General features: G+C 67.6%; 97 protein-coding genes and 1 tRNA gene (2 of these 98 running past the window's edge). 62 read left to right on the forward strand and 36 right to left on the reverse strand.

The window, feature by feature from the left end:
* The 3 genes from GGR33_RS21575 to GGR33_RS21585 all read left to right on the forward strand — a co-directional run.
* A protein-coding gene (locus tag GGR33_RS21575) for a DUF1489 family protein (protein WP_183509296.1) crosses the window boundary here: on the forward strand, positions 1-54 show its end. Its footprint begins 387 nt before the window's first position; 54 of the gene's 441 nt are visible here — the last part of the coding sequence; its start codon lies off the left edge, out of view; its stop codon occupies positions 52-54.
* 70 nt (positions 55-124) lie between these two features.
* Positions 125-826, forward strand: coding sequence for a hypothetical protein (locus GGR33_RS21580; RefSeq protein ID WP_246413361.1), 702 nt, complete (start codon positions 125-127; stop codon positions 824-826).
* Positions 823-1,221: a PIN-like domain-containing protein gene (locus GGR33_RS21585; protein WP_183509305.1), complete on the forward strand. Its 399-nt coding sequence runs from the start codon at positions 823-825 to the stop codon at positions 1,219-1,221. The genes GGR33_RS21580 and GGR33_RS21585 overlap by 4 nt, the downstream gene beginning before the upstream one ends.
* Before the next feature lie 143 nt (positions 1,222-1,364).
* Here GGR33_RS21585 and GGR33_RS21590 read toward each other — a convergent pair whose 3' ends face one another.
* Positions 1,365-7,466 (reverse strand): apolipoprotein A-IV repeat region-like domain-containing protein, encoded by a 6,102-nt coding sequence (locus tag GGR33_RS21590; RefSeq protein ID WP_183509308.1) that lies wholly within the window; start codon positions 7,464-7,466, stop codon positions 1,365-1,367.
* Between the two features lie 288 nt (positions 7,467-7,754).
* Here GGR33_RS21590 and GGR33_RS21595 point away from each other — a divergent pair, with 288 nt between their 5' ends.
* The 3 genes from GGR33_RS21595 to GGR33_RS21605 all read left to right on the forward strand — a co-directional run bounded on the left by GGR33_RS21595 (position 7,755) and on the right by GGR33_RS21605 (position 9,750).
* Positions 7,755-8,087 carry an Hpt domain-containing protein gene (locus GGR33_RS21595; RefSeq protein ID WP_246413362.1) on the forward strand — a complete coding sequence of 111 codons (333 nt, stop codon included), beginning with the start codon at positions 7,755-7,757 and terminating at the stop codon, positions 8,085-8,087.
* 161 nt (positions 8,088-8,248) lie between these two features.
* A complete protein-coding gene (locus GGR33_RS21600) occupies positions 8,249-8,569 on the forward strand; it encodes a 2Fe-2S iron-sulfur cluster-binding protein (RefSeq protein ID WP_183509863.1) in 321 nt (106 codons plus the stop codon).
* A 119-nt stretch (positions 8,570-8,688) separates the two neighbouring features.
* Complete coding sequence (locus GGR33_RS21605) at positions 8,689-9,750, forward strand: hypothetical protein (protein ID WP_183509310.1); 1,062 nt, start codon at positions 8,689-8,691, stop codon at positions 9,748-9,750.
* Between the two features lie 52 nt (positions 9,751-9,802).
* Here GGR33_RS21605 and GGR33_RS21610 read toward each other — a convergent pair whose 3' ends face one another.
* Entirely contained in the window at positions 9,803-10,978 is a 1,176-nt protein-coding gene (locus GGR33_RS21610) for a vWA domain-containing protein (RefSeq protein WP_183509318.1), read from the reverse strand.
* Positions 10,979-11,250: 272 nt separating this feature from the next.
* Between GGR33_RS21610 and GGR33_RS21615 the strand changes: the two genes are divergently transcribed.
* The gene (locus GGR33_RS21615) at positions 11,251-11,664 is read left to right on the forward strand and encodes a hypothetical protein (RefSeq protein ID WP_425488809.1); all 414 of its coding nucleotides are present in this window, start codon (positions 11,251-11,253) and stop codon (positions 11,662-11,664) included.
* 57 nt (positions 11,665-11,721) lie between these two features.
* Here the strand turns inward: GGR33_RS21615 and GGR33_RS21620 are convergent, their stop codons facing one another.
* Both GGR33_RS21620 and GGR33_RS21625 read right to left on the reverse strand, forming a co-directional pair.
* Entirely contained in the window at positions 11,722-12,861 is a 1,140-nt protein-coding gene (locus tag GGR33_RS21620) for a glycosyltransferase family 61 protein (protein WP_183509320.1), read from the reverse strand.
* Positions 12,862-13,159: 298 nt separating this feature from the next.
* Positions 13,160-15,064, reverse strand: a complete 1,905-nt coding sequence (locus GGR33_RS21625; RefSeq protein WP_183509324.1) for a cation:proton antiporter domain-containing protein — start codon at positions 15,062-15,064, stop codon at positions 13,160-13,162.
* Between the two features lie 353 nt (positions 15,065-15,417).
* Between GGR33_RS21625 and GGR33_RS21630 the strand changes: the two genes are divergently transcribed.
* The 3 genes from GGR33_RS21630 (at position 15,418) to GGR33_RS21640 (ending at position 18,201) form a co-directional block, all read left to right on the forward strand.
* Positions 15,418-16,632, forward strand: coding sequence for an ATPase (locus GGR33_RS21630; RefSeq protein WP_183509329.1), 1,215 nt, complete (start codon positions 15,418-15,420; stop codon positions 16,630-16,632).
* A complete protein-coding gene (locus GGR33_RS21635) occupies positions 16,629-17,267 on the forward strand; it encodes a hypothetical protein (protein ID WP_183509333.1) in 639 nt (212 codons plus the stop codon). The genes GGR33_RS21630 and GGR33_RS21635 overlap by 4 nt, the downstream gene beginning before the upstream one ends.
* Before the next feature lie 82 nt (positions 17,268-17,349).
* Entirely contained in the window at positions 17,350-18,201 is an 852-nt protein-coding gene (locus tag GGR33_RS21640; protein ID WP_183509338.1) for an AAA family ATPase, read from the forward strand.
* A gap of 27 nt (positions 18,202-18,228) precedes the next feature.
* Here GGR33_RS21640 and GGR33_RS21645 read toward each other — a convergent pair whose 3' ends face one another.
* Positions 18,229-18,792 carry a DUF308 domain-containing protein gene (locus tag GGR33_RS21645; protein ID WP_183509343.1) on the reverse strand — a complete coding sequence of 188 codons (564 nt, stop codon included), beginning with the start codon at positions 18,790-18,792 and terminating at the stop codon, positions 18,229-18,231.
* Between the two features lie 166 nt (positions 18,793-18,958).
* Here GGR33_RS21645 and GGR33_RS21650 point away from each other — a divergent pair, with 166 nt between their 5' ends.
* Positions 18,959-19,852, forward strand: coding sequence for an AraC family transcriptional regulator (locus GGR33_RS21650; RefSeq protein WP_183509346.1), 894 nt, complete (start codon positions 18,959-18,961; stop codon positions 19,850-19,852).
* 22 nt (positions 19,853-19,874) lie between these two features.
* On the opposite strand, the gene GGR33_RS21655 is transcribed toward GGR33_RS21650, so the two are convergent.
* A complete protein-coding gene (locus GGR33_RS21655) occupies positions 19,875-20,804 on the reverse strand; it encodes a class I fructose-bisphosphate aldolase (RefSeq protein ID WP_183509349.1) in 930 nt (309 codons plus the stop codon).
* 132 nt (positions 20,805-20,936) lie between these two features.
* Here GGR33_RS21655 and GGR33_RS21660 point away from each other — a divergent pair, with 132 nt between their 5' ends.
* Both GGR33_RS21660 and GGR33_RS21665 read left to right on the forward strand, forming a co-directional pair.
* A complete protein-coding gene (locus GGR33_RS21660; protein WP_183509353.1) occupies positions 20,937-21,917 on the forward strand; it encodes an aldo/keto reductase in 981 nt (326 codons plus the stop codon).
* Between the two features lie 2 nt (positions 21,918-21,919).
* Positions 21,920-22,432, forward strand: coding sequence for a SixA phosphatase family protein (locus tag GGR33_RS21665; RefSeq protein ID WP_183509359.1), 513 nt, complete (start codon positions 21,920-21,922; stop codon positions 22,430-22,432).
* Positions 22,433-22,702: 270 nt separating this feature from the next.
* On the opposite strand, the gene GGR33_RS21670 is transcribed toward GGR33_RS21665, so the two are convergent.
* Positions 22,703-23,011 carry a hypothetical protein gene (locus GGR33_RS21670; protein ID WP_183509364.1) on the reverse strand — a complete coding sequence of 103 codons (309 nt, stop codon included), beginning with the start codon at positions 23,009-23,011 and terminating at the stop codon, positions 22,703-22,705.
* Between the two features lie 181 nt (positions 23,012-23,192).
* On the opposite strand from GGR33_RS21670, the gene GGR33_RS21675 reads away from it, so the two are divergent.
* The 5 genes from GGR33_RS21675 to GGR33_RS21695 all read left to right on the forward strand — a co-directional run bounded on the left by GGR33_RS21675 (position 23,193) and on the right by GGR33_RS21695 (position 28,379).
* Complete coding sequence (locus GGR33_RS21675) at positions 23,193-24,467, forward strand: hypothetical protein (RefSeq protein WP_183509368.1); 1,275 nt, start codon at positions 23,193-23,195, stop codon at positions 24,465-24,467.
* Between the two features lie 73 nt (positions 24,468-24,540).
* Positions 24,541-25,989 carry a YcjX family GTP-binding protein gene (locus GGR33_RS21680; protein ID WP_183509373.1) on the forward strand — a complete coding sequence of 483 codons (1,449 nt, stop codon included), beginning with the start codon at positions 24,541-24,543 and terminating at the stop codon, positions 25,987-25,989.
* The gene (locus tag GGR33_RS21685) at positions 25,986-27,002 is read left to right on the forward strand and encodes a YcjF family protein (protein ID WP_183509379.1); all 1,017 of its coding nucleotides are present in this window, start codon (positions 25,986-25,988) and stop codon (positions 27,000-27,002) included. The genes GGR33_RS21680 and GGR33_RS21685 overlap by 4 nt, the downstream gene beginning before the upstream one ends.
* Positions 27,003-27,275: 273 nt before the next feature.
* Positions 27,276-27,479 (forward strand): hypothetical protein, encoded by a 204-nt coding sequence (locus GGR33_RS21690; RefSeq protein WP_183509385.1) that lies wholly within the window; start codon positions 27,276-27,278, stop codon positions 27,477-27,479.
* Between the two features lie 231 nt (positions 27,480-27,710).
* Positions 27,711-28,379 carry a DUF2147 domain-containing protein gene (locus GGR33_RS21695; RefSeq protein WP_183509388.1) on the forward strand — a complete coding sequence of 223 codons (669 nt, stop codon included), beginning with the start codon at positions 27,711-27,713 and terminating at the stop codon, positions 28,377-28,379.
* Positions 28,380-28,443: 64 nt separating this feature from the next.
* Here GGR33_RS21695 and GGR33_RS21700 read toward each other — a convergent pair whose 3' ends face one another.
* Together GGR33_RS21700 and GGR33_RS21705 are read right to left on the reverse strand one after the other, a co-directional pair.
* Positions 28,444-29,607: a zinc-binding metallopeptidase family protein gene (locus GGR33_RS21700; protein ID WP_183509392.1), complete on the reverse strand. Its 1,164-nt coding sequence runs from the start codon at positions 29,605-29,607 to the stop codon at positions 28,444-28,446.
* 112 nt (positions 29,608-29,719) lie between these two features.
* Positions 29,720-29,959 (reverse strand): hypothetical protein, encoded by a 240-nt coding sequence (locus tag GGR33_RS21705; RefSeq protein ID WP_183509394.1) that lies wholly within the window; start codon positions 29,957-29,959, stop codon positions 29,720-29,722.
* Between the two features lie 203 nt (positions 29,960-30,162).
* Between GGR33_RS21705 and GGR33_RS21710 the strand changes: the two genes are divergently transcribed.
* The 5 genes from GGR33_RS21710 (at position 30,163) to GGR33_RS21730 (ending at position 38,787) form a co-directional block, all read left to right on the forward strand.
* Positions 30,163-33,432, forward strand: coding sequence for a transglutaminase family protein (locus GGR33_RS21710; protein ID WP_284212083.1), 3,270 nt, complete (start codon positions 30,163-30,165; stop codon positions 33,430-33,432).
* A complete protein-coding gene (locus tag GGR33_RS21715) occupies positions 33,429-35,951 on the forward strand; it encodes a circularly permuted type 2 ATP-grasp protein (protein ID WP_183509401.1) in 2,523 nt (840 codons plus the stop codon). Before GGR33_RS21710 ends, GGR33_RS21715 begins: the two co-directional genes overlap by 4 nt.
* Complete coding sequence (locus tag GGR33_RS21720; RefSeq protein ID WP_183509403.1) at positions 35,948-36,859, forward strand: transglutaminase family protein; 912 nt, start codon at positions 35,948-35,950, stop codon at positions 36,857-36,859. Before GGR33_RS21715 ends, GGR33_RS21720 begins: the two co-directional genes overlap by 4 nt.
* Positions 36,860-36,969: 110 nt before the next feature.
* Positions 36,970-37,233 (forward strand): acyl carrier protein, encoded by a 264-nt coding sequence (locus GGR33_RS21725; RefSeq protein WP_284212084.1) that lies wholly within the window; start codon positions 36,970-36,972, stop codon positions 37,231-37,233.
* 9 nt (positions 37,234-37,242) lie between these two features.
* The gene (locus GGR33_RS21730; protein ID WP_183509407.1) at positions 37,243-38,787 is read left to right on the forward strand and encodes an AMP-binding protein; all 1,545 of its coding nucleotides are present in this window, start codon (positions 37,243-37,245) and stop codon (positions 38,785-38,787) included.
* 7 nt (positions 38,788-38,794) lie between these two features.
* Here the strand turns inward: GGR33_RS21730 and GGR33_RS21735 are convergent, their stop codons facing one another.
* Positions 38,795-38,974: a YegP family protein gene (locus GGR33_RS21735; RefSeq protein ID WP_183509409.1), complete on the reverse strand. Its 180-nt coding sequence runs from the start codon at positions 38,972-38,974 to the stop codon at positions 38,795-38,797.
* 594 nt (positions 38,975-39,568) lie between these two features.
* Here GGR33_RS21735 and GGR33_RS21740 point away from each other — a divergent pair.
* A complete protein-coding gene (locus tag GGR33_RS21740) occupies positions 39,569-40,105 on the forward strand; it encodes an FkbM family methyltransferase (RefSeq protein ID WP_183509412.1) in 537 nt (178 codons plus the stop codon).
* A gap of 186 nt (positions 40,106-40,291) precedes the next feature.
* On the opposite strand, the gene GGR33_RS21745 is transcribed toward GGR33_RS21740, so the two are convergent.
* Entirely contained in the window at positions 40,292-40,588 is a 297-nt protein-coding gene (locus tag GGR33_RS21745) for a hypothetical protein (RefSeq protein WP_246413366.1), read from the reverse strand.
* 187 nt (positions 40,589-40,775) lie between these two features.
* Here GGR33_RS21745 and GGR33_RS21750 point away from each other — a divergent pair, with 187 nt between their 5' ends.
* Together GGR33_RS21750 and GGR33_RS21755 are read left to right on the forward strand one after the other, a co-directional pair.
* A complete protein-coding gene (locus GGR33_RS21750) occupies positions 40,776-41,033 on the forward strand; it encodes a hypothetical protein (protein ID WP_183509414.1) in 258 nt (85 codons plus the stop codon).
* A 288-nt stretch (positions 41,034-41,321) separates the two neighbouring features.
* Positions 41,322-41,786, forward strand: coding sequence for a DUF3617 domain-containing protein (locus GGR33_RS21755; protein WP_246413369.1), 465 nt, complete (start codon positions 41,322-41,324; stop codon positions 41,784-41,786).
* A gap of 75 nt (positions 41,787-41,861) precedes the next feature.
* Here GGR33_RS21755 and GGR33_RS21760 read toward each other — a convergent pair whose 3' ends face one another.
* A complete protein-coding gene (locus GGR33_RS21760; RefSeq protein ID WP_183509417.1) occupies positions 41,862-42,581 on the reverse strand; it encodes an SGNH/GDSL hydrolase family protein in 720 nt (239 codons plus the stop codon).
* A gap of 257 nt (positions 42,582-42,838) precedes the next feature.
* On the opposite strand from GGR33_RS21760, the gene GGR33_RS21765 reads away from it, so the two are divergent.
* Entirely contained in the window at positions 42,839-43,018 is a 180-nt protein-coding gene (locus tag GGR33_RS21765; RefSeq protein ID WP_183509422.1) for a hypothetical protein, read from the forward strand.
* Positions 43,019-43,064: 46 nt separating this feature from the next.
* Here GGR33_RS21765 and GGR33_RS21770 read toward each other — a convergent pair whose 3' ends face one another.
* Together GGR33_RS21770 and mntR are read right to left on the reverse strand one after the other, a co-directional pair.
* A complete protein-coding gene (locus GGR33_RS21770; RefSeq protein WP_183509426.1) occupies positions 43,065-43,373 on the reverse strand; it encodes a hypothetical protein in 309 nt (102 codons plus the stop codon).
* A 26-nt stretch (positions 43,374-43,399) separates the two neighbouring features.
* On the reverse strand, positions 43,400-43,858 hold the full coding sequence (gene mntR, locus GGR33_RS21775; protein WP_183509430.1) for a manganese-binding transcriptional regulator MntR: 459 nt from the start codon (positions 43,856-43,858) through the stop codon (positions 43,400-43,402).
* Between the two features lie 225 nt (positions 43,859-44,083).
* On the opposite strand from mntR, the gene GGR33_RS21780 reads away from it, so the two are divergent.
* Complete coding sequence (locus GGR33_RS21780; protein ID WP_183509432.1) at positions 44,084-45,442, forward strand: Nramp family divalent metal transporter; 1,359 nt, start codon at positions 44,084-44,086, stop codon at positions 45,440-45,442.
* Positions 45,443-45,453: 11 nt separating this feature from the next.
* On the opposite strand, the gene GGR33_RS21785 is transcribed toward GGR33_RS21780, so the two are convergent.
* On the reverse strand, positions 45,454-46,347 hold the full coding sequence (locus tag GGR33_RS21785; protein WP_183509877.1) for a LysR substrate-binding domain-containing protein: 894 nt from the start codon (positions 46,345-46,347) through the stop codon (positions 45,454-45,456).
* Between the two features lie 189 nt (positions 46,348-46,536).
* Here GGR33_RS21785 and GGR33_RS21790 point away from each other — a divergent pair, with 189 nt between their 5' ends.
* The 7 genes from GGR33_RS21790 to GGR33_RS21820 all read left to right on the forward strand — a co-directional run bounded on the left by GGR33_RS21790 (position 46,537) and on the right by GGR33_RS21820 (position 53,148).
* Positions 46,537-47,862: an SLC13 family permease gene (locus GGR33_RS21790; protein ID WP_183509435.1), complete on the forward strand. Its 1,326-nt coding sequence runs from the start codon at positions 46,537-46,539 to the stop codon at positions 47,860-47,862.
* 112 nt (positions 47,863-47,974) lie between these two features.
* A complete protein-coding gene (gene sdhC, locus GGR33_RS21795; RefSeq protein WP_183509440.1) occupies positions 47,975-48,376 on the forward strand; it encodes a succinate dehydrogenase, cytochrome b556 subunit in 402 nt (133 codons plus the stop codon).
* A gap of 11 nt (positions 48,377-48,387) precedes the next feature.
* Positions 48,388-48,792 carry a succinate dehydrogenase, hydrophobic membrane anchor protein gene (sdhD, locus tag GGR33_RS21800; protein WP_183509442.1) on the forward strand — a complete coding sequence of 135 codons (405 nt, stop codon included), beginning with the start codon at positions 48,388-48,390 and terminating at the stop codon, positions 48,790-48,792.
* Between the two features lie 26 nt (positions 48,793-48,818).
* Positions 48,819-50,639 (forward strand): succinate dehydrogenase flavoprotein subunit, encoded by a 1,821-nt coding sequence (sdhA, locus tag GGR33_RS21805; RefSeq protein WP_183509445.1) that lies wholly within the window; start codon positions 48,819-48,821, stop codon positions 50,637-50,639.
* 20 nt (positions 50,640-50,659) lie between these two features.
* Positions 50,660-51,481 carry a class I SAM-dependent methyltransferase gene (locus GGR33_RS21810; RefSeq protein ID WP_183509449.1) on the forward strand — a complete coding sequence of 274 codons (822 nt, stop codon included), beginning with the start codon at positions 50,660-50,662 and terminating at the stop codon, positions 51,479-51,481.
* Between the two features lie 21 nt (positions 51,482-51,502).
* Positions 51,503-52,327 carry a succinate dehydrogenase iron-sulfur subunit gene (locus GGR33_RS21815; RefSeq protein WP_183509451.1) on the forward strand — a complete coding sequence of 275 codons (825 nt, stop codon included), beginning with the start codon at positions 51,503-51,505 and terminating at the stop codon, positions 52,325-52,327.
* Between the two features lie 254 nt (positions 52,328-52,581).
* The gene (locus GGR33_RS21820) at positions 52,582-53,148 is read left to right on the forward strand and encodes an AprI/Inh family metalloprotease inhibitor (RefSeq protein ID WP_183509455.1); all 567 of its coding nucleotides are present in this window, start codon (positions 52,582-52,584) and stop codon (positions 53,146-53,148) included.
* 148 nt (positions 53,149-53,296) lie between these two features.
* Here GGR33_RS21820 and GGR33_RS21825 read toward each other — a convergent pair whose 3' ends face one another.
* Entirely contained in the window at positions 53,297-55,030 is a 1,734-nt protein-coding gene (locus GGR33_RS21825) for an outer membrane beta-barrel protein (RefSeq protein ID WP_183509460.1), read from the reverse strand.
* Between the two features lie 357 nt (positions 55,031-55,387).
* Here GGR33_RS21825 and GGR33_RS21830 point away from each other — a divergent pair, with 357 nt between their 5' ends.
* From GGR33_RS21830 to GGR33_RS21840, 3 genes are all read left to right on the forward strand, one after another.
* On the forward strand, positions 55,388-56,002 hold the full coding sequence (locus tag GGR33_RS21830; protein ID WP_183509465.1) for a sigma-70 family RNA polymerase sigma factor: 615 nt from the start codon (positions 55,388-55,390) through the stop codon (positions 56,000-56,002).
* A gap of 47 nt (positions 56,003-56,049) precedes the next feature.
* On the forward strand, positions 56,050-57,963 hold the full coding sequence (gene mutL / locus GGR33_RS21835; protein WP_183509476.1) for a DNA mismatch repair endonuclease MutL: 1,914 nt from the start codon (positions 56,050-56,052) through the stop codon (positions 57,961-57,963).
* A 362-nt stretch (positions 57,964-58,325) separates the two neighbouring features.
* On the forward strand, positions 58,326-58,832 hold the full coding sequence (locus tag GGR33_RS21840) for a phasin family protein (RefSeq protein WP_183509480.1): 507 nt from the start codon (positions 58,326-58,328) through the stop codon (positions 58,830-58,832).
* Positions 58,833-58,907: 75 nt separating this feature from the next.
* Here the strand turns inward: GGR33_RS21840 and GGR33_RS21845 are convergent, their stop codons facing one another.
* Positions 58,908-59,066, reverse strand: coding sequence for a hypothetical protein (locus tag GGR33_RS21845; RefSeq protein WP_183509483.1), 159 nt, complete (start codon positions 59,064-59,066; stop codon positions 58,908-58,910).
* A 116-nt stretch (positions 59,067-59,182) separates the two neighbouring features.
* Here GGR33_RS21845 and GGR33_RS21850 point away from each other — a divergent pair, with 116 nt between their 5' ends.
* The 7 genes from GGR33_RS21850 (at position 59,183) to GGR33_RS21880 (ending at position 63,543) form a co-directional block, all read left to right on the forward strand.
* The gene (locus GGR33_RS21850) at positions 59,183-59,437 is read left to right on the forward strand and encodes a hypothetical protein (protein WP_183509487.1); all 255 of its coding nucleotides are present in this window, start codon (positions 59,183-59,185) and stop codon (positions 59,435-59,437) included.
* 117 nt (positions 59,438-59,554) lie between these two features.
* Positions 59,555-59,998: a hypothetical protein gene (locus tag GGR33_RS21855; protein ID WP_183509492.1), complete on the forward strand. Its 444-nt coding sequence runs from the start codon at positions 59,555-59,557 to the stop codon at positions 59,996-59,998.
* A gap of 102 nt (positions 59,999-60,100) precedes the next feature.
* Positions 60,101-60,991 (forward strand): dienelactone hydrolase family protein, encoded by an 891-nt coding sequence (locus tag GGR33_RS21860; protein ID WP_183509497.1) that lies wholly within the window; start codon positions 60,101-60,103, stop codon positions 60,989-60,991.
* A gap of 177 nt (positions 60,992-61,168) precedes the next feature.
* Positions 61,169-61,576, forward strand: coding sequence for a response regulator (locus GGR33_RS21865; RefSeq protein ID WP_183509508.1), 408 nt, complete (start codon positions 61,169-61,171; stop codon positions 61,574-61,576).
* A gap of 131 nt (positions 61,577-61,707) precedes the next feature.
* Complete coding sequence (locus GGR33_RS21870) at positions 61,708-61,914, forward strand: NepR family anti-sigma factor (RefSeq protein WP_183509512.1); 207 nt, start codon at positions 61,708-61,710, stop codon at positions 61,912-61,914.
* A 120-nt stretch (positions 61,915-62,034) separates the two neighbouring features.
* Positions 62,035-63,246 carry an alpha/beta hydrolase fold domain-containing protein gene (locus tag GGR33_RS21875; protein WP_183509521.1) on the forward strand — a complete coding sequence of 404 codons (1,212 nt, stop codon included), beginning with the start codon at positions 62,035-62,037 and terminating at the stop codon, positions 63,244-63,246.
* 93 nt (positions 63,247-63,339) lie between these two features.
* Positions 63,340-63,543: a hypothetical protein gene (locus GGR33_RS21880; protein WP_183509524.1), complete on the forward strand. Its 204-nt coding sequence runs from the start codon at positions 63,340-63,342 to the stop codon at positions 63,541-63,543.
* On the opposite strand, the gene GGR33_RS21885 is transcribed toward GGR33_RS21880, so the two are convergent.
* Positions 63,527-64,708 (reverse strand): amidinotransferase, encoded by a 1,182-nt coding sequence (locus GGR33_RS21885; protein WP_183509529.1) that lies wholly within the window; start codon positions 64,706-64,708, stop codon positions 63,527-63,529. The two genes, GGR33_RS21880 and GGR33_RS21885, sit on opposite strands and share 17 nt — an antisense overlap.
* Before the next feature lie 212 nt (positions 64,709-64,920).
* Here GGR33_RS21885 and GGR33_RS21890 point away from each other — a divergent pair, with 212 nt between their 5' ends.
* The 6 genes from GGR33_RS21890 to hpnK all read left to right on the forward strand — a co-directional run bounded on the left by GGR33_RS21890 (position 64,921) and on the right by hpnK (position 71,536).
* Positions 64,921-66,045 (forward strand): HpnL family protein, encoded by a 1,125-nt coding sequence (locus GGR33_RS21890; RefSeq protein ID WP_183509531.1) that lies wholly within the window; start codon positions 64,921-64,923, stop codon positions 66,043-66,045.
* Entirely contained in the window at positions 66,036-66,665 is a 630-nt protein-coding gene (locus GGR33_RS21895; RefSeq protein WP_183509541.1) for an MlaC/ttg2D family ABC transporter substrate-binding protein, read from the forward strand. Before GGR33_RS21890 ends, GGR33_RS21895 begins: the two co-directional genes overlap by 10 nt.
* Positions 66,666-66,765: 100 nt before the next feature.
* A complete protein-coding gene (hpnI, locus tag GGR33_RS21900) occupies positions 66,766-67,962 on the forward strand; it encodes a bacteriohopanetetrol glucosamine biosynthesis glycosyltransferase HpnI (RefSeq protein ID WP_183509553.1) in 1,197 nt (398 codons plus the stop codon).
* Between the two features lie 157 nt (positions 67,963-68,119).
* Positions 68,120-69,553 (forward strand): hopanoid biosynthesis associated radical SAM protein HpnJ, encoded by a 1,434-nt coding sequence (gene hpnJ / locus GGR33_RS21905; RefSeq protein WP_183509563.1) that lies wholly within the window; start codon positions 68,120-68,122, stop codon positions 69,551-69,553.
* 342 nt (positions 69,554-69,895) lie between these two features.
* Positions 69,896-70,678, forward strand: coding sequence for an SPFH domain-containing protein (locus GGR33_RS21910; protein ID WP_183509565.1), 783 nt, complete (start codon positions 69,896-69,898; stop codon positions 70,676-70,678).
* A gap of 3 nt (positions 70,679-70,681) precedes the next feature.
* Entirely contained in the window at positions 70,682-71,536 is an 855-nt protein-coding gene (hpnK, locus tag GGR33_RS21915) for a hopanoid biosynthesis-associated protein HpnK (protein WP_183509576.1), read from the forward strand.
* Positions 71,537-71,582: 46 nt separating this feature from the next.
* Here hpnK and GGR33_RS21920 read toward each other — a convergent pair whose 3' ends face one another.
* Positions 71,583-74,237, reverse strand: coding sequence for an MMPL family transporter (locus GGR33_RS21920; protein ID WP_183509589.1), 2,655 nt, complete (start codon positions 74,235-74,237; stop codon positions 71,583-71,585).
* 540 nt (positions 74,238-74,777) lie between these two features.
* On the opposite strand from GGR33_RS21920, the gene hpnH reads away from it, so the two are divergent.
* Positions 74,778-75,944, forward strand: coding sequence for an adenosyl-hopene transferase HpnH (gene hpnH / locus GGR33_RS21925; RefSeq protein ID WP_183509599.1), 1,167 nt, complete (start codon positions 74,778-74,780; stop codon positions 75,942-75,944).
* Here the strand turns inward: hpnH and GGR33_RS21930 are convergent.
* The 4 genes from GGR33_RS21930 to GGR33_RS21945 all read right to left on the reverse strand — a co-directional run bounded on the left by GGR33_RS21930 (position 75,894) and on the right by GGR33_RS21945 (position 81,323).
* On the reverse strand, positions 75,894-76,574 hold the full coding sequence (locus GGR33_RS21930) for a phosphorylase family protein (RefSeq protein WP_183509601.1): 681 nt from the start codon (positions 76,572-76,574) through the stop codon (positions 75,894-75,896). The genes hpnH and GGR33_RS21930 overlap by 51 nt on opposite strands.
* Positions 76,574-77,743: a polysaccharide biosynthesis/export family protein gene (locus GGR33_RS21935; protein WP_183509610.1), complete on the reverse strand. Its 1,170-nt coding sequence runs from the start codon at positions 77,741-77,743 to the stop codon at positions 76,574-76,576. The genes GGR33_RS21930 and GGR33_RS21935 overlap by 1 nt, the downstream gene beginning before the upstream one ends.
* A 155-nt stretch (positions 77,744-77,898) precedes the next feature.
* Positions 77,899-79,389, reverse strand: coding sequence for an LTA synthase family protein (locus GGR33_RS21940; RefSeq protein ID WP_183509615.1), 1,491 nt, complete (start codon positions 79,387-79,389; stop codon positions 77,899-77,901).
* A gap of 17 nt (positions 79,390-79,406) precedes the next feature.
* Positions 79,407-81,323, reverse strand: coding sequence for a capsular polysaccharide export protein, LipB/KpsS family (locus tag GGR33_RS21945; protein WP_183509619.1), 1,917 nt, complete (start codon positions 81,321-81,323; stop codon positions 79,407-79,409).
* A gap of 351 nt (positions 81,324-81,674) precedes the next feature.
* Between GGR33_RS21945 and GGR33_RS21950 the strand changes: the two genes are divergently transcribed.
* Genes GGR33_RS21950 through GGR33_RS21960 form a run of 3 tightly spaced genes read left to right on the forward strand, consistent with a single transcriptional unit; the run spans position 81,675 to position 84,684 of the window.
* On the forward strand, positions 81,675-82,994 hold the full coding sequence (locus tag GGR33_RS21950; protein ID WP_183509622.1) for a capsule biosynthesis protein: 1,320 nt from the start codon (positions 81,675-81,677) through the stop codon (positions 82,992-82,994).
* A 39-nt stretch (positions 82,995-83,033) separates the two neighbouring features.
* Positions 83,034-83,804 (forward strand): SDR family NAD(P)-dependent oxidoreductase, encoded by a 771-nt coding sequence (locus tag GGR33_RS21955; RefSeq protein WP_183509626.1) that lies wholly within the window; start codon positions 83,034-83,036, stop codon positions 83,802-83,804.
* A gap of 10 nt (positions 83,805-83,814) precedes the next feature.
* Positions 83,815-84,684 carry a formyltransferase family protein gene (locus GGR33_RS21960; RefSeq protein ID WP_183509629.1) on the forward strand — a complete coding sequence of 290 codons (870 nt, stop codon included), beginning with the start codon at positions 83,815-83,817 and terminating at the stop codon, positions 84,682-84,684.
* A gap of 1 nt (position 84,685) precedes the next feature.
* Here the strand turns inward: GGR33_RS21960 and ettA are convergent, their stop codons facing one another.
* From ettA to GGR33_RS21975, 3 genes are all read right to left on the reverse strand, one after another.
* The gene (gene ettA, locus GGR33_RS21965) at positions 84,686-86,338 is read right to left on the reverse strand and encodes an energy-dependent translational throttle protein EttA (RefSeq protein WP_183509632.1); all 1,653 of its coding nucleotides are present in this window, start codon (positions 86,336-86,338) and stop codon (positions 84,686-84,688) included.
* 195 nt (positions 86,339-86,533) lie between these two features.
* Positions 86,534-86,803, reverse strand: a complete 270-nt coding sequence (locus GGR33_RS21970) for a hypothetical protein (protein ID WP_183509637.1) — start codon at positions 86,801-86,803, stop codon at positions 86,534-86,536.
* An 11-nt stretch (positions 86,804-86,814) separates the two neighbouring features.
* Complete coding sequence (locus GGR33_RS21975; RefSeq protein WP_183509642.1) at positions 86,815-87,702, reverse strand: DNA/RNA non-specific endonuclease; 888 nt, start codon at positions 87,700-87,702, stop codon at positions 86,815-86,817.
* Positions 87,703-88,304: 602 nt separating this feature from the next.
* Between GGR33_RS21975 and dxs the strand changes: the two genes are divergently transcribed.
* From dxs to shc, 6 genes are all read left to right on the forward strand, one after another.
* Complete coding sequence (gene dxs, locus GGR33_RS21980) at positions 88,305-90,272, forward strand: 1-deoxy-D-xylulose-5-phosphate synthase (RefSeq protein WP_183509647.1); 1,968 nt, start codon at positions 88,305-88,307, stop codon at positions 90,270-90,272.
* A gap of 100 nt (positions 90,273-90,372) precedes the next feature.
* Positions 90,373-91,407: a hopanoid-associated sugar epimerase gene (gene hpnA, locus GGR33_RS21985; protein ID WP_183509658.1), complete on the forward strand. Its 1,035-nt coding sequence runs from the start codon at positions 90,373-90,375 to the stop codon at positions 91,405-91,407.
* Entirely contained in the window at positions 91,404-92,303 is a 900-nt protein-coding gene (gene hpnC, locus GGR33_RS21990; RefSeq protein ID WP_183509668.1) for a squalene synthase HpnC, read from the forward strand. Before hpnA ends, hpnC begins: the two co-directional genes overlap by 4 nt.
* Positions 92,300-93,151, forward strand: a complete 852-nt coding sequence (gene hpnD / locus GGR33_RS21995) for a presqualene diphosphate synthase HpnD (RefSeq protein ID WP_183509681.1) — start codon at positions 92,300-92,302, stop codon at positions 93,149-93,151. Before hpnC ends, hpnD begins: the two co-directional genes overlap by 4 nt.
* On the forward strand, positions 93,151-94,470 hold the full coding sequence (gene hpnE, locus GGR33_RS22000) for a hydroxysqualene dehydroxylase HpnE (RefSeq protein ID WP_183509691.1): 1,320 nt from the start codon (positions 93,151-93,153) through the stop codon (positions 94,468-94,470). The genes hpnD and hpnE overlap by 1 nt, the downstream gene beginning before the upstream one ends.
* A 39-nt stretch (positions 94,471-94,509) precedes the next feature.
* A complete protein-coding gene (gene shc / locus GGR33_RS22005) occupies positions 94,510-96,525 on the forward strand; it encodes a squalene--hopene cyclase (protein ID WP_183509700.1) in 2,016 nt (671 codons plus the stop codon).
* A 79-nt stretch (positions 96,526-96,604) separates the two neighbouring features.
* Here shc and GGR33_RS22010 read toward each other — a convergent pair whose 3' ends face one another.
* The 3 genes from GGR33_RS22010 to GGR33_RS22020 all read right to left on the reverse strand — a co-directional run bounded on the left by GGR33_RS22010 (position 96,605) and on the right by GGR33_RS22020 (position 107,120).
* Positions 96,605-97,981, reverse strand: a complete 1,377-nt coding sequence (locus GGR33_RS22010) for an aminotransferase class I/II-fold pyridoxal phosphate-dependent enzyme (protein ID WP_183509703.1) — start codon at positions 97,979-97,981, stop codon at positions 96,605-96,607.
* Positions 97,978-105,390, reverse strand: a complete 7,413-nt coding sequence (locus GGR33_RS22015) for a type I polyketide synthase (RefSeq protein WP_183509711.1) — start codon at positions 105,388-105,390, stop codon at positions 97,978-97,980. Before GGR33_RS22015 ends, GGR33_RS22010 begins: the two co-directional genes overlap by 4 nt.
* A 425-nt stretch (positions 105,391-105,815) precedes the next feature.
* Complete coding sequence (locus tag GGR33_RS22020; RefSeq protein ID WP_183509716.1) at positions 105,816-107,120, reverse strand: UDP-glucose dehydrogenase family protein; 1,305 nt, start codon at positions 107,118-107,120, stop codon at positions 105,816-105,818.
* Positions 107,121-107,395: 275 nt separating this feature from the next.
* On the opposite strand from GGR33_RS22020, the gene GGR33_RS22025 reads away from it, so the two are divergent.
* A tRNA-Val gene (locus tag GGR33_RS22025) sits at positions 107,396-107,470 on the forward strand.
* A gap of 388 nt (positions 107,471-107,858) precedes the next feature.
* Here GGR33_RS22025 and GGR33_RS22030 read toward each other — a convergent pair.
* The 7 genes from GGR33_RS22030 to cyoA all read right to left on the reverse strand — a co-directional run.
* Positions 107,859-108,440 (reverse strand): hypothetical protein, encoded by a 582-nt coding sequence (locus GGR33_RS22030; protein WP_183509719.1) that lies wholly within the window; start codon positions 108,438-108,440, stop codon positions 107,859-107,861.
* A 722-nt stretch (positions 108,441-109,162) separates the two neighbouring features.
* Entirely contained in the window at positions 109,163-109,915 is a 753-nt protein-coding gene (locus GGR33_RS22035) for an SGNH/GDSL hydrolase family protein (RefSeq protein WP_183509880.1), read from the reverse strand.
* A 460-nt stretch (positions 109,916-110,375) separates the two neighbouring features.
* Positions 110,376-111,125, reverse strand: coding sequence for an SURF1 family protein (locus GGR33_RS22040; RefSeq protein ID WP_425488807.1), 750 nt, complete (start codon positions 111,123-111,125; stop codon positions 110,376-110,378).
* 12 nt (positions 111,126-111,137) lie between these two features.
* On the reverse strand, positions 111,138-111,521 hold the full coding sequence (gene cyoD, locus GGR33_RS22045; protein WP_183509722.1) for a cytochrome o ubiquinol oxidase subunit IV: 384 nt from the start codon (positions 111,519-111,521) through the stop codon (positions 111,138-111,140).
* Positions 111,518-112,141 carry a cytochrome o ubiquinol oxidase subunit III gene (gene cyoC / locus GGR33_RS22050; RefSeq protein ID WP_183509725.1) on the reverse strand — a complete coding sequence of 208 codons (624 nt, stop codon included), beginning with the start codon at positions 112,139-112,141 and terminating at the stop codon, positions 111,518-111,520. Before cyoC ends, cyoD begins: the two co-directional genes overlap by 4 nt.
* Before the next feature lie 5 nt (positions 112,142-112,146).
* Entirely contained in the window at positions 112,147-114,150 is a 2,004-nt protein-coding gene (gene cyoB, locus GGR33_RS22055; protein ID WP_183509731.1) for a cytochrome o ubiquinol oxidase subunit I, read from the reverse strand.
* Between the two features lie 57 nt (positions 114,151-114,207).
* On the reverse strand, positions 114,208-115,026 hold the 3' portion of the coding sequence (gene cyoA / locus GGR33_RS22060) for a ubiquinol oxidase subunit II (protein WP_183509894.1). 315 nt of this gene lie beyond the right edge of the window; the window shows 819 of its 1,134 coding nt (coding positions 316-1,134); its start codon lies beyond the right edge, outside the window; its stop codon occupies positions 114,208-114,210.

The raw sequence follows: 115,026 nt of genomic DNA on the forward strand, positions 1-115,026 counted from the left end.
GCCGAGATGCCGGAAACGCTGCGGCGGGAATTGGCGGCGCTCGGGTTGATTTGAGGGATCGGAAGGCAGCGCGCCCGTGGTCAAGACGCACACAGACAGCTATCGCTTTGCCATGACGCAACACATGCGCACGCCTACGGTCGAGAGTGTGCCACTCGGGATCGGTTATTATACTGTCCCCGAGGCGGCGCGCCTGCTGCGTATCCCAGGCCGCAACATCAATCGCTGGCTAGGCGGATACAGTTACAAGCGCGATGGCATCGAGACAAAAATGCCTCCGCTCTGGGAGCCCGAGCTCCCCGGTTTCGGAAACCACAATGAGCTCGGGTTCCGCGATCTCATCGAGCTTCGCTTCGTGAAGGCTTTTCTCGACGCCGATCTCGGGCTTCTCACGATCCGCAACTGCATCACATTCGCCCGCGAATGTGTGTCGGACGACAGGCCGTTCTCGACGCGACGATTCCAGACCGACGGGCGCACGATCTTTCTCGATAGCCTGAAGCGCAGCGGGGACACCGAGCTGCTCGATCTCAAGCGCCGCCAATACGTGTTCAAGGCCGCGATCGAGCGAACCTTCAAGGACCTCGACATCACCGATGACGCTGTGACGCGCTGGCGTCCGTTCCAGGGTAAAGCGTCGATCGTCATCGATCCGACCCGGGCGTTCGGCCAGCCGATCGCCACCGATTATGGCGTCCCGACCGTGGCGCTCGCGGAGGCCGTGGCAGCCGAGGGATCGGCCAAGCGCGTCGCTTTCCTCTACGACGTCCCGCTGCGCGTGGTGAACGACGCCGTGCAGTTCGAAACCGACCTGCGAGCGGCGTGAAGGTCTTCTTCGACCACAACATGTCGCCGGCCCTCGCGCGGGCTCTGAGAGAGCTGTTCAGAGATCAGCACGAAATCGCCATTCTGAGCGAAAAGTTCGCCCGGACCGCGACGGACATCGAGTGGATCAGCGGATTGAACCGGGAAGGGCGCTGGATCGTCATCTCGGAAGACCGGCGGATCACGCGCAATCACGCCGAATACACCGCTTTTCGCAACTCGAAGCTCGTCGGAATCTTCCTCGCCAAAGCGGTGCACAAGGCGCCCGTCGTCAAGAAGATGGAACGCATCCTAGCCGTCTGGCCTGCGCTCGAAGTCTTGTCCGAAACGGTGGAAGGCGGCGCAATGTTCGAGCTGCCCATCAATGGGACGCGTGTTCGCCAGCTCAAATCATAATGGGTTCGTCGATCGGTGCGCCCGTCCGCAGCAGGCGAACCGAGGCACGATCGGCGCAGAACGAAGAAGGGGCCGCGATCGGATCGCGGCCCCTTCTTCGTTCTTGCAAGCGCCAGGGTAGGTCGGGTCTCAGGCCGCCCCCGTCAGATCCCGTCGAACCGCCCGCTGGCATGGGCCAGCATCGTGTAGACCTTGCCGGTCTCTGAGGTGAGGTAGGCGTCGGCCCGCTTGCTGTCGCGGTCGTTCTTGGTGACCTCGCCGAGCAGGCGCTCGAACTCGCCGACATAGCGGTCGACCGTGCGGCGGAACTCGCCGTCCTGGGCGTAGCGCTGCTTCAGGTCCTGGAAGGTCTGGCGGCCCTGGGCGGTGTAGAGGCGACCGTCGAACAGGTTCGGGTCGCCCCGGCGGTAGCGGTTCCACAGGTCTACCGCAGCCTGATGGTCGACCATCTTGGCGATGTCCGTGGAGATGCTGTCCAGCGTGGTGCGGCTGGCGAGCGAAGCGGCCGAGGCCGCAGCGCCGGCGGCCGCTGCCGGGGCCTCGTCCTCCTCGTCGAGCGAGGCGCGGGTCAGCAGGTCGGAGAGCCAGCCGCGGTTGCCGCCGGTGCGGGCGGCCGCCTGGGTCGGCCGGGCTGGGCCGGCATTGCCCGACGTGGCCGCCGGTCGTGACGGAGCCGAGGGGGAGGCCGGAGAGGTCACCCGGAAGCCGCTCGGAGCCGGGGGGGACGCAGGGACGGGAGCCGAGGCCGGAGCGGCCTGAACGGGCGCACTCACCGCTGGCTCGGCCGCCTTGGCGCGTCCAGCCTCGGCCACGCGGCGCTGCTCCACCGCTTGCGGCAGGGCGACGTCGGCGCCGCGGGTCGAGCGCGAGACGAGGCTCGCCAGGGCGTTGAGCGCCTCGATCTGCTCGGAGACCACCCGGCGCATCTCGCTGGTCTGGTCCTGGGTCTCCCGCGGGATCTCGAGCACGCCGCGCTGGATCTCGGCGCGGGTGGCGTCGAGCTCGCGGCGGATCTCGGCGGCCATGGCGTTCATCGCGGCCACGGATTCGCCGAAGCCGGACGAGGCGGCGGTGAGCGCCTGGGTCATCTCGGCCGAGGCCGAGGCGATCGTCGTCTTCACGGCGGCGACGGTGCGCTCGCTCTGCTCGTCGGCGCCCGAGCGCAGGCGCTCGAAATCGCCGGCGACGCTGCTGCCGGCGGCCTGCGCCGCCTGCGACAGGCTCTCGCCGATCTCCCTCGCACGGGCCTCGGCGGCGCGCAGGGTGTCCTCGACGCTCTTCGAGAATTGCGCCGACTGGGCCTCCAAGGCCGCTGAGCGTTCCTCGATCCGGGCGAGCACGCCCTCGACCTCGCCGTGGCGGGCCTGCAGGGTCTCGGCGAGGCGGCCCTCAATCGTCTCGATCGAGCCGGCGGCGCCGGTCAGGCTCGCGACATGGGCCTGCGTCTGTTCGCCGAGGCTGCGGCTGCGGGCATCGAGCGAGGCAGCGAGCGCAGCCGCCTCGGTGAGCACGCCCTGCGAGACCTCGCGCAAGGCCGAGACCTGGCTCGACACGCCGTCGGTGGCGCGGCTGGTCTCGCCGGCGATCTGAGCGAGCGCCGTCTGGATCTGGTCGACCCGGCCGGCCAGTCCCTGCTCGATCGCGCCGAGATTGCCCTCCGTGCCGGAGACCAGTTCGCGCATGGCGCTGTTGGCGCCCTCGATCCGGGTGAGCACGCTGCCGAGGCTGCGCCCCAGCGTCTCGTTGGCCTGGGTGAGCGTGGCGGTGGAGCGTGACGCACCCTCCTCGATCGCCTGGCGCAGGGACTCGGCGGATTCGCCGGTGCGGGCGACGAACTCGTCGGCGCGCTCGCGCAGGGCTTCCACCAGCGGCGTGCCGTGCTCGGCGAGCGCCCGCTCGATGGCCTGTCCGCGCTCGTGCAGGGCGGCGGCGACCGCCGCGGCCGGCCCGTCGACGGTGCGGCGCAGGCGGTCGGTGTGGTTGGCGATGCCGTCGATCACCGCGCGGCCGCGGCCGTCGATGGTCTCGACGAGCGAGGCGGTGCCGCCCTCGATCATGCGGCCGACGGTCTCGGCACTGCCGTCGAGACGGCGCGCCAAATCCTCGACGCTCGCCTCGATCAGGCCGGCGGCAGCCTCGGTCCGCTGGCGCATCTGCTCGGCAACCGCAGCGTTGCGGCTCTCCATGAGCGCGGCGACGGCCTCGTTGCGCTGGTCGAGCACCTGGGCGAGCGCGGTGGCATGCGCCTCGGCCAGGGCCGCCTGCTTGCCGACGCGTTCGTCGATGGCGGCGATGGTCTTGGCGGTGCGCTCGTCGACCAAGGTCGCGAAGGCTTCGTGGCGCTCGTCGAAGGCGTCGGCCAGGGCGTCGGCGCGCGAGGCGACCAGCGTGGCGAAGGTCTTCATCCGGTTGTCGATCCGGGAGGTGAAGTCCTGGCTGCGGTTCTCGAACACGCCGGTGATCGCTTCGGCGCGCTCGTCGACCTGCAGCGCGAGCGCGGCGGCGCGGCTCTCGAACAGGCCGTCGAGCCGGTCGAGACGCTCGTCGAACATCGAGGCGAGCGCGTTGGTGCGCTGCTCCATGGCGCCGGTGGTGTGGCCGAGGCCGGCCTCGACCACGGCCAGGAACTCGCGGGCCTTGTCGGCCAGCCCCTCGTGCAGCGGACGGATCCGGCTGTCGAAGCCTTCGCCGATCGTGCTGGCGTGGCCGTCGAGCAGCTCGCGGATCTCGCCGGCATGGCCGTCGAGCACGGAGCGGATGCCGTGGACGCGCTCGTCGATGCTGTCGCGGAAGACCTCCGTGCGGGCATCGAGCAGGTGGCGGATCTCGTCGGTGCGGGCGGTGACGGCCTCGCCGAGGCGACCGGCTCCGTCGCCGAGCAGCTGATCGGCCTCGTCCACGATGGCGCGCAGGCTCGACAGGATGGTGCGGCTGCGCTCGTCCAGCGCCTGGGAGATCGAAGCGCCGCCGTCGTCCAGCAGGCGCGAGATCTCGCCGAGACGACCGCTCAGCGAGCCGACGACCAGGCCGCCGCGCTCGTCGATGGTCGAGGCCACGGCGGCGGTACGCTCGTCGAAGAGGTGCTCCAGGCTCTGGGTGCGCTCGTCGAAGGCGCGGCGGATCGCGTCGGCATGGCCGGCCAGCGCCTCGCTGGTGCCGCTGCTGCGCGATTCGACGAAGGCGACGATGTCGCGGGTGCGGTTCGCCAGATCCTCGGTGGCGGTGCGCAGGCGTGCCTCGATCAGGCGGACGGCGTCGACCGCTTGGGCGTCGAGGGTCTCGTCGAGGGCGCGGGCGCGCTCCTCCAGGGTGGTGCCGACGGCGTCGAGACGGCTGAGCACGCCCGTGTCGAAGCGGCCGGCGCTCTCGTCGAGGCGGGCGACGAGCTCGGAGGTCTGGCGGTCGAAGCGCGCGCCGAGGTCGTCGGCACGGGCGCCGATGGTCTCGTCGAAGCGCCGGATGCGTTGATCCAGGCTGCTGCCGGCGGCATCGAGGCGGCTGATGACCCCGGTATCAATCCGGCCGGTGCTCTCGTCGAGGCGGGTGACGAGAGCGGTCGTGCGGAGGTCGATGCGCTCGCCGATCTCGCCGGCACGGGCGGTGAGGGTCTCGTCGAGGGCCTGGGTGCGCTCGGCGATGCTGTCGGCGATCGACTTGCCCTGGACCGAGATGATCCGGTCCATCCGTTCGAGCTGGCCCTCGACCGCGCCGCTGAGCGTACCGGTATCGCGAGAGATCTTGTCGGCGAGGATGTCGCCGCGCGCGATGGTCTCCTGCAGGGCGGCGAGGCGGTCGGCGAGGACGTCGTCGATGGCACGGGCGCGGGTGTCGGCAGTCTCGGCGAAGGCGGTGCCGCTGCGGGTCAGGACGTCGTTGATGCGGGCGGCCTGGCTGGTCATGGCCAGTACGATGTCGCGGCCGGCGGTGGCGAGGCGGTTCTGGGCCTCGTCGGCATGGTTGGAGAGCAGGCCGGTCAGGCTGCTGCCGTGGCTGCCGAAGCTCGTCTCCAACTCACCGATGCGGGCGGTGAGCGCCTCGTTGGCGCCGGCCGAGGCCAAGGCGAGGGAGGCGGTCGCCTCCTGGGCGCGGGCGGTGAGCTGCTCGCCGAGCCGGCCGATCGCAGTCTCGACGGCCTGGAGCGAGGCATCGGCCTGATCGCCGATCTCGCCGGCCACGCCCTGCGAAGCCTGCCGGAAGCGTTCGACGATCTGAACCGTGCGGGCCTCGACATGGCCGGCCGAGTCGTCGGCGGCCTGACGCAGGCCCTGCGAGGCTTCCTCGAAGCGAAGGGTGGCGGCGGCGAGCCGCTGGACGACCGCGCCGCCGGCGCCGTCGGCGGCGTCGCGGAAGCGGGCGACCGCTTCGCCGGCATGACCATCGAAGCTGGTGCCGATCCGGCCAAGCGCCGCATCGACCTCGGCGGCGGCATCGCGGCCGCGCTGGGTCATCAGCTCGCTCACGCGCATCGCCGAGGCGTCGAGGCCGTCGCCGAGTTCGCGACCATGGACGGTGACGGTCTCGTGCAGGCGATGGGCCACCGTCTCGATCCGGCCGGCCAGCTCCGCGCCGCGCTCGCCGATATGGCCGGCGATCTGCTCGACGGAGGCCGCCAGCTCGTCGCGCACGCTGCCCGCACGGGCCGTGAAGGCCTCGACGACGCCGCTCGCGGTGAGGGCAAGCGCCGCCTGCGCGTCGCGGCCGCGGGCCTCGATCGTGTCGGAGACGCCGGCGCCGGCCGCCTCGATCTCGCCGCGCAGCGCCGCGCCGCGGGCCGAGATGTCGTCGGTCAGGGAGACGCCGGCCGCGGTGAAGTCGCGGCGGAAGGCGTCGCCGGTCTCGGCAAAACGCGCGGTGATGTCGGAGCCGGTCGCCGCGAAGCGCTCGGACAGCTCGCCGCCGCGCGACAGGAAGGCCGCCTCGAGACCCTGCGCCGAGCGCTCGAAGGCCTGGCGGATCTCGCCGCCCTGGCGGTCGAGCCTGTCGATGACGGTGGTTCCGGTATCCGTCAGGCTCGCAGTCAGGTTGCCGCTCGCCGCCTCGAAGGCATGGGCGACCTCGGTGGCCCGGGTCTCGAACGACCGGGTCATGGCGTCGCCGGATTCGACGATGCCGGCGCGCACGCTCTCGCTCGTCGAGAGCAGGCGCGCGATCAGTTCGTCGCCACGCGTCGAGACCAGGCCGACCACGCGGTCGCCGGCCTCGCCGAGCGCGCCGGTGATGGCCTCGCCGCGGCTCTCCAGGGCGCCGGTGACGCGATCGCCCGCGCCGGTGACCGCGCTGACGATACGCTCGGCCGCGCCCTCGAGCTCCTGGCTGAGGTTCTGGTGCGAGCCGGTGATGGCGCCGCGCACGCGCTCGGCATTGGCCACGATGGATTCACGTTGCGCGACCAGCTCGTCGACCAGGGTGCGGATGCGGATCTCGTTGTCGGAATAGGCGCGCTCCAGCGTGGCGATCTCGCCGCGCACCAGAGTTTCCAGCTCGCCGGCACGGGCCAGCGCCCGCTCGACGCCGTCGCCGACGGCCGCCACTTCGCGGCGCACGGTCTGCGACATGGTCAGCACGGCATCGGTCGAGAAGCTCTCGGGCTCGGCGAGCCGCAGGGCGACCTCGCCCACTGCACGGGCGACGAGGCGCATCTCCTGGGCGCGCACCGCGAGCATCGCCGTGATCAGGAACAGCACGATCGGGCCGGCCAGGGCCGTGGCACCGACGGCGGTCTGCAGGGCGGTGAGGCCGGTGAGATAGCTTTTGAGATCGCCGCCGGACTGGTTCCAGGCCAGCGCGATCAGGCCGTTGAGCCAGACGAAGGAGAGGATGGCGGCATAGATGTAGGGCTTGCGCGAAGGGCGCACGCGAAGCGTCTGCTGCAGAGCGCCGATGCTCTGTCGGTCATCGTTGGCGACGAGCGAGCGGTCCGGCGGCAGCAATCCGCCCTCATGGCGGGAGCGGGCGCGCTCGGGCTGGCCGGCATCCCGGCCGAAATCCAGGGGAGGGGGGGCGACGCGGCCCCCCGGCTCTGAGAGCGGGTCGTTGTCGCCGACGTCGGGCATGCGCGGTTCGAGACGGTCGGAGGCCGCGTTGCCCTCATCGCCCGCCAGGGGCAGCCCCATCGGCGGTTCGAAGGAGCCGCGCGCCTGGCCCTCGGCGGACAGGTCGAGCTTCGACATGTCCAGGGCGAGGGCCTGCTCGATCGCGGAGAGGGCGGCCTCTGCGGGATCTTTCAGCTTCTTCTCGGTGGCCATGCGACGCCTCGTTACGCATCCCCTTCGCCCGGCTAACGGCCAAGCGAAGACGAAATTACCCGTATTGCCTGGAAGTTTAGTCCCCGTACCCCGTGCCGGATACCCAAGCGCTGCGGGAGCGAGGAAAAACCTTAACGGAATGGTTACCAAGCCGGCCAGGGCGCCCGATGGGAGGACTTATCTCTCGGCACGCCAACGCTTAAACCGTGCGGACGGGCAGAAGCGCCGCTGTGGACAGCTCGGCCGAAATTCATAACGCGATCCGGAAAAACGAGTCGGGAGACGGACTTGAGCGACGAAACGCTGCTCGATCGGGACCATCTCGACGCCCAGACCTTCGGTGACGAAGCGCTGGCTCGGGAGCTTCTCGGGTTGTTCGCGGACCAGTGCCGCAGCCTGCTGCCGGGCGTTGCCGACCCCGGGCGATCGGAGGCCGACCGGGCCGATCTCGCCCATACCCTGAAGGGCTCGGCCCTCGGCGTCGGCGCATCGCGGGTCGCCGCCCGCGCCGCCGAGACCGAGGATGCGCTGCGCGTGGGCAGCGATGTCTCGCCGGGCCGGGCGCTGGCGCTCGCCGAGGCCGTCGCGGCCACGCTGGCCGCGCTCGACGCGACCAGCTGAAGCGTCGCGGGGCGTCATGCGCGTCCGCCATGCGACGTAGGCGCACGAAGTCGGCCCAAACCCTGCTCCCATGCTTGCATTCCCGTGCGTGCCCCTCCAACAAGCGGGCCGAGGCCATGGACACGCGCCTGAGGCGCATCGGCACGACGGCGGAGCAAGGCATGCCCAACATCACCTACGTCGATCACGCAGGCACCGCCCGCACGATCGACGGGCAGGTCGGGTCGACCGTGATGGAGGCCGCGATCCGCAACAACGTGCCCGGCATCGATGCCGAATGCGGTGGCGCCTGCGCCTGCGCCACCTGCCACGTCTACGTCGACGAGGATTGGATGGAAGCGGTCGGCCCCTCAGAGCCGATGGAGCAGGACATGCTCGATTTCGCCTCGGATGTGCGCGCCACTTCACGGCTGTCCTGCCAGATCCGGATCACGCCCGAGCTCGACGGCCTCAAGGTGACGACGCCGGCCCGCCAGGGCTGACGAGCCGATCCGCGGCGTATCGGATCGCACGGCAGCGGCGGTGACCGCGCGATAGCGTCGCCGACCAGGGCCTCGGTCCTCCGGTGGGCCGGAGACCGCTTGCCCCGGGGCGACACACGATGGTTCCGGCACCCTCCTTCGACTCCGCCGTCGCGGCAGGCATCGTCACGGCCGACCAGGCCTCGCGCCTGACGGCGTTCTACGGGGAGCAGACCCCCGGCAGGACGAGCAGGCTCGCCGCCGTCTTCGATCTCGCCCACGTGCTCTGGTATGCCGGCGCGCTCATCGTGATCGGCGCGATGGGCCTGTTCTCGACCGTGGCCTTCTCCCAGATGGGTGCCGGCGCGCTCGTCGCGACGGCCCTGGTCTACGCCGTCCTTTTCACTACGGCCGGGCATTATCTCTGGCACGCGAAGGGCCTGCCGATCCCCGGCGGCCTCCTTGTGACGGTCGCCGTTGCCATGACGCCGCTTGCCGTCTTCGGTGTCCAGGAGGGGCTGGGCTGGTGGGGCCGCTTCGGCGAGCCGGGCCAGTACAAAGACTTTTACGTCTGGATCAAAGGCAGCTGGCTCGCGACGGAGATCGCCACGCTCGTCGCCGCACTGATCGCCGTACGCTTCTACCCGTTCGGGTTCATCGCCATGGTGGCGGCTGTCGCGCTCTGGTTCTTGTCGATGGACCTAGCGCCCTGGATCGGCGGCTCGCAGGACTACGATTGGGCGCTGCGCCGCACGGTCTCGCTGTGGTTCGGCCTCGCGCTGATGGTCGTGTCCTGGGCGGTCGACCTCCGCCAGAGCCGCGCGGATTACGCCTTCTGGCTTCATCTCGCGGCCATCGCCGCCTTCTGGGGAGGACTGACGCTCCAGGATTCCAGCAGCGAAATCGGGAAGTTCGTCTATTGCCTGATCAATGTCGGGCTGATCGGACTGGCGATCTTTCTGACGCGCAAGGTCTACGCGGTGTTCGGGGCGATGGGCATCGCCTTCTATCTCGGCCACCTCGCCGACAAGGTCTTCAAGGACTCGCTGCTGTTTCCCTTCGCGCTCTCGCTGATCGGGATCGCCATCGTGGCGGCGGGCCTGCTCTACCGGCGCCACCGTCCCGCCATCCTCGTCGCCTTCGAGCGTGCGCTGCCGGCGGGCCTGCGAGCCCTGCGGCCGGCCCAGGCCTCGGGGCGATGACGGCGGCAGGCTGGGGCATGCGTCCCGGAAAGAGGCGAGGGGATCGAAAGGCCTACTTCAGCAGGGAACGCGTCGCGCCGTCGATCCCGTCGAGCGTCAGCGGGAACATGCGCCCCGAAAAGATCTGGCGGACCATGGCGATCGACTGCGTGTAGGGCCAGTGCGCCTCGGGCACCGGGTTGAGCCAGGCCGCCTTCGGGAAATGCTCGAGCACGCGGTTGAGCCACACCTGGCCCGGCTCCTCGTTCCAGTGCTCCACCGAACCGCCAGCCATGGCGATCTCGTAGGGGCTCATCGAGGCATCGCCCACGAAGACCACGCGATAATCCGAGCCGTAGGTGCGGATCACGTCGGTGAGCGAGGTGCGCTCGTCGTGACGCCGCCGGTTCTCGGTCCAGACCGCCTCGTAGGGGCAGTTGTGAAAGTAGAAGTGAGCGAAGTGCTTGAATTCGCTCCGGCAAGCCGAAAACAGCTCCTCGGCCAGTTCGACATGCCAGTCCATCGAGCCGCCGACGTCGAGAAACAACAGCACCTTCACGGCGTTGCGCCGTTCCGGGCGGAGCCGCACGTCGATATAGCCCTGGCGGGCGCTCTCGCGGATCGTGGTGTCGAGGTCGAGTTCCTCGGCAGCGCCCGAGCGCGCGAAGCGGCGCAGGCGCCGCAGCGCGATCCGCATGGTACGCGTACCGAGTTCGACGCCGTCGTCGAGGTCCTTGAACTCGCGCTTGTCCCAGACCTTCACGGCCCGGAAGTTCCGGTTGCCGTCCTGGCCGATGCGGATGCCTTCCGGATTGTAGCCATAGGCCCCGAACGGGGAGGTGCCCCCGGTGCCGATCCATTTCGAGCCGCCCTGGTGGCGGCCCTTCTGCTCGGCGAGCCGCTGCTTGAGCGTCTCGAACAGCTTGTCCCAGCCGAGGGCCTTCAACTCGGCCTTCTCGTCGTCGGTGAGATACTTCTCGGCGAGCTTGCGCAGCCACTCCTCCGGAATCGCCGCCGGCTCCACGGCGTCGCCCACCGTCTCCAAGCCTTTGAAAACCTGGCCGAAAACCCGGTCGAATCGGTCGAGGTTGCGCTCGTCCTTCACGAGGGCGGTGCGCGCAAGGACGTAGAAGTCTTCGACCCGCTTGTGGGGAAGATCTCGCCCGAGAGCCTCGATCAGAGTCAGGTGCTCGCGCAGCGAGACCGGAACCTTGGCTTCCCTCAATGCGGTGAAGAGGTTGAGCAGCATCGAGGCGCACGTCACCCGAGCCGGAGGCACGGGTCAAGGGCAGCCCGGAACGGTCACGCTTGCGTGAGCGAACCCTGAGCAATTGTCGTGACTTGGCTAACGAATTCGCAAGCCTGGCGGCAGAGTCATCGACTCACCTGTGGAAAGAATCGGAATCCGGTGGATATGTCGAGGGCATCGCTTTGGTGAGTCATCGACTCCGTCACGAAGCTGACAATCAAGTCATTGAACACAAGTCCTGCGTTTCCGGACTTATCGACCGGATGGTTGAAATGACCGTCGTCTTGCGTTCCTTGAGTGACTTCAAACGGTTTCTTCGGAAGCCGGGAGCCACGATTCAAATCGTACACAACACGCTCATCGAGCGTCAGCCGACGCAGTTTCGCGAGGCCTATCGCCGCAAGGGGCTCTACGAGCCGCGCACCGTGCGGGCCATGTCGAAGAAGGCGGCCGTGTTCGATGTGAAAGGCCACGACGAGACCGTCTGGCTCTACTGGGACAAGGGCACCCGCAAGTGGCGTTTCCAAGGTGACACCGTGGCGGTGCCGCTCAACGCGGCCATGGGCGCGCCCGACGAGGTCGTCTATCGCTGCAGCCTGCCGGAAGAGGCGCCTCAGCCGGGTCCTCCCGCGCCCCGCGAGTCGCTCTTCGACGACGAGGACGGCGAAACGGACCGGGAGGACTGATCGCCCATTGGTGGACAACCGTGCTGTCTGTCTCGGCGTATTTTGCGAGCCCCCTGGCTAGTGGCGTCTCTCGGCAGCGGCAACGACGGTCAGCACCGCCTGTAGCTTGGCCGGATCCAACACGTAGTTTCCGTTCCAGCTCGGCACGTCGTCCACCGGGTCGCCGACCATGAACCCGAACGGCAACCCGCAGCGCGACGCGAGCGACCAGAATGCTGGCTGGACAGTCGCCGGACTGAACAGCTCGGCAACGGGTGTGCCGGGCTCGCAGAACAGCATGTTCGCGAGACCGGCGCCGTGCTCCGCGACGAGGCAGGATGCCGACCGCATGCGAGCGATCTGGTCGTGCAGGGGCATGTCGTCGAAATTCTCGATCACGAAGCCTGCCGACTCGATGAGCGGTCTGCACACGTCGAAGTTCTCGACCTGACGGACCTGCGCGGAGCCGCGGTGAAGATAGATCCGACGCAGGTCCCCCCGATCCTCAATGGAGTGGCGCACGGCATGGGCGCTGCGGATGAGCCAGCCCGCTCGCGCCATGAGCGGGCTGACGTCGATGATGTCGATGCCGAAGGCGGCAGTCAGGTTCTCGAAGGTCACGACGCATCGTGGCTGCATTCGATAAATCCACTCTTCCGAAATGCCGAGCAGATCGAGCGTTGCCTGATGAAAGGACCCAACGGAAAAGGGGGGCAGAACAAGCTTCAGGCCACGCCGATGCATGCGCAGCAGCATGAAGGTCACTAGCCGCGGCACGCATTCCTTCATCCAATGCGCGTAGTTCGGCCAAGTCGACGTGAACCCGACGAGAAACTCGCCGGCGATGACCTTCCGGAAGAAACGCAGATCGTTTCGGAAGCAGACGCTCACCTCGGACTGATACGACTCGAAGCCCTCGACATCCTTCCAGGGACAGAGATTCGTCGTGGTCTCCCTGACGATGCGCCCGCCCGTGAAGACGATTCCATCGATCCCGCAGACATGCCCGGTCCCGAGGTCGGCGCAACGGACGGGGAGCGGCCGGAACCGGCTGAAGCTCGGGTCTGCGAACCTGTCAGCGAAGGCCGCGAAAGCCGGATCGATCGCATCGGCAATCAGAAACGGCACGCGCGGCTCGTCCGAACCTGGCTCGATCAGGACAGGGCGGCGGTAGGTCCCTGACGCAAGCTCCTCCGTGAGGCTACCGGTGAGTGCCATGCCCTCGCGCCGGAACCAGTCCGGCGAGTTCGCGACTCGCGCCGTCTTTGCTCCATGCTGCAGAGGTCGCCGTCCTATGGAGAGCCGGAGAGACCGCAGATCGAAGCGCATCGAACGTCCATGAACATATTTGGTTCGCCAAAGCCACGGTCGAGCCCATGGCCAGTTATGTTCTGCCGCGGGTCGTTATTGCGGCATGCGAAAGACCGTCCGGACGCTCGCCGCGTTGGATATCGGGACACCGCCATGCCCCTCAAGAGGCACGACGGCGTGGTGGAAAATCGCCGAAGCATCGCTCTCAAGCGCTCGGCCGCGCGTTCGCAGCCTGGGTCTCTGGCTTGTCGGTCCTCGATACTTCACGCCCCTCTGCGGACTTCACATCCACCGTCTTGCCGATGGTGCGGCGTGCCCGGAACGCCGGCCGAGTCTCGGCCTCCTTGCGCTTGAGCATGATCCGGAACTCGTCGCGGCGCTCGTGGATCGAGGCGATGACGAGGCCCATCGGCACGCCGACATCGACCAGCACCGCCTCAGAGAGCTGCAGCGAGGCCTCGATGGTCTCGGGCACAGCGTCGTCGACGCCCATCTCGTAGAGCTCGGTGGCGTGGCGCGCATCGCGGGCGCGGGCGACGATGGTAAGGTCCGGCCGCTCGGCGCGGGCCGCCTGCACCACCGCCTCGACCCGGTTCGGCGTGTCGAGGGTGACCACGAGGGCGCGGGCCGTGGCAATATCGCAGCGGCGCAGAAGCTCGGTGCTCGACGAATCCCCGAAATAGACCGGGTTGCCGAGGCGGCGCTGCTCGGCGACGCGCACGGGATCGGAATCGAGGGCGATGTACGGGATCTTGTGGCGCTTGAGCATCTCGCCGACGAGGCGCCCGACGCGCCCGTAGCCCGCGACGATGACCCGGTCCTGCTGTGCATCCGGCGGCGGCTCGGCCCGTGCCCGGCCGAGCGCTGCCTTGTTGGTGCGGCGGCCGATGCGGCGCGCGAGCAGCGCCAAGGGCGGGATCGCGATCATGGTGACGGTGGTGACGATGAGCGCCGTCTGGCCGAGGGCTTCGGGCAAAAGGCCGCCGACGATGGCGCCGCCGAGCAGGACGAAGGCGAACTCCCCGCCTGGGCCGAGCAGCAGCGCCGTCTCGAAGGCCACCGACCGCGGCAGCCGCATCATCCGCGCGCCGACGAGGATGATGAAGCCCTTCACGACGAGGAGAGCCAGGGCGAGGCCAAGGATCAGGACGGGTGCCGCGACGAGCTGAGCCGGATCGAGGCTCATGCCGACCGAGACGAAGAACACGCCGAGCAGCAGGCCCTTGAACGGGTCGATCGTCGCCTCGATGGCCCGGCGATACTCGGTCTCGGCGAGCAGCAGGCCGGCCACGAAGGCGCCGAGCGTCATCGAGAGGCCGCTGGAGGCCGCCGTGAGCGCCGTCGCGGCGATGACGAGCAGGCAGGCCGCCATGAACAACTCGGGGCTCTTGGTGCGGGCCACGAGCTGAAACAACGGGCGCAACGCCAGGCGGCCGGCGATCACGATGACCACGAGCGCCACCGCCGCCTGGCCGAGCGCCAGTGCCAGCCCGACGCCGACATTGCCGCCATCGTTGCGCCCGAGCACCGCGATGGCGAACAGGACGGGCGCGACCGCGAGGTCCTGGAACAGCAGCACCGCGAAGCTGGTGCGGCCAGAGGGCGTGTTGAGCCGCTTCTGCTCGGCGAGCACTGGCAGCACCACGGCGGTCGAGGACAGGGCGAGGCCGATGCCAACAACGAGAGAGGCCGCCAGGGGCTGGCCGACCGCCATCAGGATGGCGGCGATCAGGCCGGCAGAGGCGATCACCTGGATCGAGCCGAGACCGAAGACCAGGCGGCGCAGGGTCCGCAGGCGCTCCCAGGACAGCTCGATCCCGATCATGAACATCAGGAAGATCACGCCGAACTCAGCGAGATGCGAGATCTCCGCCCGATTGCCGATGGTCACTGGCCCGAGCCAGGGATGCGCCTCCGCGAGGCGGCCGAGCCCGTACGGCCCGAGCAGGGCGCCGGCGCCGATGAAGCCGAGCACCGGACTGATCCGCAGGCGATGGAACAGCGGCACCACCACGCCCGCCGTCACCAGGAAGATGATCGCTTCCTTGTAGGCGCCGAGATGCTCGGCCGTTGCGGCGACTTGAGCCCCGGCGGCGGTGGGATCGGTCATCGGTGCGCTTGCTCAGCCTTCGCGAGGAGGATGGACCGTCCGCAAGCAGGACGGATGCCCGCCATCATGGGGGTGCAAGCCCCGATGGGGCAACCGAAATTCGGCCGCGTGCGAAGATCTTCCTCGTATGGCCCAGCTTATGCTTATTTGAGGTGCCGCAGCGCACATCCACTGTGCGACCGAGGGGCGTTTTCCGTTCCGGACGGCGTGATCTGATGCAGGAAAACCACCGTCCACCGCTTCGTTCGCCTGCCCGACGGGCGGCACAACTTCGGCACAATAGCCGCATAACCAGCATGTTAACGAAGGCTTAAGGCCGCGCTTGGCGCGTCCTTTCGAGACCGAGTGACCGTATGCCGATCCTGCGGAAAGTCCCGCCGAACCGCGACGTCGCGCGCGAGAACCGCGAGTGGAAGCTCGACCGCCAGCGCTGGAAGCAGGCCCGCGACGTCGAACGCGGCTACCGCATCAAGTGGGGCTATGTCGGGATCGCGTATCTCGTCGAATTCATGGTGATCGGCGCCTCGCTGATCGGCGCTTGGCTCTTCGCGGATTACTACAGCGATGGCGATCACCGCGCCTTCTACTTCATGCTGCTCGCACCGCTGGTCTACGCCGCGGTGGAGCTGTGCCGCGTGCCGCTCGGTATCCTGGCGAGGACCCAGCGCTCCTGGTTCGTCAAATGCCTCGCGATCGTGGGCATCATCTTCGCGGCCGGCGTGACCACAAAGTCGGTCTCGCAGCTCGGCGAGATGATGTTCCACCCGCGCCTGATGGATGCGGCCAAGGCCAAGACCGCCCTGAAGGACGCCCAATCCGACCGCGCCTCGATCGATACCCGTATCGCGGCAGCTGACGCTCGCGTGACGCAGTACACGACCGAACTGGAGCAGATCGAGAAGCGTGCGGCGGACAATTCCTCGCAGCTCGCCGGCCTGCCGGCTCAGCGCTGCGAGCGCATCTCCGGCACCAACAGCAAGGGCCGCGCCTATTCGAACCTGAAATGCGTCGCCGACCCGCGCGTCGCCACGCTCAACGCCGCCGTCACCAAGGCCGGCGCCGATCGCGGCGCGGTGACCAAGGATCTCGAAGCGGCACGGCAGGCTCGGTCTCAGCTCGACCGTGGCGCGGCCGACCGCAAGGTCGCCGACACGGAGCAGTCCTACCGCAATGCCGTGAATCGCTCGCAGCTGCATTCCTTCACCGCGATGGTCTACGGCGTCGACCCGATCGAGGTGACCGACGCGCAGGTGCACGCCTTCCTGCGCATCTTCGTGTTCGTGCCGGCGCTGTGCGCCGCCTTCGCCTCAACGATCCTGGCGCTCTCCGCGGTCTCCGTCCGCCGCACCTTCATGGACGAGGACGACCTCGGCGCCGACGTCGCCACCGAGGCGACGCCCTACCTGATCGACCACCTGACCGGCGCGCTGAAGGAGCATCCCGAGCTGCTCCAGCCCAGGCCACCCGCACAGCAGCCGGCCGCCGCATCGGTTATCCCGATCGACCGGCGTCAGCCGCCGATCACCCAGTCCAACAACCCGGCCTCTGGCGTCGGAGCCACGGCATGAGCATCCATACGCCCGGCACCCACGAGAACATCGTTCTCGCCCAGAACGTGAACGGCCGCCTCAGGGCGGAATCGCGGATCATCTTCGCGAAGGCCTTCCTCTACCGGGCGCTCGGGGCAGGGGCCTTCATCCTGCTCGCGGGTGCTGGCATCGGCGCGGCCTCCTACGGCTACGCCTACATGAACCAGTTCGACTCGGCGGCCGAGAAGATCGCGAGCGCGATGCAGACGGCGCTCTCCGACGTCACGCTCAAGACCAAGGGCGAGGTCACGCTGACCGACAACGTGCTGAAGCTTGAGCAGCCGGTCGTGGCCTCCAAGCCCGACATCGCCTCGGTCGTCGCCAAGCAGGCCAAGGGAGAGGACGGCAACGCCGCCGTGCGCACCACCTTCACCGTGTTCAAGACGGTGCCCTATCTCGACGGTAACATCGTCAGCGGCTGGACCTTCAAGGGTGACGAGAAGACACCCGAGGGCCAGTACTGCTACTTCACGCACCCGCAGAAATTCGGCTCCGACGTGATGGTGCAGGTCAACATCGCGGTGAACAAGCAGATCGCGCCACAGACCAGCTCCGAGATGAACCTGCAGCAGCTCGCCAAGAGCTGCATCTGGTTCGATCCGAGCAAGGTGTGAGCTTTCACGAGCGATCCCCGAGGCTTGCAGGGCGCCGGCTGGACACGTAGGCCGGGCTGACCGTCCACGACAGCGAGCCTCCATGCGCTTCACCGGCACCGAGACCTACGTCGCGACCTCCGACCTCACCACGGCGGTGAATGCCGCGATCGTGCTGGAGCGGCCACTCCTGGTGAAGGGTGAGCCCGGCACCGGGAAGACGGTTCTGGCCGAGGAGATCGCCAAGGGGCTCGGCGCAACGCTGCTGACTTGGCACATCAAGTCGACGACCAAGGCGCAGCAAGGCCTCTACGAGTACGACGCGGTCTCGCGCCTGCGCGATTCGCAGCTCGGCGATCCGCGCGTTTCGGAGATCTCGAACTACATCCGCCGCGGCAAGCTCTGGGAGGCGTTTTCCGCGCACGAGCGCCCAGTGTTGCTGATCGACGAGATCGACAAGGCCGACATCGAATTCCCGAACGACCTGCTCACCGAGCTCGATCGCATGGAGTTCCACGTCTACGAGACGGGCGAGACCGTGAAGGCGGCCCGGCGTCCTATCGTGATCATCACCTCGAACAACGAGAAGGAGCTGCCGGACGCCTTCCTGCGCCGCTGCTTCTTCCACTACATCAAGTTCCCCGACGCCGAGACGTTGCAGCAGATCGTCGACGTCCACTATCCGGGGATCAAGCACCGCCTCGTCGAGGAGGCGCTGCGGGTCTTCCTGGAAACCCGCGAGGTGCCCGGCCTCAAGAAGAAGCCCTCGACCTCGGAGCTGCTCGACTGGCTGAAGCTCCTCGTCTCCGAGGACGTCCAGCCCGAGACCCTGCGCGAGCGCGACAGCCGCAAGCTGATCCCGCCGCTGCACGGGGCACTCCTCAAGAACGAGCAGGATGTCAGCCTGTTCGAGAAGCTGGCCTTCATGATGCGGCGGGAAGGGCGGGGCGGCTGAGGCGACCGAAGCACGCGCAGGCGGTCGTCAGGCGACTGGCTGAGCGGAGTGCTTGCGCATCTCGGCCACCGTCAGCCAGACCGCCGAGACGAGGAAATAGAAGGCGCCGAAGGCCGCGTAGGGCGCGACATCTGTGATGCCGGGCATATCGGGGCCGGCGGCACGCTTGATGAAGAACGCGCCCGCGAGCGCAGACTGCGCTCCGCTGAGGACCATCGCCCATTGGGCCCCTGCGCCCCAGCGCCGGCTACCGGTCGCAAGCTGTGACAGACCCGAGAGAGTCGCCCAGGCACCGAACACCGCGAGTACGGCGTTGGGGCTCCGACCGAGGGCGATGGCGACCGCGATCGCCGTGATGACGCTGACGATCGCGTTGACCGTCTGGCTTGGGTTGGCCCTCAGGCCGCCGCTGCGTCGCGCGTCGATGAGATTGGCGAACGCGTCCCATGCGGGATAGGCGATCAGGAGGACCGACGCGATCGCAGGGCCGCTCTTGCCCACGGTGAAGCCGGCGAGAACCCAGGCGGCGGCGATGCCGGCGCGGGTGAAGTAGTAGGAGCGAAGCCAGTTTGGCGAGGCGACCGTATTCATCGAAATGTCCTCTGCGCGCACGAGCGCCGAGACCGACGATCGGTCCGAGCGTCGCGCTAGGGGGATGGTCGAGCGACCGGGTCGCTCACGAGGAAAGGCGCCTGTTTTCAAGCGACTGGGCGTCTTTACGGATCGCCAAATTACCTGTGGGAAGCCCGGATCAGCCATGATCGAAAGGCTGGAAAACTTGACCGATCCTCCGGAAGACGGGACCCGCGCCGCGACCTCCGTCGACCTGCTGTCACACGTCCTGGCCCAGATTCGGCTCACCGGAGACGGCGTCTCGTCCGAAACCCTCCCCGAGGGCGGCCGGCTGAACCTGGATACGGACGCCGCCTATGCCTTCGTGGTCACCCAGGGCGCGTTGCATGGCACAGCTCCTGACGAGGCGGTCGAGGCAGGCGATCTCGTCCTGATCCCGAACGGTATCGGCGCGACGTCCTTCGTCGCGTCACAGCCCGCGCAGATCGTCGTCTGCCGGTTCCGGTTCGATCCCTACACCTTGCGCAGCATGATCGCCGCGCTGCCCCGGCGCATCCATATCCGGCGCGACGAAGGAGCCGGATGGCTCGACGGCATCGTCCACTTCCTGATGATCGAGACGACGGACACCCAGCCCGGCGCGGCCCTGATGATCTCGCGGATCATCGACGTGCTGGTCATCCGCACGCTCCGCACCTGGGTGCAACGCGGTCAGTCCTCCGGGTGGCTGGGTGGATTGTCGGATGTGCGCATCGCGCGCGCGCTCAAGGCGATCCACCAGGAGCCGATGCAGCCCTGGAGCGTCGAGGCGCTCGCCGACCTGGCCGGCATGTCCCGTTCGAGTTTCGCCGGTCGCTTCACCCAGCTCGTAGGCCTCTCGCCCCTGCGCTACCAGAACGCGTGGCGGCTCACGATCGCTCAGGATCTGCTCTCGCGACGAGGCGCGCGCGTCGGAGAGATCGCGCACCGCGTCGGCTATGAATCGGAGGCCGCCTTCAGCCGCGCCTACAAGGCGCTGTTCGGCCATTCGCCCCGCGACGAAGCTGCGCAGAGCCTAAGAACGGAGGCGAACGACTGACCGGCGGGTCGTCGTCACGAGCTCATTGAGCCTTTCCGGAATAGATATCCGACACCTGCCCCAACAGCTTCAGAGCATCCGCCTTCGAGCGCTGGAAGGCATTGCGACCGATGATCGAGCCGAACCCGCCGCCGGCCTGGATCGCCTTGATCTCTTCGAGGAACGGCGCGTCCTCGGCCGCGCCGCCACCGGAAAAGATCACGATGCGGCGGCCGTCGAAGGCACATTGCACGATGTGCTTCACGCGCTCGGCCGCCGTGCCGATCGGGATGCCGGTCTTCTCGTAGACCTTGCGCGCCGCGTCCTGCTCGATGTGGTCGCTCGGCAGCTTCACCTTGATGATGTGCGCGCCGAGCTGCGCCGCGATCTGCGCGGCATAGCCAATCACGTCGATCGCCGTCTCGCCCTCCTTCGAGAGCGAGGAGCCACGGGCATAGGACCAGATCACCACGGCGAGGCCCACCGCCTTGGCCTCCTCGGCGATCTCGCGGATCTGGCCGTACATGGCGTTGCGGTGGATCGAACCCGGATAGATCGTGAAGCCGATCGCCGAGCAGCCGAGCCGCAGGGCATCCGCCACCGAGCCGGTCAGCGCCTGGTCGGGATCGTCCTCGTCGGCGAGCGTGTCGTGGTCGTTGAGCTTGAGGATCAGCGGGATGCGGCCAGCGAATTTGCGCGCGCCCGCCTCCAGGAAGCCTAGGGGAGCAGCGTAGGCGTTGCAGCCGGCCTCGATGGCGAGTTCGAAATGGTAGCGCGGGTCGTAGGCCGGCGGGTTCGGCGCGAAGCTGCGGGCAGGGCCGTGCTCGAAGCCCTGGTCCACGGGCAGGATCAGGAGCTTGCCGGTGCCGCCGAGGCGGCCGTGTTCCAGAAGCCGGGCGAGGTTCGTCAGGGTTCCGGGGCTGTCGGCGCCGTACCAGGACAGGATCTCGGCGACGCGGGCAGAACGTTCCATCGGACGGCTCCGGGGCTTGGCGGACAGACGGCTTCGCCAACGCAACAGAGCCGAACCGGCGAGGTTCCGCACGCTCTCGCTTTCGCGCCGCCGACGCCCAGATAAGCGGCCGGGGGACACAGGACCGTCGCCATGAAAACCAAAAAGCTCGGCCGCACCGGCCTCGACGTCTCGCCGCTCTGCCTCGGCTGCATGACCTACGGCGTGCCCGAGCGCGGGCCCCATCCCTGGACCATGACCGAGGAGAACAGCCGGCCTCTCCTGAAGAAGGCGCTCGATCTCGGCTTCAACTTCTTCGACACCGCCAACTTCTACTCGGACGGCACCTCCGAGGAGATCGTCGGGCGGGCGCTCCGGGATCTCGGCGTGCGCGACGAGATCGTCCTCGCTACCAAGGTCTACTTTCCGCTCAAGGATCGGCCGAATTCCGGCGGCCTCTCGCGCAAGGCGATCTTCTCCTCGATCGATGCCAGCCTGAGGCGGCTCGGCACCGACCACGTCGACCTCTACCAGATCCACCGCTGGGACTACGGCACGCCGATCGAGGTGACAATGGAGGCGCTGCACGACGTCGTGAAGGCGGGCAAGGCGCGCTATCTCGGCGCCTCCTCGATGTTCGCCTGGCAATTCGCCAAGGCGCTGTTCACGGCCGATCTCAACGGCTGGACGCGCTTTGCCACGATGCAGGACCACTACAACCTGCTCAGCCGCGAGGAGGAGCGCGAGATGCTGCCGCTCTGCGCCGACCAGGGCATCGCCGTGCTGCCCTGGAGCCCCCTCGCCCGCGGCCGCCTGACCCGCGACGCTGATGCGACCTCGCCCCGGCAGGACAGCGACGTCACGGGCGTCGGGCTCTACGACGCCACCGTCGAGGCCGACCGTCGGGTGATCGAAGCGGTGGCGAAGGTCGCCGCGCAGCGCGGCATCCCGCGTGCTCAGGTGGCTCTGGCCTGGGTGCTCTCGAAGCCCGTCGTCACCGCGCCGATCATCGGCGCCTCGAAGCCACATCACCTCGACGATGCGGTCGCCGCCCTGGACGTCGAGTTGACGACAGAGGAAATCCAGACGCTGGAGGAGGCCTACATTCCGCACGCAACGGTGGGCTTCTCCTGATCATGGGCCGCCTGATTCTGCTCCGCCACGCCAAATCCGCCTGGCCCGAGGGCGTCGCCGATCTCGACCGGCCGCTGAACGAGCGCGGCCGCGCCACCGCTTCGCGCATGGGCGCCTATCTCAGGGCCGAGAAGCTCGTACCGGACCACGTCTTCGTCTCGCCGGCGCGACGCACGCAAGAGACCTGGGAGATGGTGCGCCGCGACTTGCCGGGCGTCGAGGCTGAGACCGTGCCGATGATCTACGAGGCCTCGGCCTCCCGCATCCTCGATGCGGTACACTCGGCACCCGACCGTGCCGAGACTCTGCTGGTGATTGGGCACAATCCCGGCCTCCAGGACTTCGCCATGCTGCTGATCGGGGAGGGCTCCCCGAGCCTGCGCGCGAATCTCAGGGAGAAATTTCCGACGGCCGGGCTCGCCGTGATCGATGTCCCGGCCGACCATTGGAGCGGCATCGGCCGGGCAGGCGGTCGGCTGGAGCGGTTCGTCGTGCCGCGCGATCTGACGGACTGATCCCGAAGCGTCCGCGCCAACGAACCGCGAGGTATCGGGGTGCGGCAGGGGCAGGCGAGGAGCACGAACGCGGCCTTTGGCAGGCCGTACGTTCAACTTGACGAAATCATCCATGGCATCCAGAACTTTTTTCAGGTCGCCTTGGCGTGGCGGCTTGCCAACTCGACTTCGACCCGCCCGGCAGAGATGCCGCGGCGGGTTTTTCGTGGCGGCGAGCCGATCGTGGAGCGCTCCTTCGCGAAGCCTCGCGTCGGCGGACGCGGCGCTCGGTCAGTTGCCGAGCGAAGGGCCGCCCGCGCTGCCGCCCGAACCGGGCGGCCCGCTCGTCGGCGTGCCGCCGATATTCACGTTCGGCGTCGTACCGGGAACGGACGAGTTGCTCCGGTTCGCCGCATTGCCGGCGGCCGTGCCCGGGCTGCGATCGTCGAGCGCGCCACCGGGCACCGTGCCGGACCGGACACCGCCCGTCCCGGCAGGGGCCGGAACGCCGGTATTGGCGGCGCCTCCGCTGACGATCTGAGCCGAGGCCGGCGCCCCCATCGCGACGAGCGCAGCCGTCAGAATCATTCGTGCTTTCATCGTGCCTCTCCGTTTGCCCGGACGCCAACGGATGGCCGGAGCTTCGGTTCAGGCTCACCCCGCCGATCGATCGCAGGGCCTCGATGCCGGCAGATGTGGATGGCGCCGACATCGGGTGAACCGTGCGTGTCCGCCGCCGTTGTGCTAGAAAGGCCAAGCTCCAACCCGCCGAGATCCGCCCGTGCTTCTCGAAGCGCTCATCGCCCTGGCGACGGTGCTGCCGCGTCTCGACGCCGGCCTCGAGGCGGTGCGGGCGCGACACGCCGCTCTCGAGGCGCCGGCTTTGCGCTCGAGCCTCGGCGCGGAGCCGCCACCTCCGGCGCTGCCCTATTTCAGCGCGACGGCGCGGGCAGTGTCGAATTGGCGCGACGAGGCAGGCGCCGCGCTGTTGCCGGCCTCGCTGGCGCTGGTCGTGAAATACGCGGCGACCGATCCGGGCTTCGTCGCCCGCTGCGTGAAGCTCAACAATTACTGGTGCATCAAGCAGGCCCGCTGGCGCGGCGAGCTCGGCGGCGACGGCGAGGGCCATACCGGCTTCGCCACGGCGGCCGACGGGGCCAACGCGGCCGCGATCCTGCTGCAGCGCTACTATCGCGAATTTGGGCGCCGCACGGCGCTCGCCATCGTGCGGCGCTGGGCCCCCGCCGAATGCGGGCTCGGGGCCACCGCGGGCACGCCGAGGGCACTTCCGGCGCGTGCGGCCGCGGTCCCACCGGTCACCAAGGCGGTGGCGCCGCAAGGGATCGGCAAGACCCTGCGCGCCCGCTTTCTCGCGCGACACGCCCGGGGAGGAGCGCCGCGACGGGTCACCGTCTACCGCGGGAGCGCCGGCACCTCCTTGCGCGTGCAGCCCTGGTCGGCCCGCGCGAGACTTGCCGGCCATCCGAGCCATGCCACGCGCGTCTCCGCCAGGGCGGCGCTCCCGAAGCCGGTGGCCGACATCGCAGCCGGAATCGGTCCGGGAACAGCGCAGGCGGAGAAGCCGCCGATCCACGGTCTCTCGGCACGGAGCGGGCTCGCGCCGCCACCGAAATTCCCGCTCGATGCAGCCGCGTCGCGACCGACCCGGCTGGCGGGCAGCGGGGCGGCTAATCCGGCCGCTCTGCTCGCCCCCGACAGGATGGTCTCAGAATCGGCCGCCCTGCCGTCGATCGTGGCCGGGCTGGCCGGTGGACGCCTGCTCGACCTCAGCGTGCCCGTCCCGCTGTGCAGCACCGACGAGACCCGCATCCGCAACTACGCGAGCCGGATCGCCGCCAGCGTCGGGCTGAAGCCGGAGGACGACCTCAGGCTGTTCGAGGCCGACGGAACGCCGACGGCCCGGCTCGCTCCGGTGATGCTGGCAATGTCCTCCGTCGAACTCGGCTCGCTTCACGCAAGCCCGGCCCTGATCGCCGCGGCGATCGGCCGACTCGGTCTGCGCTCGGCTGGGGCCGCAGCGGCAGTGGGCGAGTGACCTTGCGCGATCCGGGCCTGCGCGCCACCTCAAACCCCGCATCCTTCCCGAAGTCCCGCTCCCGAGCCCATCCTTGCCGCCTCTGTCCGACTTCGCCGCGCAAGCCGGCTCCGCGATCAAGGCCTTCGCCGAAGCTTCCAGCGACCTCCTGATCCAGCCGACGCTCCGGCTCGGCGTCACAGGGCTGGCGCGCTCGGGCAAGACCGTCTTCACGACCGCGCTGATCCATCACCTCGTCGAGGGCCGCGGGCTCCCTGCCTTCACACCCGCTCACGAGGGCCGCCTGCGCCGCGCCCGCCTGGTGCCGCAGCCCGACGATGACGTGCCACGCTTTCCCTTCGAGGAGCATTTTTCGGCGCTCACCGAGGAGAGGCGCTGGCCGCGCTCGACCGACCGGATCAGCCAATTTCGGCTGGCCATCGAGTACGAGCGCGCGGGCGGCTGGCGCAGCGGCCCGGCGACGCTGAACCTCGACGTGGTGGATTATCCCGGCGAGTGGCTGCTCGACCTCGCCCTGATCGACCAAAGCTATACCGGCTGGTCGCGCGCCACGATCCTCGGCACCCGCAGGGCAGGGCGCGCCGCCATGGCCGCCCCCTGGCTCGAAACCCTGAAGGGCCTCGATCCCCGCGGGCCGCTCGACGAAATCGTGGCCGAGCGTGCCGCCGCCAGCTTCAAGACCTATCTCTCGGCCTTGCGCTCGGGCCCTGAATCGGTCGCCACGACGCCACCCGGCCGCTTCTTGATGCCGGGCGATCTGGCCGGCTCGCCGATGCTGACCTTCGCACCGCTCGACGACCTCGGCGAGAGCATCGCGTCCGATAGCCTCGCTGGCCTGATGGAGCGGCGCTTCGAGGCCTACAAGGCCAAGGTCGTGGTGCCGTTCTTCCGCGACCACTTCCAGCGGGTCGACCGGCAGATCGTGCTGGTCGACGTGCTCTCGGCCGTCGATGCCGGGCCGGCCGCGCTCGCGGAGCTGGAGGAGGCGCTCGATACCGTGCTGCTGTCCTTCCGCATCGGCCGCAACACGCTGCTCTCTTATTTCTTCGCGCCACGCGCGGACAAGATCCTGTTCGCCGCGACCAAGGCCGACCACCTCCACCAGACCAGCCACGACCGGCTCGACGCGCTGCTGCGCCTGCTCGTCGCCCGCGCGATGCGCCGGACCGAGGCCGCGGGCGCCCGGGTGGGCACCGTGGCACTCGCCTCGGTGCGCGCCACGCGCGAGACCACCGTGCATGACGGCGACACGGTGCTGCGCGCGGTCTCCGGCACGCCGGAAGCTGGCGAGCAAGTCGGCGACGAAGTCTTCGATGGGCTCACCGAGGCGGCGGTGTTTCCGGGTGAACTGCCGCCAGACGCCCAGGCCGTGCTCGAAGGCGCGGTGACACCGGGCTCCCTGCGATTTCCGCGGTTCCGGCCGCCGCTGCTCAAGCCCGACCGGCTCGGACGCCCGGGCGATCTGCCGATGATCCGGCTCGACCGAGCGATGCAGTTTCTGATCGGGGATCGCCTGTCATGAGCCAGCGCCCGCGCGCCTTCCGCATCCCCTCCGTTGATACGGTGGAGACCGCCGAGGCCCTGCCCTCCGCCCACGCCGAAACCATCCGCTTCGTCGAAGAACCCTTCGAGATCGTCGAGGCGGCCGACGGCGTCGTGGTGCCGGTTGCCACGAAGCGGCGCGCCCCGTGGGTGACGCTGCTCTTCTCGGCGCTGGGCGGTCTCGTCTCGATCGCGATCGGCCTGTCGATCGAGCGGCTGATCGTCGACCTGTTCTCGGCCGCGCCCTGGCTCGGCTGGGTGGCGCTGGCGCTGCTGGCCCTGGCCCTGATCGCGCTCACCGCCATCGTCGCCCGCGAGATCGCCGGGGTCTGGCGCGAGCGCAAGATCGAGGCGCTGCGGGCGAGGGCGGTCGAAGCGCTGGCGACGCGCGATCACACGGCAGCCCAGGGCGTGGTGAAGGACCTGCGCAGTTTCTACGCAGATCGTGCCGCGCTCGCCGAGGGACGCGCTCGGCTCGACGCGCTGGGCGATGCCATCCTCGACGTGGACGACCGCATCGGCATCGCCGAGCGAGAGTTGCTTGCGCCCCTCGATACCCGCGCCAAGAATGCCATCGCCCAGGCCGCCAAGCAGGTCTCGGCGGTCACCGCGCTGTCGCCGCGCGCCATCGTCGACGTCGTCTTCGTGGTGTTCGCGGCGGTGCGACTGCTGCGCAGGATCGCAGGGATCTATGGCGGACGTCCCGGCTTCCTCGGATTCCTGCGGCTGGCGCGGGCCGCCTTCGCCCATCTCACCGTGACCGGTGGCATGGCGGTGGGGGAGGGCGTGGTCCAGCAGGTGCTCGGGCTCGGCCTCGCCGCGCGCGTCTCGGCCAAGCTCGGGGAGGGCATCCTCAACGGGCTAATGACCGCGCGCTTCGGCCTCGCCGCGCTCGCCGTCTGCCGGCCGCTGCCCTTCACGCGCGAGACCCCGCCGACGGTCAACGACGTCGCCGGCGAGCTGCTCCGCGCGGCGCCCAAGGACGAGGCGTAGAACACGCTTTAACTCATTGATTTGATCGTATTTTCTGGGTTTTGATCGGTTCGGTCAGAACGCAGCATGATCGAGGTCGCCTGCCTCACCGTTCCCTCGGCGATGGGCCGGCGGACGGGTGCGTCGGCCCGCCGCAGACATTTTGCGCCGACCCGGTGAAACAGAATCATTCTAAACTGGTTGACCACTCTCTGGAGTTATTCTAACTTCAAACAGTGATTGCGACCGAGCTAGCCGGCTTCGATCGCTGCAACCGAAAGAAGGAATCGTCCCATGGCCACCAGCGCCTCCTGCCAGAGCTGCCGCTTCTTCGACGAGCACAAGACCAATGGCGGCGCTGCTGCCGGCGACGAGGGCCTGTGCCGCTTCAACCCGCCCGTGAGCCAGCCTGAGCCGAAGGGCCACGGCCTGTGGCCGGTGGTCGACGCGAAGGATTGGTGCGGTCACTTCTCCACGGGCGCCCAGCCCGCCGAGTGATCGACCCGGAAAACGGACTGCGATCGAGGCCGGTGCGAGAGCGCCGGCCTTTTTCGTTTGGGATGACCGCGCGTCTGCAGCCTCGGGCACCGTAGCGCCCCGCGCCGGTCATGATGCGGTCAACATCCAGGACGAAACGAGCCCCCAGACGAGAGGCCGGACGGCACCGACGCCGCGGCCCCGAACCTGCCGACGACCCGCACTCTCTTAGCGGGCATGGGGAAGAATCGCATGAATTGGTCTTCGATCACCGGCGCGCTCACGGGCCTGGCGCTCGTCGCCCTCCCGAGCCTCGCCCAGGCCGCCCCGCGCGATCCGAGCGGCGTCTGGCTCACCGAGGACGGCAAGGCGCGCATCCGCGTCGAGAAATGCGGCGCGCAGAACACCAATCTCTGCGGCTACGCCGTCTGGCTGAAAGTGCCGTTGAACGACCAGGGCAAGCCCCGCGTCGACTTCAACAATCCCGATCCGAAGAAGCAGGCTCGTCCCTCCCTCGGCCACCAGATGATCATGGGTCTGAAGCCGAATGCCGACGGCCGCTACGAGGGCAAGATCTACAACGCCGAGAACGGCAAGTTCTACGACGTGACGATCTGGTCCGAGGCCCAGGGCGAGCTCAGCGTGAAGGGCTGCATGCTCGGCTTCCTCTGTGGCTCGCAGACCTGGGAGCAGAAGGCCGACCTCGCACCGGGACAGCTCACCGGCCCGACCAACGGCGCCAACGGCCCGCGCGCCGACGCCGAGTGGGCGCCGAAGACCACCAACGTGGCCAACGCCGCAGGCTCGCCCGCGACCACCGGCACCGCCCCGAAGGCGCCCAAATCGGCAGCTGCGAAGCCCGCCGCCGCCCCGGCTAAGACCGCCGCTCCGGCTGCGCAGGCCGAGCAGCCGGAAGACTGAGCCAAGCCGACACGTCTTCACGAAGGCCGCGATCCGGAATCCCCGGATCGCGGCCTTCGTCGTTTCAGGTGGTCGGCGCGGCGACGCGCTGGCGCAGGCCCGTGATCACCGCCTTGAGCATGTCTTCCCCGGCCTCGGCCGACGGTGGGGCGTTGCGGGCCGAGTAGATTCGCTCATGGACGAAGGCGAGCTTGGCGATCACCGCCGGGGTCAGCTTGAACGGGTAGAGCGCCGGCTGTCCCATGGAGCGATTGAGCGAATTCACCGCATAGGTCAGCGGCATCCAGGCTGCGATCAGGCGCCCGAAATCGCCGGCCTGGTACGGGTCGAAATCGATGACGACGTGGCCGTCCTCGTTGTCCTCCGCAGCGCTCCGCAGCTTCGGCCGCACCTGGATTTCGAAGGACGAGGCCGTCTCCAGCGTGTCCACGATGTGCAAGTAGTGGGCGAAGGTCTCGGCGAAGTCCTCCCAAGGGTGCGCGGTCGCATAGGAGGAGACATAGGTCTCCTCCCAATGCGGGGGTGGGCCGTTCGCATAGTGCTGCTGCAGGGCTTCTCCGTAATCGACGCTCTCGTCGCCGAAGATCACCCGGCAGGTCGGCAGACTCGCGTCGTATCGGACCAGCACGTCCCAGAAATAATGCCCGATCTCGTGGCGGAAATGCCCGAGAAGCGTCCGGTAGAACTCGCCGAACAACACGCGTCGCCGCTCGCGCTCGGCATCGTCGGCCTCGGCGATGTTGAGGGTGATCAGGCCGCTGTCGTGTCCCGTCAGGACCGGCGGACCATCCGCCTGGGTCTCGGCCGGGTCGGCCAGGAAGTCGAAGGCGAGCCCATCGGAATACTGCTCGCGGCTCGCCAGCGGCAGGCCGAGGCGCATCAGCGTGTAGAATAATCTGTGCTTGGCAGCCTCGATCTGGCGCCAACGGGTGAGATTCTTCTCCACCGCGAGGTCGGGCACCAGATTGTTGTGCCGACAGGCGATGCAGTAGGGCTCGGGCGAATCCTCCCGCACCATCCAGTTGCAGGCCTCGTAGGCCGTGTTGGCGCAGAAGCGCAGCTTGGCGCCCGGATGGGCGTAGGCGTGCCAGAGATCGTCGCCCGAGGGTTCGAGCGCCGACATCTCCTGAACGCCCGTCACGAAACCGAGGCGGCGCTCGCAGCTCTCGCACGAGACGCTCTCGAACGAGATCGGCTGGTCGCAGGCCTGGCACTGGAAGATCTTCATGAGTCCGTCCGGATGAGGCCGATGGCCCGACATGCGCGCAAACCGCCGCCGATGCCACCGTTCTGACCAAGCGGGGCCGGGTTCCGGAGGTTCCGCCGCGCCTTGCCGGCGATCAGCCGAGGGCGCGCCGCTTCGTGCCCTCGGTCAACACAAGACGCGTGATGTCGGCGACGCGCCGATCGCGTTCGACCTCGCAGAACGGGCACTTGGTCAGGATCGGGCCGTCCGCGATGAACTCGACGATCTGGTCGTCGGGTATCTCGACGCCGAAGGCGAAGAACTCGCCGCAGGCATCGCAATAGAGGCCGACGTTCGATACGCCGAGCTTGCGCTTCAGGGTCGGCAGGGGCATGCCCGGTGCGGTCGTGAGATGAATTCGGTGAGCTGGCATCGTCGGCGTGCCTCGGTTCAATCGGGATCGGGGCGGGGCGAAGCTCGCTCGATAACGCAAAGCGGAAGCACGGTTCTTGCTTTTTCCGCTCCGGTCGGGCGCCCATGCCGGGTTCCGGACCGATGAGGCCGATCCGGGCCGTGCCAAGGGAAGCGGGAGCCTTCGTGTCGATCAAAGCCGCGCTGCACCACGTCACCCATTACCGCTACGACCGGCCGATCACGCTGTCTCCCCATGTGATCCGGCTGCGGCCGGCGCCGCATACGCGCACCAAGATACCGGCCTATGCGCTGAAGGTCAGCCCGGCGAACCACTTCATCAACTGGCAGCAGGACCCGGCCGGCAACTGGCTCGCTCGCGTGGTCTTCCCGGAGAAAACCACCGAACTCAGGATCGAGGTCGACCTGACGGCGGATCTCGCGGTCATCAACCCGTTCGACTTCTTCGTCGAGCCCTATGCCGACACGCGCCCCTTCACCTATGCCGACGATCTGCTGGCCGAGCTCGCCCCCTATCTCGCGGTGGATGACGGGTATGGTCCCGAGATGGACGCCCTCCTGACGCGATTGCCGACACAGACCGACACGGTTCCGTTCCTGGTCGCGCTCAATGCCCAGATCTGCTCCGAGATCGCCTATTCCACCCGCTACGAAGAGGGCGTGCTGACCCCGGCGCAGACGCTCCAGGCCAAGCTCGGCTCCTGCCGCGACTCGGGCTGGCTGCTGGTCCAGGTGCTGCGCCGGCTCGGCTTCGCCGCGCGCTTCGTCTCCGGCTACCTGATCCAGCTCATCCCCGACACCGTCGCCGTCGATGGGCCGGAGGGCACCAAGACCGACTTCACCGACCTACATGCCTGGGCCGAGGTCTATCTGCCGGGCGCCGGCTGGATCGGCTTCGACGCCACCTCCGGCCTGCTCACCGGCGAGGGCCACATCCCGCTCGCGGCGACGCCGCATTACCGCTCCGCCGCGCCGATCACCGGCACCTCGGAGGCCGCCGGCACGACGTTCGACTACGAGATGCGCGTGTCCCGCGTGGCAGAGGAGCCGCGCATCACCAAGCCCTTCGCCAACTCGGTCTGGGCGGCGATGGACGCCCTCGGCGAACAGGTCGACGCCGATCTGGAGGCGCAGGACGTTCGCCTGACCATGGGCGGCGAGCCGACCTTCGTCTCGATCGACGACTACCAGTCGCCCGAATGGAACGCGTCCGCCGTCGGCCCAACCAAGCGCGGCCTCTCCGACCAGCTCATCCGGCGCCTGCGCGAGCGCTTCGGCAAGGGCGGCCTGCTGCATTACGGCCAGGGCAAGTGGTATCCCGGCGAGAGCCTGCCGCGCTGGGCCTTCGGCCTGTACTGGCGCAAGGACGGCGAGCCGATCTGGCGCGATCCCGGGCTGATCGCGGTCGAGGAAGGCTCACGCGAGGCCAGCGAGGCCACGGCACGCGCCTTCGTCACCGCGCTCGCCGGCCGGCTCGGCCTCTCGGATTACGTCATCCCGGCCTACGAGGACGAGGCCTACTGGAAGACCAGCGAGAGCCTGCTGCCGGCCAACGTGACCACGGCCGATGCCAAGAGCGGCAGCGCCGAGAACGATGCCCGCATGGCCCGCGTCGCCGCGCAGGGCCTGGGGAACCCGACGGGCTTCGTGCTCCCTGTGGCGAGCCTCGCCGTGGACGAGGTCCACCAATGGATCTCGGAGAGCTGGGCCTTCCGGCGCGGCGGCCTATTCCTGATGCCGGGCGACTCGGCCGCCGGCTTCCGGCTGCCGCTCGCCTCGCTGCCTTACGTGCCGCCGGGCTCCTACCCCTATTACCACCCGCAGGACCCGCTGGAGGATCGCAGCGCCCTGGCTGGCGACTTCTCGGATGGCCGCGGCGGCACGATCCGCGCCAACGGCGCCGGGATCGAGGGCGTCGCGGTACGAACCGCCATCACCATCGAGGCCCGCGAGGGCCGGCTCTGCGTGTTCATGCCGCCGCTGGAGCGGGTCGAGGAATATCTCGAACTCGTCGCCCATCTCGAAGCCGTGGCCACCGAAATCGGCCAGCCGCTGCACATCGAGGGCTACGAGCCGCCCTACGACCCCCGCATCGGCCTGATCAAGGTCACCCCTGACCCGGGCGTCATCGAGATCAACGTGCATCCGGCGGCCTCCTGGCGCGAGGCCGTCGACATCACGATGGGCCTTTACGAGGATGCCCGGCAGACGCGGCTCGGCGCCGAAAAATTCATGATCGACGGCCGCCATACCGGCACCGGCGGCGGCAATCACGTCGTGCTCGGCGGCGTGACGCCGGCCGACTCACCCTTCCTGCGCCGGCCAGACCTCTTGAAGAGCCTGACGCTGTACTGGCAGCGCCATCCTTGCCTGTCCTATCTCTTCGCCGGGCTCTATGTCGGCCCGTCGAGCCAGGCGCCGCGCATGGACGAGGCCCGTCACGACGGCCTCTACGAGTTGGAGATCGCCCTCGGCCAGGTGCCTGCGCCCGACGAACCCAACATCCCGCACTGGCTCGTCGACCGGCTGTTCCGCAACATCCTGGCGGACGTCACCGGCAATACCCACCGCGCCGAGATCTGCATCGACAAGCTCTACAATCCCGATAGTCCGACGGGCCGTCTGGGCTTGCTCGAATTCCGCTCCTTCGAGATGCCGCCGGATGCGCGGATGAGCCTCGCGCAGCAACTTCTGCTCCGCGCAATCATCGCCTGGCTGTGGCGGGAGCCCCAGGGCGGCTCGTGTGTCCGCTGGGGCACGGCGCTGCACGATCGGTTCATGCTCCCGCATTTCCTCTGGCAGGACTTCCTAGACGTACTGGAAGACCTGAAGAGGGCCGGCTACGCTTTCGACCCCAAGGCGTTCGAGGCTCAGGCTGCGTTCCGCTTCCCGGTCTTCGGTCGCGTCGAGCAGGGCGGCGTCGGCCTCGAGCTGCGCCAGGCGCTGGAGCCCTGGCACGTCCTGGGCGAGGAAGGATCGGGCGGCGGCACCGTGCGCTACGTGGATGCATCCGTCGAACGGCTTCAGGTGAAGGTCGAGGGCTTCAATCCGGCCCGTCACGTCATCACCTGCAACGGCCGTCGACTGCCGATGACCTCGACCGGGCGCTCCGGCGAGGCGGTGGCGGGCCTGCGCTTCAAGGCCTGGCAGCCGGCCTCGTCGCTGCACCCGACGATTCCTGCGCACGGCCCGCTGACCTTCGACGTGCTCGACAGTTGGAGCGGCCGTTCGCTCGGCGGCTGCCGTTATCACGTCAGCCATCCGGGCGGCCGCAACTACGAGAGCTTCCCGGTGAACGCCTACGAGGCGGAGGGGCGTCGCCTCGCCCGCTTCGAGGCCGAGGGCCATACGCCCGGTCATATCGAGATGCCGCCCGAGGAGCGCTCGATCGAGTTCCCGCTCACCCTCGACCTGCGAACACCGGCGCCACGATGACCTCGGGGGGGGCGCTGGCATACGACTGGCCGGCTGACGTGCCGAGCCCCGATCCGGTGCGCGGCTGGATCGACGGCTACGAGCGCCGGCCAGGCGTGTTCGACGAATTCATCGACGCCAACGGCTTCACGCGCGGGGCGTGGCCGCGTTTTCTCCAGCGCTTCGGCCAGATCGGCGAGCGCGAGGTGATGGCCCGCTTCCTGTCGGGCGAGCGGCACATCCACGATGCCGGGATCTCCTACCGCGTCTATGGCGACCAGCGCGAACATGCCTGGCCGCTCGGACCGCTACCGCTGATCATCGATGGCCGCGACTGGGCCGAGCTCGCCGCCGGCATCATCCAGCGCGCCGGGCTGATGGAGCGGATCGTCGCCGACATCTACGGCCCCGGCCGGCTGATCTCGGAAGGCTTGCTCCCGGCCCCCGCCGTCGCCGGCAGTCCAGAATTCCTGCGGCCGGTCCACGGTATCGCCCCGCCGGGCGGCCGCCACCTCCAGCTCTACGCCGCCGATGTCGGGCGTGGCCCGGACGGCCGCTGGCGCGTGCTGGCCGACCGCACCCAGGCGCCGTCCGGTCTCGGCTTCGCGCTGGAGAACCGAATGGTGCTGGCCCGCGCCTATCCGGACCTGATCTCGGACCTGCACGTCGAGCGGCTGCCGGGCTTCTTCCAGAGCTTGCGCGAGGGCATCACCGCGGCCTGCGAGCGCAGCGATCCGCGCATCTGCCTGCTCACCTCCGGCCCCTACAGCAGCACCTACGTCGAGCAGGCGGCACTCGCCCGCTATCTCGGCTTCCTGCTCGTCGAGGGCGACGACCTCGTGGTGCAGGACGGGCTCCTGCACGTGCGCACCGTCGCCGGCCTCAAGCGCGCCGACGCGCTCTGGCGCCGGATCGATGCCGACTATCTCGACCCGATGGAGCTGCGCTCGGAGTCCCGGCTCGGCGTGCCCGGCATCCTCGACGTCCTGCGCCGCGGCGGCGTGGTGATCGGCAACATGCCGGGCTCCGGCGTACTCGAATCCGGCGCGCTCAGCCCCTATCTGCCGCGGATCGCCGAGCGCCTGCTCGGCGAGTCCCTGCGGCTCTCCGATCCGCCGACTTGGTGGTGCGGCGATCCCGAAAGCCTCGCCCATGTACGCGCCAATCTCGACCGCATGACTCTGCGGCCGGCCGCGACGCCGGTGCGTGGGCCGGAGCGCGACGCCATCCTCGGGCCCCATGCCCTCGATGCCGCCCGCGAGCGCGCCATCGCCGCCCTCGACGACCGCCCGTTCGACTGGGTCGGCCAGGAGACCGGGCCGCTCTCGACCATGCCGGCCTGGTTCGAGGGGCGTCTCGTCCCGCGTCCCTTCGTCATGCGGGTCTTCGCGACGGCGACCAGCGACGGCTGGCGCGTGATGCCGACCGCCTTCTGCCGCACGGCCGAACAGGAAGGCGTCGATCCCACGGTCATGCGCGCGGGAATCCGCTCGGCGGATGTCTGGGTGGTGTCGGACCAGCCGGTCGAGACGCCGCCACTCTTGAACACGATCACCCCGAAGATCCGGCGCATCGCCGGCCATCTGCCCTCGCGCGCCGCCGATAACCTGTTCTGGCTCGGCCGCTATCTCGAGCGGGCGGAAGGCGTCATCCGCCTGGTTCAGACCCATCTCGGCCGGCTCGCCGGCACGCTCGCCTCCGATACCGGCAGCGACGTCGGCACGCCGACGAGCCTGCGCATCCGCGCGCTGCTTGAAGAGTGGGGCTCGGTGGACGAACCCGACCTGCCGACGGCGGCCCTGGCCCGCGAGGCTCTGTGCGACCGCGAGCAGCACGGCTCGGCCCTCTCGCACGTGCTCTCGGCGCGGCGCTCCGCCTCGACGCTGCGCGAGCGGCTGCCGGTGGAAGCCTGGCGGGCCCTGACCGAGTTGCAGGACCTTCTTGATTTCGACGACTCCCGAGTGCCGAGCGAGGCGCAGCTCTTCGGCCGGGCCGAACGGGCGCTGGGCCACCTCTCGGCCCTGTCGGGGCTCTCCCACGAGAACATGAACCACTCCGCGGGCTGGCGCTTCTTCGACATGGGCCGACGCATCGAGCGCGGCGTGAACACCAGCTCCTTCGCCCTGCGCTTCGCGGGCGACCAGGCCGGCGCCGAGGATCTCGGGGTGATGCTGGCCCTGTGCGATTCCCAGATTGCCTACGGCGCCCGCTACCTGACCGGCGTCAGCCTGCCCGCCGTGCGCGACATGGCGCTGCTCGATCCGTTCAACCCGCGTTCGGTCGCCTTCCAGGTCGAGGAGATCGTGCGCCACCTCGACACGCTGCCGGCCTTGCGCGCCGACGGCGTGCCGGAGCCGCATCGCCGCGCCGCTTTGCGTCTCGCCGGCACCTTCGCCACGGCGGATGCCACCGATCTCAACGCTGGGCAGCTCGCTGGCTTCGAGGACGAACTCGAAGACCTCGCCACCCTGATCGCCGGCCGCTACTTCCCCGGCAACGCCGATGCCCTGCGGCCGGAGAAGCTGACGGGCCTCGCGTGATCTACAGCCTGCGCCACCTGACGACCTACCGGTACGCGCGCACCGTCAACTACGCCCGCTGCAACCTCCGGCTTCGCCCGCGGGATGGCGACGGCCAGCAGGTGCTCGCCAGCACGATCACGGTCACGCCGGTCCCGAAGGGACGCGGCACGCGGGACGAGTATTTTGGGCCGCAGGCGCTCACGCTGATCATCGACCAGCCGCACAAGGTGTTTTCCGTCGAGGCGACCTCCCGGGTGATCGTCGAGCGTCCGGCTCTACCCGATCCGGAATCCGGGCCGTCCTGGGAGGCCGTGCGCGAGGCCGCCCTTGCGCTGCCGACCCTCGATGCAGCCTCTCCCGCGCATTTCTTGTTCCCGAGCCGCCGCGTGCCCCTCATGGCCGAGGTCACGGACTATGCGCGCCGGAGCTTTCCCCCCGGACGCAGCGCCTATGGCGGCGCCTTCGACCTGATGAACCGCATCCGGAGCGATTTCCGCTTCGACGCGAAGGCAACAACCGTCTCGACGCCGCTGGCCAAATCCTTCGAGCTCAAGGCCGGCGTCTGCCAGGACTTCGCGCATGTGATGATCGCGGGCCTGCGCGGCCTCGGACTGCCGGCGGCCTATGTCAGCGGCTACCTGCGGACGCGTCCGCCTCCGGGGCAGGCCCGATTGCGCGGCGCCGATGCCAGCCATGCCTGGGTCTCGCTCTGGTGCGGAAACGGCTGGCATGACGGAGCAGGGCAGGGCGGCTGGTTCGGCCTCGACCCGACCAATGCCTGCGGCGTGCGCGACGACCACATCGAGTTGACCAGCGGCCGTGACTACGGCGACGTGACCCCCATCGACGGCATCGTCTCCTCGCCCGGCGGCCAGAAGCTCAAGGTCGAGGTCGACGTCGTGCCGGACGACGAGGACATGGTCTGAGGGCCTCGCCACCGGGCGCAGTGGACGATGCCCGGCGAAGGGCTTAGAGCGCTGTCGGACGGAGTGGAGTTCGGTTCGGCGCCCGCTGGCGCTGTCACGGAGTACTGAGCGTGGTCCAGTCGATCGCGGATGTGAGGGAGGCGATCTTCGGCTTCATCGCGGCCCGCAATCCGGGCCTGCCACCCGGCGCGGTGGACGGGCAGACCTCGCTCGTCACCAGCGACGCCCTCGATTCCATCGGCATCCTCGACCTGATGATGCATCTCGGCGAGCACTACAGCTTCGAGATCGACGAGGACGCCTTCGACCTCGCCAACTTCGAGAGCGTCGACACCCTGGCCCGCTACGTCGACGACCGGCGCTCGGATTCCTAACTGTCCCTAATGTCACCGACGCTGCTGCATCATCTCCTCGACAGCGAGGCCTGCGCGCCCGGCCGCGTGGCGATCGTCGACGGCGAGCATGAGCTCACCTATGGCGCGCTGCGCGAGCGCGTCGCGGCGCTCGCCGCCCGCATGCGTTCCCTCGGGGTCGAGGCGGGCGACCGTGTCGCGATCCTGCTGCCGAAATCGATCGGCGAATGCGTCGCGATCTTCGCCGCCAGTGCGGCCGGCGCGGTCTTCGTGCCGATCCATCCCTCGCTCCGCCCGCGGCAGGTCCGCCACATCGTCGAGGATTGCGGCGCGCGGCTCCTCGTCACCGATGCGGCCCACCATGCGGCGCTCGACGGCGTACTCGACGACCTTTTCGGATTAGGCCTGCTGCTGGGCGACGACGAGATCGCCGCCTCGTCGGACGCCGCGCGCCAGGCGCCTCCGGCCGACCTCGCCGCCATCCTCTACACCTCCGGCTCCACCGGCATGCCCAAGGGCGTGATGCTGAGCCACGACAACCTGATCGCCGGAACGCGGATCGTCAGGACCTATCTCGGCATCACCGGCGACGAGCGCATCCTCTCGGTGCTGCCGTTCTCCTTCGATTACGGGCTGAACCAGCTGCTCACCAGCGTCGAGCAGGGCGCGCGGATCGTGCTTCTCACGTTCCGCCTCGGCGACGACGTGGTGCGGGCGATCGAGCGGCACCGCATCACCGGGCTCGCCGGCGTGCCCACCCTGTGGACCCTGCTGACGCGCGCCAGCCCGCGCTTCGCCAAGGCCGACCTCTCGAGCCTGCGCTATCTCACGAATTCCGGCGGCAGCCTGGCGCTCGGCACTATCCGCCGTCTGCGCGAGCGCCTGCCCGCGACGAGCCTGTTCCTGATGTACGGGCTGACCGAAGCCTTTCGCTCGACCTACCTGCCGCCGCAGGAGGTCGACCGCCGCCCGGATTCCATCGGCCGGGCCATCCCCGAGACCGAGATCTTCCTCGTCACCGCCGACGGCCACAAGGCACGGCCCGGCGAGCCCGGCATCCTGCATCATCGCGGGCCGACGGTCTCGCTCGGCTATTGGAACCGGCCGGAGGATACCGCACGCATCCTGGTGCCCGACCCGTTTCCGATCGCCGGAGAGGACCGGCCGGTCTGCCGCTCTGGCGACCTCGCCGTCGCGGACGAGCACGGCTTCCTGCGCTTCCTCGGCCGCGAGGACGCAATGATCAAGACGCAGGGGTTCCGGGTCAGCCCGACCGAGGTCGAGGCTGCGCTGATGGAGACCGGCGCGTTCCGGGCCGCCGCGGTGATCGGCCTGCCGGACCGCGGCGTCGGCCAACGCATCCACGCCGTCGCGGTGCCCTCCGGAACCGGAGCGGGGATGGCCGAGGTCATGGCCCATCTGCGCCGCTCGCTGGCTCCGCACCTGGTGCCGCGTGAGATCGAGCCCGTGGCGAGCCTGCCGACGACGCCGAACGGCAAGGTGGATTACAAGCGGTTGGTCGCCGAGCGGGTCTCGGCCGAGATCCAGGCCGAGCGGGAGTTGGCGGAGGCCTGAGCGGGCTTCAACGCCCGTGCATCTGCGCGCTGGCCTTGGCGACCATGCGGGCGAAGGCGGTCGCTGCCGCCGAAGCCTGGACCTGGCTCGGATAGCCGACGGGCGAGCGGGCGATGGTCTCGCCACGGCTGCCGCGCAGGGTCCAGGACCACTGACCGGGCCGCTCCTCGTTCACCTCGAACTGCATGGCTCGCTCACGGGCGCCTCATCTCATCTCCGAGAGCATACCGTGCCGAAATCGAAGCCGGGTTAAAGGCTTAGATCCGATCAAGTCTTAGCCGGCGATCAAGGTGGTCTCTCCCCGTTATCCACGCTGTCCACAGCGACAGGGGCGGGTAGGCGTCGCATAGTTCGGGGAGATGCCCGGCATCGACGCGAGGTTACCCATCGCGTCGTGCTGGACCGCGAACAGGTGGCGCATGGCCTGCTGGTTCGAGGTGAGGCTGTAGAGATTACACAGAGCTGCGGATCGTAGCCGCTGCCCATGCCCACGGCTGAGCCGCAAGGTATTAGTTCCGAATTTTATGATGGGGGAGGCTGATACATCGTCTACGTTTGAGCGCAATTAAAAATCCCGGACGAGGGTCGCATGCTCGACTTGTTGAGACGCACCGTCAAAACCATTCGTCCAGCGTACCGAACCTTGAGTAGAATACGTGGCATAAGGCTGCACGAGCCAACTATATCCATCGCCTCGGCTGTCTATCTGGGATCTTCGTATGGCGGATGGCAGGTCGATGTCTCAGGGTTGAACAGCGACTCGATTGTCTACTCAGCTGGCGTGGGCGATGACATCAGCTTTGATCTCGCACTGATCGACACGATCGGCTGTCGCGTCTATGCGCCCGACCCGACACCCAATGCGATCGAGTGGATCAAACGTCAGAACGTTCCGTCCGAATTCCAGTTCATCCCGATTGGCCTGAGTGGGAGCGAGGGGATCCTCGATTTCCACGTGCCAGCAAGGAAAGATCTGGATTGCTTTAGCCGCACTCCCGTCGCGGGGGCCAAGCTCACTGGCGTCGTCCAATGCCCCGTGACGACCATTCCCCAGCTTATGAGACAGTTGAATCACGACCATATCGATCTCCTGAAAATGGACATCGAAGGGTTCGAATACGAAGTACTAGATCAAATGTTGTGTGCGGGGGTGCGCCCGATGCAAATCGCAGTTGAATTCCACCACCTTCAATACGGCCACAGCGCGCAGCAGACGATCGGTGCGGTCGAAGGTCTGAAGCGTGCTGGCTACGGCCTCCATTGGGTCAGCGATCGCGGAAACGAATACGGCTTCGTGCTGCGCTCCCAGCTTTTTTAGCTTGAGCGAGCGCGCATGCGGGCCTTTGATTTTCGACCCTCCCCGCCCTGAACAAGCATTGGCACCATCATCGCACCCGCTTGCTGTCGAGGATCGAATTTCGCCTGAGCCGATCAGCAAATTCAAACTGAGACACTACCGGAGGGTAGTGGGTCGGTTCGAAGATTTCGAGCGAGGTGGCCTCGATCAGCCGACCGGCGCTTCTCGATCCGTCTTGGCGTGCTTCTTCTTACGGAGCTTGCCGCGCTTGATCGGCCCGTCCTCATCGCTCGCACGCGCGCCGATGGCGAAGCCGTGAAGCTCTCTGGCGCGCTCCGGATCGATCGGGTGGCCTTCGGTGAGAGCGTAGAACGCAGCCCGAACGACCTCCTTCTTCGTGCTTTCGGGATGCTGCTCGCGGACGGCGGCGAGAAGTTCTTTGGCTGTCATGCCGGGCTTGGCGAATCGGACAAGCGTTTCAGCCAGAGTTGTGATCGTGGGCATGGCACTCTCTCAGGTTCCCTGCCGCGTAAGACGTTTGAATGAGAAATCCAATCCGCTCCGATCGACGATGCATCTGGCGCGCGACCGGTCCGAGTCCGGTGGATTCTACGGGCTTCCGTATGCGCCCGTTACATCAGTTGGCTAACAATCCTCGACAGCCCGTTCCGGGCGCGCTTATGTCTGATTCATGACGCCCGTTGCCCGCTGCCTTCGCAAGGTCGATCACGCCTCCGTCGTCACGGATTCCACGATCGTCGAGCAGGTTGGCGAAGCGTTGGACGAGCTTGAGGCCGCCTATCGTCGCCCGAGCGACAAGATCACCGCACTCGAAGAGGTTCTGCAGGCGGTATCCAGAAGGCGTACGCTCGAGACCTCGCCTTTCGGACGCTTCGTCTACAGCTCCGTCGAACGCCGACAGACGAGCCTGGCCCGCCTCAGAGCATGACGTTGGCGTGACGGCGCAGGTCTGTGCGGTGTCTCTGACGCGCTACAGCGCGACTCGGCGGCATCGCCTATCCGGCAACCAGTTCCTTCCTGAGACCCGGAACCACCTGGGCGCGCTCATCAAACCGATGACGCGCCTTGTTTTTTAGGGTCCGCGCTCGCCACGATCCGTCGCTTCCGTGTCCGGTTCGGGCCTCTGCATGGCCGTCCGCGCGCGAGTCCTTCGTGTTCGAGAGCAAGAAATGGGGCGCGGCAACGTCCCAGTCGTGCTTCGCTAGGGCAGGAGTGCATGATGATGACGCATCGAAGCCTGTGCCGGGGAGCGGTTGTCATCGCCGCCTTGTGCGCGGTCCCAGCATCGGCCGGCCCGGCTCACGTCGAAAGCGGCTCCTATGAGGTCGAGGTGACGCTCGAACTGCCGCACCTCGAGGGCATGACCCAGAAGAAGACCGCTAGCCTGTGCCTGACCGCCGATCCGGCGGCCAACACGCACGGCATCATGGTTCTCAGCGACAACAACCCGCTGTCCCGATGCCCCTTCGTGAACCGATACGAGGAAGGCGATCAGATCAGCTTCGACATCGTCTGCGAGGGAAAGAACTCCGCCAACGCCAAGGCGCATTACGTCTTCAGGCAGGATCGATTTCAGGGCCGCATCACGATGCAGATGGGCGGCAAAAACATGACCATGACGGAGGTGCAGACCGGACGTCGCACCGGAAGCTGCGAGCCCAGCAAGGCGCCGACTCTGTAAGGACGGACGCGCGCGCTCGTCGGGCCGCCTTCCTCCTGAACGGCCTCTGCGCCAAAGCGGTCTATGCCGCTACGCTCAGTGATCTCGAGCGCTTCGACCAGGGCACATTTCGGCACCGATCGCGCTGAACACCGGCTTGTATCGTTTCATATGCTTCCCGTTCCGATTGACGCCGGGCAACCCGTATCCGGTCCCGCCCTCGCGAAGCGTGGCGAACGGGTCGATGAAGCGACAACCCAGCCTTTCGCAGGCCGCTTTGATCCGATTCGAATAGTCGATGACGGCAAGCGCATCGATATGGCGTTCGGCATCATGGTCGACGGGCGGAACGGCCGTGACGAAGACCGTGTCGGCGATCGACCGCAGCTTCACGACCAAGGCCTCGAGCGCAGTCTCGAAGAGCGCGCCGGAGCGTGCGCTCGTCGGCTCCTTTTTCCGGCCGAGATCGTTCGTCCCGATCGTCAACACCGCAGCCCGCGGTCGCACGGGAAAATGCAGTTTATCCAGCGTTTCAGCGTAGGAACTCGTCGTTGCGCCGCTCATCCCGACATTGACGACGGCGCTTCCGCACAGTCCTTCCGATGGACTGTGCAGTTCGGCATTCGAGTCGCCGGCAATCAGCACGAAGCCCGGATCGGCCTCATCGAGATACTGCTGGACGACGTTCAGTCTCACATCTTTGTAAATCGCAATAATGTCCGGAGATTGCAGCATCAGCCGTCCGATCGGTATGCCGGCGAGAATACCGCACAATAAAACCAACAGTCCGAAAGTCGTTCTTCTGCTCTTTAACATCAAATCATCGTCTAATATGAACGATCGACGCTGCCTGTGATCTTATTTGTCGATCGGTCGATGACCGGTCCGCAACACCACCGTCACGAGGGTCGTCATAGATCGACGTCTGCCTGAAGTCTAAGCGTCGCATCGCCGCCCGGCTCGTTTGCGAGAACGAGCGGGGCCTCGGGGCGAGAGATCTCTTCCGCACCGGCCGCCGCCGGGTTAGGCGTGCCCCGGCGAAACAGGACGGACCGGCCGGAGACAGCGACCCCGTGATCAAAGTCATCGGCATCGCCGGAGCTCTGCTGTTCCTCGCCGGCTCGATCCTGCTGGCGCGGCTGCGCGAGGCCCGGATGCCGCATCGGGCGCTGTTCCTCCTGGCTCTCGGCATCCTCTGCATGACCGTGTCGACGATCTGGTGGTCGGAGGCCTCCAGGGTAGATCTGCCTTAGTTGGCCACTGTCGCGTCCCGGCACGATCGGGCAGCGCTAAGCCGCCTTATTCCTCGTCCTGTTCCGCCTGCGGCTGCAGCACCCGCTGCACGGTCTCCAGCACGGTGCCGGCCAGGGCAGCGTCAGGATCGTCGCGGGTGAGGGCGTCCTTCAGCATCGCGAGATAGCCGCCGAGCCGCTCGTCGTAATGGTCCGAATCGATCGAGCGTAGGACGTTGGCCAGGAAACCGATCGCCATCTGATGCGCGATCTGGCGGGCGCTCATCTCGGCGAGGCCCTCCGAGAGCGACTTGAGCCCCTCGTCGTGCTGGCTGGTCACGGCGGCGAGCGCCGCGATCTGCTTGTCGAGATCCATCTTGATCCTCGTGGGGGCAGGGGCGCTCAGGCGTTCGAGCGGCCGTCGGCAAAGCGGCGGAAAGCGTCCAGCGTCTCGGCGCTGACATGGTGCTCGATGCCCTCGGCATCACGCCGCGCCGTCTCGGGGCTGACGCCGAGGGCGCAGAGGAAGCGCTCGACGATGCGGTGCCGCTCGCGCGATTGCGCCGCCAGCGCCTCGCCGGACGCCGTCAGGAAGACACCGCGATAGGGCCGCTGCTGGACGAGGCCATCCTCGGCCAGCCGCTTCAGCATCTTCGCGACGGTGGGCTGCGCGACGCCGAGGCGGGCGGCGATGTCGACCTGACGCGCCTCGCCTCCATCGCCGATCAGGTCGGCGATCAGCTCGACGTAATCCTCGACCAGCTCGAGCCGGCGCGCTTCGCGGGCCTGTCGGAAGCTTTCGACATGGACTTCCGGATCGATCAGCGATCCCTCAGGCGTGGAGGAGGGCGGTTCCTGCATGCTGAGGCCTTGAATCCTTCTCGCTTCGATCCGGCGACGGTGTCGCTGTTCTAGCCGAAGCGGGTGCGATGCGTGAATCCCGTCCCGCAACATTCCCTGCCGAAAGCGTAGCGGTCGCCACGATGTCGCATTGCGGTTGAAAAGCTTGGGCGCATAAGTATAGCTATTGCTATATTCGACTGGCACGTCCACATCGGCGCTGCCCATTCATCCGATCCGCACCCGATGGACACCCTCTTGATCCCGACCGAGCCGAGCCGAGGCTGGCGCTTCGCGCGTGAAACGCAGGAGCAGCCGAGCCTCGGCCATCTAAACGGCAGCGTGCCGGTGCTGGCCGGCGGCCATTGGCTGCGCCGCCTCGTCGGCTTCCTCGGGCCGGGCTACATGGTCTCGGTCGGCTACATGGACCCGGGCAACTGGGCGACCGACATCGCCGGCGGCGCGCAGTTCGGCTACACACTGCTCGCCGTCATCCTGCTCTCGAACATGATGGCGATCGTGCTGCAGGCGCTCGCCGCCCGGCTCGGCATCGCCACCGGGCGCGACCTCGCCCAGGCCTGCCGCGACCACTATCCGCGCCCGGTCGGCGTCGCGCTCTGGCTCGCCTGCGAGATCGCGATCATCGCCTGCGACCTCGCCGAGGTGATCGGCACCGCGATCGCGCTCAAGCTTCTGTTCGGCATCCCACTGGTGATGGGCACGGTGATCACCGCGCTCGACGTGCTGCTCGTGCTGCTGCTCATGCGCCGGGGTTTTCGCGCGCTCGAAGCCTTTGTGATCGCGCTGCTCGCGGTGATCTTCGTCTGCTTCGGCATCCAGATCGCGCTCGCCGCGCCGCCGATCCAGGCCGTGCTCGGGGGCTTCGTGCCCTCCTCGCAGATCGTCACGAATCCGGCCGCCCTGTACATCGCCATCGGCATCATCGGGGCGACCGTAATGCCGCACAATCTCTACCTGCACTCCTCGATCGTGCAGACGCGAGCCTATCCGCGCACCGACCGGGGGCGCCGCGAGGCCCTGCGCTTCGCGGTCACCGATTCCACCATCGCCCTGATGCTGGCGCTCTTCGTGAATGCCTCGATCTTGATCCTGGCAGCAGCCGTCTTCCACGCCAGCGGGCGCACCGAGGTGCAGGAGATCGAGCAGGCCTTCGAGCTGCTCTCGCCGCTGCTCGGCGTCGGCCTCGCCTCGACCCTGTTCGCAGTGGCGCTTCTCGCCTCGGGGCTCAATTCCACGGTGACCGCGACGCTGGCCGGCCAGATCGTGATGGAAGGCTTCCTGCACCTGCGCATCCCGGACTGGGCGCGCCGGCTGATCACCCGCGCGATCGCCATCGTGCCGGTGGTGATCGTCACCGCGCTCTACGGCGACGGTGGCACGGCGCGGCTACTGGTGCTGAGCCAGGTGGTGCTCTCGATGCAGTTGCCCTTCGCGGTGATCCCGCTGGTGCGGTTCGTGTCAGACCGCGAGAAGATGGGCGCGCTGGTGGTGCCGGGCTGGCTGAAATGGCTGTCCTGGGGGATCGCGGCGGTGATCGTGGTGCTGAACGTGAAGCTGTTGATCGACACCGTTTCCGGCGGCTGAGGGCCACGCCCTCAAGCGGGCGCTGACCCTCGCAGATGGGTCACGAATTCCTGCGCGAAGGGCGCCAGCGCATCGAGGTCGCGCACGCACAGGGTCAGGTCGCGCGCAGCCCAAGAATCCTCCAGCGGCAGGATGGCGAAGTCCATGCCGCGCTTGGCGCGGCGGGCGGTGGTCTCCGGCACGATGCCGAGCCCGACACCGCATTCGACGAGACGGCAGATGGCGTCGAAGCTTCGGAGTTGCACCCTGAGCCGCATGACCCGGCCGATCCGCGAGGCCTTCGCGGATAGGAAGCGCGTCAGGGCGCTCGGCCGGTCCAGCCCGACGAGATCGTGTTCGAGCACTTCGGCGAAGCCGATGCTGCTGCGGCCGCTCAGGGCATGGCCCGCGGCGACCACGGCCACGAAACGATCGTGGCGAAACGGAAACGTCTGCAATCCGCCGGTATCGACCGTTCCGGCCACGATGCCGAGATCGGTCGCACCCTCGGCGACGAGCCCGACGATCTCGTCCGAGGTCCGCTCCTCCATGTCGACGCTCACGCCGGGATGGAGTGCGAGATAGGCCGAGAGCGCCTCGGGCAGGAACTCGGTCAGCGCATTGGTGTTCGACATGAGGCGGATCTGGCCGACGGCCCCGCCGGCAAAGACCGACAGGTCGCTTTGCAGCCGATCGATATCGGTGAGCAGGCTGCGAGCATGGGCGAGGAGCGCCTGCCCGGCCGGCGTCGGCACCACGCCCTGCCTGCCCCGCACCAGCAGCGCCGCGCCGAGGGACACCTCCATCGCCTTGATCCGCGCCGAGGCCGCTGCCAGCGCGAGATGTGCCCGCTCGGCACCATGCGTGATCGAGCCGGCCTCCACGACGTGGCGAAACAGGCCGAGATCGACGAGATCGAAACGCATCATGGATCGGTCACCACCACTGGATCGATCGCCCGCACCACGTCCCAACTTCGCTGATAACGAAACCGTGACTCGTATGCTGCGACGCATCTTACAGCACGTGCAGAAAATTTCCTTCGTCATTCGCGAAGGTAGATGCCAAAAATTCCGAATTGCGAACTGTTCCAAGTTGGGTTTTGAAGCGACCCGATGGGTGCAATCGCAGCAGGCGCGGCGGCTTCGCAGGCCACGGTCTTTCTGACCGGCGGCCTCCTCGTGCTGTGCATGGGGCTATGGGCGACCGGGCTGATCGCCGAGGTCGTCACGGCACTGATGTTCTTTGCCTTGGCGATGCTGCTGAAGCTCGCCTCGCCGCAGACCATCTTCTCGGGTTTCGCGTCGCAGGCCTTCTGGCTGGTGACGAGCGGCATGGTCGTCGGGCTCGCCATCAACCGCACCGGGCTCGGTCAGCGGCTGGCGCGGGCGCTAGCCGACCAGCTGCCGAATTCCTATCCGGGCTTCGTCGCCGGCCTGATCGCCTTCTCCTTCCTGCTCGCCTTCGTGATGCCGTCCAATCTCGGGCGGATCGCGCTGATGGTGCCGGTGCTACTCGCGATCTGCGACGCCTACGGCCTCACGCCCGGCCGGCCAGGCCGCACCGGCGCGATCCTCGCGTTTGGTGTCGCCACGCCGATCCTCTCGGCGGCACTCCTGCCGGCCAACGTGCCGAACCTCGTCATGGCCGGGACCGCCGAGACGCTCTACGGCCTGCACCTGACATACCTTCCCTATCTCTGGCTGCACGCGCCGGTGCTAGCGGTGCTGAAGGGCGCGATCCTCACCGTCTGCGTGGTGCTGCTGTTCCGGGACAGGATCGGCAGCGAGCGGCCGCCGATGGAGCCGCTGCCGCCGATCTCGGCCGACGAGCGCCGGCTCGCCGTGATCCTCGCAATCATGCTCGGTCTCTGGGTGACCGACGGCATCCACCACATCCCGCCGGCCTGGGTCGGTCTCGCCGCCGCGGTCGTGGTGATGCTGCCGAAGGTCGGCGTGCTGCCGGGCGACGCCTTCAGCCAGATCCAGCTGAAGACATGTTTCTACATCGCCGCGATCTTCGGGCTGACCGCCATCGTCAACGAGAGCGGGCTGGGACGCGAAATCGGCCGGGCGCTGCTCGCGGTGGCGCCCTTCGAAGTCGGCGCCTCGGCCAAGAACTTTGCGACCTTGGTGGCGATCTCGGTCGGTTTTCTGTTCGCGACGACGACGAACGGCGCCCCGGCCCTCTATACCGCGCTCGCCCAGGATTTTTCCCAGGCGAGCGGGCTCGACCTGATGAGCGTGGTGATGATCCAGGTCGTCGGCTACGCGAACGTGTTCCTGCCCTACCAGGCGCCGCCGATCGTCATGACGATGGATCTGGGCCGGGTGAGCCTCGCCGACACCACCCGTCTCACCCTGGTCTTCGGGACCGCGACTCTGCTGATCGCAGCGCCTTGCGCCTTCCTGTGGTTTCGCCTTCTCGGGAGGCTGCCGTGATCGGCCAAAGGTACAGGTTTGCGGGACCGGCGGCTGCCTTGCCGCTTGCCGCAACGCACACTACGCCCTCTCTTTAGACAAACTCCAGATCCGAGCATCTCGAGGACCCGATATGGCGCCTACCGCCCGACCGACCGTCGCCCCGCCGCTCTCCCCGCACCTGCAGGTCTACCGCTGGACCTGGACGATGCTGATGTCGATCCTGAACCGGGCGACGGGCGCGGCCCTCTATGGTGGCACCCTTCTCGTCACGATCTGGCTCGTGGCGCTTGCCTCCGGCCCTAAGGCCTACGGTGCGGTGGCTTGGTTCTTCGGCTCCTGGATCGGGCTGCTGATCCTGTTCGCCTATACCTGGGTCCTGCTGAACCACATGCTCGGCGGCCTGCGCCACTTCATCTGGGATACCGGCCGCGGCTTCGAGCGGCACGAGCGCATGGCGCTCTCCCGCATGAGCCTGATCGCCTCGGTGGCGCTCACCATCGTCATCTGGGCGCTCGCCCTGCTGCTGCACTGAGGAGCCCGGTCATGGCCGAAACCAAGTCCGCCTCGATCCGCACGCCGCGCGCCCGTGTGAAGGGCCTCGGCGCTTCCGGGCACGGTGCTGAGCATTTCTGGATGCAGCGCCTGACCGGCGCGGCCAACCTGCTCCTGATGATCGCCTTCGCCGTCATCGTCGCGAAGATGTGGGGCCGTCCCTATCCCGAAGCCGTGGCGCTCGTCGCGCAGCCGGTCGTGGCGATCGTCCTACTGCTCACGATCGTGTCGGCCACGATCCACATGCGACTCGGCATGCAGGTGATCATCGAGGACTACGTCCACGGCACCGGTCTCAAATTCGCGGCGCTCACCGCCAACACCTTCTACGCGGTCGCCGTCGCCGCCGCCTGCCTCTACGCGATCGTCCGCGTGGGGCTGGGCGGCCTGGTCTGACGCGCGCCAATCCGAGGAACAGCAGCATGGCCTCCAACGGATCGAACGGAAGCGGCGCGCCCGCCTATCCCATCATCGACCACACCTTCGACGTCGTGATCGTCGGCGCAGGCGGCGCAGGATTGCGTGCCACGGTGGGCTGCAGCCAGGCCGGGCTTCGCACCGCCTGCATCACCAAGGTGTTTCCGACCCGCTCGCACACGGTTGCCGCACAGGGCGGCATCTCGGCCTCGCTCGGGAACATGGGCCCGGACGACTGGCGCTGGCACATGTACGACACGGTGAAGGGGTCGGACTGGCTCGGCGACCAGGACTGCATCGAATATCTCGTCCGCAACGCGCCGGCCGCCGTCTACGAGCTCGAACACTGGGGCGTCCCGTTCTCGCGAACGGAAGAAGGCAAGATCTACCAGCGGCCCTTCGGCGGCATGACCACCGATTACGGCAAGGGCACCGCCCAGCGCACCTGCGCCGCAGCCGACCGCACCGGCCACGCCATGCTCCACACCCTCTACGGGCAGGCCGTGAAGAACTCGACAGAATTCTTCATCGAGTACTTCGCCCTCGACCTGATCATGGACGAGGACGGCCGCTGCCGGGGCGTCATCGCGCTCGACCAGGCCACTGGCGAGATCCATCGCTTCCGCGCCCAGACCACGATCCTAGCGACCGGCGGCTACGGCCGGGCCTATTTCTCGGCGACCTCCGCGCACACCTGCACTGGCGACGGCAACGCCATGGTGCTGCGCGCCGGCCTGCCGCTGCAGGACATGGAGTTCGTGCAGTTCCACCCCACCGGCATCTACGGCGCCGGTTGCCTGATCACGGAAGGATCGCGCGGCGAGGGCGGCTACCTGACGAACTCCGAGGGCGAGCGCTTCATGGAGCGCTACGCGCCGTCGGCGAAAGACCTTGCCTCGCGCGACGTGGTCTCGCGCTCCATGACCATGGAGATCCGCGACGGCCGCGGCGTCGGCAAGAACAAGGATCACATCTACCTGCACCTCGATCATCTCGATCCGAAGATCCTGCACGAGCGCCTGCCCGGCATCTCGGAGAGCGCGCGGATCTTCGCGGGCGTGGACGTGACCAAGGAGCCGATCCCGGTCATCCCGACGGTGCACTACAACATGGGCGGCATCCCCACGAACTTTCACGGTGAGGTGCTCACCCTGAAGAACGGCAACCCGGACACCATCGTCCCCGGATTGATGGCGCTCGGCGAGGCGGCCTGCGTCTCCGTGCACGGCGCCAACCGGCTCGGCTCCAACTCGCTGATCGATCTCGTTGTGTTCGGCCGCGCCGCGGGCCTGCGCTGCGCCGAGATCGTCGAGAAGGGCGCCCGTCAGCCCGACCTGCCCAAGGATTCCGCCGACAAGGCGCTCTCCCGCCTGGATCATTTCCGCAATGCCAGCGGCGGCACGCCGACGGCCAAGCTGCGGGACGAGATGCAGCGCACGATGCAGAACAACTGCGCGGTCTTCCGCACCGGCGACGTGCTGGAGGAGGGCAGGGGCCTGATCGGCAAGGTGTTCAAGGGCGCCGCCGACATCGCCGTGAAAGACCGGTCTCTGGTCTGGAACACCGACCTGCTCGAAACGCTCGAATTTGACAACCTGATCGGCCAGGCCGTCGTCACCATGGAATCGGCTGCCAACCGCACCGAGTCCCGCGGCGCGCACGCCCGCGAAGACTTTTCCGAGCGCAATGACAAGGACTGGATGAAGCACACCCTAGCCTGGCTCGACGAGACATCCGGAAAGGTCACGATCGATTACCGGCCGGTGCATACCTACACCATGTCGAACGAGATCCAGTACATCGAGCCGAAGGCTCGGGTATATTGAGCGCGGGCGGCACCGGACCGATGAGCCTCCTGTCGAAAATCGTCGGACGACCGTCGAAGCCGGCTTCGACGCTGTTGCGCGCCGGCGCCCCGGCCGAGCCGCCCGGCTCATGGAGCGACGTCGTCAACAGCTACCAGCTCCCCTTCGATCAGTCCGGAGAGCAGGCTCGTGCGGCCAACGCGGCCGAGGCGGCGTATTACGCGCAGTCCGACCGGATCGCGCATAAGTGGCATTCCTACCTGGAGGTCTATGACCGCCACCTGTCGCAATACCGCGACAAACCGGTACGCTTCCTGGAAATCGGCGTCTTCCAGGGCGGCGCCCTTCAGGTCTGGCGGCGCTATCTCGGACAGGCGGCGATCCTGAACGGGCTCGACATCGATCCGCGCTGCGCCCAGGTCGACGACCCTGACCTGACGATCCACATCGGCAGCCAGACCGACACCGCGCTGCTCGCGCGTATCGTCGAGCAGATGGGCGGCATCGACGTGGTGATCGACGATGCGAGCCACGTCAGCGAGCACCAGATCGCGACCTTCGAGTTCCTGTACCCGCTGCTCGCCCCGAACGGCATCTACATCGTCGAAGACGTGCACTGCTCCTACTGGCCGGATTTCGGCGGCGGCCTGCGGGCACCCGGCGCCTTCATGGAATACGCCAAGGGCCTGCTCGACCGCCTCCACGCCCGCTACGTGCTCGACCCCGATCCGGAGGACCGCGATCCGGGCTTTGCGGACGTGACGCACGGCATCTCCTTCCACGACAGCATGGTCGTCTTCGAGAAGCGCGCCAGCAAAGGGCCGCCGCGGACCAACGCCGTCGGCACCCGCTGGACTTTCTAGAATTCCGGAGCCCTACCGCTCATGGCACAGTTCACCCTCCCCAAAAATTCGCAGATCCGCGAAGGCAAGACCTGGCCGGCGCCCGAAGGCGCCAAGAATCTTCAGGTGTTCCGGATCTATCGCTGGAACCCGGATGACGGGCAGAACCCGCGCATCGACACCTACCATGTCGACCGCGACGATTGCGGCCCGATGGTCCTCGACGCCCTGCTCTGGATCAAGAACAAGGTCGACGCGACCCTGGTCTTCCGCCGCTCCTGCCGCGAGGGCATCTGCGGCTCCTGCGCCATGAACATCGAGGGCCAGAATGCGCTGGCCTGCACCATCGGCATCGACGAGTGCCGCAAGCCCGACAACGCGCTGCCGCTGCTGACCCGCAAGGACAAGGACGGCGCAGTGAGGATCTACCCGCTGCCGCACATGCCGGTGATCAAGGACCTCGTGCCGGATCTCACCAACTTCTACGCCCAGCACGCCTCGGTCGAGCCCTGGCTCCAGACCGAGACACTCTCGCCAGAGAAGGAATGGCGGCAGACCCCGGAGGACCGGCAGAAGCTCGACGGGCTCTACGAGTGCATCCTGTGCGCCTGCTGCACCACGTCCTGCCCGAGCTACTGGTGGAACGGCGACAAGTTCCTCGGCCCCGCGGCCCTGCTCCAGGCCTATCGTTGGCTGATCGACAGCCGAGACGAGAACACCGGCGAGCGCCTCGACGGGCTCCACGACCCGTTCCGGCTCTATCGCTGCCACACGATCATGAACTGCGCCAATACCTGCCCGAAGAATCTCAATCCGGCGAAAGCCATCGCCGAGATCAAGAAGATGATGGTCGAGCGCGCGGCGTAATCGACAGCGGCCTTCGATGCCGTCGCATCGAAGGCTGTCCGCCGCATCGGCGGCGACGCGCGTTCGCACCGGCCGACGGCCACGTGCCTCGGTTCCGGCCAGGGAAAACCAACTGCGGCTGACCGGCCACACCGACCTGAAAAGGCGGCACTTCCCGGCTATTCACAGCAGGCACCGAGCCGGCCGCCTTGCGGCCATCGCAATTGGCGGCGACGCAGCGGTCCAATCTCGGCCGTAATGGGGATCGTGTACCGATGCCGCGTCAGCTCCTGTCGACTGCCGCCGTCCTTGCGCTCGCTTGCGGGCTCGGCGCCTGTGGCACGAGCCGCTTCGATGGCCCATCCCGCCAGGCGCCACGTGCGCAGCTCCCGCCCGAGCCCTATGCCGCCGCACCCTCGGGTGCGGTCACGAGCACGCCCCTGGCGCCACCACCCGGCGCCACCGCCGAGGGGCAGCCGCTCGGCGCCGGCATCGTCGCCTCGGCTCCGCCGCCCGTCGTCGCGGAGCCCGTCACGCCGCCTGCTCCGCCGCCCGTCGTCGCCACCGGCCGTTCCTCGGTCGTCGGCGGCTGGACCGCCACCGATGCCAACGGCAGCTGCCGGGTCTCGCTGACCAGCTCTCCGACGCTGGACCTCTACCGTGCGACCACCTCGGGCTGCGCCAACAAGGATCTCGCCAAGGTGTCCGCCTGGGATTTCCGCGATGGCGAGGTCTACCTGTACCAGTCCGGCGGCACCGTCGCCGCACGCCTGAAACAGGCCGGCGGCTCCCTGGACGGCGCCCTTTCGAAGTCCGGTGCGTCGCTCTCGCTGGCGCGGTAGGTTTCTTCCCCTCCGTCACCCTGGGGCTCGCCAGCGGCGAGAACCCGGAATCGACCCGTGATGCGCGATCTGAGTCTAGCGCCGGGTCCATCGGGGATTCCGGGTTCCGCTTCGCGGTCTCGGAATGACGGGCGACGATGCGAGATCGTCATGGGTTGATGCGCATGCCCAGCAGGAAGATGTTGTCGCTGAAGCTCGAGGTGCGGTCGGTGCTGGTGATCTGCTGGTAGACGTAGCTGCCGCGCAGCGTCAGCCAACGGTTGAAGCGGTAGTCGATCCGCGCCAGCGCCGAGTAGCCGCGCTCCTTGATCTGGACTCCCTGGTAGTCGCTGCTGAGGAAGCCGCCGCCCACGGTGATCGAGAGGTTGCGCAGGAGGTCGTGCTGCACCTCGAGCGTCGCGGCGTCGGTGAACACGCCGCTCGAGCCCGCGACCGAGGTCTCGATCACGCCGGTCTGCTGGCTGAAGCGCACGGTGGTCAGCGGGCTCACCTGCCAGATCAGAGCGGCGTTGAAGATCGGGGCCGTGATCGCGCGCAGCTTCGGGTCGACGTAGTCGCGGCGCTGCAGGCCCGCCGAGATCTCCGCCGAGACGAAGCGTGTCAGGGTGACCGTCGCACCGGCGGTGAAGCCGACCCCGTCCGAATCCCGGCGGAAACCCTGCTGGTCCACGGGTGTGTCGTAGATGCGCGTGTCGAGCAGCGTTTCGACGAAGGGCGTGATCACCGGCGAGATCTCGTAGCCCGCCCGCAGGCGCACGCCATACTGGTTGGCGTTGCGGTCGCTCTGGATCAGCGCGGTGCCGTCGGCGAGCCTCGCATCGTCGAAGACCTGGCGGTCGATCGAGCCTCGCAAGGTCACCTGGATGCGGTTGAAATTCTCGGTGACGCCGGCCGAGGCGCCGTAGGTCGCGAAGATCGGCCGGCTGGTGGCCGCCGCGCCGAGGTCGGGGCTGCCGGTGCGCTGCGTGTCGACTACGAAACGGGTTTCGAGGTCGACGCGGGTGTCGCGGTTCACGTCGATGCGCATGCGCGTCACGCCCGAGGCGTTCGGGCGGCTCGCCATCTCGTTGTCGGGAAACTCGCTGTAGCCGCCGCGCAGCTCGCCCGAGAGCTCACTCGACGACCAATCGCTGCGAAACAGCAGTTCGGCGTCGCTGCGCAGCGCCGTCGAGCCCTTCGCGGCACGCGCCGTGGTCTGGTCGGGGTTGGTGTCGTAGCCGACGCTCTGCGTGAAGGCCGGCAGGAAGGTCATCGTGCCGAGCTTGATCCCGAGTGGCGCGTAGGCCGGATCGGCTTCGCCCGGCTGACGGAAGCCGGGGGAGGAGAGCAGCAGCCGGCCGGGATTGCTCAGGCCGAGCAGCGGGATCGCCGTCGGCAGCGGAACCGCGGTCGGCAGGGGCACGCCGGAGACCGGCGTCTGGATCACCGGCGTCAGGCGCAGGTCGGTGACGTAGCCCTGGGTGCGCGCGCGGGTCAGGACCCGAGTCGGAAGGCCGTAGCGGCGCGGCGGCGCAGCCCGCTGCCGCAGCAGGCCCGCGGGCGCGGCGGCGCCGCGCGCCCCCGAGATGCCGGAGACCGGCGGACCGGCGGAGCGGAAGCGCGGCAGCCGGGCGACGCTGTCACCGGCATCGCCCGCATCGCCCGAGGTCTGACCGCCGGCCAGCACGTTGCCGTTGCCGCCAGCACCGCGCAGCGCCGGCAGGCCGGTTTGTCCCGTATCGAGGCCGAACCGTTCGGATGGACGCTTCCTGGCGAGCGGATTGCCGGCCTCGAAGGCAGGCGGCATCGCGTCCTGGTCGGCGGACTGGGCCTGCGCCGGCGCCGTCCAGCCGAGCGCACCGCTCAGGGCGGTCGCGCAGAGAAGCAGGCCGCACAGCCGCATGGCGGCGCGCCGTCTCCCCGCTTCTGCGATGGGCCGCTCGCCTGTCACGGGTGGACGTCGCTCCGTCGTCCTCGAAAGGGCAGGGCGGTTCGCGCCGCGGGTCGAACCGAGGCTCACGCCGCGGCCGCCCCCGGACGAGCCGTGGTTAATGGAGCTAAACCGAACGTGGTTAATGGGGGGTCAACACCGCGTCCGGCGGACGTTCGCATTCATCACCCGCTCAGAATGTTAGGTGCATTCACTTTATGAACTGCATGAGAGAAAGGGCCTCCCCCGATCGTGACAGCACTCCCTTGCATCGCCGAAGAAGCCCCACCCGCGACGGCCGCTCCGGCATCGATCCCCGATTATCTCCGGATGCCGCTGCGCGCTTATTTCGAGTTGCCGGCGGACCGGATGCCGAGCCGGCTGTCGAGCCTGCTCGGCGCCTTCGAGAGCGCGCTCAACGCGCGCGGCGAGACGGTGACGGCCGAATTCCGTGAGGGGCTGATGCGGGCGTTGCCGGCCTTGCGCACCTTCGCCCTGTCGCTGACGGGCAACGCGACCCGGGCCGACGACCTCGTCCAGGAGACGATGCTGCGCGCCTGGACCAACCACCACCGCTTCGCGCCGGGCACCCGGCTGATCGCCTGGCTGTTCACCATCCAGCGCAACCTGTTCTATTCCGAGATCCGCAAGCGCAAGCGCGAGGTCGAGGATGCCGACGGCGTGCATGCCGCCGGCCTGACGGCGCTCGCCGACCAGGACGACACCGTCGCCCTGCGGAGCCTCTACGAGAAGCTCGAGCATCTGCCGGCGACGCAGCGCGACGCCCTCCTCCTCGTGGGCGCCGAGGGCTTCACCTACGAAGAGGCGGCCGAGATCCTCGCCTGCCGGGTCGGCACCGTGAAGAGCCGGGTCAGCCGCGCCCGCACCCAGCTCGCGGATCTGCTCGGCGAGCCGCGTGATACCCTGGACGGCGCCGCCGCCTGACCCGCTCCGCCGTTGAGCGCCGGCCGCATCGCGGCTAGCGTCGCGGCATGTCCGCCTCCGTCGACCTGTTGCCCCCGCGCGTCTCGGTGCGCCGCCTCGATTCCATCCTGGTCGACCGCATTGCGGCGGGCGAGGTGGTCGAGCGGCCGGCCTCCGTGGTCAAGGAACTCGTCGAGAACGCCATCGATGCCGGCGCGACGAGCATCGAGGTCGCGATCGAGGCCGGCGGCCGCCGACTGATCCGGGTGATCGACGACGGCCACGGTATGGGGCCGGAGGATCTGGAGCTCGCGGTCGAGCGCCACGCCACCTCGAAGCTGCCCGACGGCGATCTCGGCCGCATCGTATCGCTCGGCTTTCGCGGTGAGGCGCTGCCCTCGATCGGCGCGGTGGCCCGGCTCGCGATCACCTCGCGCCGGGCCGAGGATCGCGAGGGCACCAGCCTCGTCGTCGAGGCCGGAATCAAGGGACGCTCACGGCCCGCGCCGGGTCCGCGCGGCACCCGGATCGAGGTGAGCGACCTCTTCGCGGCCACCCCGGCCCGGCTCAAGTTCCTGAAATCCGATCGGGCCGAGACCGCGGCGATCTCCGAGATCCTGCGCCGCCTCGCGGTGGCACGGCCCGACATCCGCTTCACGTTGCGCACCGAGAACGGCAGCCCCAGCGTGTTCCCCGCCGAGAGCGAGCCGGGTCCCGCGGCCCACCTGCGCCGGCTCGGCGCGGTGCTGGGCGCGGACTTCCCGCCCAACGCCGTGCCGCTTTCCCTCGCCCGAGAGGGCATCGCGCTCGAAGGCCATATCGGCCTGCCGACCTTCCATCGCGGTGCGGCGAGCCACGTGCATTTCTCGGTCAACGGTCGACCTGTCCGCGATCGGCTGCTGCTCGGCGCGGTCCGCGGGGCCTATGCCGACACGATGAGCTCCGACCGCCACCCGGTGCTGGCCCTGGCACTCGTCTGTGCGCCCGACCTCGTCGACGTCAACGTGCACCCTGCCAAGACCGAGGTGCGCTTCCGCGAGCCGGGGCTGGTACGTGCACTCGTCGTCAGCGCGATCCACGAGAGTCTGCGCCGGGCCGGCGCACGCTCGACCACCACCGGGGCAGCGCAGGCGCTCGAAGCCCTGCGGCCGGGCGCGGCGGGGCCGTTCCCGGTGCATTCGGGCACCTCCGCTTACGTGCGCCCGATTGGTACAGGCTATCGCCCGGCCGCGACGCCCTCCTTCGCGGCGCCGGCCGGCTACCATGCGCCGAACCGGGCCGCCGCCGGCTTCGGCGAGGCGCCGCAGGCGCTGTTCGCCACGGACCTCGCCCCGCCCGGCGCCGACCTGCGCGAGGATGCCGCCGAGCCCGCGCTCGACCACCCGCTCGGCGCCGCCCGCGCCCAGCTCCATGAGACCTACATCGTCGCGCAGACCGCGGACGGCATCGTCATCGTCGACCAGCACGCGGCGCACGAGCGCCTGGTCTACGAGCGGCTGAAGCGCGAGCGCAGGGAGGGCGGCATCGCGCGCCAGGGCCTTCTGATCCCCGACGTCGTCGAGATGGCGCCCGCCGAGGCCGACCGGCTGATCGCGGCGGCCGAGGACCTCGACCGGCTCGGCCTCACGCTGGAGGCCTTCGGACCGGGCGCCGTCCTGGCGCGGGCGATCCCGTCCGCACTCAGCGGCGGCTCGGTCCGGAACCTCGTGCTCGACGTGCTCGACGCGCTGGAGGCGGGCGGCGTGGAGGAGGGCGCTCCGAGCGGGTCCGGCGATCCCCTGTCCCGCCGGCTCGACGCGGTGCTCTCGCGCATGAGCTGCCACGGCTCGATCCGCGCCGGGCGGCGGTTACGTCCCGAGGAGATGAACGCCCTGCTGCGCGACATGGAGAGCACGGAGAATTCCGGCCAGTGCAACCACGGCCGGCCAACCTTCGTGACCCTGAAGCTCTCCGACATCGAGCGGTTGTTCGGGCGCCGGTGATCGACCGCGCCGGCATGCCGGCGACGGACCGCCTGTCCATGCCGACACGTCGCCAGCGCAATACCGCCTGACGGCAAACGAACGCGCGCCGTCTCGGCACCGCGCCAATCATCATTGTGCAATGCACTCAAGGACTTGCGCCGACTGGATGAAAATCAGTCCAACGACGTATGGAATCCGCAAAAATGAATACAATCGGCAGGCCTTGAAAATAGTATCTATGGTCCGAACTCAGTCGGCGGCAGCACAAACAATCGACATGCTGTCCACGTTCGTATCCCCCGACTTATCCAGGATGATATTCTTCCGATCGAGCGCTGATTGATTGGGACAACATTCTGATTCCAGGAAGGACTATGATCATGGCCGCCAATCAGACGGAAGCACAGGTGAAGAACACTGCCGAGCGCGTCACGGCCCAGGGCCATGACGCCCTGCGCACCGCACAAGACAACGTCCAGAACGTCTCCCGTCAGGTCTTCGACGCCACGGAGCGCTTCACGCGCAGCTTCAATCTCTCGAAAGAAGATGCGGAGCGTTTCGCCGAGCAGTCGCGCCGCAATCTCGACGCCGTCACGCGGTGCGGCACCGTGCTGGGCCAGGGATTCCAGGATGCCTCGCGGCATTGGCTCGAGTTCGGTCAGCGCCAGTTCCAGCGCAATCTCACCGCTCTCAACCGGCTGGCTCAGGCCAGGACGCTCCAGGAATTCGCCGCGATCCAGAGCGAGGTGGTGCGCGATGGCCTCGAAGACTTCGTCAAGGACGGCAAGGGCATCGCTGAGACGTCGCTGAAGCATGCGGAGGAGGCCGGCCGGATCTTCACCAGCGAGATCAAGCCGACCACCCGGGCCAGCACGCGCCCGAACTGAGGCCGACGCAGCACGGATGATGCGAAGAGGGCGGCCCCGGAGGCCGCCCTCTGCATGCGCCGCGACCGAATTCGCTTACCAGACTCTGCCGTCGAGTCCCGCGTGACCGGCCCGTTCGGGGACCTCACCGTCGTCCAGTCCCCGGGCGACAAAGCGCGCCCAGAGGACCGCCGCAGCTCCGGTGGCGAGGGTCATCGCGAGGGTGAGCGAGAGGAATCCGAGGACCAGGGTCAAGGCAGCCTTCCGTCGGCGCTGGCGGGTCGAGGCGACAGGCTGGCCGGGAAGCCTTAGCAGGAGCTTACTGGACGGCCGGAACTCAGCGGCCTGGGGACAAGCGGGACGAGACAGCGATGGCCATGAAGACGACGTTCCTGGTGCAGACCTTCGTCGAGAAGCGCAAACGCCTGCAGCCCGGCGATCGCGAGGTGACGCCCACCGAGAGCGGCGCCCTTAAGAAGGCCGAGGCCATGGCCGCGCGCCTGCCCGGCACCGCGGCTCTTAAGGTCGTGGCCGACGACGAGACCGGCGAACTGGAGAGCGCAACGATCCTGGCGCAGTTCGGACAGGTCCCCGAAGACTTCGCCGAGAGCCTTACCGGCGGCTGAGGCGCACGGAACACAGAGTGAACGAAACGCTTGACCGCTCCGGCCAAGCGGTCAAATGTTCTACCTATGTTCCCAACCCACCGAATCACGCGGTGCCATCGCCGGGAGGGCAACCGCATGACCGACCTCTGCACGGACGCTGACGGCGACGTCCTGTTCGCGAACGACGATTGGAACCTCGTCCCCGAAGGACTCGAGCATCGTGCCACCGGCTATTTCATCGCACGCGAGGCGCTCGGCGCGCGGCGCGGAGACGGGCTCTGGACCTGGCCGCTTCAGCTCGCCGAGAAGAGCTGGTGCGCGCCGCGCCTGTTCCGCGAGATCTTCCTCGCCGCGCTAGAGCGGTTTGGGATGACCGCCGACGAGGCCCTGTCGCGCTCCTTCGCAATCGGCTTCGGATTGCGGCCCGCCCCTAGCGGATGCGAGGGCTTCGTCGCCTTGGGCGACCTGCTCCGGCCGAGATCCGCAGCACGCAAGCGCCCTGCCGAGGCCAAGCCGGCTCCACGCCTGCCCGTCCGCGACCGCGCCGGGGAGCGCGTCTCGATCGGTGCGAGCGCCTGACCGGCCAACGGAAACGCGTGATGCCGGCTTCGTGACGCAGCGCCAGCTTGACCTCCGCCCCCGCCGCCGTGTTCGCCTGCCGAGAGCAGACTCGGAGGCATCATGAGCATCCAGAACGACTCGCGCGGCTCCAACCTCGGCGGACTCGAAGGGCTCGATCCTGGGCCGCTCTCGCGGCGGGGTTTCGTGATGACCAGCCTGATCACCGGACTGACCCTGGCGACCGCGAAGGTCGAGGCGCAGGTGATCACCACCGATGCCGAAGGCATCGAGGCCGGGGAGGTGAAGATCCCGGCGGCCGACGGGCCGATGCCGGGCTACCGCGCCGTGCCGAAGGGCGACGGGCCGTTCCCGATCGTCCTCGTGGTCGAGGAAATCTTCGGGGTCCACGACTACATCAAGGACATCTGCCGGCGGCTCGCCAAGGCGGGTTACTGCGCCGTGGCTCCGGAACTCTATGCCAGGCAGGGCGATCTCTCGACCATGACCGACGTCAAGACGATCTTCAGCGAAGTCGTCCTGAAGACTCCGGACGGCCAGTGGATCGCCGATCTCGACACCACGGCAGCTTGGGCGGCCTCGGCCGCGAAAGGCGATCTCGACCGGCTCGGCGTGATGGGCTGGTGCCGGGGCGGCCGCGCGGTCTGGCTCTACGATGCCCACCGCACCGATCTGAAGGCGGCGGTCGCCTGGTACGGCCCGCTCGGTGGCGAGCGCAGCGCGATCCAGCCAAAGACCGCCGGAGACGTCGCCGCCGAGATCCATGCTCCTCTGTTGGCGCTCTATGGCGGTGCCGACACCGGCATCCCGGTCGCGAGCGTCGAGAAGGCGAGGGACGCGGCGCGGGCAGCCGGCAAGAACGTCGAGCTCGTGATCTATCCGGAGGCCCCACACGGCTTCCACGCCGATTACCGCCCGAGCTATCGCAAGGACGCGGCCCAAGATGGGTGGGCGCGCGCATTGGCGTTCCTGAAACAGCACGGCGTCGGCTGAATTCGCGAGAGTTCGGTTGTTCGTCACCCGGGTATCTGAATAAATCCGGCGTTGTTGCCCTCGCGGTACAGACGTGAGGCGGGAGGCAACTATCGTTGCAGCGTGTCGAATGTCATCGCGATGCGGCGATAGACTCCCGGATTCGGCGCAGTGGGTGATCACGGCGTGAGTCAGGTGATGAGTGACGTGCGACCGGCGGGCAAGAAGCCCGTCATCCTCGTCGTCGAGGATGAGCCCGATGAGCGCTTCCTCGCGTCCGAGATGCTCGAGGAGACTGGCTTCGAGGTGATCGAGGCCGAGACGGCTGAGCGCGCCCTCGCCATCCTCAACGAGCGCGGTGAGGACGTCACCGTCGTGTTTTCCGACGTCCGCACGCCCGGCACGATCGGAGGATTCGAACTCGCCCGCATCATCGGCGTCACCTGGCCGCGCATCCGCATCCTGCTGACCTCGGGCGATGCCAGCGATCAGCCGAGCGACCTGCGGATTTCCGCGACCTTCATCCCCAAACCCTGGCGCGCACCCGAGATCCTGCAATGGCTCGAGGAAGCAGCCCGTCAGCACGGTGGCGTCACGGAGGACTGACGGCGCTCGCCTTTCGCCTCCGGCCGCCTGCACGAAAACTTCCAGCAATGTCTGGAAACATCCGGCAGCCGGGCCGTTGGTCTGCTTTCATACCGTCACCCACGGTAAGCAAAGCGATCAGCCGTCGCCTCATGAAAACAGTCTCGAACGACTACGCAGCGCAGTTTCCCATCGATGGTGTGTCCGCGGACGGGCCGTTTGACGGTTTTCCATTCGACCGGATCGGCGACGACCTTCGCCACCTTTACGACGAGGTGATTGCGTCCGACGTGCCGCATTCGCTCATGCAATTGGCCGAGGCCATCGACGCGCGTCGATCGGGACAAAGCAGCGAATAGGCAGGTCGCAGCGTCGTTTCTGGGTTCACACGTCTTTCATTGCGGGCCGTCGCCTTCAAAGCCAAATCTGGTATGCAGGGCGCGCCGAACTCGGCAGAGAACCGCAACGGCCGAATCCCGATGAGCCTGCCCTTCAGTCTTCGCCCCGCGACCCTGAGCCTTCTCGTCGCGCTGGGCGTGTCGGCACCCGCAATGGCGGCGCCACCTCCGACGCAGCCTCTGGAAGGGCCGGGCGGCGTCGGCGACAAGGGTGCGACCGTGGTCAAGCGCGCCGTCGGGACGGCCAGCGCCTCCACCTACGCCTTCTACAAATCCGGCCCGGCGCCGGCCGAGGGTCGTCCGGTGGCCGTGCTGCTGCACGCCTGGGGCGCCACCAACCCGCGCGCCTATGGCGGCTGGATCGACCACCTCGCCCGCAATGGCTGGCTGGTGCTGTTTCCTCGTTTCCAGGAACTCAACAAGAGCCGGCCGGCCGACGCCACCGAGAAGGCCGGCGGCCTGGTGAAGGCCGCCCTCGACGCGCTCGCCGCCGACACGGATGCCCGGCCCGACCCGAAGCGCCTGGCGCTGATCGGCCACCTCGCCGGAGCGCCGCTCGCGGCCAATCTCGCGGCGGAAGCGCAGGCCAAGGGACTGCCGGCGCCGCGGCTTGTCTACGTCATCATGCCCGGCGGCATCGCCCACGACGCCAAGTCCCGCGGCATCCCACTCGTCGATCTCGCGGGCATTGCCGGCGACACGCTGCTGGTCGCGGTCAGCGGCGACAAGGACGCCCGCGCAGCCGATCTCGGCGCGAAGCGCATCCTGCGCGAGGCGAGCGCGGTCGCGGCCGAGCGTAAGCTCATCGTGCGCGCGCTGTCGGACGATCACGGCTTCCCGGCCATGACCGCGACGCTGTCCTCGCCGGCCGGAATCGACGCCGCCTATGACGGCACCGCGATCACCGTGGCGCCCGATCCCAAGGACGCGAAGCCCGCGCCGTTCAAGTGGTCTGCCGACGTGACACTGACGGGCGAACAGGCGACGCTTGTCCAGCAGATCAACAACGCCCGCGCCGACGCGCTGGACTACCTCGCCTACTGGCGCACCTTCGACATGGCGGCCACCGCTGCCTTCGCCGGCAAGGATGCGAACAAGCTGAAGGCCGATTCGAGCTTCAGCGACATGGGCCGCTGGGCCGATGGCTGGCCGGTGAAGCGGCTCGGCGTCGAGGTGCCGAAGCTGGCCCCGCCGGCACCCGTGGCCGCTCCAACGGCGGCAGCTGCCGCGGCAGCCGCCGCGAAGGGAGCGTCGGGGAAACCCCGCCAGCCGCGGGCGGCAGACCGCCGCTAATCACGATGCTTTCGCCGTGAGATGTGGCCGGCGCGACGCAGCACCCGGCGCGCCGCTTGCTAAGCTTTGCCGGCTCGCCTCGGACGCGTCGCCATGCCGGATTTCGTCGCCACGCTGATCGCCGCGCTCGCCCTCTGCCTGGGGCTGATCGCGCTCAACACGCTGACGCGTTGGACCATGCCTCTCTGGCCGATCCCAGTCGACGAGAACGGTTTTCTTCAGGTCGGCGGTGCGGTGCTGATCGCCCGCCTGTCGTGGAGGCGGGCGATCAGACCGGTTCCTAGAAGTACGACTTGAGAACGCCGCGGCGGCGCACGTCGAGCGTGGCGCAGTGGAACGAGCCGCCAAACGGGCCGTAGGACAGGAACGGCGCCGGGATCGGGTCGAAGCCCCAATCCTTCAGGGCCTTGATCAGCGTCGGCTGGCTCTGGTCGACGACGATCTTCTTCTCGTCGATGGCGAGCACGTTGATCGAGGTCCAGGGCGAGCACATCGAGATCTTGCTCATGAAGCCCTCGACCGGGTCGGGGCGCGGGGCGATCAGCACGTCCCATTTCTTGAGCACGGCGGGCAGCTTCTCGACGTCGATATAGTCCGGGTTCACCAGCACCTTGCCCGGCGCCAGCGGCATGAACGACGAGTCGATGTGCATCGGCTGCGGGCAGCGGCTCTCGATCTCATGGATGCGGAAGCCCGGGCCGAGATGGCGGCGCAGCCACTCGATGCCCATCAGGTTCGTCACGTTCGAGCGGGTCACGAACAGGTCGCGGCCGCAGCGCACGAAGTCGGCCGCGTCGAAGACCGGCTCGAATTCGTTGACCGTGAACTGCATCGGCTCGCCGGCCTTCAGGTTCGGCACCCGGTAATCGTAGTTGTAGAGCTCGTCCGTCAGTTGCGGACGCGGGGCCGAGGTCCAGCGGGCGCCGGCCCGGAAGTACTCCTTGAACAGCGCACGGTAGGCGTCGCCCTCGAAGTAGCGCGAGCGCCAGCACATCGGGCTTTCGATGATCTCGTCGCCGATGACGAGATAGGGGTCGCGCGGGCAGGCGACGCAGAAGCCGCGCGAAGTCCAGCGCGGCGCCTTGTACTTCTTCGAGAAATCGACCGTGTCGGGCCGGCGCACCTTCACGCCCTCGCCCGCGAGAATGGTGATGAAGTTGTCGAGCTCGGCCTGGGCGAGCTTCTTCATGAACTTCGGATACTTCCAGCCGGAGGCGAGCCGGTAGAACGGCTGCGCGGCGCGCGGCAGGTTGAAGATCACGGTGAGGTGGTGGGTCGGGATCGTGGCGCCGTCGAGCGATCCGACGATCACTTCCTCCAGCGGATCCCATTCGTTCCAGGCCATGACCGGGCTCTGCGGCGCCGGCACGTCTGGGTTGAGGCCCTGAAGGCCGGTGAAGGTTTGAGTATGTGCATCTTCGAGCATGGCGTTCTCCGCCATGTTGGACGCATCGCGTTCCATGGATAATCCCCCTCGGACAAAGGCTTGCGGCTTTAGTTCTCTGACTGTTGCCGATCTGCCGCTTTGACCTTCAGTGTGTCTCCCAGGTGATAGACAGCGCTGTCTAAAGCTGCAACTTGCCGTGATCCTATTCGCTCCGAGCGGCCGATTTGAGCCGTTATCGCGGCACGCCAACAACACCTCGCACCATCGCCGGTAGCGGAAAGAGGGCCATGAAGCACCTCACGACCCTGGCACTGATCGCGGGCTTATGCACCGTCGTCGGACTGTTCCTCTCCTCGGGACTCGATGACGTGTGGACGGCCGTACTCAGCGCCGGGTGGGGTGCGCTGGCCGTCATCGTCGCCCGCTTCGCCGCCGTGGCTTGGGCAGGTCTCGGCTGGTTCGTCATCTTCCCGAGCCGTGAGCGCCCGAGCCTGCGCGACTGCATCACCCTGCGTTTCGTGCGCGAGGGCATCAATACGCTGCTTCCCGTGGCACAGGTCGGCGGCGATTTCGTCGGCGCGCGCCTGCTGGCCAAGCGCGGCGTGTCCGGGAGCCTCGCCGGCGCCTCGATGTTCGTCGACCTGATGACCCAGGCGCTGACCCAGCTCCTGTTCACCATCGCGGGCCTCGGCATCCTGGTCTGGCTCGCCGGCGACGGCCCGGTGGTCCGCACCGTGGCAGGCGGCCTGATCATCGCGATCCCGGCGCTCGGCGCCTTCTACATGATCCAGCGTCGCAGCGGTCACCGCCTGATCCAGGCGGCCCTCACGCGCTTCGCCTCGGGCCGCGAATGGCGGGCACTCGGCGCGGTCGACGTGCTCTACGCCAACCTGAAGCGCCTCTATGGCAACGGTGCGCGGTTCGGGAACGCCGTGTTCGTGCACCTGATCGGCTGGGTCATCGGGACCTTCGAGGTCTATGTCTGCCTGCACTTCATGGGCTACCCGGTCAGCTTCCTCGAAGCGATCGTGATCGAGAGCCTGGCCCAGGCTGTGCGCGGCGCCGCCTTCGCGGTGCCCGGCGCGCTCGGCGCACAGGAAGGTGGCCTGATCGCCCTCTGCGCCATCTTCAACATCCCGGCCGAAGTCGCCCTGGCCCTGTCGCTGGTCAAGCGCGCCGCCGACCTCACCATCGGTCTACCGAGCCTGTTCCTCTGGCATCGCCTGGAGGGCCGCGTTCAGAAGGACGCACAGGAGACCGCCGAAGGCGGGTTCGACGGCATCCGCGAGCGGCTCATCGGGCACGCCTTCGAGCCGGCCCCGGCTCCGGCGGCCTATGGCTACGCCGCCAACGGCCTCGGGCAGCCCCGTCCCGTCGACATCGAGCGCGGAGAGTTCAAGAAGTGCGCCTGACCCGTCGCAGCCTGTCCAGCCTCGCCCTTCTCGCCGCCGGTCTCTTTGCCCTGGGCGGCATGCCCGAGAGCGCGCGTGCCGAGGAAGATCCGGCCGTCGCTGCGGTGACAAAGCTCTACGGCAAGGTCGAGGAAGCCCTGAAGAACGGTTCGAGCGACTTGAAGAGCCGCATCGAGGTGATCGGCCCGACCTTCAAGGAGGTGTTCGACACCTCCGCCATGGTGCCCGTCGCAGTCGGCCCGAAATGGAAGACCTTCAAGCCCGAGCAGCAGAGCGCCGTCACCGATACCTTCACCACCTACTTCACGACGCTCTACGCCAACCGCCTCTCACAGGCCGCCGGCGGCAAGTTCGACATCAAGCCCGGCACGGATGCGCGCGGCGGCAACAAGATCGTCCATACCAAGATCACGACTAAGGACGGCGACGACACCGACGTCGACTACGTCGTGAACCCCGGAAACAAGATCCAGGACGTCCTGCTCAACGGCAACGTCAGCGAAGTCGCGTCGATGCGGGCCGGCTTCAACGACCCGCTGAAGAAGGGCGGCGCGGACGCACTCGTAAAATATTTGAACGAGCGCACCGAAGGCATGCTCGCCGCCAAACCAAAGCCTTGAATCACCCAGAGACGCTGACGCGCACGACCTTCTCGCGCCCAAGACGAATCCTCGCGTCGCCGGCGAAACCCGACATCCTTCCGGACCGAGCATCGCCTCCATGGACCTCACCAGCATCTCGGACTGGATCTCGCCGCTTCTGCTGCTGACGGCGCTTGCCGGTTGCGTCTACGGGCTGATGGCCGCCGCCATGACCGGCCGCTTCGCACGCCGCGCGACGCCGGTGCTGCCCGAGAGCGCCGAGCGCCCCTCCGTGACGATCCTCAAGCCGCTCTGCGGCATGGAGCCGAATCTCTACACCAATCTCGAGACCTTCTGCCGTCAGGATTATGCTGGGCGCGTGCAGATCGTGTTCGGCGTCCAGAAGGCCACCGATCCGGCGATCGAGACCGTCGAGCGCCTTCGTGAGGCGTTTCCCGCCCTTCGCCTCGACCTCGTCGTCGACGCGACCCAGCACGGCTCGAACCGCAAGGTCTCGAACCTCATCAACATGTCGGAGCGAATCGACCACGAAGTGGTGGTGCTCGCCGACAGCGACATGGTGGTGAAACCGGATTACCTGGAGCGCGTCGTCGCCGAGCTGTCGCAGCCGGGCGTGACCGGCGTGACCTGCCTCTATCACGGTGTCCCGGCCAATCGCGGCGTCTTCGCCCATCTCTCGGCGCTCGCCATCGACGTGCAGTTCGCGCCGAACGTCATCGTCGGCACCACGCTCGGCCTCGCCAATCCCTGCTTCGGCTCGACCATCGCGCTGACCAAAGCTTCGCTCGAAGCCATCGGCGGCTTCCGTACCTTCAAGGACGATCTCGCCGACGACTACGCCATCGGCGAAGCTCTCCGGAAGCTCGGCGGCGAAGTCGCGATCCCGACCTTCACCATCGGTCATACCTGCGTCGACACCGAGCTCTCGGGCCTGTGGAAGCACGAGTTGCGCTGGAACCGCACCATCCGCAATGTCGACCCCGCCGGCTATGCCGGCTCGGTTGTGACCCACGCCTTCCCGCTGGCCCTGATCGCGGCCCTGATGCCGAATGCCGGCACCTTCGCGCTCGCCGTCGCCGCCCTGGCGCTGGCCTGCCGCATCGTGCTGTGCTTGCGCGTCGAGAGCGCCTTCGGCCTCACGCCTCACGCCTACTGGCTGTTGCCGATACGTGACATGCTGTCCTTCATCAACTTCACCTGGAGCTTCGTCTCGGGTGCGGTGACATGGAAAGGTCACGATTACAGGGTGGTTGCCGATGGTACGCTGATCCCGGATCACGCCATCGGTCACGAGACCCGCGCGACTTCGGTCTAAGCTTCGAAGACCTTCAGTACCTAGGTATCGGACGAGACGAACCACGGTTCTTCGTTCGGAAATTGCCTCAATTGAACAGATGACGGACTGCAAATCGCCGTTTTCGGCCTGCACTTCATCATCACCCGCACAAACACGAGCCCGAGGCCGCTACTCGATGCGCACGCTCTTCCTCCAGGCCCCCACCTTCGATGGCTTCGACGGCGGCGCAGGTTCGCGCTACCAGGCCAAGCGCGAGATCAAGTCGTTCTGGTACCCGACCTGGCTGGCCCAGCCGGCCGCCCTGGTGCCGAACTCGAAGCTGATCGACGCGCCGCCCCACAACACCAAGCTCTCCGAGATCGTGGCCCAGGCCAACGATTTCGACCTCGTCGTGCTGCACACCTCGGTCCCGTCCTTCAAGTCGGACGTGAAGACCATCGAGGCGCTCAAGGCCGCCAACCCGAAGCTCATCGCCGGCCTGATCGGCGCCAAGGTCGCGGTCGATGCCGCCGGCTCGATGGCTCAGGCTCCGGTGGTCGATTTCTGCGCCCGCAACGAGTTCGATTTCACCGTCAAGGAAGTCGCCGACGGCGTGCCGATGTCGGAGATCAAGGGTCTGTCCTATCGCAACGCCGACGGCGTCGTGGTCCATAACGAGGACCGCGAGATCATGACGGACATGGACCAGTTGCCCTTCGTCACGAGCGTCTACAAGCGCGACCTCGAGATGGAGAAGTACTTCATCGGGTACCTCAAGCACCCCTACATCTCGTTCTACTCGGGCCGTGGCTGCAAGAGCCGCTGCACCTTCTGCCTGTGGCCGCAGACCGTCGGTGGGCACACCTACCGCACCCGTTCGGTCGCGCACGTGATCGAAGAGATCAAGTACTGCCTGAAGGAGTTCCCGCAGACGAAGGAGTTCTTCTTCGACGACGACACCTTCACCGACAACCTGCCGCGCGCCGAAGAAATCGCGCGCGAGTTGGGTAAGCTCGGCGTCACCTGGTCCTGCAACGCCAAGGCGAACGTGCCGCGCGAGACCCTGAAGGTTCTCAAGGAGAATGGCCTGCGCCTCCTGCTCGTCGGCTACGAGTCCGGCAACCAACAGATCCTGAACAACATCAAGAAGGGCATGCGCGTCGAGGTGGCCGAGCGGTTCACCAAGGATTGCCATGACCTCGGCATCGCCATCCACGGCACCTTCATCGTCGGCCTGCCCGGCGAGACCCGGGAGACGATCCAGGAGACGATCGCCTTCGCCAAGCGCATCAACCCGCACACCATCCAGTGCTCGCTGGCCGCGCCCTATCCCGGCACCTTCCTCTACAAGCAGGCCGTCGAGAACGGCTGGCTCGATGTCGAGAACGCCGAACTCGTCGACGAGAACGGCGTGCAGATCGCTCCGCTGCACTACCCGCATCTCTCGCATGCCGAGATCTTCGCGGCGGTGGAGGAGTTTTACAAGAAGTTCTACTTCCGCGTGCCCAAGATCGCTTCGATCGTGAACGAAATGGTGCGCTCGCCCGACATGATGAAGCGCCGTCTCCGCGAGGGCGTCGAGTTCTGGCACTTCCTCCGGGATCGCCAGGGCACCTCCAAGGCTGCCTGAACCGAAGCTCCATAGCGACCGATCACGGCCGGGCTCGATGCCCGGCCGTTTTCGTTTGCGGCGGCTCGTCCGAGTCGCCCATCGACACATTCGACCGAGGCCGTGCTAGTGGTCCGTCGGGGTTCGGTTCCCCATGGGGGCGGGTCAGCCGCGCGACGTCCGTCGCGGGCGCGGCCAGCGGCGAAAGTCCTGCTCCCGCGCTGTTTGGTCAGCATCCAGTGCTCTCCGGCGCCGGCCTTGCCGCAGCCAGGATTGCGCCCTGCGGATCCTCGGATCCCCGCGCAATCCCCGCGGCGTCGGAGAGTCTCGAGTTTCGGTCCCGCCATTGGAGGGAGGGCAGCGTTGTCAGGGGTCACTGCGGTTCTGGCGCTCGGCCTTATGTCACTCGCCGGCTATGCCATCCTGCGCGCCATACGCGCCCCGTCCTCCAGCCGCACCGTCAACGAATGGGAGCAGGGCCTGCTCTATGTCGACGGACGTTTCGCACGGGTGCTCGGGCCCGGCCGCTACTGGACGCTCGGGCTCAAGGAGCAGACGGTCGTCGTGCTGCCTCGCCAGCCGCGCCTCGAATACCTGACCAACGCCGACGTCACGAGCGCGGAGCGTCTGTCGTACCGGCTGTCCGCCATCTTCACCTACGCGGTCACCGACCCCCGGCGCGCGCACGAACTCGGCTATCGCGAGCTCATGCGGCTGGCGGTGACCGAGGCGCTGGTCCAGCTCGCGGCCGGTCGCTCCCTCGAAGCGATGCTCGCCGAACGCGCCAGCCTTGGCGAAACACTTCTGCCGCTGATCGTGCAGCCGGATTGTGGCTGCACGATCAGCGGCGTCTCGATCTCGGCCATCACGATGCCCCCGGAGCTGCGCCGGCTCTACGCAGAAATCGAGCGGGCCCGCCTCGACGGTCAGGCGGCCCTGGAGCGCGCCCGCAGCGAGCAGGCGGCCCTGCGCTCGCTCGCGAATTCCGCGCGGATGCTCAAGGGAAACCCCGAGCTGATGAATCTTCGGCTGCTTCAGGCACTCTCGGCGCAGGGCGGGAAGGGGGCGACCCTCGTCATCGGGCGCGAGGCCTTCGCCCTCTCGTCGCCGGCCGAGGCCGCGGCTGAGCCCGCGCAGGAGAGCTGAGCCTTGGCAGGTCACGGATCGAAGCGCCTCGTCGTCACCGCAGACGATTTCGGGCTGAGCCTCGAAGTCAACGAGGCCGTCGAGCAGGCGCATCGCGAGGGTATCCTCACGGCGGCGAGCCTGATGGTCTCGGCGCCCGGCGCGGCCGATGCCGTGGCCCGCGCCCAACGCCTACCGAGCCTGCGCGTCGGGCTGCACCTCGTCCTGGTCGAAGCATGGCCGACCCTGCCGCCGGCCCAGCTCCCGAGCCTCGTCGACGACAACGGCCTGATGCGCCGGGACATGGGCCGCCTCGGCTTCGATCTCGCCGCGAAGGCCGCCGCGCGGCGGCAGCTCGCCGCCGAAATCACCGCGCAGTTCGAGGCCTACAAGGCCACCGGCCTGCCGCTCGACCACGTCAACGCCCACAAGCATTTCCACGTGCATCCGCTGATCGCGGGCGCGGTGCTGGCCATCGGCGCACGCTATGGCATGCGGGCGATCCGGGTACCGCGCGAACCGCGCGCCCTCCTGCGCCTCGCCGAGCCCGGCTGCCGCCCGCGCCCGGCCCTCGACATCGCCCCCTGGGCCGGCCTGCTCGCCGCGAGGGCGCGCCAGGCCGGGCTGCTAATTCCGGACCGCACACTCGGCCTCGCCTGGTCGGGTGGCATGACGCCGGCCCGCGTCGCCGGGCTGCTGCGCCACCTGCCCGACGGGCTGACCGAGCTCTATACCCACCCGGCCACGACCGGCGGCTTCGCGGGCGAGGCGCCGGGCTATGCGTATGCCGCCGAGAGGGACGCGCTCGTGGCGCCGGAATCGCGCGATGCGGTCGCACAGATGGGGGCGGTGAGCGGAGGGTTTTTGGACTTTTCGTAGGAGGGCTTGCCGGCGCGGGTCGCGGCGCCGGCAGCCGGTTGGCGAGCTACTTCGCAGCCACCGTCTCGCGCACCTTCGCCTCGGACGCCGGCAGCTTGCCCGCATCCTTGCCCTCGGGGCGGTCCGCGTCGGGCTGTGCCGGCGGCGGGCCGAGGAAGGCGGGCACGACGAAGAACGCCGCGACCAGCGTGAAGAACAGCGACAGCGCCAGCAGCTTACCCATGCTGGCCGTGCCGGGATGGCTCGACAGCATCAGCGAGCCGAAGGCCGTGCCGGTGGTCAGGGCCGAGAAGAAGATCGCCCGCGTCAGGCTCGAAGCCAGCATGTCGGCGACTCCGGCGCGCCAGGCGATCACGTAGTAGATGTGGAAGGCCACACCCACGGCGAGCATCAGCGGCAGCGCGATGATGTTGGCGAAGTTCAGCGGCATGCCGAGGATGTAGAGCGCCATCAGCGTCCACAGGGTAGCGAGCACCAGCGGCCCGAGCGTCATGGCGACGTCCCAGGGTTTGCGCAGAGCCACCGAGAGGATGATGAAGATCAGGGCCAGGGCGGTCAGGCCGGCCTGGATGAAGGCGCCGAGGATCGTGTAGCTCGATTCCGTCGTGGCGATCGGCGCGCCGGTGGCGTGCGGGGCCACGGTCTGCACCTCCTTGGCGAAGTGGCGCAGCACCTCGTCGTCGTTCGAGTTGCCCTTCGGATGCACCTCGATTCGCGAGCGTCCATCGGCGGTCACCCACTCGGCCTTGAGCTGCGGCGGTAGGTTCTGCAGCGTGATCTTCTCGGGCGAGAGCAGGCCGCCGAGGCGACGCAGCAGCGTCTTGAGGTCGGTGGTGAGCGCGACCGAAGCGGCCTCGCGCGTCCCGACGGGGGCGTCGGCAAGCTTGTCCAGCGTCGCCGACAGGCTGCCCGCGGCCTTGGCGCCGGCCGACTTGCCGTCGTCGACGCCCTTCAGGGCGGTGGCGGTCTCCTTGATCGCCTTGACGTTGTCGGCATCGGTGGGAGGCGGCTGCTTCTTGCCGGGGTTGAGGGCCGGCCCGAGGAGGCCCGCCGTCTCCGCGATGGTCTGCAGCTTCTGGTCCTGGTCGCGCGGCACGAAGGTGTCGATGTCGATGACCTTCGCCACGGAATCGAGCTTCAGCAACTTCGCGACGAGATCGGGCACCCCGTCCACGTTCGGCGCCAGCACGTCGACCGTGTTGGGGCTCGTGGCCGGGTCCTTGATCAGGTCGAGATAGGTGGCGATCGATTCGACCTTCGGGCTGCGAAGATGCATCGGGTTCGAATCGAAGGGCAGCTTCAAGAGCATCGGAATGCCCGCCACCGTCAGCATCCCGACGCCGACCAGCACGTATTTGCGGTTCGCGACGATCCAGTGGTCGACACCAGACAGCCAGGTGGTCTCCACGGCGCGCTTCTCGCCGCGCGGATGGAACACCGCGATCAGTGCCGGCAGCAGCGTCAGCGCGAACAGATAGGCCACCACCATGCCGACGCCGGCGATCAGGCCGAGCTCGGACACGCCGCGGAACTTGGTCGGCAGAAACGCGAAAAATCCGGCGATCAGTGAAATCGCGGCCAGCGTCAGCGAGATGCCGACGCCCCGCGCCGCTGCCCGGATCGCGCCCTCGACCTCGCCGACCTCGTAGCGATCGGCGCGGTAGCGCACCGCGAACTGGATGCCGAAATCGATGCCGAGCCCCACGAAGAGCGCCGCGAAGGCCACCGAGATCGGATTGAGCTCACCCACCATCAGCAGCCCGAGCGCCGCCGTGACGACGAGCCCCGCGAACGTGGTGATGATCACCGCGATCACGAGCGGGCCGGAGCGCAGGGCCAGGAACAGGAACAGGACAATGGCGCCGACCACCACCGCGTTGTTCACGAAAGCGTCGTCGGAGAGGGTCGCGAACTCGTCGTCGGCCACCGCGACGGGTCCGGTCAGGCGCATGTGCAGGCCCTCGGCCTGTGTTATCTTGAGGTCCTGCGCGACCTTGCGGATGAGCTTGGTCGCCTCGCGGCCTGGCTCCAGCGCGTTGTAGTCGAGCACCGGCTGGATCATCACGAACTTGCGCTTGTCCGTAGTCTCGGACTTGCCGTTGGCGAGAAGCTCCTGCCAGGACATCCGGGCCGGTTGGCCGGCGAGCACCGTCTTGAGCGTCTCGTCGATCCGGGTCATCGGCTGCTCGAGATCCTCGAGCTTGGCATCACCGCTCTTCACGCCCTTCGCGCCCTGGCCCAGCACCCGCATGATGCCGCGCAAGGAAGGATCGGCGGCGAGCGGCCCGAGCAGGCCCTGCTGCTGGATGAGCGACTCGGTGGTCTTCTCCAGCTCCTCCTGAGACATCAGCAGGAGGCCGTTCTTGTCGTAGAACGGGCCGCCATCCGGCCGGTAGACGGTCTCGATCTGGTCCTTGTGAACGGCGAGCGCCTTGCTCAGCTCGACCGCTGCCTCCTCGGCGATCTCCGGCGTGCGTCCGTCGATAACGGCGACCACGAGGTTGGAACGCTGCGGGAAAGCCTTCTCGAACTGGATCTCGTCCTGCCGCCACGGCACGCTCGGCTCGATTAGCCGCTCGACATCCGTATTGATGCGGAAGAGATGGGCGGCGATGCCCCCGCCTGCGGCCGTGATCAGCGCGATGAGGGCGATGACGAGCCAACGGCGCTGTACGGAAAACGCGACGAGACGTTCGATCACTCGGGTGCCCTGCCTACCTCGATCTGACCCGGGCGCCTCTGGAACGCCGGGCGGCGTTACCCGCCGTGTCTTCCCGAAAGCCGGCATGTCCACCGGCGTAGAGAGGGTCGCCTCTCCAGCTGGACCGCGGATCGCCGGTAACGCTCCCGCTGACCGTAAAGGCCGGGCCGCCGATCTGGGACGATGCCTCTCGATGGGGCGCTAAGTACTGGTCCCAGCCTCGGAATGCAACGCGGCGGCAATTTCATGCAGCCGTCGGTCGCGCCATGCTGTATTGCATTGCAGCAATGCGTTGGAGACCTGAGCCGGGTTGAAACGGTCTCGCAGCGAACGATCTGCCGCCACTGGCGGTCGAGCCGCCCTCGGGAGCCCAGTCCGCCCATTCTTCGTGGCTCCTTCGACACGACCGCGAAGATACGGAAGTCGGACCGCCCTTTTTCGGCCACTTCAACTTGGTTCCAGACTACATCCCTGGAATTCAGAAATTTTTCGCGCTAAGCAGCCCCTTCGTTGATGGGGCCAGAGCAAAGGAGCCGCGTCTTGGGAATCCCCATTCGGTACGTCGCGAAGATCGGCGGCTACATCCTCAAACAGCACCTCACGGGACGTAAGCGCTACCCGCTCGTCATGATGATGGAACCGCTGTTCCGCTGTAACCTCGCCTGTGCCGGCTGCGGCAAGATCGATTACCCGGACGAGATCCTGAACAAGCGTCTGCCCGTGGACGAGGCGCTGGAATCCGTGCGCGAGTGCGGTGCACCCGTCGTCGTGATCGCCGGCGGCGAGCCGCTGCTGCACAAGGATCTGCCGCAGATCGTGCAGGGCATCATCGCGCAGAAAAAGTTCGTCATCGTCTGCACGAACGCGCTGCTGCTCGAGAAGAAGATCAAGGACTACAAGCCCTCGCCGTACTTCACCTGGTCGATCCATCTCGATGGCGACAAGGACATGCACGACCAGTCGGTCTGCCAGCGCGGCGTCTATGACAAGGCCGTCGCTGCGATCAAGAAGTCCAAGGAGATGGGCTTCCGCACGACGATCAACTGCACGTTCTTCAATAACTCGCAGGCCGACAAGATCGCCGACTTCTTCGACAGCGTGACGAAGATGGGCGTCGACGGCATCACCGTCTCGCCGGGCTATGCCTACGAGCGCGCGCCGGACCAGCAGCACTTCCTGAACCGCCAGGCCACCAAGAACCTGTTCCGCGGCGTCTTCCGCCACGGCAAGGAGAAGGGCCGCGAGAAGTGGACCTTCCAGCAGTCGGGCCTGTTCCTCGACTTCCTGGCCGGCAACCAGTCCTACCACTGCACGCCGTGGGGCAACCCGACGCGCACGGTCTTCGGCTGGCAGAAGCCCTGCTACCTGCTCGGCGAAGGCTATGCCGCGACCTTCAAGGAACTGATGGAAGACACCGACTGGGACGCCTACGGCACCGGCAACTACGAGAAGTGCGCCGACTGCATGGTCCATTCGGGCTACGAGGCCTCCTCGGTGGTCGATTCGGTCAAGAAGCCGTGGAAGCCCGTCATCCATGCCCTGCGCGGCGTGAAGACCGAGGGCGAGATGGCTCCGGAGATCAGCCTGGAGAACCAGCGTCCGGCCGAATATGTGTTCTCCCGCAACGTCGCCCAGAAGCTCTCCGAGATCAAAGCCTCAGGCGTCGACACCAAGCGCGAGACCCAGAAGCGCGCGAGCGCGGCCTAACGACTTGAACGCCTCGCCCGAATCCCGGGCGAGGCGCACCAATTCCCCGATGCGCGCCTCTCGGCGCAGCAAGGCGGCGAGCACCGCCGCGATGTCGGGATCGCCGTTCGGCTTGAGCGCCGAGGCGGCGAATGCCGGCAGAGCACGCTCTGCAGGGTCGCACACCACCCGCAGGATCGCGAAGGGCAGCCCGCGCTGCGCCGCGTAGTCGGCCGCCACGTGGGATTCCATGTCGACCACTGCCGCACCGGTCCGGGCGCCGAGAGCGGCCTTGGCCTCGACCGTCATGATCGCGGCCTCGACGCCCGCCACGTCTCTCGCGACGACACGCCGGCCCAGCCCCGAGAGGCGCCTCGCATGGGCCTCGGCGATGCCTGGATCGCAAGGGAGGCGGCGACCGTCTCCCGCGACCACCGCCGTGCTGACCACGACGTCGCCGGGCACCAGAGCCGGATCGAGACCGCCGGCAATTCCGAAGCTGATCACGGCCCGGTACGGCGTATCGCGGAGCGCTGCGAACCTGTCCCGTAGTACGGCAGGCCGGCCGCCGGCCTGAAGAGTCTCGACACCCTCGCCCGCAGCGATCCGAGCCTCGCGGGCGAGCCCGGCGACGGCGAGGACGGCTGGCATCAGCGCGCGACGCCGTAGACAGATGCTGCTGCGGAGACGGGGGCGGTGACGGTGGAGAAGACGCTGAGGACCTTCTGGACTTCGGTGAAGGGCGCGTTGGAAACGTAGAGCATGTCGCGGCTGCGCATGCGGAAGGCCTGGCTCATGAACAGGCTCTGCGGATCGCGCATGTTGAAGCGGTAGACCACCGGCACGAGCTTGGTGGTCAACAGCGGCGAGCCGGGCTTGAGGCGCCGCACCAGGGTGTTGGGCTCGAAGCGGAACAGGAACACGCCCTCGGCATCCGCCTGGAGGTCGGACAGGCCGCGCGCCCGGGCCAGGCCCTGCGACAGGGTGATGCCCTCGGCCGAGAACGGGATCTCGGTGGCATTGCCGAGCGCGCCCAGCGCCATGAAGGTCTGCGGATCGCGCACCAGGGTGAGCACGTCGCTCGGACGCATGAAGATGTTTTCGCGCGGGTTCGAGACCACGGCGGTGAGCGGCACCGTCACGGTGGTCTGACCGCGCGAGAGCCGCACGTAGGTCTCGCTGACCTGCCCCCTGACGCCGCCGGCCCCGGCGACCACGTCGAGCAGCCGGTCGCCCTTGCCCGAGAGCGGGATGCGCGCGCCCGAGGTGACCTCACCGGTCACCGTCACCGATTGCGAGATGGGCTTGGACACCGTCACCAGCACCTGCGGCTGGATCGCCTTGCCGGCGAGTTCGCTCTCGATGAGCACCTGCACGTCCTGCGGACGGCGTCCCGCCACCTGGATGCGGCCGGCATAGGGCACCGAGATCGCCCCGTCGCGGCTCACCACCTGCTCGGGGATCAGCGCCGATTTCGAGCCGGCCGAGAACCGGTCGGCCACCAGCGGCCCCGAGAACAATCCGCCCGAGCCCGCTTCCCAGACCTGCACCGCCACCGAGTCACCCACCCCGATCACCGGCTCGGCCGAGGGGCTGCGGTCGCCGAAGGTCGCCAGCAGGCTGTCGAGCGGCCGCGAGCGCAGAGCCTCGATCACCGCCGGAGACACATCCACCAGCTCGTAGCGCGCATAGACCCCGCCCGGCGTCGCCACGTCCGCCCCGTCCACGATCGCGCTCGCCGTCGGACCCGCCGCAGGCAGGTACGAACAGCCCGAGGTCAGGCAGGCCAAAAGGGCAGCGGGAGCTGCGATACGCACCATGAACACTCTCCAGCCGGCATGCGGGCGAGGCCGCCTCCGGGATTGGGTCTTTTCACGAATACCCGTCGAATCGCTGCGATCCGTTTAACGGGTGCTTGAGATCGACCAGGGTGCGGCGTCAGCCGACCCAAGCTCAGCCGTTCGTCAGCAATGCGTCACGAGCGTGGCACGGCCACGCTTGGGTCTGCCGCCATCGCCGTTTCGGGGGCGACTGCGTCCCGCAGGAGACAGCCGAGCGCGGCGATCCTGAGATCGACCCGGCGTCCGCCCTCGGGCACCGGCCGAGCGAACCGGAACAGGGCGTAGTCCGTGCGCGGGTCACCGTCGCCGGGCCGGTAAGAAGGCAGCGAAGGCGCGTGGTCGCCGTAGATGCAAAGCGTAGCCCGCTCGGCCGACAGCCCGTCGGCCAGGGTTTCGACCGCCCGGCCGGCATTGCCGACGTGATGCAGATACTGGGCGAGCGGATCGTCGATGCCGGGAAGCCGGCCGGGTTTCCAGGGGCCGTGGTTCTCCATCGTGGCGCAGAAGATCAGGATCGGCCGAGTCCGTCCCCGCACCTCCGCGAGGATGCGCGCGGCCACCGCCGTATCGCTGACATAGGGGCCGACGCGCGGGGCCTCGGCAAAGTCCTCGTACATGACGAGGCGATCGAAGCCGAGCGCGCGCATCACGCTCTCCCGGTCGAAGAAGTCGCGATGGTAGGGATGGACGAACACAGTCTCGTAGCCGGCTCTCTTTGCCAGCCGGGCGAGGCTCGTTGGCTCCCGGCCACCACCGGACAGGTAGGGGTCAAACCCGCCGAAGCCGAGGCTCGCGCCCTCGCGGCCGGTGAGCAGGGCGTGCTCGGAGCGCATAGTGTAGGCCCCATGCGTCGGCACGGTGAGACGGCCGTGCTGAGCCGCCTCACGATCGATCCGCGCCATGGCTGGCAGGGGCTCGCCGCCGAGCCGGGCCGGATCGAGGAATGATTCGAGCTGGACCACGACGACGACCTCGTCGCCCCGTGCTGCCGGCAGTGGCAGAGCCGTGGGCGCGGTTTCCGTCGCCGCCTCAGCCTCGCGGCGGGCGAGATAGGCGAACATCGTAGCGAGCACGCCGTAGCGCGCCACGTCCGCTTCGAGATCCGGCCTCGGACACCGCGCGGCGAGCACCGCGCGTCCGATCCCGGTCCGCGCTCCGAACCACATCGCCAGGAGAATCGCTGGCAGGGCGGCGATCGCCAGCACACTCGCCGGCAAGCCCTGCGGAAGCGCCGTCGGCTCGATCGCGTACCAAGCGGCCACGCCGAGCACCGCCAGCAGCAGCGGCACGGCGATGCGCGGGTGTGTGAGGGGCATCGTGTAGTAGAGGTCGGGATGACGCGGCACTTGGCGGAGCAGGGCGACGTCGCTGAACACCAGCGATTCGCCCAAGATCCTGCGCTTCAGCGCGTCGATCACCATCGTGATCATGATCGTCGTGAGCGTCGACGCGCCGGCGAGCCAAGGCCGCCATGAGAACACGAACCAGAACGCCGTGATCAGCGCGTAGGACCCAAGCCGGATCGCCACGTCGCCCGGGCGCAGACTGACGCGCCGGGCCGCAGCGGCCGCCTCGATCGCGAAGGAGCCTGCAAGGGCGACGGCAAAGGCCAGGATCACGGACATGAAAGCGGGCAGGGGCCTCAGCGTTGGGTGCCGACGCCGCGGCGGCCGCGCAGCCGTCGCACGATCGGGTTGAGCAGAGCGTAGCGCGCGCGCATCACCGCATGACGAAGGCTGCCGATGGCAAGCCTCGACGGGCCCGTCGCATCCCGCTCCGCCGAGAGCCTGTCGAGCAGCTGCTCCGGCTCGCAGGGCTTCATCGCCACCGGATCGAGGTAGCGCGGATACAGGATCAGCGCCCCCGCCGCGAGTTCATCCAGTGCCAGCCTGCGGCCGCGGTCGGCGCCGGGAACGAGGTCCTCGGTCAGGCCCCAGCCTGCGTAGAAGGGGCGCCCGTGCACGGCCACGCTGAGACCACGGATCAGGGCCTCGAAGCCTGCCAGCGATGTCATGGTCTCGACGTGGTGGACCCGGTCGAGCAGGTCGACGATCGCGAGGCCACCGACGAGCCGGTCGGCCAGGGCGAGGGCCTCCGCTTCGGGGATCGCACCGGGCCGGAAGCCTGCCTCGACGTCGGGATGGGGCTTGTAGAGCAGGAACGCGTCGGGGTTGCGCGCGCGGGCGGCACGCAGCAGCCCGAGATTGGAGCGCACGAGCGGCGAGCCGTACTGAACCGAGGCGTCGTCCTCGACTTGGCCCGGCACCAGCACGATGCGCCGCCCCGAGGGCCAGTCGGTCGCCGCCTGCGAGAGGCCGACATTGTACTTGCTGAGCCGCCTCTCGACGATCGATTCGCGCAAGCGCCGCGCCCGCTCGACGAGCTCGGGCGGGAACGCCGTCTCGCGCAGGATGCGGGCGAGTCGGCTCTCGGTGCGCGGGTCGTAGTAGATCCCGGAATCGTCGACGACGATCGAGGCACCGGGCTGCAGGCTGGCGCCGAGCCCGACCGAGCGTAGGAAACCGTCCTCGATCCGCGATAGCGGGACGCCGGCAGCTTCGCAGAGCGGCGCGAGCTGCCGCGGCATACGCGTCGCCCAGGCCTGAACCTCGGCGCCTTCGCGAGCCGCTGCCGCGACCGCGTCCTCGGCCACCATCGTGTGGATCGGCCGCCCGGCGGGACCGTCGGCGAAGACGTCCAACGCCGGGCGCTTCCAGCGCGAGATGCCGACATAGACGACGCGGCGTGCGTTGCCGGCAAATCGATCTCGCAGCCAGGCCACGCGCTCGACCGCATCCGCCATCGCGATCGGCTGTCGCGTCCAGGGATCGAAGGCATGTACACCGGGGCCAAAGCGCAAGGCCACCAAGTCGGCTTCGTCGGGCAGCGGCCTCGGACCATCGGGACCGAGCCAGACTGCCTCGACTCGGGCGAGCCGGGGCTCGCAGGCCGCGCCTCCGCTGGCGACGTAGACGCGTGAGACGTGGTCGAACAGAGACCAGGGATCGACCGGTTCGCTCACCAATGTCAGGCGCTGCGTTCCAGATCTGACGAGTGGGATGCCCTCCGGCCCAGCGGCAACCAAGTTCTCGCCGGGCGCGAACGCAAGCACTCGGTCGAGGAAGGCCTGCAGGCGAGCCGGCGAGCCGACGAGGCTCTCGTCGACGAATACGAGTGATACCGGGTTGGCAACGATCTCCGCGGGCAGCGGCGCCTTCGCGAAGCGATTCCGGCCGTATAGCCTATGCTGGCGCAGGAGGCTCGCGAGGTCTGCCGCCGGCTCGGCGCCCCCTAGGGGCCGCCCTGCGAAGGTGAGACGCAGGCTGGCATAGCCGGTGGCTGGGCTATCGTAGGGGCTGAGCAGCGGACCGGGCGCCACGCTCAGCACGGGGCGGCCGAGGGCGTTCAGAAGTGCCTCCGCACGCGAACCCTGCCATGCCACGACGACGGCCGCTGAAGTCGCCGCGAGGGCGCTGCCGGTGGCCGCCTCGATCTCGGGGCGCAGGCTCCGAATTGTCCGGCCGGCCGGAAACAGGGTCGATGGCAACGGCTGGGGCATGGGAGGGCCGGGGACGCGGGAGCCGCCTTTAACCATCATGAGAGGCGTCCGTCGAACCGTGTCCTCGGCGAAGGGCCCCGCGCTTAACCGAGTTTTCACCGCACCGGGTCTTTGTCCCCGCTACAGCAGCTCTTTTTCACACGGCGATCACATGCCGGCCTCATTCGGCAGAGAGAGCTTGCCGGCACGTGCAACGGCCTGTGATCGACGGGCAACGCGCTTCGGGAAACAGGGATGCGGACAGCGACCCGGATTGATCAGGCTTCCGCGAACGTGCGACCGATGACGGGCACGGTCGCGCTGTCGGCAAACGGCTCGGATCGGACCGGCCTCAGAGCGAAACTCTCCGGTATGCCGCAGCCTCGTCCGATCATCGCGCGTTCGCCGGTCGCGACCTTCCTGTTCCTTCAGGGCATCGCCTCTCCGTTCTTTTCTGAACTCGGCCACGCCCTGCGCGAACGCGGCCATAAGGTCCGGCGTATCAACTTCTCCTCCGGCGACTGGCTGTTCTGGCGCGGAGAAAGCGACGACTACCGCGGCACGAGCGACGGCTGGCCGGCCTATCTGGACGCCTACATCCGCGAGCACGCCGTTACCGACTTGGTGCTGTTCGGCGACTGCCGACCCTACCACGTCGCGGCGATCGAGGCTGGAAAGCCGCTGGGCGTGCGCGTCCACGTCTTCGAGGAAGGCTACATCCGCCCGAATTGGATCACCTGCGAGCATGGCGGCGTGAACGGCAGCTCGACGCTCCCCAAAACCGCCGCCGAGATCCGTGCCATCGCCCGACGCCTGCCGCAGCAGGGCCGCGCGATGCCGCTCACCGGCGACATGGCGCGACGCAGCGTCTGGGACATCGCGTACAACATCGCCAACATCGCCTTCCCGTATCTCTATCCGGGCTTCCGCAGCCATCGGCCGAATCACATCGCGGCCGAGTATGGCGGCTGGATCAAGAAGTTCCTGCGCCGGGGCCGCACGCGCCGACACGCGGCGGACGTCAACCGGATCTACGGCGCCATCCAGGCGGATTATTTTCTGCTGCCGCTCCAGCTCGACAGCGACTACCAGATCCGGGTGCACTCGCCCTTCTTAGGGGTCGAGGGCTTCATGGACCGTGTGATCGCGTCCTTCGCCAAATATCTCCGTCAGCACCCAGGCGCCCAGACGCGGCTGCTGGTCAAGCTGCACCCGCTCGACAGCGGGATCATGGATTGGCGCAAGCGCGCCCGCCAATCGGCCAGACGCCACGGTGTCAACGACCGCATCGACTTCATCGACGGCGGCGATCTGCAGGCGCTGATCGACGGCAGCCGCGGCGTTGTGCTGGTCAACTCCACCGTGGGCATGCTCTCGCTGGAGCGCGGACGCCCGACACTCGCCACCGGCGTCGCGATCTACAACGTGCCCGGCCTGACCCATCAGGGCGATATCGACAGCTTCTGGCACGCACCGACACCGCCCGACATGGCGCTGATGGCGGATTTCCGCCGCGTCGTAATGCACCGGACCCAGATCAACGGCGGCTACTTCTCGACCTCGGCGATCGAGCGGGCGGTCGCAGGCGCCGTGCCGCGGCTCGAGGCCGTGCTCCCGCCTGCCGCCCTGGCGATCGCCCGTGCGACGCGTGAGCCTGCAGCCGAGGGCGGCAGCCTGTCTCCGGCGTATTGAGCGGGCCGCCGCCTCGATTCCACGACACCCTCGGCCCTCATGCCCGTCATCCTCATCACCGGTGCGTCGAGCGGCATCGGGGCCGCGCTCGCCCGGCTCTACGCGCGTCCCGGCACGACGCTGATCCTCAACGCGCGCGGCCGCGAGCGGCTCGAAGCGGTCGCAGGGGCCTGCCGCGCTCAGGGCGCGGACGTGCTAGTGGAAGCTTTCGACGTTAGCGATCGCGCGCTGGCCGGAGCCCGCCTCCGGGCGGTCGATGCGGCGCATCCGCTCGACCTCGTCATCGTCAATGCCGGCGTCAACGGTGGCCATCCGGACGGCGCGGTGGAGACCGAGCAGGTCGCCTTCGAGACGATGGACATCAATCTCGGCGGAGCGCTCAACGTAGCGCTGCCTTGCGTCACCTTGATGGGTGCACGCGGCGCCGGGCAGATCGCGCTCGTGTCGTCGCTCGCCGCCTACGCACCATTACCCGACGCTCCGTCCTACAGCGGCAGCAAGGCGGCCCTGCTCGCTCATGGACTGGCGCTGCGGCAGAAGCTCGGGCCGCGCGGTGTCCGGGTCAACGTCGTGACCCCGGGCTATGTCCGCACGGCGATGGGCGCGACCTACAAAAAGGGCTGGCGCCCGCTCGAGATCGACGCCGACCGGGCTGCCGAGCTGATCGCGCGTGGTCTGGAGCGCAACCGCAACGTGATCGCCTTTCCGTGGATCCTGACGGCGCTCGCGCGGGGCGCCGGGCTCGTGCCCGAATGGGTCGTCCGGCTCGGCATGGCCCCGTTCAAGGCCCGCATCGGCGACGCGCGGTGAGGGGCGACGCGTGACACGGCCGCGCATCGCCCTGTTCACGCTGGAGGCGCTGCCGAATGCCCGCGCCGTGCGCCGGTTCGTCGCCGACCATGCCGAGGACATCGCCTTCGTCGGGCTCTCGAATGCCGAGCGGCCGTCCACCGGCGGCCTCATAGGGCAGGTGCGCCGCCATCTCGCCCGCTCCGGTCCCGCAATCCTGCCCTATCTGGCGGTCAATTTCGGCTTGCCGGATCTGCTGCGCCCGCTCGCGCCGCTGACGCAGAGGCTCGCCGGCAGCGGGGATGCAACGGAGACGACGCCTTTGGCCGCGCTCTGCCGGCGCTTCGGCATCCCGACAGCCAGCATCGACGACGTGAACGGCTCGGCCGTCGCCGAGGCCCTCCGCGCGCATGCGCCGGATCTCATCGTCAGCTTCCATTTCGACCAGATTTTTTCGGGCGAAGCACTGACGCTGGCGCCGCTCGGCGGCCTGAACATCCATCCGAGCCTGCTGCCCCGCCATCGCGGGCCGGTTCCGACGATCCACGCCCTGGCCGAGGGGAGGGGCGAGTTCGGCGTGACCGTGCACCACCTCGTTCCCGCAATCGATGCCGGAGCGATCCTCACACAGGAGCGGGTCGCGCTGCCGTCCGACGTCACCGCCACGCGCGCCGCGATCCGGCTGCACGAACACGGCCGCATCCTGCTCGACGGCGTGCTCGCCACGATCGCCGAGGAGGGTAGGGTTCCCGCGGGCACGGCCATGCCGGTCGAGCCCTATTGTGGCTTTCCGGACAAAACAATGCTCCGCGCGATGCGACGCCAGGGCCGCAAGCTCACTGATTCCCGCGATCTGCGCGAAGCCCTGACGCTGTCCGCCAAGGCCTCGCCCGCCGGCTGAGTTACCGCGAAAACTTCTTGTACTTCAGCTTCTTCGGGATGATCGAGTCGCTGCCGAGGCGGCGCTTTTTGTCCTCCTCGTAGTCCGAGAAGTTGCCCTCGAACCACTCGACGTGGCTGTCGCCTTCGAAGGCGAGGATGTGGGTCGCGATGCGGTTCAGGAACCAGCGATCGTGGCTGATGATGACAGCGCAGCCGGCGTAATCCTCAAGGGCATCCTCGAGCGCGCGCAGGGTCTCCATGTCGAGGTCGTTGGTCGGCTCGTCGAGCAGGAGAACGTTGGCTCCGCCCTTGAGGGTGCGGGCGAGATGGACGCGGTTGCGCTCACCGCCCGAGAGCGTGCCGACCTTCTTCTGCTGGTCCCCGCCCTTGAAGGCGAAGGCTGCGCAATAGGCGCGCGAATTGATCTCGCGCTTGTTGAAATAAATGATGTCGTTGCCGCCCGAGACCTCCTGCCAGACGGTGGCATTCGGATCGAGCGCGTCGCGCGACTGGTCGACATAGCCGAGCTTCACCGTCTCGCCGACGGAGATGTCGCCGCCATCCGGCTTCTCCGAGCCAGTGATCATCTTGAACAAGGTGGTTTTGCCGGCGCCGTTCGGGCCGATCACGCCGACGATCCCGCCCGGCGGCAGCTTGAACGAGAGGTCCTCGATCAGCAGGCGGTCGCCGAAGGCCTTATTGAGGTGATCGAACTCGATGACGTTGTTGCCAAGCCGCTCGTCGATCGGGATGACGATCTGGGCCGAGGCGTCGACCTTGTTGTTCTGCTTGGCGACCAGCTCCTCGTAGCGCGTGATACGCGCCTTCGACTTTGACTGGCGGGCCTTCGGCGAGGCGGCGATCCATTCCTGCTCGCGGTTGATCGAGCGCTGGCGGGCCATGTCCTCGCGGCCCTCCTGCTGCAGGCGCTTCTGCTTCTGGACGAGCCAGGCGGAGTAGTTGCCCTCGTAGGGGATGCCCTTGGTGCGATCGAGCTCGAGGATCCAGCTCGTGACGTTGTCGAGGAAGTAGCGATCGTGGGTCACGATCAGGATCGCGCCCGGATAGCTCTTGAGGTGACCTTCGAGCCAGTTCACCGTCTCGGCGTCGAGGTGGTTGGTCGGCTCGTCGAGCAGCAGCAGTTCCGGCTCCCAGAGAAGCAGACGGCACAGGGCGATGCGGCGGCGCTCGCCGCCGGACAGGGTCGCGACCGGCTGCTCGTCACTGGGGCAGCCCAGGGCTTCCATGGCCTGGTCGACCTTGGATTCGAGCTCCCAGAGGTTCTGCGCCTCGATCTCGTCCTGAAGGCGGGTCATCTCGTCCGCGGTCTCGTCCGAATAGTTCATGGCGAGTTCGTTGTAGCGGTCGAGCAGGGCCTGCTTCTCGGCCACGCCCTCCATGACGTTCTCGCGGACCGACTTGTCCGGATCGAGCTGCGGCTCCTGCGGCAGGTAGCCGACACGCGCGCCTTGCGCGACGAAGCCCTCGCCGGTCCACTCCGTGTCGATGCCGGCCATGATCTTCAGCAGGGTCGACTTGCCCGAGCCGTTGATGCCGAGCACGCCGATCTTGGCGTCCGGATAGAACGACAGGTTGATGTTATCGAGGATCTTCTTGCCGCCGGTATAGGTCTTGGTCAGACCCTTCATGTGGTAGATGAATTCGCGGGCCATGCGGATGTCCTCGTTGATGGGGCGGGCCGGGGCGCGGCCGTCACGATTCGGGCTCTGGCTCGCCATCGAGCCGTGCCGCGAACCGCGTTGAGCGTTGGGATGTTTGCGCCGACCTAACAGGGCGCCCTTGAGCCGGCAAGGATGCCGGTGGCGCCGGCGCCATGCGTCTCCTTCGCGATATGGGAGCCAGAGCTTTCAGGCAAAAGGGTTCTTCACGATCGTCGGAGCTTGCGTCTCCTCGGCGACCTGCTCCGGCAGATCCTCAGCGTCGAGCGCGGCCACGATCGCGTCGAGCGTGGCCTTCAGCCCCCTTGCACGGTCGAGCCCCGTGCGATCGCGCGTCAGGTCGAGGGCGCCGTGTATCGCGATTCGCGTGGTGCCGTTTTCGAGGGAGAGCCCCCCGAATGTCTGGACGCTGGCGTCGTCGGCGAAGGGCACGAAACCCGTGTTCGTCTTGTGGGGCATGGAGGCCTCCCTCAGAAGATCGCGCGCATCAGGTCGCGCCAGAGACGATGCAGGACACGATAGACCTCCCGCTTCGCCCAGGCCTGGAAGCCGTCATCCGTGCCCGAGCGGTTGCGATCGCGAGAGAATTCGCGTGGCTCGGGCAAGCTCATCGCCTTCGCCCTGCTGGTCTCGGGCAAGCCGGGAAACGGGTCGAGCCCGGCAGCCTGCTGCAACGTCGCGATCGAGACGACACGCCAGTCGCCGACGTCATCGTTGCCGGCGAGATAGGCCGCGGCCTCGCCGCGGGTGGGATCGTAGACCGCCTTGTAGATCTGCGTCGGCACGAGGACACGGCCGTTGATCGCCGCAGCCGAGTCGCCGGCAAAGACCGGCCCGGTGACGACGTAGATCTCGCCGCGCCGCAGGGCGAGACGCCGCACGCTCTCCTCGATCGCCGCCCAGATTCCGCGATTGGACGTGCGATCCTGCGGCACGATATTGGCGAGACTGAAGGATTGGGCCTGAGCCGTGGCGGTCGGCATGTCGCCAGCCGGCGCCATATGGCCGCGATCGTAGCCGCTGCGTACGTAGTCGCTCAGCTCAGAACGGGAGCGGTCCGGGAGGCGGTCCTCCTCATGGAAGGCATCCGCCCGGTCGACTCGGCGTGCGGCTCCGATGCTTGCTCGCGTGAGCCGCTCGGCAGCGTAGAGCGGCGTGCGCGACACGCCCGAGAACAGCACCGCGAAGGCCTCGAAGCAGAGCGGCGTGGTGTTCGGTGCGAGCCGCGGATTGGCCAGGACCGGTGCGCGACCGCCCGCGAAAAGCTCCGGGCACGACTCGGCCGCATGAGCAGGCGCCGAGGATATCGCGCAACCGAGAAGCAAAACGACGGAGTACCGGTAGGCACCCTGCATCATTGTGCCTATTGCCTTCAGAAGCAGACCCGCACGCGGCGCGTCCCGGAGGGTGAATATTGCCAGCGATAGCCGCAGGGTCGGCCGAGGGTGCCTTCGAAGGGGCGGGCATCGCGGTCCGGCGCACCGGGCGGACGGCGACCAGGACAATCGACCTGTGGATCGCATCGGCCCGGCCGACGGGCATCCGCGGCCTGTACGTCGAGTGCAATCAGCATCGGAATCATCGCGGCGGCCAATAGAATCCGGGATCGGCGAAGCTGCGATCTCGTGTTGCGCGGGAGCCCCTGATCTCGAAAAAGCGCATGCACAATATTGATCATCGCCGCCCTATTCCGTATTGCCCGGGGCCTTATCGGCGATCGGACCGGACTGCCTTGACCGTTGAAGGCGTCTGGATCGTTCGAAAGCTCTTGATGGCCGTTTCCTGCCGCGGGTTGGATCATGGCATCGAGATGCCGGATCGAGCTAGGCTGTTTGCGCGCGGATCGCAATGATCACGGGCGCCAGGCGCGGAGCTGACCGGCACGCGACAAGCCCGATCCGAATCCGCCGCCAGGGACTTATCCTGGCGCGGGAATCAAGACGAATAGCAGGTGACGACATTGGCTCTTGTCGACGTTTCGATCCTCGACGGCATCCCGACGCCGGACCGTTTGCGCGAGCTTCCCGAAGGTGAACTTCGGGCGGTGGCGGATGCGGTCCGCGCGGAGATGATCGATGCCGTCTCGGTGACGGGCGGGCATCTGGGCTCCGGCTTGGGCGTCGTCGAGCTGACGGTCGCCCTGCATCACGTCTTCGACACGCCCTCCGACCGCATCGTCTGGGACGTCGGGCATCAGTGCTACCCGCACAAGATCCTCACCGGCCGGCGCGACCGCATCCGGACGCTGCGCCAGGGTGGCGGCCTGTCGGGCTTCACCAAGCGCAGCGAGAGCGAATACGACCCGTTCGGTGCGGCGCATTCCTCGACCTCGATCTCGGCAGCCCTCGGCATGGCGGTCGGCCGTGACCTCGAGGAGGCCGAGCGCAAGGCCAACGGCGAGGAACCCGGCAAGCGCCGCAACATGATCGCGGTGATCGGCGACGGCTCGATGTCGGCGGGCATGGCGTATGAAGCCATGAACAATGCCGGCGCGCTGCATTCGCGCCTGATCGTGATCCTCAACGACAACGAGATGTCGATCGCCCCGCCGGTCGGCGCGATGTCGGCCTATCTGGCGCGTCTGGCCTCGGGCGACACCTACCGCTCGATCCGCGAGACGGCCAAGCAACTCGGCAAGCTGCTGCCGAAGCGTCTCTACGAGCGCGCCGTGCGGGCGGAGGAATATGCCCGCTCCCTCGTGGTGGGCGGCGGCACGATGTTCGAGGAGATGGGTTTTTACTATGTGGGCCCGGTCGACGGTCACAACCTCGACCACCTGCTGCCCGTCCTGAAGAACGTGCGTGACTCCGAACAGGGCCCGATCCTGCTCCACGTCGTCACCCAGAAGGGCAAGGGCTACGGGCCGGCCGAGGCGAGCGCCGACAAGTACCATGGCGTGGTCAAGTTCGACGTGGTCTCGGGCGTCCAAGCCAAGGCCAAGCCGAATGCCCCGAGCTACACGGCCGTGTTCGGCCAGAGCCTGATCAAGGCGGCCGATGCCGATCCGAAGGTGGTGGCGATCACCGCGGCGATGCCCGGCGGCACCGGGATCGACCTGTTCGGCAAGGCGCATCCCGACAAGACCTTCGACGTCGGCATCGCCGAGCAGCATGCGGTGACCTTTGCCGCGGGCCTCGCCACCGAGGGCTACAAGCCGTTCGTGGCGATCTACTCGACCTTCCTGCAGCGCGGCTACGACCAGGTCGTGCACGACGTGGCGATCCAGAACCTTCCGGTTCGCTTCGCCATGGACCGCGCCGGTCTCGTGGGTGCCGACGGTGCGACCCATGCTGGCGCCTTCGACCTCGCCTATCTGTGCTGCCTGCCGAACTTCGTGGTGATGGCGGCCGCCGACGAAGCCGAGCTGGTCCACATGGTGGCGACCTGCCACGCGCATGACAGCAGCCCGATCGCGCTGCGCTATCCGCGCGGCGAGGGCGTCGGCATCGAGATGCCGGAGCAGGGCGAGGTCTTGGCCATCGGCCGTGGCCGGGTGATCCGGCGTCCCGCCAAGGCGCGCGTGGCCCTGCTGACGCTGGGCACGCGCCTCGGCGAGGCTCTGAAGGCAGCGGACGAACTCGAGAAGGCGGGGATCGCCGTGACGGTGGCGGATGCGCGCTTCGCCAAGCCGCTCGACGAGGATCTGATCCTCGATCTCGCCGGCACGCACGAGGTGCTGGTCACGGTCGAAGAGGGCTCGACTGGCGGCTTCGGGGCGATGGTGCTGCACCTGCTGTCGGCCAAGGGCGCGCTCGATGCGGGCACGGTCCGGGTCCGCACCATGACGCTGCCCGACAGCTTCCAGGACCACGACAAGCCCGAGAAGATGTACGCCGAGGCTGGCCTCGATGCCGGAGGTATCATCGCGACGGTGAAGGCGGCACTCCCGCAGCAGGATAGCCGCGCGGGGCACCTCCGCCTCGCCTGATCTTGCTGCGCCGCATTATCGGTGAGACAAGCGCCCCGCGCTTCGTGAACGCCTGGATCGGCTCGGTCCGGGCGTTTTCCTCATGGTCGACGCGAGAGACATGACAGAGCCGACCTCAAGCGGCCCATTCGAACCGGGGCCCGTGCTGATCACCGGCGCGAGTGGCTTCCTCGGAGCCGCGCTCGTCGACGTGTTCCGCAAGGCCGGCTTCCGGGTGCGCATCACCGTGCGCGCTTCCTCGCCCCGCACCAACTTGACCTGGTCCGACGTCGAGATCGTCGAGGCGGATATGCGTGACCGTGCCGCCGTGACCTCGGCGATGCGCGGGCAACGCTACCTGATCCACGCCGCGGCCGATTACCGGCTCTGGGCGCCGGACATGGAAGAGATCGTCCGCACGAACCGCGACGGCACGCGCATCCTGATGGAGGAGGCGCTCAAGGCCGGCGTCGAGCGGATCGTCTACACGTCCAGTGTCGCGACCATCAAACCGCATCAGGACGGCACCCCCGCCGACGAGACCCGGCCGCTGACGCCCGAGACCGCCATCGGCGCCTACAAGCGCAGCAAGGTGGTGGCCGAGCGCGTGGTCGAGGAGATGGTGGCCCGTGACGGTTTGCCGGCCGTCATCGTCAATCCTTCGACGCCGATCGGCCCGCGCGACGTCAAGCCGACGCCGACGGGCCGGATCATCCTCGACGCGGCGCAAGGAAAAATCCCGGCTTTCGTCGATACGGGGCTCAACCTCGCCCATGTCGACGACATCGCTGCCGGCCATCTGCTCGCCCTGAACAAGGGCCGCATCGGCGAGCGCTACATCCTCGGCGGCGAGGACGTGATGCTGGCGCAGATGCTCGCCGACATCGCCGGAATGGTTGGCCGCAAGGCCCCGACGACCAAACTCCCCTATGCCGTGATCTACCCGATCGCCTTCATCTCCGAGCAGGTCGCGCGGGTGACCGGCAAGGCGCCGCTCGCCACGATCGATGGCGTGCGCATGTCGAAGTACAAGATGTTCTTCTCCGACGCGAAGGCGCGGGCCGAGCTCGGCTACACTTCGCGCCCCTATCGCGAAGGCCTCTCCGGCGCGATCGAATGGTTCCGGCAGGCCGGCTACATGAAGGCGTCGCGATGAGCGCCGGGCCGATCACCGCCACCGAGACCCGCTCGGGCAAGGGCCACAAGGACGAGAACTTCCCGGTCGCGTCCCACCTGATCCATCCGCGCTATCGCGCGGCGATCCTGGCCTTCTACGACTATGTCCGCGCCGGCGACGACATCGCCGACCATGCCGAGCTGTCGCCCGAGCAGAAGATCGCGATGCTCGAGGCGCTCGCGGATTCGCTGACCGGCAAGGGGCCGTCCGACCCGGAGGCCGAGCCGCTCAAGCGCGAGCTTGCGGTCCACGATCAGCCGCCGACCCACGCGCTCGAACTGCTCGACGCTTTCCGCATGGATGCGCGCAAGAGCCGCTACGCCGATTGGGACGAGCTCATCCATTACTGCCGCTACTCGGCCATGCCCGTCGGCCGCTTCGTGCTCGACATCCATGGCGAGGACCCGGCACGGGTCTGGAAGACCTCGGATGCGATCTGCGCGGCGCTGCAGGTGCTCAACCACATCCAGGATTGCGGCAAGGATTTTCGCAATCTCGACCGCGTCTATCTTCCCGAGGACACCCTGCGGAAGCACGGGGCCGACGTCGCGATGCTCGGAGCCGCGACCTCATCGCCGCAGCTCCTCGCGGCGATCCGCGAACTGGCACAGAGGACGCTCGACCTGCTGGAGGAGGGCGCCCCGCTGCCCGGTCTCATCGACGATCTGCGTCTCAGCCTCGAGATCGCGGCGATCCATCGCCTCGCGGTGGTGCTGACGCGCGGGCTGCTGACACGCGACCCGCTTTCGGAGAAGGTCCACCACTCCAAGGCCGGCTTCGCGATGACGGCACTCGGCGGCATCGCTGCGACGCTGGTGCGCCGGCCGTTCCGCAGCCGGTCCAACGGCATGACTACGGCGGAGGCAAAACGATGAGCGCCACCGCGAGCCCCGTCGACGTATCGACCAGCGAGGCCCAGGCCCTGCCGGCCGCCGGCTCGTCCTTCTACACGGCGATGCGCCTGCTGCCGCCCGAGCGGCGCGAGGCGATGTATGCTGTCTACGCCTTCTGTCGCGCGGTGGATGACGTCGCGGACGATGGCGGCGCTCGCGAGGTCCGCGCGGCCGAGCTCGACCGCTGGCGGGCCGATATCGACGCGCTCTATGCCGGCAAGCCGGCCGCCCGTGTGCAGCCGCTCGTCGGCCCAGTGAAGCAATACGGCCTGAAGCGCCAGGACTTCCAGGACGTCATCGACGGCATGGCGATGGACGCGGTCGAGGACATCGTCGCGCCGAGCGAGGACAAGCTCGACCTCTATTGCGACCGCGTCGCGAGTGCCGTCGGCCGGCTTTCGGTCTGCATCTTCGGCATGCCGGAGGCAGACGGGATCAAGCTCGCTTGGCACCAGGGCAGGGCGCTGCAGCTCACCAACATCCTGCGCGACATCGATGAGGATGCCGAGCGCGGCCGCCTCTATCTGCCGCTGGAGAAATTCCAGGCGGTCGGCCTCCAGCATCCGACCCCGCAGAGCGCTTTGGCTCATCCTCGGCTGGCCGAGGTCTGCGCCGGCGTCGCCGCGGAAGCGGAGGGGCATTATCGCGCCACCTGGGACATCATCCGCCGCAACCCGCGTGGCGCGACCAAGGCGGCCCGCCTGATGGCTGCGGCCTACCACCTTTATCTGGAAGCGGTGATCAAGCGCGGCTGGGCCGCGCCGCGCGAGCGGGTGAAGCCGTCGAAGCTCTCACTCATCGGCGTCGCGCTGAGGCACGGGATCGTCTGATGGCGGCCACCGTCCACGTGGTCGGCGCTGGGCTCGCCGGCCTTGCGGCTGCGGTCGGTCTCGCGGAGACCGGCCATCGCGTCGTGCTGCACGAGGCAGCCAAACATGCCGGCGGCCGCTGCCGGTCGTATTTCGATCCGTCTCTCGGACTGACCATCGACAACGGCAACCATCTGCTGCTGTCCGGCAACCGCTCTGCGCTCGCGTTTCTGAAGACGATCGGCGCGCCGGCCAACGCGCTGCAGGGACCGGACGAGGCGGCTTTCGACTTCGCCGACCTGCGCACCGGCGAGCGCTGGACGCTGCGGCCGAATGCCGGCCGACTGCCCTGGTGGGTGCTCGCCAGCTCGCGCCGGGTGCCGGGAAGCCGGGCGCGCGACTACCTCGCGCCCCTGACGCTGATGCTCGCCGCCTCCGGCAAGAAGCCCGGTCAGGCCGGCACGATCGGCGAGACGATCCCGTGCGAGGGCACGCTCTACGAGCGGCTCTGGCATCCGGTGCTGCTCGCCGCCCTCAATACCGACCCGCGCGAGAGCGATGTCGGGCTCGCCGCGACCATCCTGCGTGAGACGCTCGGCGCCGGCGGCCAAGCCTGCCGCCCGCTGGTGGCCGTGGACGGCCTCTCAACAGCCTTCGTCGACCCGGCGCTCGCCTACCTGTCGCGGCGCGGCGCCGAGATCCGGTTCGGCCGGCGCCTGCGCGGCATCGATGCGCGGGGCGGACGCATCACCCGCCTCGACTTCACCGACGAGCCGACCGAGATCGGTCCAGGCGATGCCGCGGTGCTCGCCGTCCCGCCCTGGGTCGCCGCCGACCTGATGCCGGGCCTGCCCGCCCCCCAGGAATTCCGCTCGATCGTCAACGCGCATTTCGTGGCCGTGCCGCCACCGGGAAGCCCGTTGCTGCTCGGCATCGTCGGCGGCCTGACGGAATGGCTCTTCGCCTATCCCGACCGCTTCTCGGTGACGATCAGCGGCGCGGATCATCTGCTCGACGTGCCCCGCGAGGACCTCGCCCGCCAGATCTGGCGCGAGATCGCGGGTCTGCACGGACTTGCACGCGAATTGCCTAGCTGGCAGATCGTCAAGGAGAAGCGAGCGACCTTCGCGGCAACCCCCGCGGAGGCCGCACGTCGTCCGGGCGCGGCGACCGCTTACGACAATCTCGTCCTGGCAGGCGATTGGATCGCGACCGGATTGCCCTCGACCATCGAGGGCGCGATCCGGTCGGGAACAAATGCCGCGCTCGCGCTTAAAGGTCGGGCAAGCTTGTCCGTTCCGGCACGTGCGGTCGGACACAGGCACGCGGGAGCTGCGTGACGCATGACGACGGGAATGAGGATTTCGGGGACCGAAGCGATGCGAGAGGCTGCCGTCGACAGGATGAACTCGAAGGTCGAGTCGCTGCAGCGCGTGAAGACGCGGGATGTCTCGCTCGATACGGTCGAGCGCAGCATCCAGGCCGCCACGCGCTCTCTGTCCGATCTCGCGCAGAGCGACGGCCATATCTGCTTCGAGCTCGAAGCCGATGCGACGATCCCGTCCGAGTACATTCTGTACCACCATTTCCGCGCGACCGAGGTCAAACCGGGACTGGAGCAGAAGATCGGCGCCTATCTGCGCCGCACGCAGTCCCCGCATCATGGCGGCTGGTCGCTGGTGCATGACGGCGCCTTCGACATGAGCGCGAGTGTGAAGGCCTATTTCGCGCTGAAGATGATCGGTGACGACATCGAGGCCCCGCACATGCGCAAGGCGCGCGCGGCGATCCTCAGCCGCGGCGGCGCAAGCAACGCCAACGTCTTCACCCGCTTCATGCTCGCCCTCTACGGCGAGGTTCCGTGGACGGCGGTGCCGGTGATGCCCGTCGAGATCATGCATCTGCCGAAGTGGTTCCCGTTCCACCTCGACAAGGTCTCCTATTGGGCTCGAACCGTGATGGTGCCGCTGTTCGTCCTGCAGGCGAAGAAGCCGCTCGCGAAGAACCTGCGCGGCATCGGCGTGCAGGAGCTTTTCGTGACCCCGCCCGCCTCCGTGCGCACCTGGCCCGGCTCGCCGCATGCCGCGTGGCCCTGGACGCCGATCTTCGGCGCCATCGACCGCGTGCTTCAGAAGACACAGGACTACTTCCCGAAGACGCCGCGCCAGCGCGCCATCGACAAGGCCGTGGCCTGGGTCAGCGAGCGCCTGAACGGCGAGGACGGCCTCGGCGCGATCTACCCCGCCATGGCCAACTCAGTGCTGATGTACGACGTGCTCGGCTATCCGAAGGACCATCCGCAGGTGAAGATCGCCTGCGAGGCCATCGAGAAACTCGTCGTCGAGAAGGATGACGAGGCCTACGTCCAGCCCTGCGTCTCGCCGGTCTGGGATACGGCGCTATCGGGCCACGCCCTGCTCGAAGCCGGCGGCGCTCAGGCCGAGGCTACGGCGCGTGACGGCCTCGACTGGCTCAAGCCCCTCCAGGTGCTCGACATCAAGGGCGATTGGGCCGCGGCCAAGCCCGATGTCCGGCCCGGTGGCTGGGCCTTCCAGTACGCGAACCCGCACTATCCCGATCTCGACGACACCGCCGTCGTAGTGATGGCGATGGATCGCGCCATGCGCCAGCACGGCCTCGTCAGCGACATGCCGGACTACTCGGCCTCGATCGCCCGCGCCCGCGAATGGGTCGAGGGCCTGCAGAGCGCCGATGGCGGCTGGGCGGCCTTCGATGCCGACAACAACCACCACTACCTCAACCACATTCCGTTCTCGGACCATGGCGCGCTGCTCGACCCGCCGACCGCGGACGTGACCGCGCGCGTCGTCTCGATGCTCTCGCAGCTCGGCGAGACACGCGAGACGAGCCGGGCGCTCGACCGCGGCGTGACCTACCTGCTCAACGATCAGGAGACCGACGGAAGCTGGTACGGTCGCTGGGGCATGAACTTCATCTACGGCACCTGGTCGGTGCTCTGCGCTCTGAACGCGGCAGGCGTCGATCCGAGCCATCCGCAGGTCAAGAAGGCCGCAGCCTGGCTGATCCGCATCCAGAACCCGGATGGCGGCTGGGGCGAGGACGCGCTGAGCTACAAGATCAATCCCGAATTCGAGCCCGGCAAATCCACCGCCTCCCAGACGGCCTGGGCATTGCTCGCGCTGATGGCGGCGGGCGAGGTCGACGACCCGGCGGTCGCCCGCGGCATCAACTTCCTGTCCCGGACGCAAGGGGCGGACGGCTTCTGGTCGGAAGAGCGCTACACGGCGACCGGTTTCCCGCGGGTGTTCTACCTGCGCTACCACGGCTACCCGAAGTTCTTCCCGCTCTGGGCGATGGCGCGCTTCCGCAACCTCAAGAAGAGCAACACCGGCAAGGTCGCCTATGGCATCTGAGCCGGCGCCGGCCTCGACGAATGAAAACGGCCCGGACCGCAAGGTCCGGGCCGTTTTCGTCTGGAGAGCGCGCGATCGATCAGATCCCGCGGCGCGCCATGAGCTGTTCGATCAGCGTGCTTCCGGTCTCCAGCGCCCCCAGTTCTTCACTGATCGCGGCGACCGTCTCCTTGATCTGGTCGGCCGTATGCTCGGAGGTGATGAAGAAGCGTAGCCGAGAGGCCCGCTCCGGCACCGCCGGGTGTATTATCGGCTGGACGTTGATGCCGCGCCCATAGAGCCGGTTCGACAACGTCACGGCTTTCAGCGAATCGCCGACGATCACCGGGATGACCGCGAGGCCGAGGCTCGTCCCTGTGTTGAGGCCGGCCTTTTTGGCCAGCGCCAGGAACTGATTGCCGTTGCGGCGCAGGCGTTCGACCCGCTCGGGTTCGGCGAGCATCACGGCCAGCGCCGCATCACTCGCGGCCGCCAGCGGAGGCGACAGTCCCACGCTGTAGACGAAGCCGCCGGCCGTGCATTTCAGGTACTCGATCAGAACCGCCGGTCCGGCGATGTAGCCGCCGCAGGACGAGAGCGTCTTCGAGAGCGTGCCCATCCAGATGTCGACGTCGGACGAGTCGACGCCGCAATGCTCGTGCAGACCGGCGCCGGTCCGGCCGAGCACGCCGAGCCCGTGAGCGTCGTCGACCATCAGCCAGCAATCGTAGCGGCGCTTCAGCTCGACGAAGGCCGCGAGGTCCGGCGCGTCGCCGTCCATGCTGTAGAGGCCCTCGATCACGATCAGCGCGCGGCGATGCTCGTGACGGGTGGCCTCCAGGAGCTTCTCGAGGGCCGCCGGATCGTTATGGGCGAAGGAGCGGCGCTGCGCACCCGAGAGCTGGGCGCCAGTCACCACGCTGTTGTGGATCAGCGCGTCGTGGAAGATCACGTCGGCCGGTTCGAGGATCGCGCCGATCGCGGTGACGTTGGTGGCGTGGCCGCTGACCATCACCACGCAGGCCTCGGTGTCGTAATGGGCGGCGAGCGCCTTCTCCAGCTTGCCGTGGCCCGGGCGCTCGCCCGCCACGATCCGGCTCGCGGAGGCCGAGGTGCCGTAGGCCTCGATCGCCTTCCGCGCAGCCCCACTCACGGACGGATGACCGTTGAGGCCCAGATAGTCGTAGGACGAGAAGTTGATGCAGGTCTTCCCCTCCATCCGCGTCGTCGCGCCGGCACGGGTCTCGTGCACGCGGAAGAACGGGTTGGCGACGCCGATCAGGTCGGCCGCGGAGCGCTGCAGCTTCAGTTCGCGATAGCCGGCGAGCTTCTCGAAATCCTGAGGGGAGTCAGGTGTCTCGCTCTTGGTCTCGGCAGGCGCGGGCGCCGGTCGCGAGGGGGTGCGACCCAGGCGGTTCGTCACGAAGCTCGCCAGCGCCGCGCGGCCCTCCTCGTCGGGCCGTGTCGATCGGGTCATGACAGGATCTCTTTGATCTCGGCGGTGTTCTGCTCGACGAGGTCCTGGAACGGCGCCAGCGTCTCGGCGTCGAGGTCGCCGAGATGCTTCTGGGCGAGCACTAGGGAGGCACCCGCGCTCTCGTCGACCGGAGTCGCGACCGCCTGGATCAGGGTGTCGGCGAGCTCGTTCACCGTGAGGCCCGACGAGATGCCGGCGGGCGGCGCGTCGAGGGCGAAGCGCTCCTGCAGGCTCGCGCCGAGCTCGACACCCATGAGCGAGTCGAGGCCGATTTCCGAGAGCTGACGGGTCCGGCTGATGTCGTCCTTGGGCAGGCGCAGGATGCGCGCGATGTCCTCGACGATGGCGTCGGCGACGGTCTTGCGAACCGTATCGATGTCGCTGCCCTTGAGCAGCGCGGCGATGTTGATGGCCGCGACGGTGCCGGGTTCCGCCTGCTGGTCGGAGCCGAGATCGCCGTAGCTCGGTGAGCGCAGGGTGGCGAGGCGCTCGCGCGCCTTGCCCCAATGCATCGCGGCGATGGCGACGACGGCCTCGTCGGAGGCCGGCCCTTGTGCGGCCAGGGCCTCGGCCATGAGGTCGAGGCAGTGGCGGGCCTCCATCGGCGTGACGCCGACGCGGCCGGCCAGCGTCTCCATCACCGCCTTGTTGCGGGCGAGCACGCCGACATCGCCGATCGCGCCCCAGGCCACCGCAAGCCCCGGCAGACCGAGCCGGCGGCGCTGGCGGGCAAGCCCTTCCATGAAGCCGTTGGCGGCGACATAGGCGCCCTGGCCGGGATTGCCGATGAAGGTGGTGGCCGACGAGAACAGCACGAAATAGTCGAGCCGGCGATTGCGCGTCGCCGCATCGAGCAGTTGGGCGCCGATGACCTTCGGTCGGATCACGGCCTCCAGCGCCTCCGGCTCGAGGTTGGCGATCAGGCCGTCCTGGAGGACCATCGCGCCGTGGATCACGCCGGCGAGCGTCTTGCCGGTCTTCTCGATGCCGGCGACCAGCGCGTCGACCGCCTTGTGGTCGGTGAGGTCGCAGGATTTCACCTCGACGGCGACGCCCCTGGCCTTCAGCTCGGCGATGACGGCCCGGCCCTCGTCACTGGGCTTTGCCGAGCGGCCGACGAGCAGCAGGCGCCGGGCGCCCCGATCGGCGAGCCAGCGCGCGGCCTCGATACCGAACCCGCCGAGACCGCCGGTGATCAGGTGTACGCCCTTGTCCGACACCGCGAACGGCGTCTTGCGGGCGCGGGCCACGCTGCCGGCCTTCGGCGGCGTGATCACGATCTTACCGACATGCCCGGATTGCTGCATCAGCCGGAAGGCGTCGGAGACCTCGTCCGAGGTGAAGGGCTGGTACGGAAGCGGCTTGAGCCCGCTCTCCGAGAACAGCGCGATGACCTCACGGAACATGCGCGCGCCATCCTCGCCCTGGTGCTGGAGCACCTGGTCGAGATCGACGCCGTAATAGGACAGGTTCCGCCGGAAAGGACGCAGGCCGATATGGGTGTTGGCGACGTAGTCGCGCTTGCCCAGTTCGACGAAGCGGCCGAACGGCTTCAGCACGTTGAGCGAGCGCTCCATCATCTCGCCGAACAACGAGTTGAGCACCACGTCGACGCCGTTGCCGGTGATGCGGCGGACGTCGTCGACGAAGGCCAGCGAGCGCGAATCGAGCACGTGCTCGGCGCCGAGCGCCTCGACGAGCGCTCGCTTCTCGCGCGAGCCGGCCGTGGCGATGACACGGGCGCCCTTCCACTTGGCGACCTGCAGCGCGGCGAGGCCGACGCCACCGGCGCCGCCATGAACCAGCACCCACTCGCCCTTGCGCAGGCGGGCGCAGGAGACGAGGCCGTAATAGGCGGTGAGGAAGGCGACGGGGATCGTCGCCGCGGCGGCCGGGCTCATGCCGGGTGGCATCGGCGCGACCACCATCTCCGGCACGACGATATGCGTGGCGAAGCCCGATTTCGCGAAGGCGACGACGGGGTCGCCGACGGCGAAGTCGGTCACGCCAGGACCGACGGAGACCACGCGGCCGGCAACTTCGAGACCGAGCCGTGGGCCGGCGAAGCCATCCTCCAAGATCTCCTCCGGGAGCATGTTGAGCGCCCAGAGCACGTCACGGAAGTTGAGGCCGGTGGCCTCGACGGCGATCTCGACCTCACCGGATGCGGGCTTGGCCCGCTCGGCCGGTCCCCATTCCATCTCGTTGAGGCCGCCCGCATTGCTGCGCTCCAGCCGCGCCGCCGGAGCGGCCTCGGCACCGGCGCCGATGCGGCGGGCCGGAAGGCCGGGATGGAAGCGCACTACCCGGGTGCCGTCCTCGTCGAGCACGATCTCCGTCTCCGGCGTGCCGGAGAGGATGAGACCACACAGGCGCTGGGAGGCCTGCTCGGTTGTGAGAGCCGGCGAGAGGTCGACACGGCGCACGTCGAGCGTGGCGGTCTCGTTGGCGAGCGTGCGGCTGAAGGCCCACAGGCCCGCCTCGATCGCCACGTGGTAGCCGCCGCGGTCACGCGTCGCGCCGGGGGCCACGACCCAGAGACGAGTCTGGCGGCTGCCGAGATGCTCGGCGCAACGCTTCAGGCTGAGGCAGCGGTCGCGCAGGCGCTCGGCCGCCTCACCGCCATGGCCGAAGGCGCCGGCCATGAACACCACCGTGTCCGGATTCTCGCGCTCCAGCTCCCGCAGCGACTGCTCGGAATCGAGGATGATGGAGACATGCACGCCGGCGGCGACGAGCAGGGTCGCCAGCGAAGAAGCCGTCTCGGCGGCGAAGGCGTCCTCGGAGCCGATGACGAAGGCGAAGCTCTGGCCGTGCGGGGCGAGTGCGCGCACCGGCGCCTCGGCCACCAGCAGCAGGTCGTTGCCGTTGGTGGAGGCGGCGCGATCGGCCGTGACGCCGACGAGGCCGGCGCCGCTGAGCACACGCTGCCAGCCGGCGACGTCCTCCAGACGGCTATGCGGCATCTCCGCGGTGCCCTCGAACCAATCGGCATCGAGCCCGAAGACCATGTCGCGGAACAGGGCGTTGGTCGGCTCGGCGGCGACGAGCAGGCCACCTGTCGCGAGCGCGCTGGCGACGGCCGCGAGCAGATCGCGGTCGGCGCGATGCAGCGCGTCGCTCGCCAGCACCAAGTCGAAGGATGCGGGTGCCAGATCGTCGACGGCCTCGATCACCGTCACCCGGCGGGGCAGGGCAAGGCGGGCGCGTTCGGCGAGCCGCCGGTCGGCCTCGAACACGCTGATCTGCGCCTGCATCGTCTCGGCGAAGGCGGCGGCCTTGCTCGAAAGCGGGCCGAAGCCGACCTGGAGGATGCGGAGTGCCCGGTCGCGGGGCAGGGCATCGCGCGCCGTCTCGACGACCCGCGCGATCACCTCGGCCGAGGCGCGGGCCGTGGCGCTGCGCATCACGAAAGCGTCGAGCGCCGCCTGCGGCAGGCTCGCGCCCGTGGCCGGCGATCCGGCGAGCAGGCGACCGACGAGCGCCGTCACGTCGGCGATCAGCACCAGCTCGGCGGAGAGCTCTGGGTGATCCGCCGCGATCCAGCGCATGATCTCTTCGGGACGCGGCAATGTCACGTCGCCGCGCACCCGCCAAGCCTTGCCGTCATGCGAGGCAAGGCCGCTGCTCTCCAGGGCCTGGAGGGCGTTGAGCAGCCAGGGACGCAGGTCCTCGGGCAGCTTCGCCGGGTCGACCCGGCCGCCCTTCGACAGGCCCTCGGCGAGGCGGTAAGCGAGCGCCGTGGCCCAGCCTTCGAGGAGGAGCTGGCCAGAGCCGAGCGGCTCTTCGTCGGACAGAACCGCCGTCGCGGCGCCGGGCCGCACGATCTCGGCGATGGCCGGCTGGCGATCGAGGGCGGCGGCCGTGGGCACCGAGGCGAGCTCGGTCGTCTGCGCGATGGCGTAGGCCGCAAGCTCGCTGCCGCCCTTGACGCGAAGCGCCTGGAAGCGGCCCTCGCGGATCGTCGCGATGACCTCTCCGGCCTCGTCAAGCAGGGTGAAGTCGGCGAGGATCGAGCGCTCGTTGCAGCGGCGCGTGTTGATCACGGCGCGGTGGATCACGGCGCCGGGCCGGTTCAGGCGGATCTCGCCGAAGCGCACTGGAACGTAGGCCTTGGCCGAATCCTCGCCGAGCAGTTCGGCGAAGAGCAGGATCAGGCCATGGAAACACGAATCGAGGCGCGAGGGCACGAGGCCGTAGCGGGTATCGGCCTCGGCGGGCTGCAGCTCGGAAACGATGGTGGTTTCGTCGAGACGCGCAGACAGAGCGACCTGCCGGAAGCTCGGGCCGAAGCCCAGACCCGACGCCTCGGCGCGGCGGTAGAGGTCGGCACCCGCGACGGCATGGTCGGCGGGCAGCTCGACGTCGCGGCGCTCGGCCGGCGCATAGTCGCCATCCACGACCTTGGCGGTGACGTGAAGTTGCCAGGGCGTCTGGGTCAGACGCGGCCGGCTGAGGATCTGGACGATGTTGCCCGAGCCCGACAGCCGCACCGCGACCTCGCGCAGCGTCTCCTCCGCGAACACCATCGGCGCCTGGATCTCCAGGTCGGCGAGCACGGCCGTCTCGGAGCGGTGCGCCTCGCGGGCGACCTGAAGGGCCATTTCGACGAAGGCGGCGCCCGGCAGGATGACTTGCCCTTCGATGCGGTGATCGTCGAGCTCCGGCACCAGTCGCGCGTCGAGCGCGCCATGCCATTCCAGGCCGTCCGGCGCGACACGTGAGCCGACGAGCGGATGGTATGAGCGCGGCGTCATCCCGCCAACGCCCTCGCTCGTCTCGGGCAGACGGAAAGAGCGGCGCTGCCAGGGATAAGTCGGCAGCGAGACGGCACCCGCCGGGTTCGGGCCGAACACTTTGGTCTCGTCAACGGCCGCGCCCGCGACGAGCGCCGCGGCGAGCGCCTTGGCGATCGGGTCGCCGCCTGCTGGCTTGCGGTGCATCACGCCGACGGTGGTGATCTCGATGCCAAGCGGCTCGACGGCATCGCCGACATGCGACAGCAAGGTGGCCCGCGGACCGACCTCGACGAAGACGCGTGCGCCCTGGCGAGCCGCCTCCTGAAGGCCCTCGCAGAACCGGACCGGCTCGCGGATGTTGCGCCACCAGTAGCCGGCTCCGTAGGCCGAGCCCGGCTCGATCTTTCCGGTGACGGTGGAGACCATCCGCGTATGGCCGGCCGCGGGCTTCAGGCCGGCGAGATCGCGCAGCAGCGGCTTCTCGGTCGGGTCCATGAGCCGGCCGTGGAACGGGTATTCGAGGTCGAGCTTGCGCCCGCGGCGGCGCTTGCGCGCCAGCGCCTTCATGGCCTCCTCGATCGCCTCGACCGGACCGGCCACGGTGATGGCCTTCGGGCTGTTGTAAGCGGCAATGTCGAGGCTCGGATAATCCGCAAGGAAGGCCACCATCTCCTCGACCGGGCCGAGCAACACCGCCATTGAGCCGAGGCCACGCGAGGCCTCCTGATGGTGGCTGCGGTGGAAGATCACCTTCACCGCCTGTTCCAGGCTGAGGATGCCGGCGGCCTGGGCAGCGCCGATCTCACCGACGCTGTGTCCGAGGACGTAAGCCGGCTTCAGGCCCTGTGCGCGGAGCGCCTCCGTCGAGGCAGCCTGGATCGCGAAAATCAGCGGCTGGGAGACCCGGGTTAGCGAGATCCGCTCGTCGATGTCGTCGGCGAACATCGCCTCCTTCAGCGACCAGCCCGAAAGCGGCGCGAACAGGGCGTCGGCCCGGTCGAAGGTGGCGGCGAAGACGGCATTGGTCTCGTAGGCCTCGCGGCCCATGCCACCCCATTGGCTGCCATTGCCGGAATAGACGAAGACAGCCTCGGCCGAGCGCTCGGCCGCCGTTCCGACGAGGGCGAGATCGGAATCAGCTCCCTCGGCCACGTCGCGCAGCGCGCGCACGACCTCCGCCTTTCCGGCGAACGGCACGGCGAGGCGGGTTGCCAGGCGGTCCCGGCGATGGGCGGTCGCCGCAGCGATGCGCGCGGCTTCCGCAGGAGCGGCGGCCTCCAGCCGGTCGGCATAGTCGAGCGCGAGGTCGTTGAGCGCCGCCCGGCTCTGAGCCGACAACAGCAGGATCTCGGGCTCGGGCGCGTCGCCGACCGCTACCGCGACGGGAGCCGGATCGGTCAGGACGACGTGGGCGTTGGTACCGCCGAATCCGAAGGAGTTCACACCTGCGAAGCGCTCGGCCTTGCCGCGCGACAGCTTCAGCGGAGCCCGGTTTACGGAGAGGTTCAGCTCGGCGAACGGGATGTCGGGGTTGAGTTCGGCCGAGTGCAGCGAGGGCGGCAGCAGGTCGTGCTCGAGGGCGAGACTCGCCTTCAGCAGGCCGGCGAGGCCCGAGACCGGCTCGGTATGGCCGATATTGGTCTTGATCGAACCGATCGGCAGCGGGCTCTTGCGTCCCTTGCCGAGCCGCGAGCCGATGGCTTTCGCCTCGATCGGGTCGCCGACCGGCGTGCCGGTGCCGTGCGCCTCGACGAAGGCGATGGAATCCAGCCCGATGCCGGCCTCGCGATAGACCTGCTCCAGGAGAACGCCCTGAGCAGTACCCGAGGGCAGCGAGATGCCGGAGGTGCGCCCGTCCGAATTAACGCCGCTGGCGGCGATGACGCTGCGCACGACGTTGCCGTCGCGCGCAGCCGCCTTCGCGGTCTGCAGCACCAGCACGACGCCGCCCTCGGCGCGCACATAGCCGTCGGCATTGGCGGAGAAGGCTTGGCACAGGCCGGTCCGCGAGAGCATCGTCGCGTTCGAGAAGGAGATGAAGTTGAACGGGCTCGCCAGCACGTTCACGCCGGCGACGATCGCCGTGTCGACCTGTCCGCTGTTCAGGGCGACGAGCGCCGTGTCGAGGGCGACGAGGGAGGACGAGCAGGCGGTGTCGAGGGTGAAGCTCGGCCCCTTCAGGTCGTAGATGTAGGAGATGCGGTTCGAGAGGATCGACAGCACGTTGCCGGTCGCGGCGTAGGCGTCGCCCGACGAGGTGTCGAGGATGCGCAGGTTGCCGTAATCGAGAGAAGACGCGCCGACGAAGACGCCGATGTCGCGGCCCGCCACGGAGGAGGGGGCGAGGCCGGCATCCTCCAGGGCCTCCCAGGTCAGTTCGAGCAGGAGCCGCTGCTGCGGGTCCATCTGCTCGGCCTCGCGCGGGGAGATACCGAAGACGCCCGGATCGAAGGACCAGACGTCGTCGATGACGCCCGCGGCCCAGGTGTAGCTCTTGCCACGCTCGTTCGCGCGCGGATGCCCGTAGCGCTCCAGAGGCCAGCGATCCGCCGGGATCGTCGAGACGGCGCAGCGTGCCTCGCTGAGAAGCTGCCAGAGCCCGTCGACACTCGAAGCGCCGGGAAGGCGGCAAGCACGCCCGATGATCGCGATGTCAGTACGTTTTGTCACGTTCGATTCGCACACGCTCGTGAAAGAGTACGGCAAGGCCCTGAGGGTCTATCCGGCAGGGTCCATCGCCCCTCACTGTGGCATCGGTATGGTCACCGAGGCCGGCCCGAGAAGACCGAGGCTCGGCGGCCGATCAGGCCGCCATGGTGTCGGGCGGTTTCCTCGCTCGGCGCCCCAAGATCAAGGGCTCGTGTTCGCGAATCATCGCAAGATGGCGTCACGCAGAGATCCACCCTAAGATTGCAACTTATAGACGATGCAATCAATAAATCCAAATTTTGTGGCAGATCTCACATCGGCTGCAATACTAGATTGCATACCGACAAGCTTCCGATCGAGCACGAGTTATTGTCCAGTAGAGACAACCTCGATCGACCAGCCAGCGGACGGCGAATGGATCGAAGTCTGCCCTCTGAGCTGGCCCGTCATGCGATTCCGATGCTCGAATACCGGAAACCGTGCTTCTCGACCGTGTTTCGACTGTAGACATTGCGCAGGTCGACGAGGACGGCTTCGGTCATCGCCGCGCGCAACCGCGCGAAGTCCAGCGCCCGGAAAGCGTTCCACTCGGTGACGATGACCAGGGCATCCGCACCCTCGGCGCAGTGATAGGCATCCTCCGCGTAGGTGATGCCCTCGAGGAGCGGCCGCGCCTGCTCCATGCCCTCGGGATCGTAGGCCCGCACGATGGCGCCGGCATCCCTGAGGCCAGCAACGATCGAGAGCGAAGGCGCGTCGCGCATGTCGTCGGTGTTCGGCTTGAAGGTCAGGCCGAGCAGCGCGACGGTCTTACCGCGCACCGAGCCGCCACAGGCCGCGATCACCTTGCGCGCCATGGCACGCTTCCTCTGGTCGTTGACCGCCACCACCGTCTCGACGATGCGGATCGGGGCGCCGTGGTCCTGGGCCGTCTTGACCAGCGCCAGGGTGTCCTTCGGGAAACAGGAGCCGCCATAGCCCGGCCCGGCATGCAGGAATTTCTTGCCGATGCGGTTGTCGAGGCCGATGCCACGGGCGACCTCCTGGACGTTGGCGCCCACCTGCTCGCAGAGGTCGGCGATCTCGTTGATGAAGGTGATCTTGGTGGCGAGGAAGGCGTTGGCCGCGTATTTCGTCAGCTCCGCCGTACGCCGTCCGGTCACCAGGATCGGCGCGGCGTTGAGATAGAGCGGGCGGTAGACCTCGTTCATCACTGCCGCCGCGCGGGCGTCCTCCGTGCCGATGACGATGCGGTCGGGCCGCTTGAAGTCGTCGATGGCCGCGCCCTCGCGTAGGAATTCCGGGTTGGAGACCACTGCGACCTCGGCCTCGGGCGCCGTCTCGCGGATGATGTGCTCGACCTCGTCGCCGGTGCCTACCGGCACCGTCGATTTCGTCACCACCACCGTGTAGCCGGTGATCGCCCCCGCGATCTCGCGCGCGGCGGCGTAGACGAAGGACAGGTCGGCGAAGCCGTCGCCGCGCCGCGAGGGCGTGCCGACGGCGATGAACACCGCATCGGCGCCCGCGACCGCCGGAGCGAGTTCGGTGGTGAAGGACAGGCGTCCCTGACGAACGTTGTCGCCGACCAGCGCGTCGAGGCCCGGCTCGAAGATCGGGATACGGCCCGCCTGCAGGGCTTCGATCTTGGCCGGATCCTTGTCGACGCAGATCACGTCATGGCCGAAATCGGCGAAGCACGCCCCTGAGACGAGCCCGACATAGCCCGAACCAATCATCGCAATGCGCAAGAGACGGACTCCTCCACGCAGGAGGCCGACGAAGCCTCCCCGTTGCGCCGCACCCTGTAGCGGCAATCCCGAAGCGGGCAAAGCACACGAGCATTTCCGTCTTATGACGAGCACCCGTATGTCCCGGCTGGCGGATTTCGAGCATGTGCGTGGCCTCGTTCTGCAGCGGCTCCCGGTTCTCGTCGCGATTCCGCGAAAATCGGCCGAACCATCGCTTGCACGGCCGTGCGGCAGCGGTTATAGCCGCCGCCTTGCCGGGGTCCTCGGGCCAGGCCGGGCGCGTAGCTCAGCGGGAGAGCACTTCCTTGACATGGAAGGGGTCACAGGTTCGATCCCTGTCGCGCCCACCATTTTCCCTCCGCAATATCAATAACTTATCTTAGCTCAGTAACGTTGGCTCAAGCCGTCCCAACTGTTAAGGCGGCACTTGGGCAGCACGTTTTAGACTGAGATCGGCGTGCTTTTGTTCGCCTCTCGATCCAGTCATTTTTGCGACTGGAACAGTTTAGTCACGCAATGAGGTCAGAGAACCGATCGAACGCGACGCGATTCCTCTAGCGATCGATCCCATCCTTGCGAGGCTCAACCAGCGGCGAGCGTCTTCTCCGGCTGTTTTAAGCGGCAGCCTGATCGCCAGCTGAAACTAGATCGATGATGAGACGCCGGCCTTGGTGTAGCGCCACGGTGGATCGCCCTGCGGCCGAGGGACGGCAACCCACTTCGGGCACAGGTCACTTCTCAGGGGTCAAATCTGCCCAAACCGTGCTGAGGACGGCCAGCTTGAATACTTTTGACAGCCTTGACTGAAAAGTCGGGAATGGCGCTCGGACATGCGTCTTTAAAACCATAGGTTACTGATCGAGAAGACTTACAAACAGCCTTTCCGTACGTAATGCCGCTGTCGCAGCCAAAAAGCATGATTCTGACTTTATTAGTGCGCGAGACACCCGTTGTCGTCCAATGGATAATACCCGGCATCTGTAATTGATCCGGATCCCCCGGCACGCAAGCCCAAGGCTGCATATCGAGCAAACCGTCAGTGTGGCCGTCGTTGTAAAGTATTGGTCCGTCTAACTCTCCCATGTGACTAAGTACAATATAGTCCGTCGCGCGGCGCATTTCAGTTACATAATCACTACTGCCGCCCTTCGGTGGGTTTGTAGCCGCAGCAAATTTTACGGTACCGTTTGTTCCCTGCTGCGAAAACGCAGTAAAAATAACACCATCACCGGCGTAACAATCTTGCAGTACTTGTTTAGCGCAGTTTAAAAACGGGCCTTTGTCTTTTCCTGCGGCTGGAACAACGAGCGTTGCGGGCATAATACCCCCCTCTCGCTAAATGGGACGAAGCCCGATTCGGTCAGGTCGCCGCCCGATTACGATAATACAAAATTTGCATCCGAAGCAATGAACGTATTTGAAATCGAATTTTTTCAATTTCAAGATAATATACAATACAAATTGTGGTGCCGTCGATCAATTTTCTGCAATCGCTTCGTGCAACGAGGCCTAATGCTAAGCTTAGATAAAACCTTGAAGCAGCCGTGCGGCAAACGGCCGCTTCCCCGCTACGTGGCCGAGTTCGATTTCCGGTCAACAACTGGGTGAAGCTGGGTTATGGCGATGCGGAGCAGGCTAAGCAGACTCTCAAGGGCATTGTCGGGAAGCAGATTACTCTCCGCAAACCACCTTATTAAGCAGATTCTCTAATTGCGACGAATAGTCTTTGGCTCTTAGTCCTGTTTATGTTTTTCTAGCAGAATAAATAGGCAATACGCTCAGACTCCGGACAGCACATGGGCATCACGAGCTGCTCAAACTCCCGCAACGTCAGATAACCCATAATATCCAGAAACCCGAACCATAACAGTTAGTCAATCGGTCCGGTATATTTCCTGTTACGCTCCCTTATCCGGGGCGCAACACTCTTGACGTAGAAGGGGTCACAGGTTCGATCCCTGTCGCGGCCACCATCCCGCCGATCGGGCGAGCGATGACGGTTCAGGGTCCCTCGCGGGGCCCTTTTTCGTTTTTGGGGAAGTTCAGTCCTCGACCGTCTCGGCGGTCTCGGCAACCGGAACAGCGGCAGCGCGCAGCACGTCTTCGGCTGCCGCCTGGGCGAGCAGGTCGTAGCCGCGATCGGCCATGTGGAGGCCGTCGGCGGAGAACAGCTCGGTATGGGTGAGCTTCGCCTGGGCGATCCAATCTCGCATCAGCGACGAGCGGCGGATCACCGGCACATCGAGTCTGACACCGATCTGCCGCACGGCGTCGCGAAAGCGATAGGCGCCGGGGGTCGCGTCGAAGCGCGGGCACCATTGCGGCTCCATCAGGATCACGTCGATGCCGGCCTCGCGGATGCGACGCACGGCAGCCTCCGTCTCCTCGCGAAAATGGTCGAGCGACACGCCGCGCAGGGCGTCGTTGCTGCCGGTCTGCCAGATCACGAGGTCGGGATGCTCGCCGATCACGTCGCGGTCGAGCCGGGCCAGCATCTCATCGACGGCCTCTCCGCCGATCCCGCGGTTGAGCACGCTGATGCCTGCTGAATGCTGGGGCAGGGCGCGCTTCAGCACGGTCTCGAGCCGGGCAGGATAGGCCGCGGCCGGCGTGCTCGCGCCGACGCCCTGCGTCGACGAGGAGCCGAACGCCACGATGCGCAGCGGCTCGCCGAGGGCGACCTGCCGCGCCACATGCGGCAGGATAGTGTCGCGGGAGGACTCGACGTCGAATATTCCGAGGTCGAAGGCGTCGGGCAGGAAGTCCGCATAGGCGAGTACCGCCGTCGAGGACATGGAGAGGCCGACGAAAAGCAGTGCTCCGCGGGCGAGGCGTTGCCAGCCAGAACCGAAAATCTTCAGCCCGAAATCACCCGACACGTCCGCCCCCGCCGTCCATCCATTCCCGGCCTTTGCGGGAGGATGCTGATGCCTCGCGGCGAGCGGGACTATTGCGGAGCGTCATGCAGCCGAGCTGCACTGTCTCCGGCGCGGTCTGTCGCCTTTTCGTCTTCGAAACGAGTCCGGCGCGCCGCTTTCCACTTCGTCGCAACTGCCTTTGTAAAGACGAGTCTTGACGGAAGCTTCACCGATTCGACCTGCCGAGAGTCTGGAAATACGCGAAACCCCGATTGCGGGCAATGAAAATGCATTAAGAATAATGCCAGCTAAGCAGAAATACGGGGAATGATCCCAGCGCGTCCACCGAATGCGAACGGCCATTTCCCAACCGAGCATGAAACGGCGGTTTTCGGCACTATTCCGGCGGTGTCCGCGTCCTGCCGGCAAGTGCCTCGCGACCGAGATAAGCGAGGGCGCCGATCGTCATCGCCGCCAGGGCGAACCAGGTGAGCGCATAGACGAGATGCTCGTTGCGGAAACTGACGACGGTCAAGCCACCGACTGGCAGCAGTTCGGCATCGGCCCCCGCATCCGCGTCGACGAAATAGGGGGCCACCTCGCCGAGTCCGCGCGCCCCCGCGATCGCCGCTACGTCGCGGGAGTACCAGCGCTCGGTCGCCGGCTCGTTGGAGCGCAGGAAGCCGCCACCGGGCTCGCTGACGCGCAGGAGGCCCGTCAGCGTCACCGTGCCCAGTGGCTGCGACCAGCCGGCGGGATCGCGCCGTTCGGCCGGCACGAAGCCGCGATTGACCAGCACCGTGAAGCCGCGGTCTGAGCGGAGCGGGGTGAGCACCCAGAAGCCGCCCCCGAAGGCCGTTAGGGCCTGGACCAGGGTGGACCGATCATATTCGAACGTGCCGGTCAGACGCAGGTGCCGATAGGCGTCGGCCTCCTCCGTGATGGCCGGCCAATCGGCCGGTCCGGGCGCGGGGCGAGGCTCCGCCCGCACCCGCGCCTCGACGCGGGCGATCAGGTCGAGCTTCCAGGCCCGGCGCTGCACCTGCCAGATCCCGAGCCCGAGGAAGGCCGCGACGAGGAGCAGCCCGACCAGATTGATCGCGACGAGCGCGCCGCGTGAGCGGCGCGGCGTGGCTTCGTCCCCCACGCCCCACCCGCCTCAAGGCTGATGGTGGAGCATGTCGTGCGGGGACATCGGCATCATGTTGGTGTTGAGGTGATGCATGACCCAGATCGAGCCGGTCAGCGTGATCACCACCAGCGTCACGGTGAAGATCAGAGCCAGAACGTTCCAGCCGCCCTCCGACTTGGTGTTCAGATGGAGGAAATAGACCATGTGCACGACGATCTGCACCACGGCGAAGGCCAGGATGAGGATCGTGGTCCAGACGGGGTTCTTCAGCACGTCGCCCATGACGAGCCAGAATGGGATCGCCGTCAGGATGACCGACAGCACGAATCCGGTCATGTAGCTCTTGAAGCTGCCATGAGCCTGGCCGCCGTGGCCATGATCGTGATGGGCTGCGTCGTGGGCGGCGCTCATCGGACGACTCCCATCAGGTAGACGAAGGTGAACACGCCGATCCAGACGACGTCGAGGAAGTGCCAGAACATCGACAGGCACATCAGCCGCCGCTTGTTCTCGGGGATCAGGCCGCGCTGGGCGGTCTGGATCATCAAGACGATCAACCAGACGATGCCGCAGCTGACGTGAAGGCCGTGGGTGCCGACCAGCGCGAAGAATGAGGATAGGAAAGCCGAGCGCTGCGGCGTCGCGCCCTCGTGGATCAGGTGCGAGAACTCGTAGAGCTCGATCCCGATGAAGGCCGCGCCGAACAGACCGGTGACGATCAGCCAGAGCTGCATCGCCTTGAGCGAGCCCTTCTCCATCTCCAGCATCGCGAAGCCGTAGGTGATGGAGGAGAACAAGAGCATCGCGGTATTGAGTGCGACGAGCTTGAGGTCGAACAGGTCGATGGGCGAGGGGCCGGCCGCGTAGTTGCGGCCGAGCACGGCATAGGTGGCGAACAGGACCGTGAAGATGAGGCAATCGCTCATCAGGTAGATCCAGAAGCCGAGCATCGTGCTCGGCTCGTGGGCGTGCTCCTCCGTCTCGTGGAAGACCGGAGCCTCGGCGGGCGCGGTGTCGGCGTGCATCGTCATCGCTCTCAGGCCCGCGCGGCGAGCAGGGCGGTCCGCTCACCCTCGGTCCGCACGACGGTGTCGGCCGGGATGTCGAAATCGCGGTTGTAGTTGAAGGTGTGCAGGATCGCCGTGGCGATCATGGCGACGAAGCTCAGGGCTGCCAGCCACCAGATGTACCAGATCATGCCGAAGGAGAACGCCACGCTGAACGCCGCGATGATCGCGCCGGTGCCGGTATTCTTGGGCATGTGGATCGCCTTGAAGCCCTCGCGGGGACGCTCGTAGCCGCGCTGCTTCATGTCGTACCAGGCATCGAGATCGTGGATGCGCGGCGTGAAGGCGAAGTTGTAGTCGGGCGGCGGCGAGGAGGTCGACCACTCGAGCGTGCGGCCGCCCCACGGGTCGCCAGTGTGATCGCGCAGGGCCTCGCGGTTCCGGATCGAGACCGCGAACTGGATGATCATCGAGGCGATGCCGATGGCGATCAGCCCGGCGCCGATGGCCGCGATCACGAACCAGATCTGGAGCGAGGGATCGTCGAAGTGGTTGGCGCGGCGGGTCACGCCCATCAGGCCGAGCAGGTAGAGCGGCATGAAGGCGAAGTAGAAGCCGATCGTCCAGAACCAGAACGACATCTTCCCCCAGAACGGGTCGAGCTTGAACCCGAAGGCCTTGGGCCACCAGTAGTTCACGCCGGCGAACATGCCGAACAGCACGCCGCCAATGATCACGTTGTGGAAGTGGGCGATCAGGAACAGCGAGTTGTGAAGCACGAAGTCGGCCGGCGGCACGGCGAGCAGCACGCCGGTCATGCCGCCGATGGTGAAGGTCACCATGAAGCTGAGCGTCCACAGCATCGGCACCTCGAACCGGATGCGGCCGCGGAACATCGTGAACAGCCAGTTGAAGATCTTCGCGCCCGTCGGGATCGAGATGATCATCGTCGTGATGCCGAAGAACGAGTTCACGGAGGCGCCGGAGCCCATTGTGAAGAAGTGGTGCAGCCAGACGAGGTAGGAGAGGATGGTGATGACCACCGTGGCGTAGACCATCGACACGTAGCCGAAGAGCCGCTTGCCGCAGAAGGTCGAGGTCACCTCCGAGAACACACCAAAGGCGGGCAGGATGAGGATGTAGACCTCCGGATGACCCCAGATCCAGATGAGGTTGAAGTACATCATCGGGTTGCCGCCGAGGTCGTTCGTGAAGAAGTGCGTGCCGACGTAGCGGTCGAGGGTCAGCAGCGCGAGAACGGCGGAGAGGATCGGGAAGGCGGCGACGATCAGCACGTTCGTGCAGAGCGAGGTCCAGGTGAAGATCGGCAGCTTCATCATGGACATGCCCGGCGCGCGCATCTTCACGATGGTCGCGACGAGGTTGATGCCGGAGAGCGTCGTTCCGATGCCGGCGATCTGCAGGCCCCAGATGTAGTAGTCGACGCCGACGCCCGGACTCATGTCCGCGCCGGAGAGCGGCGGATAGGCGAGCCAGCCGGTGCGGGCGAACTCACCGACGAAGAGCGAGATCATCACGGTGACGGCGCCCGACACCGTCATCCAGAACGAGAAGTTGTTCAGGAAGGGGAAGGCGACGTCGCGGGCGCCGATCTGCAGCGGCACGACGTAGTTCATCAGGCCGGTGACGAAGGGCATCGCCACGAAGAAGATCATGATCACGCCGTGGGCGGAGAAGATCTGGTCGTAGTGGTGCGGGGGCAGGAAGCCCTCGTTCGCGCCGAAGGCCATGGATTGCTGGGCGCGCATCAGGAGCGCGTCGGCGAAGCCGCGCAGCAGCATGACGATCGCCAGGATGACGTACATGATGCCGATCTTCTTGTGATCGACGCTCGTCACCCAGTCGCGCCAGAGCGCGCCCCAGAAGCGGAAGTAGGTGATCGTGGCGAGCACGGCGAGGCCGGCCACGGCCACGCCCGCGAAGGTCACGAGCAGAATCGGCTCGTGATACGGGATGTCCTCAAGGGACAAGCGTCCGAAGATCAGCTTGTAGAGATCCGGGTCTGACAACATGGGATCGGGTCGCTCAAGACATTCGGTGACGGATGCGCGGGCGTCGTCGCGCAGGCCCTAATGGTGGTGAAGCTGCATATCGCCGTGCGGAGCCTTGTCGCCCTCCGAGGCGCCGCCCTCGCTGCGCGGTGGCCGGCCAGTGGCCGGAACGGTGGCGCCGTTCGGCTCCTGACCCTGCTCCAGGCGGCGGTTGTCGTATTGCAGACGCTCGCGGTTCTCGTGGCTATCCTTGCCGCCACCGCCATTGGCGTCGATGTGCATCATCTCGCTCATGCACATCTTGCCGGGCTGGGCGCACATGTTGAGGATCGCCGAATAGAGGCCGCCTTCGACGCTCTTGTAGAAGCGCGGGGCCACGCCCTCACTCGGCTTCTCGAGCTCGAGATAGGCCTCGCGGGTCAGGTCGGTGCCCTTCTCCTTGGTCTTGGCAACCCAGGCGTCGAATTCCTCCGGCTTGAGGCCGTGGAACTTGAAGGTCATCCGTGAGAATCCGCTGCCGCTGTATTGCGAGGCGAGGCCGTCATAGACGCCCTCCTTGTTGATCACCGCGTGCAGCTTCGTCTCCATGCCCGGCATCGCGTAGATCATGCCGGCGAGCGCAGGAACGTAGAAGGCGTTCATCACGGAGGTCGCCGTGAGCTTGAAGCTCAACGGCCGGTCGACCGGCGCAGCGAGCTCGTTCACCGTGGCGATACCGAGTTCGGGGTAGAAGAACAGCCACTTCCAATCGAGCGCCACCGCCTCGACCTGGAGCGGCTTGACGTCGGCCGGGATCGGACGGTTCGGCGCGAGACGCCCGAGCGGTCGGAACGGATCGAGCGTGTGGGTGCTGATCCAGGTCAGTGCGCCGAGCGCGATGATGATGAGCAGCGGAGC

Origin of the sequence: Methylobacterium brachythecii, from assembly GCF_014196345.1 — a bacterium.
Lineage (GTDB): Bacteria > Pseudomonadota > Alphaproteobacteria > Rhizobiales > Beijerinckiaceae > Methylobacterium > Methylobacterium brachythecii.

Excerpts from the sequence above, each read along its gene's own strand:
- GGR33_RS21580 (WP_246413361.1), top strand. The coding sequence starts at position 125 with ATGCGCACGCCTACGGTCGAGAGTGTGCCACTCGGGATCGGTTATTAT.
- GGR33_RS21590 (WP_183509308.1), bottom strand. The coding sequence starts at position 7,466 with ATGGCCACCGAGAAGAAGCTGAAAGATCCCGCAGAGGCCGCCCTCTCC.
- GGR33_RS21600 (WP_183509863.1), top strand. The coding sequence starts at position 8,249 with ATGCCCAACATCACCTACGTCGATCACGCAGGCACCGCCCGCACGATC.
- GGR33_RS21605 (WP_183509310.1), top strand. The coding sequence starts at position 8,689 with ATGGTTCCGGCACCCTCCTTCGACTCCGCCGTCGCGGCAGGCATCGTC.
- GGR33_RS21610 (WP_183509318.1), bottom strand. The coding sequence starts at position 10,978 with ATGCTGCTCAACCTCTTCACCGCATTGAGGGAAGCCAAGGTTCCGGTC.
- GGR33_RS21615 (WP_425488809.1), top strand. The coding sequence starts at position 11,251 with ATGACCGTCGTCTTGCGTTCCTTGAGTGACTTCAAACGGTTTCTTCGG.
- GGR33_RS21620 (WP_183509320.1), bottom strand. The coding sequence starts at position 12,861 with ATGGCACTCACCGGTAGCCTCACGGAGGAGCTTGCGTCAGGGACCTAC.
- GGR33_RS21625 (WP_183509324.1), bottom strand. The coding sequence starts at position 15,064 with ATGACCGATCCCACCGCCGCCGGGGCTCAAGTCGCCGCAACGGCCGAG.
- GGR33_RS21630 (WP_183509329.1), top strand. The coding sequence starts at position 15,418 with ATGCCGATCCTGCGGAAAGTCCCGCCGAACCGCGACGTCGCGCGCGAG.
- GGR33_RS21635 (WP_183509333.1), top strand. The coding sequence starts at position 16,629 with ATGAGCATCCATACGCCCGGCACCCACGAGAACATCGTTCTCGCCCAG.
- GGR33_RS21640 (WP_183509338.1), top strand. The coding sequence starts at position 17,350 with ATGCGCTTCACCGGCACCGAGACCTACGTCGCGACCTCCGACCTCACC.
- GGR33_RS21645 (WP_183509343.1), bottom strand. The coding sequence starts at position 18,792 with ATGAATACGGTCGCCTCGCCAAACTGGCTTCGCTCCTACTACTTCACC.
- GGR33_RS21650 (WP_183509346.1), top strand. The coding sequence starts at position 18,959 with ATGATCGAAAGGCTGGAAAACTTGACCGATCCTCCGGAAGACGGGACC.
- GGR33_RS21655 (WP_183509349.1), bottom strand. The coding sequence starts at position 20,804 with ATGGAACGTTCTGCCCGCGTCGCCGAGATCCTGTCCTGGTACGGCGCC.
- GGR33_RS21660 (WP_183509353.1), top strand. The coding sequence starts at position 20,937 with ATGAAAACCAAAAAGCTCGGCCGCACCGGCCTCGACGTCTCGCCGCTC.
- GGR33_RS21665 (WP_183509359.1), top strand. The coding sequence starts at position 21,920 with ATGGGCCGCCTGATTCTGCTCCGCCACGCCAAATCCGCCTGGCCCGAG.
- GGR33_RS21670 (WP_183509364.1), bottom strand. The coding sequence starts at position 23,011 with ATGAAAGCACGAATGATTCTGACGGCTGCGCTCGTCGCGATGGGGGCG.
- GGR33_RS21685 (WP_183509379.1), top strand. The coding sequence starts at position 25,986 with ATGAGCCAGCGCCCGCGCGCCTTCCGCATCCCCTCCGTTGATACGGTG.
- GGR33_RS21690 (WP_183509385.1), top strand. The coding sequence starts at position 27,276 with ATGGCCACCAGCGCCTCCTGCCAGAGCTGCCGCTTCTTCGACGAGCAC.
- GGR33_RS21695 (WP_183509388.1), top strand. The coding sequence starts at position 27,711 with ATGAATTGGTCTTCGATCACCGGCGCGCTCACGGGCCTGGCGCTCGTC.
- GGR33_RS21700 (WP_183509392.1), bottom strand. The coding sequence starts at position 29,607 with ATGAAGATCTTCCAGTGCCAGGCCTGCGACCAGCCGATCTCGTTCGAG.
- GGR33_RS21705 (WP_183509394.1), bottom strand. The coding sequence starts at position 29,959 with ATGCCCCTGCCGACCCTGAAGCGCAAGCTCGGCGTATCGAACGTCGGC.
- GGR33_RS21715 (WP_183509401.1), top strand. The coding sequence starts at position 33,429 with ATGACCTCGGGGGGGGCGCTGGCATACGACTGGCCGGCTGACGTGCCG.
- GGR33_RS21730 (WP_183509407.1), top strand. The coding sequence starts at position 37,243 with ATGTCACCGACGCTGCTGCATCATCTCCTCGACAGCGAGGCCTGCGCG.
- GGR33_RS21735 (WP_183509409.1), bottom strand. The coding sequence starts at position 38,974 with ATGCAGTTCGAGGTGAACGAGGAGCGGCCCGGTCAGTGGTCCTGGACC.
- GGR33_RS21745 (WP_246413366.1), bottom strand. The coding sequence starts at position 40,588 with ATGCCCACGATCACAACTCTGGCTGAAACGCTTGTCCGATTCGCCAAG.
- GGR33_RS21750 (WP_183509414.1), top strand. The coding sequence starts at position 40,776 with ATGACGCCCGTTGCCCGCTGCCTTCGCAAGGTCGATCACGCCTCCGTC.
- GGR33_RS21755 (WP_246413369.1), top strand. The coding sequence starts at position 41,322 with ATGATGATGACGCATCGAAGCCTGTGCCGGGGAGCGGTTGTCATCGCC.
- GGR33_RS21760 (WP_183509417.1), bottom strand. The coding sequence starts at position 42,581 with ATGTTAAAGAGCAGAAGAACGACTTTCGGACTGTTGGTTTTATTGTGC.
- GGR33_RS21770 (WP_183509426.1), bottom strand. The coding sequence starts at position 43,373 with ATGGATCTCGACAAGCAGATCGCGGCGCTCGCCGCCGTGACCAGCCAG.
- mntR (WP_183509430.1), bottom strand. The coding sequence starts at position 43,858 with ATGCAGGAACCGCCCTCCTCCACGCCTGAGGGATCGCTGATCGATCCG.
- GGR33_RS21780 (WP_183509432.1), top strand. The coding sequence starts at position 44,084 with ATGGACACCCTCTTGATCCCGACCGAGCCGAGCCGAGGCTGGCGCTTC.
- GGR33_RS21785 (WP_183509877.1), bottom strand. The coding sequence starts at position 46,347 with ATGCGTTTCGATCTCGTCGATCTCGGCCTGTTTCGCCACGTCGTGGAG.
- GGR33_RS21790 (WP_183509435.1), top strand. The coding sequence starts at position 46,537 with ATGGGTGCAATCGCAGCAGGCGCGGCGGCTTCGCAGGCCACGGTCTTT.
- sdhC (WP_183509440.1), top strand. The coding sequence starts at position 47,975 with ATGGCGCCTACCGCCCGACCGACCGTCGCCCCGCCGCTCTCCCCGCAC.
- sdhD (WP_183509442.1), top strand. The coding sequence starts at position 48,388 with ATGGCCGAAACCAAGTCCGCCTCGATCCGCACGCCGCGCGCCCGTGTG.
- sdhA (WP_183509445.1), top strand. The coding sequence starts at position 48,819 with ATGGCCTCCAACGGATCGAACGGAAGCGGCGCGCCCGCCTATCCCATC.
- GGR33_RS21810 (WP_183509449.1), top strand. The coding sequence starts at position 50,660 with ATGAGCCTCCTGTCGAAAATCGTCGGACGACCGTCGAAGCCGGCTTCG.
- GGR33_RS21815 (WP_183509451.1), top strand. The coding sequence starts at position 51,503 with ATGGCACAGTTCACCCTCCCCAAAAATTCGCAGATCCGCGAAGGCAAG.
- GGR33_RS21820 (WP_183509455.1), top strand. The coding sequence starts at position 52,582 with ATGCCGCGTCAGCTCCTGTCGACTGCCGCCGTCCTTGCGCTCGCTTGC.
- GGR33_RS21825 (WP_183509460.1), bottom strand. The coding sequence starts at position 55,030 with ATGCGGCTGTGCGGCCTGCTTCTCTGCGCGACCGCCCTGAGCGGTGCG.
- GGR33_RS21830 (WP_183509465.1), top strand. The coding sequence starts at position 55,388 with ATGCCGCTGCGCGCTTATTTCGAGTTGCCGGCGGACCGGATGCCGAGC.
- mutL (WP_183509476.1), top strand. The coding sequence starts at position 56,050 with ATGTCCGCCTCCGTCGACCTGTTGCCCCCGCGCGTCTCGGTGCGCCGC.
- GGR33_RS21840 (WP_183509480.1), top strand. The coding sequence starts at position 58,326 with ATGGCCGCCAATCAGACGGAAGCACAGGTGAAGAACACTGCCGAGCGC.
- GGR33_RS21850 (WP_183509487.1), top strand. The coding sequence starts at position 59,183 with ATGGCCATGAAGACGACGTTCCTGGTGCAGACCTTCGTCGAGAAGCGC.
- GGR33_RS21855 (WP_183509492.1), top strand. The coding sequence starts at position 59,555 with ATGACCGACCTCTGCACGGACGCTGACGGCGACGTCCTGTTCGCGAAC.
- GGR33_RS21860 (WP_183509497.1), top strand. The coding sequence starts at position 60,101 with ATGAGCATCCAGAACGACTCGCGCGGCTCCAACCTCGGCGGACTCGAA.
- GGR33_RS21865 (WP_183509508.1), top strand. The coding sequence starts at position 61,169 with ATGAGTGACGTGCGACCGGCGGGCAAGAAGCCCGTCATCCTCGTCGTC.
- GGR33_RS21870 (WP_183509512.1), top strand. The coding sequence starts at position 61,708 with ATGAAAACAGTCTCGAACGACTACGCAGCGCAGTTTCCCATCGATGGT.
- GGR33_RS21875 (WP_183509521.1), top strand. The coding sequence starts at position 62,035 with ATGAGCCTGCCCTTCAGTCTTCGCCCCGCGACCCTGAGCCTTCTCGTC.
- GGR33_RS21880 (WP_183509524.1), top strand. The coding sequence starts at position 63,340 with ATGCCGGATTTCGTCGCCACGCTGATCGCCGCGCTCGCCCTCTGCCTG.
- GGR33_RS21885 (WP_183509529.1), bottom strand. The coding sequence starts at position 64,708 with ATGGAACGCGATGCGTCCAACATGGCGGAGAACGCCATGCTCGAAGAT.
- GGR33_RS21890 (WP_183509531.1), top strand. The coding sequence starts at position 64,921 with ATGAAGCACCTCACGACCCTGGCACTGATCGCGGGCTTATGCACCGTC.
- hpnI (WP_183509553.1), top strand. The coding sequence starts at position 66,766 with ATGGACCTCACCAGCATCTCGGACTGGATCTCGCCGCTTCTGCTGCTG.
- hpnJ (WP_183509563.1), top strand. The coding sequence starts at position 68,120 with ATGCGCACGCTCTTCCTCCAGGCCCCCACCTTCGATGGCTTCGACGGC.
- GGR33_RS21930 (WP_183509601.1), bottom strand. The coding sequence starts at position 76,574 with ATGCCAGCCGTCCTCGCCGTCGCCGGGCTCGCCCGCGAGGCTCGGATC.
- GGR33_RS21935 (WP_183509610.1), bottom strand. The coding sequence starts at position 77,743 with ATGGTGCGTATCGCAGCTCCCGCTGCCCTTTTGGCCTGCCTGACCTCG.
- GGR33_RS21940 (WP_183509615.1), bottom strand. The coding sequence starts at position 79,389 with ATGTCCGTGATCCTGGCCTTTGCCGTCGCCCTTGCAGGCTCCTTCGCG.
- GGR33_RS21945 (WP_183509619.1), bottom strand. The coding sequence starts at position 81,323 with ATGCCCCAGCCGTTGCCATCGACCCTGTTTCCGGCCGGCCGGACAATT.
- GGR33_RS21950 (WP_183509622.1), top strand. The coding sequence starts at position 81,675 with ATGCCGCAGCCTCGTCCGATCATCGCGCGTTCGCCGGTCGCGACCTTC.
- GGR33_RS21955 (WP_183509626.1), top strand. The coding sequence starts at position 83,034 with ATGCCCGTCATCCTCATCACCGGTGCGTCGAGCGGCATCGGGGCCGCG.
- ettA (WP_183509632.1), bottom strand. The coding sequence starts at position 86,338 with ATGGCCCGCGAATTCATCTACCACATGAAGGGTCTGACCAAGACCTAT.
- GGR33_RS21970 (WP_183509637.1), bottom strand. The coding sequence starts at position 86,803 with ATGCCCCACAAGACGAACACGGGTTTCGTGCCCTTCGCCGACGACGCC.
- GGR33_RS21975 (WP_183509642.1), bottom strand. The coding sequence starts at position 87,702 with ATGATGCAGGGTGCCTACCGGTACTCCGTCGTTTTGCTTCTCGGTTGC.
- hpnA (WP_183509658.1), top strand. The coding sequence starts at position 90,373 with ATGACAGAGCCGACCTCAAGCGGCCCATTCGAACCGGGGCCCGTGCTG.
- hpnC (WP_183509668.1), top strand. The coding sequence starts at position 91,404 with ATGAGCGCCGGGCCGATCACCGCCACCGAGACCCGCTCGGGCAAGGGC.
- hpnD (WP_183509681.1), top strand. The coding sequence starts at position 92,300 with ATGAGCGCCACCGCGAGCCCCGTCGACGTATCGACCAGCGAGGCCCAG.
- hpnE (WP_183509691.1), top strand. The coding sequence starts at position 93,151 with ATGGCGGCCACCGTCCACGTGGTCGGCGCTGGGCTCGCCGGCCTTGCG.
- shc (WP_183509700.1), top strand. The coding sequence starts at position 94,510 with ATGCGAGAGGCTGCCGTCGACAGGATGAACTCGAAGGTCGAGTCGCTG.
- GGR33_RS22010 (WP_183509703.1), bottom strand. The coding sequence starts at position 97,981 with ATGACCCGATCGACACGGCCCGACGAGGAGGGCCGCGCGGCGCTGGCG.
- GGR33_RS22030 (WP_183509719.1), bottom strand. The coding sequence starts at position 108,440 with ATGCCCGCAACGCTCGTTGTTCCAGCCGCAGGAAAAGACAAAGGCCCG.
- GGR33_RS22035 (WP_183509880.1), bottom strand. The coding sequence starts at position 109,915 with ATGTCCTCGACGGCGGTACTCGCCTATGCGGACTTCCTGCCCGACGCC.
- cyoD (WP_183509722.1), bottom strand. The coding sequence starts at position 111,521 with ATGAGCGCCGCCCACGACGCAGCCCATCACGATCATGGCCACGGCGGC.
- cyoC (WP_183509725.1), bottom strand. The coding sequence starts at position 112,141 with ATGACGATGCACGCCGACACCGCGCCCGCCGAGGCTCCGGTCTTCCAC.
- cyoB (WP_183509731.1), bottom strand. The coding sequence starts at position 114,150 with ATGTTGTCAGACCCGGATCTCTACAAGCTGATCTTCGGACGCTTGTCC.